The 115,343-nt window shown below is 73.5% G+C and carries 81 protein-coding genes and 1 pseudogene (2 of these 82 running past the window's edge); 35 read left to right on the forward strand and 47 right to left on the reverse strand.

Annotated features, from left to right (window positions below):
• Together ACIP98_RS14025 and ACIP98_RS14030 are read right to left on the reverse strand one after the other, a co-directional pair.
• A protein-coding gene (locus ACIP98_RS14025; protein ID WP_401975838.1) for a methyltransferase crosses the window boundary here: on the reverse strand, positions 1 to 59 show its beginning. Its footprint begins 973 nt before the window's first position; the window shows 59 of its 1,032 coding nt (coding positions 1-59); its start codon is at positions 57 to 59; its stop codon lies beyond the left edge, outside the window.
• A 622-nt stretch (positions 60 to 681) separates the two neighbouring features.
• A complete protein-coding gene (locus ACIP98_RS14030; protein WP_401975841.1) occupies positions 682 to 4,644 on the reverse strand; it encodes a S8 family serine peptidase in 3,963 nt (1,320 codons plus the stop codon).
• Between the two features lie 250 nt (positions 4,645 to 4,894).
• On the opposite strand from ACIP98_RS14030, the gene ACIP98_RS14035 reads away from it, so the two are divergent.
• Positions 4,895 to 5,953, forward strand: coding sequence for a helix-turn-helix domain-containing protein (locus tag ACIP98_RS14035; RefSeq protein WP_319657662.1), 1,059 nt, complete (start codon positions 4,895 to 4,897; stop codon positions 5,951 to 5,953).
• Positions 5,954 to 6,548: 595 nt separating this feature from the next.
• Here the strand turns inward: ACIP98_RS14035 and ACIP98_RS14040 are convergent.
• On the reverse strand, positions 6,549 to 6,923 hold the full coding sequence (locus ACIP98_RS14040; protein ID WP_401975843.1) for a winged helix-turn-helix transcriptional regulator: 375 nt from the start codon (positions 6,921 to 6,923) through the stop codon (positions 6,549 to 6,551).
• A 264-nt stretch (positions 6,924 to 7,187) separates the two neighbouring features.
• Here ACIP98_RS14040 and ACIP98_RS14045 point away from each other — a divergent pair, with 264 nt between their 5' ends.
• The 4 genes from ACIP98_RS14045 (at position 7,188) to ACIP98_RS14060 (ending at position 13,024) form a co-directional block, all read left to right on the forward strand.
• The gene (locus ACIP98_RS14045; RefSeq protein ID WP_401975845.1) at positions 7,188 to 8,252 is read left to right on the forward strand and encodes a biotin/lipoate A/B protein ligase family protein; all 1,065 of its coding nucleotides are present in this window, start codon (positions 7,188 to 7,190) and stop codon (positions 8,250 to 8,252) included.
• A gap of 135 nt (positions 8,253 to 8,387) precedes the next feature.
• Positions 8,388 to 10,070, forward strand: coding sequence for an ABC transporter ATP-binding protein (locus tag ACIP98_RS14050; RefSeq protein WP_401975847.1), 1,683 nt, complete (start codon positions 8,388 to 8,390; stop codon positions 10,068 to 10,070).
• Positions 10,067 to 11,845, forward strand: a complete 1,779-nt coding sequence (locus ACIP98_RS14055) for an ABC transporter ATP-binding protein (protein WP_401975849.1) — start codon at positions 10,067 to 10,069, stop codon at positions 11,843 to 11,845. Before ACIP98_RS14050 ends, ACIP98_RS14055 begins: the two co-directional genes overlap by 4 nt.
• 102 nt (positions 11,846 to 11,947) lie before the next feature.
• On the forward strand, positions 11,948 to 13,024 hold the full coding sequence (locus ACIP98_RS14060) for an ABC transporter substrate-binding protein (RefSeq protein ID WP_401975852.1): 1,077 nt from the start codon (positions 11,948 to 11,950) through the stop codon (positions 13,022 to 13,024).
• Between the two features lie 62 nt (positions 13,025 to 13,086).
• Here ACIP98_RS14060 and ACIP98_RS14065 read toward each other — a convergent pair whose 3' ends face one another.
• From ACIP98_RS14065 to ACIP98_RS14085, 5 genes are all read right to left on the reverse strand, one after another.
• Positions 13,087 to 13,635 (reverse strand): DUF1062 domain-containing protein, encoded by a 549-nt coding sequence (locus ACIP98_RS14065; RefSeq protein WP_319657656.1) that lies wholly within the window; start codon positions 13,633 to 13,635, stop codon positions 13,087 to 13,089.
• A gap of 763 nt (positions 13,636 to 14,398) precedes the next feature.
• On the reverse strand, positions 14,399 to 14,920 hold the full coding sequence (locus ACIP98_RS14070) for a class I SAM-dependent methyltransferase (RefSeq protein ID WP_401975855.1): 522 nt from the start codon (positions 14,918 to 14,920) through the stop codon (positions 14,399 to 14,401).
• A 126-nt stretch (positions 14,921 to 15,046) separates the two neighbouring features.
• Entirely contained in the window at positions 15,047 to 16,909 is a 1,863-nt protein-coding gene (locus ACIP98_RS14075; protein WP_401975857.1) for a hypothetical protein, read from the reverse strand.
• A gap of 130 nt (positions 16,910 to 17,039) precedes the next feature.
• Positions 17,040 to 17,246 (reverse strand): MbtH family protein, encoded by a 207-nt coding sequence (locus ACIP98_RS14080; protein WP_319657653.1) that lies wholly within the window; start codon positions 17,244 to 17,246, stop codon positions 17,040 to 17,042.
• Complete coding sequence (locus tag ACIP98_RS14085) at positions 17,243 to 39,169, reverse strand: non-ribosomal peptide synthase/polyketide synthase (protein ID WP_401975859.1); 21,927 nt, start codon at positions 39,167 to 39,169, stop codon at positions 17,243 to 17,245. The genes ACIP98_RS14080 and ACIP98_RS14085 overlap by 4 nt, the downstream gene beginning before the upstream one ends.
• 207 nt (positions 39,170 to 39,376) lie before the next feature.
• Between ACIP98_RS14085 and ACIP98_RS14090 the strand changes: the two genes are divergently transcribed.
• The 3 genes from ACIP98_RS14090 to ACIP98_RS14100 are packed head-to-tail and all read left to right on the forward strand — an operon-like array spanning position 39,377 to position 42,286.
• Positions 39,377 to 40,372 carry a FecCD family ABC transporter permease gene (locus ACIP98_RS14090; RefSeq protein ID WP_401975969.1) on the forward strand — a complete coding sequence of 332 codons (996 nt, stop codon included), beginning with the start codon at positions 39,377 to 39,379 and terminating at the stop codon, positions 40,370 to 40,372.
• Positions 40,373 to 40,374: 2 nt separating this feature from the next.
• A complete protein-coding gene (locus tag ACIP98_RS14095) occupies positions 40,375 to 41,436 on the forward strand; it encodes an iron chelate uptake ABC transporter family permease subunit (RefSeq protein WP_319657650.1) in 1,062 nt (353 codons plus the stop codon).
• 4 nt (positions 41,437 to 41,440) lie between these two features.
• Positions 41,441 to 42,286, forward strand: coding sequence for an ABC transporter ATP-binding protein (locus tag ACIP98_RS14100; RefSeq protein WP_319657649.1), 846 nt, complete (start codon positions 41,441 to 41,443; stop codon positions 42,284 to 42,286).
• Positions 42,287 to 42,872: 586 nt separating this feature from the next.
• On the opposite strand, the gene argB is transcribed toward ACIP98_RS14100, so the two are convergent.
• Positions 42,873 to 43,883: an acetylglutamate kinase gene (gene argB / locus ACIP98_RS14105; protein ID WP_401975862.1), complete on the reverse strand. Its 1,011-nt coding sequence runs from the start codon at positions 43,881 to 43,883 to the stop codon at positions 42,873 to 42,875.
• On the reverse strand, positions 43,880 to 44,827 hold the full coding sequence (locus ACIP98_RS14110; RefSeq protein ID WP_319657647.1) for a methionyl-tRNA formyltransferase: 948 nt from the start codon (positions 44,825 to 44,827) through the stop codon (positions 43,880 to 43,882). The genes argB and ACIP98_RS14110 overlap by 4 nt, the downstream gene beginning before the upstream one ends.
• A 53-nt stretch (positions 44,828 to 44,880) precedes the next feature.
• Between ACIP98_RS14110 and ACIP98_RS14115 the strand changes: the two genes are divergently transcribed.
• Positions 44,881 to 46,257 carry a lysine N(6)-hydroxylase/L-ornithine N(5)-oxygenase family protein gene (locus ACIP98_RS14115; RefSeq protein WP_401975864.1) on the forward strand — a complete coding sequence of 459 codons (1,377 nt, stop codon included), beginning with the start codon at positions 44,881 to 44,883 and terminating at the stop codon, positions 46,255 to 46,257.
• A 76-nt stretch (positions 46,258 to 46,333) separates the two neighbouring features.
• Here the strand turns inward: ACIP98_RS14115 and ACIP98_RS14120 are convergent, their stop codons facing one another.
• Positions 46,334 to 48,469: a SpoIIE family protein phosphatase gene (locus ACIP98_RS14120; RefSeq protein WP_401975867.1), complete on the reverse strand. Its 2,136-nt coding sequence runs from the start codon at positions 48,467 to 48,469 to the stop codon at positions 46,334 to 46,336.
• Between the two features lie 282 nt (positions 48,470 to 48,751).
• Between ACIP98_RS14120 and ACIP98_RS14125 the strand changes: the two genes are divergently transcribed.
• Together ACIP98_RS14125 and ACIP98_RS14130 are read left to right on the forward strand one after the other, a co-directional pair.
• Positions 48,752 to 49,090: a hypothetical protein gene (locus tag ACIP98_RS14125; protein ID WP_319657645.1), complete on the forward strand. Its 339-nt coding sequence runs from the start codon at positions 48,752 to 48,754 to the stop codon at positions 49,088 to 49,090.
• 131 nt (positions 49,091 to 49,221) lie between these two features.
• A complete protein-coding gene (locus ACIP98_RS14130; RefSeq protein ID WP_319657644.1) occupies positions 49,222 to 49,641 on the forward strand; it encodes a PPOX class F420-dependent oxidoreductase in 420 nt (139 codons plus the stop codon).
• Positions 49,642 to 49,699: 58 nt separating this feature from the next.
• Here ACIP98_RS14130 and ACIP98_RS14135 read toward each other — a convergent pair whose 3' ends face one another.
• Positions 49,700 to 50,557 (reverse strand): LLM class flavin-dependent oxidoreductase, encoded by an 858-nt coding sequence (locus ACIP98_RS14135; RefSeq protein WP_401975870.1) that lies wholly within the window; start codon positions 50,555 to 50,557, stop codon positions 49,700 to 49,702.
• 420 nt (positions 50,558 to 50,977) lie between these two features.
• Between ACIP98_RS14135 and ACIP98_RS14140 the strand changes: the two genes are divergently transcribed.
• Complete coding sequence (locus ACIP98_RS14140; protein WP_401975873.1) at positions 50,978 to 51,910, forward strand: helix-turn-helix domain-containing protein; 933 nt, start codon at positions 50,978 to 50,980, stop codon at positions 51,908 to 51,910.
• 108 nt (positions 51,911 to 52,018) lie between these two features.
• Here ACIP98_RS14140 and ACIP98_RS14145 read toward each other — a convergent pair whose 3' ends face one another.
• Positions 52,019 to 54,736: a PQQ-binding-like beta-propeller repeat protein gene (locus ACIP98_RS14145; RefSeq protein WP_401975875.1), complete on the reverse strand. Its 2,718-nt coding sequence runs from the start codon at positions 54,734 to 54,736 to the stop codon at positions 52,019 to 52,021.
• 410 nt (positions 54,737 to 55,146) lie between these two features.
• Here ACIP98_RS14145 and ACIP98_RS14150 point away from each other — a divergent pair, with 410 nt between their 5' ends.
• Entirely contained in the window at positions 55,147 to 55,614 is a 468-nt protein-coding gene (locus ACIP98_RS14150) for an SRPBCC domain-containing protein (protein WP_401975878.1), read from the forward strand.
• A 37-nt stretch (positions 55,615 to 55,651) separates the two neighbouring features.
• On the opposite strand, the gene ACIP98_RS14155 is transcribed toward ACIP98_RS14150, so the two are convergent.
• Both ACIP98_RS14155 and ACIP98_RS14160 read right to left on the reverse strand, forming a co-directional pair.
• Complete coding sequence (locus tag ACIP98_RS14155) at positions 55,652 to 56,440, reverse strand: DUF4232 domain-containing protein (protein ID WP_401975881.1); 789 nt, start codon at positions 56,438 to 56,440, stop codon at positions 55,652 to 55,654.
• A gap of 134 nt (positions 56,441 to 56,574) precedes the next feature.
• Positions 56,575 to 57,972, reverse strand: coding sequence for a serine/threonine-protein kinase (locus ACIP98_RS14160; RefSeq protein WP_401975883.1), 1,398 nt, complete (start codon positions 57,970 to 57,972; stop codon positions 56,575 to 56,577).
• 9 nt (positions 57,973 to 57,981) lie between these two features.
• On the opposite strand from ACIP98_RS14160, the gene ACIP98_RS14165 reads away from it, so the two are divergent.
• From ACIP98_RS14165 to ACIP98_RS14175, 3 genes are all read left to right on the forward strand, one after another.
• A complete protein-coding gene (locus ACIP98_RS14165) occupies positions 57,982 to 58,569 on the forward strand; it encodes an RNA polymerase sigma factor (protein WP_401975886.1) in 588 nt (195 codons plus the stop codon).
• Positions 58,570 to 58,773: 204 nt separating this feature from the next.
• Entirely contained in the window at positions 58,774 to 62,526 is a 3,753-nt protein-coding gene (locus ACIP98_RS14170; RefSeq protein ID WP_319657636.1) for a kelch repeat-containing protein, read from the forward strand.
• A 172-nt stretch (positions 62,527 to 62,698) separates the two neighbouring features.
• Complete coding sequence (locus tag ACIP98_RS14175) at positions 62,699 to 63,250, forward strand: TIGR00730 family Rossman fold protein (RefSeq protein ID WP_401975972.1); 552 nt, start codon at positions 62,699 to 62,701, stop codon at positions 63,248 to 63,250.
• Positions 63,251 to 63,316: 66 nt separating this feature from the next.
• On the opposite strand, the gene ACIP98_RS14180 is transcribed toward ACIP98_RS14175, so the two are convergent.
• Together ACIP98_RS14180 and ACIP98_RS14185 are read right to left on the reverse strand one after the other, a co-directional pair.
• The gene (locus ACIP98_RS14180; protein ID WP_401975888.1) at positions 63,317 to 63,826 is read right to left on the reverse strand and encodes a hypothetical protein; all 510 of its coding nucleotides are present in this window, start codon (positions 63,824 to 63,826) and stop codon (positions 63,317 to 63,319) included.
• A 442-nt stretch (positions 63,827 to 64,268) separates the two neighbouring features.
• Positions 64,269 to 65,690 carry a PLP-dependent aminotransferase family protein gene (locus ACIP98_RS14185; protein WP_319657851.1) on the reverse strand — a complete coding sequence of 474 codons (1,422 nt, stop codon included), beginning with the start codon at positions 65,688 to 65,690 and terminating at the stop codon, positions 64,269 to 64,271.
• Positions 65,691 to 65,761: 71 nt separating this feature from the next.
• Between ACIP98_RS14185 and ACIP98_RS14190 the strand changes: the two genes are divergently transcribed.
• The 3 genes from ACIP98_RS14190 to ACIP98_RS14200 all read left to right on the forward strand — a co-directional run bounded on the left by ACIP98_RS14190 (position 65,762) and on the right by ACIP98_RS14200 (position 68,221).
• Positions 65,762 to 66,262, forward strand: coding sequence for a carboxymuconolactone decarboxylase family protein (locus ACIP98_RS14190; protein WP_319657634.1), 501 nt, complete (start codon positions 65,762 to 65,764; stop codon positions 66,260 to 66,262).
• Positions 66,263 to 66,330: 68 nt separating this feature from the next.
• Complete coding sequence (locus tag ACIP98_RS14195) at positions 66,331 to 67,203, forward strand: MIP/aquaporin family protein (RefSeq protein ID WP_401975891.1); 873 nt, start codon at positions 66,331 to 66,333, stop codon at positions 67,201 to 67,203.
• Between the two features lie 145 nt (positions 67,204 to 67,348).
• A complete protein-coding gene (locus tag ACIP98_RS14200) occupies positions 67,349 to 68,221 on the forward strand; it encodes an NAD-dependent epimerase/dehydratase family protein (RefSeq protein WP_401975893.1) in 873 nt (290 codons plus the stop codon).
• Between the two features lie 22 nt (positions 68,222 to 68,243).
• On the opposite strand, the gene ACIP98_RS14205 is transcribed toward ACIP98_RS14200, so the two are convergent.
• The 14 genes from ACIP98_RS14205 to ACIP98_RS14270 all read right to left on the reverse strand — a co-directional run bounded on the left by ACIP98_RS14205 (position 68,244) and on the right by ACIP98_RS14270 (position 81,204).
• A complete protein-coding gene (locus tag ACIP98_RS14205) occupies positions 68,244 to 68,561 on the reverse strand; it encodes a 4-hydroxyphenylacetate 3-hydroxylase C-terminal domain-containing protein (protein WP_401975976.1) in 318 nt (105 codons plus the stop codon).
• Complete coding sequence (locus ACIP98_RS14210; protein WP_319657631.1) at positions 68,474 to 69,718, reverse strand: glycosyltransferase; 1,245 nt, start codon at positions 69,716 to 69,718, stop codon at positions 68,474 to 68,476. The genes ACIP98_RS14205 and ACIP98_RS14210 overlap by 88 nt, the downstream gene beginning before the upstream one ends.
• Before the next feature lie 71 nt (positions 69,719 to 69,789).
• Positions 69,790 to 70,410, reverse strand: a complete 621-nt coding sequence (locus tag ACIP98_RS14215; RefSeq protein WP_401975895.1) for an HAD-IIIA family hydrolase — start codon at positions 70,408 to 70,410, stop codon at positions 69,790 to 69,792.
• 236 nt (positions 70,411 to 70,646) lie between these two features.
• Positions 70,647 to 71,039, reverse strand: a complete 393-nt coding sequence (locus tag ACIP98_RS14220; protein WP_319657630.1) for a hemerythrin domain-containing protein — start codon at positions 71,037 to 71,039, stop codon at positions 70,647 to 70,649.
• 83 nt (positions 71,040 to 71,122) lie between these two features.
• A complete protein-coding gene (locus tag ACIP98_RS14225) occupies positions 71,123 to 71,461 on the reverse strand; it encodes an STAS domain-containing protein (protein WP_319657629.1) in 339 nt (112 codons plus the stop codon).
• Positions 71,462 to 71,877: 416 nt separating this feature from the next.
• Positions 71,878 to 72,252, reverse strand: a complete 375-nt coding sequence (locus ACIP98_RS14230; protein ID WP_319657628.1) for a hypothetical protein — start codon at positions 72,250 to 72,252, stop codon at positions 71,878 to 71,880.
• A 173-nt stretch (positions 72,253 to 72,425) separates the two neighbouring features.
• Positions 72,426 to 74,531: a SpoIIE family protein phosphatase gene (locus tag ACIP98_RS14235; protein ID WP_401975898.1), complete on the reverse strand. Its 2,106-nt coding sequence runs from the start codon at positions 74,529 to 74,531 to the stop codon at positions 72,426 to 72,428.
• 222 nt (positions 74,532 to 74,753) lie between these two features.
• Positions 74,754 to 75,230, reverse strand: a complete 477-nt coding sequence (locus tag ACIP98_RS14240) for an ATP-binding protein (RefSeq protein ID WP_319657626.1) — start codon at positions 75,228 to 75,230, stop codon at positions 74,754 to 74,756.
• Between the two features lie 153 nt (positions 75,231 to 75,383).
• Entirely contained in the window at positions 75,384 to 75,890 is a 507-nt protein-coding gene (locus tag ACIP98_RS14245) for a hypothetical protein (RefSeq protein ID WP_319657625.1), read from the reverse strand.
• Between the two features lie 95 nt (positions 75,891 to 75,985).
• Positions 75,986 to 76,891, reverse strand: coding sequence for a DMT family transporter (locus ACIP98_RS14250; protein ID WP_401975900.1), 906 nt, complete (start codon positions 76,889 to 76,891; stop codon positions 75,986 to 75,988).
• Between the two features lie 128 nt (positions 76,892 to 77,019).
• Positions 77,020 to 78,237 carry a glucose-1-phosphate adenylyltransferase gene (gene glgC, locus ACIP98_RS14255; RefSeq protein WP_401975901.1) on the reverse strand — a complete coding sequence of 406 codons (1,218 nt, stop codon included), beginning with the start codon at positions 78,235 to 78,237 and terminating at the stop codon, positions 77,020 to 77,022.
• Between the two features lie 53 nt (positions 78,238 to 78,290).
• Complete coding sequence (gene glgA, locus ACIP98_RS14260; protein WP_319657622.1) at positions 78,291 to 79,457, reverse strand: glycogen synthase; 1,167 nt, start codon at positions 79,455 to 79,457, stop codon at positions 78,291 to 78,293.
• 168 nt (positions 79,458 to 79,625) lie between these two features.
• Positions 79,626 to 80,084 (reverse strand): hypothetical protein, encoded by a 459-nt coding sequence (locus ACIP98_RS14265; RefSeq protein WP_401975903.1) that lies wholly within the window; start codon positions 80,082 to 80,084, stop codon positions 79,626 to 79,628.
• A gap of 109 nt (positions 80,085 to 80,193) precedes the next feature.
• Positions 80,194 to 81,204: a MerR family transcriptional regulator gene (locus tag ACIP98_RS14270; protein WP_401975904.1), complete on the reverse strand. Its 1,011-nt coding sequence runs from the start codon at positions 81,202 to 81,204 to the stop codon at positions 80,194 to 80,196.
• 254 nt (positions 81,205 to 81,458) lie between these two features.
• Here ACIP98_RS14270 and ACIP98_RS14275 point away from each other — a divergent pair, with 254 nt between their 5' ends.
• On the forward strand, positions 81,459 to 83,096 hold the full coding sequence (locus ACIP98_RS14275; RefSeq protein WP_401975907.1) for a carboxylesterase/lipase family protein: 1,638 nt from the start codon (positions 81,459 to 81,461) through the stop codon (positions 83,094 to 83,096).
• 167 nt (positions 83,097 to 83,263) lie between these two features.
• Here the strand turns inward: ACIP98_RS14275 and ACIP98_RS14280 are convergent, their stop codons facing one another.
• Both ACIP98_RS14280 and ACIP98_RS14285 read right to left on the reverse strand, forming a co-directional pair.
• Positions 83,264 to 83,935, reverse strand: a complete 672-nt coding sequence (locus tag ACIP98_RS14280) for a 1,4-alpha-glucan branching protein (protein ID WP_401975909.1) — start codon at positions 83,933 to 83,935, stop codon at positions 83,264 to 83,266.
• 83 nt (positions 83,936 to 84,018) lie between these two features.
• Complete coding sequence (locus ACIP98_RS14285) at positions 84,019 to 84,585, reverse strand: DJ-1/PfpI/YhbO family deglycase/protease (protein WP_319657849.1); 567 nt, start codon at positions 84,583 to 84,585, stop codon at positions 84,019 to 84,021.
• A gap of 342 nt (positions 84,586 to 84,927) precedes the next feature.
• On the opposite strand from ACIP98_RS14285, the gene ACIP98_RS14290 reads away from it, so the two are divergent.
• From ACIP98_RS14290 to ACIP98_RS14315, 6 genes are all read left to right on the forward strand, one after another.
• The gene (locus ACIP98_RS14290; RefSeq protein WP_319657617.1) at positions 84,928 to 85,398 is read left to right on the forward strand and encodes an SPW repeat protein; all 471 of its coding nucleotides are present in this window, start codon (positions 84,928 to 84,930) and stop codon (positions 85,396 to 85,398) included.
• Positions 85,399 to 85,654: 256 nt separating this feature from the next.
• Positions 85,655 to 89,650: a HAMP domain-containing protein gene (locus ACIP98_RS14295; protein ID WP_401975912.1), complete on the forward strand. Its 3,996-nt coding sequence runs from the start codon at positions 85,655 to 85,657 to the stop codon at positions 89,648 to 89,650.
• Positions 89,651 to 89,744: 94 nt separating this feature from the next.
• The gene (locus ACIP98_RS14300; protein WP_401975978.1) at positions 89,745 to 92,123 is read left to right on the forward strand and encodes a SpoIIE family protein phosphatase; all 2,379 of its coding nucleotides are present in this window, start codon (positions 89,745 to 89,747) and stop codon (positions 92,121 to 92,123) included.
• Positions 92,124 to 92,262: 139 nt separating this feature from the next.
• Positions 92,263 to 92,559 (forward strand): hypothetical protein, encoded by a 297-nt coding sequence (locus tag ACIP98_RS14305; protein ID WP_319657615.1) that lies wholly within the window; start codon positions 92,263 to 92,265, stop codon positions 92,557 to 92,559.
• A 130-nt stretch (positions 92,560 to 92,689) separates the two neighbouring features.
• Positions 92,690 to 93,211 (forward strand): hypothetical protein, encoded by a 522-nt coding sequence (locus tag ACIP98_RS14310; RefSeq protein WP_401975915.1) that lies wholly within the window; start codon positions 92,690 to 92,692, stop codon positions 93,209 to 93,211.
• Between the two features lie 85 nt (positions 93,212 to 93,296).
• Positions 93,297 to 93,815, forward strand: a complete 519-nt coding sequence (locus ACIP98_RS14315) for an HAD domain-containing protein (RefSeq protein ID WP_401975917.1) — start codon at positions 93,297 to 93,299, stop codon at positions 93,813 to 93,815.
• A 142-nt stretch (positions 93,816 to 93,957) separates the two neighbouring features.
• On the opposite strand, the gene ACIP98_RS14320 is transcribed toward ACIP98_RS14315, so the two are convergent.
• The 7 genes and pseudogenes from ACIP98_RS14320 to ACIP98_RS14350 form a co-directional block, all read right to left on the reverse strand.
• Entirely contained in the window at positions 93,958 to 94,179 is a 222-nt protein-coding gene (locus tag ACIP98_RS14320; RefSeq protein ID WP_319657612.1) for a ferredoxin, read from the reverse strand.
• Positions 94,180 to 94,228: 49 nt separating this feature from the next.
• Positions 94,229 to 95,440 carry a cytochrome P450 gene (locus ACIP98_RS14325; RefSeq protein ID WP_319657611.1) on the reverse strand — a complete coding sequence of 404 codons (1,212 nt, stop codon included), beginning with the start codon at positions 95,438 to 95,440 and terminating at the stop codon, positions 94,229 to 94,231.
• A 57-nt stretch (positions 95,441 to 95,497) separates the two neighbouring features.
• Positions 95,498 to 96,193: a TetR/AcrR family transcriptional regulator gene (locus tag ACIP98_RS14330; protein ID WP_401975921.1), complete on the reverse strand. Its 696-nt coding sequence runs from the start codon at positions 96,191 to 96,193 to the stop codon at positions 95,498 to 95,500.
• 856 nt (positions 96,194 to 97,049) lie between these two features.
• Positions 97,050 to 98,543 carry an IMP dehydrogenase gene (locus ACIP98_RS14335; protein WP_319657609.1) on the reverse strand — a complete coding sequence of 498 codons (1,494 nt, stop codon included), beginning with the start codon at positions 98,541 to 98,543 and terminating at the stop codon, positions 97,050 to 97,052.
• 478 nt (positions 98,544 to 99,021) lie between these two features.
• Positions 99,022 to 99,360 (reverse strand): annotated as a pseudogene (locus ACIP98_RS14340) (TetR-like C-terminal domain-containing protein); the annotation flags it as partial.
• A 28-nt stretch (positions 99,361 to 99,388) separates the two neighbouring features.
• A complete protein-coding gene (locus tag ACIP98_RS14345; protein WP_401975924.1) occupies positions 99,389 to 99,721 on the reverse strand; it encodes a hypothetical protein in 333 nt (110 codons plus the stop codon).
• A 95-nt stretch (positions 99,722 to 99,816) separates the two neighbouring features.
• The gene (locus ACIP98_RS14350; protein ID WP_319657607.1) at positions 99,817 to 100,461 is read right to left on the reverse strand and encodes a dihydrofolate reductase family protein; all 645 of its coding nucleotides are present in this window, start codon (positions 100,459 to 100,461) and stop codon (positions 99,817 to 99,819) included.
• A 567-nt stretch (positions 100,462 to 101,028) separates the two neighbouring features.
• Here ACIP98_RS14350 and ACIP98_RS14355 point away from each other — a divergent pair.
• Together ACIP98_RS14355 and ACIP98_RS14360 are read left to right on the forward strand one after the other, a co-directional pair.
• Positions 101,029 to 101,409: a hypothetical protein gene (locus ACIP98_RS14355; RefSeq protein ID WP_319657606.1), complete on the forward strand. Its 381-nt coding sequence runs from the start codon at positions 101,029 to 101,031 to the stop codon at positions 101,407 to 101,409.
• 474 nt (positions 101,410 to 101,883) lie between these two features.
• Positions 101,884 to 103,506: a flavin monoamine oxidase family protein gene (locus tag ACIP98_RS14360; RefSeq protein ID WP_401975927.1), complete on the forward strand. Its 1,623-nt coding sequence runs from the start codon at positions 101,884 to 101,886 to the stop codon at positions 103,504 to 103,506.
• A 54-nt stretch (positions 103,507 to 103,560) separates the two neighbouring features.
• On the opposite strand, the gene ACIP98_RS14365 is transcribed toward ACIP98_RS14360, so the two are convergent.
• Positions 103,561 to 105,309 (reverse strand): SpoIIE family protein phosphatase, encoded by a 1,749-nt coding sequence (locus ACIP98_RS14365; protein ID WP_401975930.1) that lies wholly within the window; start codon positions 105,307 to 105,309, stop codon positions 103,561 to 103,563.
• A gap of 402 nt (positions 105,310 to 105,711) precedes the next feature.
• Between ACIP98_RS14365 and ACIP98_RS14370 the strand changes: the two genes are divergently transcribed.
• Positions 105,712 to 106,320: an HD domain-containing protein gene (locus ACIP98_RS14370; protein WP_401975933.1), complete on the forward strand. Its 609-nt coding sequence runs from the start codon at positions 105,712 to 105,714 to the stop codon at positions 106,318 to 106,320.
• A gap of 7 nt (positions 106,321 to 106,327) precedes the next feature.
• Here the strand turns inward: ACIP98_RS14370 and ACIP98_RS14375 are convergent, their stop codons facing one another.
• Both ACIP98_RS14375 and ACIP98_RS14380 read right to left on the reverse strand, forming a co-directional pair.
• Positions 106,328 to 107,074, reverse strand: a complete 747-nt coding sequence (locus tag ACIP98_RS14375; protein WP_401975936.1) for an SDR family oxidoreductase — start codon at positions 107,072 to 107,074, stop codon at positions 106,328 to 106,330.
• 136 nt (positions 107,075 to 107,210) lie between these two features.
• The gene (locus tag ACIP98_RS14380; RefSeq protein ID WP_401975938.1) at positions 107,211 to 107,510 is read right to left on the reverse strand and encodes a hypothetical protein; all 300 of its coding nucleotides are present in this window, start codon (positions 107,508 to 107,510) and stop codon (positions 107,211 to 107,213) included.
• Between the two features lie 285 nt (positions 107,511 to 107,795).
• Between ACIP98_RS14380 and ACIP98_RS14385 the strand changes: the two genes are divergently transcribed.
• From ACIP98_RS14385 to ACIP98_RS14405, 5 genes are all read left to right on the forward strand, one after another.
• Entirely contained in the window at positions 107,796 to 108,626 is an 831-nt protein-coding gene (locus ACIP98_RS14385; protein ID WP_319657599.1) for a helix-turn-helix transcriptional regulator, read from the forward strand.
• A 35-nt stretch (positions 108,627 to 108,661) separates the two neighbouring features.
• Complete coding sequence (locus ACIP98_RS14390) at positions 108,662 to 109,255, forward strand: DinB family protein (RefSeq protein WP_319657598.1); 594 nt, start codon at positions 108,662 to 108,664, stop codon at positions 109,253 to 109,255.
• 84 nt (positions 109,256 to 109,339) lie between these two features.
• Positions 109,340 to 109,732: a hypothetical protein gene (locus ACIP98_RS14395; protein WP_319657597.1), complete on the forward strand. Its 393-nt coding sequence runs from the start codon at positions 109,340 to 109,342 to the stop codon at positions 109,730 to 109,732.
• Positions 109,733 to 109,949: 217 nt separating this feature from the next.
• A complete protein-coding gene (locus ACIP98_RS14400; protein WP_319657596.1) occupies positions 109,950 to 110,141 on the forward strand; it encodes a HEAT repeat domain-containing protein in 192 nt (63 codons plus the stop codon).
• A gap of 104 nt (positions 110,142 to 110,245) precedes the next feature.
• Entirely contained in the window at positions 110,246 to 110,866 is a 621-nt protein-coding gene (locus ACIP98_RS14405) for a hypothetical protein (protein ID WP_319657595.1), read from the forward strand.
• Here ACIP98_RS14405 and ACIP98_RS14410 read toward each other — a convergent pair.
• The 4 genes from ACIP98_RS14410 to ACIP98_RS14425 form a co-directional block, all read right to left on the reverse strand.
• On the reverse strand, positions 110,856 to 111,599 hold the full coding sequence (locus ACIP98_RS14410) for a hypothetical protein (RefSeq protein ID WP_319657594.1): 744 nt from the start codon (positions 111,597 to 111,599) through the stop codon (positions 110,856 to 110,858). The two genes, ACIP98_RS14405 and ACIP98_RS14410, sit on opposite strands and share 11 nt — an antisense overlap.
• A 113-nt stretch (positions 111,600 to 111,712) precedes the next feature.
• Complete coding sequence (locus ACIP98_RS14415) at positions 111,713 to 112,477, reverse strand: MerR family transcriptional regulator (RefSeq protein WP_319657593.1); 765 nt, start codon at positions 112,475 to 112,477, stop codon at positions 111,713 to 111,715.
• Between the two features lie 98 nt (positions 112,478 to 112,575).
• Entirely contained in the window at positions 112,576 to 114,162 is a 1,587-nt protein-coding gene (locus ACIP98_RS14420; RefSeq protein WP_401975942.1) for an aldehyde dehydrogenase (NADP(+)), read from the reverse strand.
• Positions 114,155 to 114,793, reverse strand: coding sequence for an isochorismatase family cysteine hydrolase (locus tag ACIP98_RS14425; RefSeq protein WP_319657591.1), 639 nt, complete (start codon positions 114,791 to 114,793; stop codon positions 114,155 to 114,157). Before ACIP98_RS14425 ends, ACIP98_RS14420 begins: the two co-directional genes overlap by 8 nt.
• A gap of 174 nt (positions 114,794 to 114,967) precedes the next feature.
• Here ACIP98_RS14425 and ACIP98_RS14430 point away from each other — a divergent pair, with 174 nt between their 5' ends.
• Positions 114,968 to 115,343, forward strand: the 5' portion of a protein-coding gene (locus ACIP98_RS14430) for a lipocalin-like domain-containing protein (RefSeq protein ID WP_401975943.1). Its footprint extends 95 nt past the window's final position; the window shows 376 of its 471 coding nt (coding positions 1-376); it begins with the start codon at positions 114,968 to 114,970; its stop codon lies off the right edge, out of view.

Here is a 115,343-nt window from a genome sequence, read left to right on the forward strand (position 1 = left end):
TGCAGCAGGATGGCGGCATGCGCGGCTTCGGAAGATGCGTCCTGACGATTCGCGGTCATTGACAAGCACACACCAATCAAAACTGGTTTAATGGTCAACTGACCATAACCTCAGTTCAGGACCGCGTGGCCCCTGCTTTCAGGGAGTGAAATTCCGGCCTGCCCAATTCCGCGGGGCGTTTTCGGAACTTCCGCGAAGATTCACCGGACGGTCCCTCGTCGTCCTGCTGAATTGCGTCGCCGCCTCTGATGTGCCCCGGGCATGGAACAGAGTCGTCACCGCGTGAGCCGCCCGAAGCAAGGCCCTCGACGAACGAGCGGAAGTCGGCCGCCGGAACGAACTCCGTAGTCTGCGCTCCACGACGTCGGCCGACGGGTGGGGAACACATCGTGTTCAGCGGCAACGATGCCCCCGTTCTGAGCCCGCGGAAGACCGGGCAACGTCGACGGCAGCGCCACACCGGGCATGCGCTCGGCCTCTCGCACCAACGCGCGGTCACGGACGGCTGGACGCCGTGCTCACCGTCGTCCCGGAACGTCGCTGCGACCTCGTCGCATCGCGCCGTGAACCGCAGCCCACGGCTCGGCCCCGTGGCCGGCGGCGGTGGGCGGGACTGCCCATGGGGCCCGGCACGTGAAGAGCCCCCGCCGGACCCGGCGGGGGCTCTTCACGTGATCGGGGTCAGTAGGTGATCCGCTCCAGACCGTTCGCCCACGGGTTCACCAGGTACGCGGTGCGGTGGGCGGGGTCGAGGAACAGGCCGCGGCGGCCGGTGAAGTCGAAGTTGGACGTGGAGATCGTGGAGCTGACGAGATTGGCGACAGGATGCCGGGCGAGGACCTTCCCGGTGTCCGGGTCGAGGACGGTGATCTCGCTCAGGGCGTTGTTGTCCCCGGTGGTGGCTTCCTCGTAGAGGTGCGCCACGAGGGCGACGCCGTGCTGCGTGTCGAGGGTCGGCCACATGACGCCCCTCGTCCCGAGGTCGGCGGGCGCCGAGGTGGCCAGGGTGGACTGGGACGCGGAGCGCCAGGTGCTGGTCGGGAAGTCGCCGCTGTTGTAGTTGGGCGTGACGGGCCCGGCGGCGACGTACACCTTGTCGCCCTTGCCGTCCGGCAGCAGACCGGCGACGCATGCGGGCAACGTGGCCAGGGGCGACACGGTACGCGCGGTGACGTCGACCGAGACCGCGTAGTACGGGACGCGCCCGGACAGGCAGGGCCCCATCGTGCCGGAGGTGGCCACGAAGAAGATGCCCGTCGAGGAGTCCACCGTGACATTGCCCAGCGCCCGCCCCGGCTGGGAGGCGTTGAGCGGCAGCGGGTCGGAGACGCGGCCGGTGGTCATGTCGACCGTCCAGAGGCTGTCGACCCCGGACACCCCGTCGTACGTCACCACGGCCGCCCGGTGCCGGGCCGTGTCGACGGCCCCGCCCATGAAGGAGATCGACGTGGAGTCGCCCTCCGGGTCCAGCACCGTCGTCCGCACCTCGGCGCCGGTGGCGGTGTCCCGCAGGGCGACCTCCGGGATGGTGCCGCCGTCGAAGGGCTGGTAGCCGATCAGGGTGCGGCCCGTCTTCTGGTCGGCCCCCACGACCTCGGACATCATGCCCTTGCCGGTGTCGTGCGCCACGACGGTCCCGAGGGTGCCGTCGCTCAGGGAGTACGCGGTCGTCGCCGAGTCGCGCAGGTGGATCCAGCCGTCGTCCCCGTCCACGAAGTCGTCCGTGGACAGCAGCGCGGTATCGCCGCTGACCTCGAAGTTCTCCAGGGTGCCCGAGATCGTCTCGCCGTCGAGGTACTCGACGAACGAGGTGGGCGAGGCCTGCCCGACGGGCTTGCCGTCATGGGTGGCGATGATCCGGACCGGGTACTGCAGCCCGGTCGGCAGGCCGAGCGCCTTCAGGTCCAGCACCGTCTTGCCCTTGACCGAGGGCAGGGGGCGGAACAGCGTGGACGCGTGGTCGACGCCGTTGTCGTCCCGGCCGCTGCCGTTCTGGTTCGTGGCGGTGTTGAGCGCGCCGTACAGCGTCGGCGCCGGGGTCAGGAACTCGATCGCGGCGCCGTCGGCGTCGTCGGTCGCCGAGGCGTCCCAGTTCACCGTCAGCTTGGCGTCGGAGCGGGCGAGTTCGACGGAGTGCGCCTTCTCGGTCGTTCCGTGGCTCAGCAGGGGTGCTTCCGGCCGCTGATCGGCGCCGGGGCCGACCCGCAGCGCCCGGAAGTCACCGAAGACCTGGCCGTCGTAGAGGGTGATACCGACGCCGTACAGACCCGCGCCGCCCGCCGCGAAGGCGGAGGCCGGGATCGTCACCGAGCCCTTCGTGCCGGTGAGCGGAGTGCGCCACTGGGCACGCCACTTGTCGCTCGCGGTGAACGGCGTCCAGTGACCGACCGAGGACAGCACCAGCTCCGGGTCCGTGGTGTCGCGCAGACCTGTCAGGTCGTAGTGCACGGTCACCGGCTTCCCGAGCGGGCTCACGCCGGGCGCGGTGGGTGCCTGCGGCTGGAAGTGGGTGCCGTCGGTCGCGCTCAGGGTGAGCTTGCGGGCGGCCGAGGCGACGACCTTGCCGCCGTCGAGCGCCTCGAACGTCACCTGGAGGCTGCGTGCTTCGGACGACACGAGCGGCAGGCCCGCGGCCCCCAGCAGCTCGCTGGGCAGGACCCGCAGGCTCGGCCCCGAGGAGGGGATCACGCCGTGGTCGCCCACCCGCAGACGGTACGTGAGGTCCTTGTGCGCACCGGTGAGGTCGAGGCCGAAGGTGAGCGGGGCGAACGCGTTCTCGCCGGTCGGCACGTCGTCCCAGCCGCCGGCCGGCCCGGCCAGGTCGATGGCGGACGGGTCGGTGGCCTCGACGAACGAGACGCCGGGCGTGACGGACACGACCTGGCGCTGCGCGACGGACAGGCGCACCGCCGACGGGGCGAGGTCGTGGCGCTTGGCGAGGACCTTCTCCACGGCGGCGGTCACGTCCAGCTGCGTGCCCATGTGCAGTTCCTGGTCCGCCTGCGGGGGCTGGGCGATCGGCCGCCCGGTGGCGACCAGCAGGTCACGCACCTTGCGCGGGGTCAGCGTCTGCCCGGTGGCCTTCGCCGCCGCCAGGACGTCGGCCGCCGCGGCGGCGATCATCGGTGCCGAAGCGGAGGTGCCGCCGTTGAGCACCACCTGCGGCCCGTCCGAGGTGTGGAACAGCGAGGGCAGGTTGTCGCCGGGTGCGGCCAGGTCGATCCGGGTGCCGAAGCCCGACGAGTATCCGGCCGAACCGTTGTAGCGGGTCGTCGGGTAGACGGCGGTACGGACGTCGTCCGAGCTGAGGGTGTCGTCGACGGTGGTGCCGCCCGCGCCGATCACCCCGGTGTCACGCACCAGCGACGGGGTCGTGGTCGGGGCGACGTCGTCGATGCTCGTCTGCGCGTGGGTGCTCGACGTGAGGTCGGTCGGGGTGCTGCCGCCGTCCGGGCCGACGGACACCGGCAGGCCGAGCCGCGTGCCGTCGTTGGAGGAGACGACCACCACGATGCCCGAGTCCACGATGGAACGCAGCGTGTCCCGGATCGCCGGGTCGTCCTCCAGCCACCGCGACGGGAAGCCGATCGACCCGTCGGTGCCGAAGCCGAGGCTGGCGGTGATCACGGTCGGACGCGGCTTCTGCGCGGCGGCGGCGCGCAGTGCCGTCGCGATGCCCTCGGCGGAGGGCTCCTCGGGCACGACGAGCCGGTACTGAGCCCCCGGGGCGATGCCCAGCAGGTCGGTGGCCCCGCTGCCGGTGGCCTCCGGGCGCTGCCGGTCGTGCGGCAGCGGCGCCATCATCGAGAAGTCGAGCAGGACCTCGCCGAGATTGGGGTCCTGGCCCTCGACGGAACCGGTCGGGTCGAGCCGGCCCGCCTTGTCGCTGGTGTAGGTCGGGATGAGCGGCAGGGAGGGGTAGTCCAGGTAGCGCTGGCCGTCCTTGACCACGGTGGTGGGCCCGTAGCCGCGCACGTACTCGTCGCCCGCGTCCGCCATGGACTGGTCGGTCAGGTCGCCCAGCGAGACGTTGGTGACGATCTGGCCCGCGCCGGGCAGCGCGTGCAGGAGGTCCGCGGAGTCCTGGAAGGCCCCGACGACGTTCACGCCACCGGAGTTGAGGTAGGACTGGAAGGACGTCGTCAGCCCCTCGTTGGCGGGCACGCCGCCGGAGGCCGCCGGCGCCGCGGAGCGGGCGCCGCGGCGGGAACCGAGGCCGTCGATCGAGTCGCGGACGGAGTCCGGGAGCGTGACGGCACCGGAGTTCATGGTCTGCGGCCGGACCGCCGAGCGGGCACCCCCGGAAGCGGCCCCCAGGGTGTAGGGGGTCAACGCGGCCGCGTCCGCCCGGCGTTGGAGGACCGTGGCGGACGGGGAGAGCGGCTCGCCGAGCCCGGTGCGGCCCTGCGGCTGCGGCACCGGGAAGGCCCGGGTGGTGCCGTCCTTCCGGGTCAGGGTTCCCGTCCCGTCGTCGGACCAGTGCACCACCGAGCCGTCGGCGAGGGTCAGGGAGTGCGCGGCCGGAGCGGCATCCGGTGGGGACGCCGGGGTGTCGGGGGCGGCGTGGGCGAGCGGGGCCGCGGTGAGGGTGAGGAGGACAGCGGCGAGCGCCGTCAACCGGGTGCGTCTGGAGCGTGAGGACATGCAACGCCCTTCTGGGTGTGTGCAGGGCCAGCTGCGTCGTCGGGACTGGCGGGGTGGAGATCACCTTGGCGGTGCTCCGTCAGCACGGACAAGCTCCCGCGGAAGCGGGTTCGTGCAGTTGCGCACATGCGCGTCGTGCCGAACCGTGGGCGACGGGCGGGCGACGCGTGGACGACCGGCGGACGATCCGTGGAAACCGGCGGGGCGTACGATCAACCTGCGTTTCCCGATCGACAGATGGGCAGGCCAGATGGATGTCACTTCCGGCGGCCCGTGGACCGGCACCGGCCTGGACCCGCTGAGCGGCCGCGTCCTGGAGTTCCTGGTGGGCCACCCCGCGGCCGACGCCGACGCGGTGGCGGAGGCCGCCGGCGTACCGGCCGAGGAGGCGGGGCGGGCACTGCGGACGCTGGAGGACGAACTGCTCGTCATCCGCATCGCGGGCCGGCCGACGCGCTGGCGGGCCGGCCCGCCGCGCTCGTCCCTGGGGTCGCTGCTCGCCCGCAGGCGCAGCGAACTCGCCCAGGCGGAGTTGTACATGGAGCAGCTCCACGAGGTCTACCGTTCCGTCTCGGGCCCGCACGCGCCGCATCTCGTCGAGGTCCTGGAACGGGCCGAGGAGGTCGCGGCGCGCTACGCCCACCTGCTCAAGGCCAGCCGGCGCGAGGTGCTGCACCTGGCGAAGCCGCCGTACGTGACCGGCACGGAGACCGCCTACGGGGAGGGCCGGGAACGGTCCGCGGGGGAGACCGCCGTCCACGACGGCGTGCGGCTGCGCTCCGTCTACGACACCGAGGGCTTCACCGACGAGATGTCGCTCGACACCGCGCTGCGGGGCACGGCGGGCGGCGGCGAACTCCGGCTCAGCTCCGGCCTCCCGGTCAAGCTGGTGGTCTTCGACCGCACGACCGCCCTGCTGCCGGTCGACAGCGACCAGCCCTCCGCCGGGTCGCTCGTCATCCACGCCCCGGCCCTGGTCGCGGTGCTCGTCGCGCTGTTCGAGGGCCTGTGGGAGCGGGCGGTGCCGATGTCGCTGGAGAGCCGTCAGGACTGGCCGCTCGCGCGTCAGGCGCGGGAGGCGGACATCGACGAGCGCACCCGCGAGATCCTGCACCTCATGGCCACCGGAATGAAGGACGACGCCATCGCGCGCGTGCTGGGCGTCAGCCGCCGCACCGTCCAGAAGCACGTCAGCGAGGCCGGCACGGCTCTCGGCGCCCGGACCCGCTTCCAGATCGCCCTGCTGGCCGCGGAGCGCGGCTGGCTCGAACAGGGCTCGAGTCCGGGCGAGTCGGTGGCCCGGGCCTGAGCCCGGTCATCGGCGCGGAGTGGGGGATCGCCCCGGAAACGGGGAGTTGCGTTGACCAGGTCAGCCGGACGGCACCGCGGCGGTCCGGTTGATCGCCGTCCTCAACGACTCCGACGTCCCCGAGAAAAACCAGCTCGACGCCGCCATGGACCTGGAGTCCCACTCGGGTGCATGGTTCGACGAGGAGATCGTCAAGCTCCTGCGGAGGGAGCGGTTCGCGAGCGTCCTGGCTCAGCTGTGCGCCGAGTCGCTCGCCGGGATCCGGGCCCGGGAGGGCAGGATCCGACCCGGCGTTCTTCCGGGAACTCCATGGCCCGGCCCTGAACGAGGTCCTCGGCATCCTCGGAGCCCGCGCCCCGCAGCGGATCCCGCGTGCGGGAGAGGCGACCTGAGAGCGCCGCGGGCGCTTGCGGCGCCTGCTTCAGCCGCGTGGTGACCTCGGCGCGCGGAGGCGATCGACGCCCGGGTCCGCGAAAGAAGCCGCCCACTGATGTGGGCGGCTGGACGGCTCTCGGCCGACGGGGACCGGCGCGGTCCGCGGGATCTTCGGGTGTTCTGCGGGGTTCTCGGCGCGGGCGCGGCGCCCGCCGCGGGTTCAGGCCTCCTGGGTGACCGCGTGACGGCGGTCGTAGGCGGCGCGCGCCTCGTTCACGGTGGCGGCCCGCTTCTCGGTCCACGTGCACAGTGCCCGCGTCTCCTCGGCGATCTCCCTGCCGAGCGAGGTCAGTCCGTACATGACCAGCGGCGGAGACGCCTCGGGGTTGACGCTGCGCAGGACGAGCCCGTCGCGCGCCATGGTCCGCAAGGTCGGGGACAGCATCTTCCGGCTGATGCCGCCCAGGGACCGCTGCAATTCGCTGTAGCGCTGGTCGCCGCCCTCCCGGAGGCTCACCAGCATGAGCAGCACCCACTTGTCCGCCAGGTCCACGAACACGTCTCGGCTCGGGCAGCGCGCGTCGAGGACGTCCATCGGCGCCGGGACGCTGTCGCCGATCCTTCTTGAGCCATGGGCATGATTCTCCACCTTGCCCCTACGGGAATCCTGGGTTCCTGTCCTTACATGGTCTCCGACAGGGGCTGGCTGTGGCGATCGGGCCGAGCCGGGTCTTTGACGGGCACCGGGCACGGTGGGCCAGGAATCGCCCCGGCGCCGGACGCGTTGCCGGTCAGCAGGGGGGCGGTCCGCCTGGGCGGTACCGTGACAACGGACTACGGACGATCAAGGCGGAACGTCATGCACGGCGAGTACAAGGTGCCCGGTGGCAAGCTGGTGGTGGTCGACCTCGACGAGCGGGACGGGGTCCTGAGGGACGTGCGGGTCGCGGGGGACTTCTTCCTCGAGCCCGACGAGGCGATCCTGGCGATCGACCGGGCCCTGGAGGGGACGCCGGTGAGCACCGACGCCGCGGGGATCGCGGCGCGCGTCGAAGCCGCGCTGCCCGAGGGCACGGTGATGTACGGGCTCACGGCCGAGGGCATCGCCGTCGCGGTGCGCCGGGCGGTCGCGCAGGCGACGGACTGGACCGACTACGACTGGCAGCTGATCCGGGAGGCCCCTCAGTCCCCGGAGCTCCACATGGCGCTGGACGAGGTCATCACCGCCGAGGTCGCCGCCGGGCGGCGTCCGCCGACGCTGCGCGTCTGGGAGTGGGGCGCCCCGGCGGTCGTCATCGGCAGCTTCCAGTCGCTGCGCAACGAGGTCGACCCGGAGGGCGCGGAGCGTCACGGCATCACCGTGGTGCGGCGCATCTCGGGCGGCGGCGCGATGTTCGTGGAACCGGGCAACACCATCACGTACTCCCTTTCGGTGCCCGCGTCGCTGGTGTCGGGGCTGTCCTTCGCCGACTCCTACGCCTATCTGGACGACTGGGTGCTGGAGGCGCTGGGCGACATGGGCATCAAGGCGTGGTACCAGCCGCTGAACGACATCGCCACGGAGGCCGGCAAGATCGCCGGCGCCGCGCAGAAGCGCGTGGTGGGGCCCGACGGCGGCGCCGGCGCGGTGCTGCACCACGTGACGATGTCCTACGACATCGACGCCGACAAGATGCTCGAAGTGCTGCGCATCGGCCGGGAGAAGCTCTCCGACAAGGGCACCGCCAGCGCCAAGAAGCGCGTCGATCCACTGCGTCGGCAGACCGGCCTGCCCCGCCAGGCCGTCATCGACCGCATGGTCGACTCCTTCCGCACCCGCTACGGCCTCACGGCCGGTCAGGTCACGGCGGACGAACTGGCGCGCGCCGAGGAGCTCGCCGCGACGAAGTTCGGTACCTCGGAGTGGACCGCGCGCGTGCCGTAACCGTTCCGCACCGGTCCCCGTACCGCCGGGGGCCCCGGCCGCCCTTGACCCGGACCCTCGTAGTTAGACTAGCCTTACCTAACATTGTTGGGTGGCCGGTCGGGGGACGGCCGGGTGTCCGGAGGGGTGCACGGAGTGCGAACGAAGGTGCCGCCGGGGCGCGACGTCCTGCTGCGGACAGTCAGAAGCCGCGGGCGGGACGTCGCCACCGGCGCCCTGCTCGGGGCCGGGCACCAGTTCGGTGAGGCGCTGGTCCCGGTCCTCATCGGCCTGGTCGTCGACCGGGCCGTGGCCGGGGGCGACGGCGGCGCGCTGTTGACATGGCTGGCCGTGCTGGCCGTGGTGTACGTCGGACTCTCCTTCAGCTTCCGCTTCGGCGCCCGCGCCGGCGAACGGGCCGCGGAACAGGCCGCGCACGACCTCCGGATCGCCCTCGTACGGCGTATCCTCGACCCCGTCGGCGGCGCGGAGCGGGGTCAACTGCCCGGCGAACTCGCGAACATCGCGACCGAGGACGCCAAGCGGGTCGGCGCCGTCAACATGGCCGTGATGACTGGCATCTCGGCGCTCACCGGACTCCTCGTGAGCGCCGTGGCCCTGCTGCGCATCTCGGTCCCGCTCGGGCTGGTCGTCCTGCTCGGCACACCGCTGCTGCTCTGGCTCGGACACCTGCTCAGCAAGCCCCTGGAGCGGCGCAGCGAGGCCGAACAGGAACAGGCCGCGCACGCCTCCGGAGTCGCCGCGGACCTGGTGACGGGGCTGCGGGTGCTCAAGGGCATCGGCGCCCAGGCCGCCGCCGTCGAACGGTACCGGCGCACCAGCCGCGCCTCGCTGGGCGCCACGGTGCGCGCGGCACGCGCCGAGGCGTGGCAGGGCGGGGTGGTGCTCACGCTCACCGGAGTCTTCATCGCGGTGGTCGCCCTGATCGGCGGACGGCTCGCCCTGACCGGTGACATCACGCTGGGTCAGCTCGTCTCCGCCGTCGGGCTGGCGCTCTTCCTGCTCGGGCCACTGGAGGTGTTCGCCTGGGTCAACGCCGAGTTCGCCCAGGGCCGGGCCTCCGCGGCGCGCATCGCGTCCGTGCTGGCCGCCGAGCCCGGCGTACCGACCGGCACGGCGGCCCCGGCGGACCCGGTCCGCGGCGGGCTGCGGCTGCGCGGCGTCAGCCTCGGCGCGCTCCGCGAGGCCGACCTCGACGTCCGGCCCGGCGAACTCCTCGGCGTCGCCAGCACCGACCCCGCTGCCGTCCAGGCACTGCTCGACTGCCTCGGCCGCACCGCGGACCCCGAAGCCGGCGTCGTCGAACTGGACGGCGTGCCCCTGCCGGACCTCGACCCGGCCCGGCTGCGCACCGTCGTCCTCGTCGCGGCCCACGACGCCGACCTCTTCGAGGGCTCCCTCGACGACAACCTCGGCGGCACCGGGAACACCCGGCGTGCGCTCGCCGCCGCCTGCGCCGACGAGGTCGCCCGCGCCCTCCCGCAGGGCACGGCCTCCGAGATCACCGAAGGCGGCCGTTCGCTCTCCGGCGGGCAGCGCCAGCGCGTCGTCCTCGCCCGCGCTCTCGCCGCCGAACGGCCGGTGCTCGTCGTCCACGACCCCACGACGGCCGTCGACGCCGTCACCGAGGCCCGCATCGCCGCCGGGCTGCGCGAGCACCGCCGCGGCCGCACGACGGTCGTGGTCACCAACAGCCCCGCGCTGCTGTCCGTCACGGACCGCGTCGTGCTCCTCGACGGCGGCCGGGTCGCGGCCGACGGCGCGCACGGCGACCTCGTGCACGACGACGCGACCTACCGGACGGCGGTACTGGCATGACGACGGCACCGCGATCCGCGGAGCGCGAACTGCTGCCCACGGCGACGCCGGCCAGGACCCGTGCCGCCCTGCGCGAACTGGTGCGCCCGCACCGGGCACTGGCCGCGGGCGGGGCCCTGGTGATGGTGGCGGCCACGGCGACGGGCCTGCTGACGCAGCCGCTGCTGGGGTACATCGTCGACCTGGTCACCGACCGGAGACCAGCGGGCGCGCTGACGCTGCCCGTGGTCCTGCTGGTGCTCGTCGCGGTGGCGCAGGGCGTGGCCACCGCCTTGGGCATGTCGCTGGTGTCACGGCTCGGCGAGACCGTGCTGGCCGAACTGCGGGAACGCTTCGTCGAACGGGCGCTGTCGCTGCCGCTGGACCGCCTGGAGCGGGCCGGCTCCGGCGACCTCACCGCCCGCGTCACGCGCGACGTGTCGCGGGTGGCCGACGCGATCCGCACGGCGCTGCCCGAACTGGTCCGTTCCAGCCTGACGATCGTGCTGACCCTGGCCGCGCTGGCCGTGCTGGACTGGCGGTTCCTGTCGGCGGCGCTGCTGGCGGTGCCCGTGCAGGCGTACACCGCGCGCTGGTACGTCCGCAACGCCGGCCCGCTGTACGCCGACGAGCGCATCGCCACCGGCGCCCAGCAGCAGCAGTTGCTCGACACGATCGGCGGCGCGGCCACCGTGCGCGCCTACCGGGCCGAGGCCGGGCACACCGCGCGCGTCACCGAACGCTCCCAAGCGGCCGTCGACCTGACGCTGCGCGGGGTGCGGCTGGTGCTGCGCTTCTACAGCCGGCTGCACGTGGCCGAGTACACCGGGCTCGCCGCCGTGCTGGTGACCGGATTCCTGCTGGTGCGCGGCGGTTCCGTGTCGATCGGCACGGCCACCGCCGCGGCCCTGTACTTCCACAGCCTCTTCGGCCCGGTGAACACCGCGCTCGTCCTGCTGGACGACGCCCAGTCGGCCACCGCGGGCCTCGCCCGGCTGGTCGGCGTCGTCGACGAGCCGGCGCCCGCGGCCGCGGAGCGGCGACGGCCCGCGGACTTCGCGGGTGTCCCCACCGTCGCGGTGGACGGCGTCGGCCACGCGTACGTCCCGGGCCGGCCGGTGCTGAGCGGCGTGGACCTGGTCCTGCGTCCCAAGGAGAAGGTCGCCCTCGTCGGTGCCAGTGGCGCGGGCAAGACCACCCTGGCCAAGATCGTGGCCGGCATCCACCGGCCGTCGTCCGGCCGGGTCGACATCGGCGGCACCGAACCCGCCGAGGGCGCAGGCGCCGTGGCCCTGGTCACGCAGGAGGTGCACGTCTTCTCCGGCCCGCTCACCGAGGACCTGCGCCTGGCACGGCCGGACGCCACCGACGAGGAACTGCGCGAGGCCCTGCGGCGGGTCGGAGCCCTCGGCTGGGCGGAGGCGCTTCCCGAAGGCCTCGGCACGGTCGTCGGTGAGGGCGGTCACCGGCTGACCGCGGACCGCTCGCAGCAACTCGCCCTCGCCCGGCTGGTACTGGCCGACCCACCGGTCGCCGTCCTCGACGAGGCCACCGCGGAGGCCGGCAGCGCCGGCGCCGGGCGGCTGGAGGAGGCCGCCGATCGCGCCCTGGAGGGGCGCACCGCCCTGGTCGTCGCGCACCGGCTCAGCCAGGCCGCCTCGGCCGACCGGGTCGTGGTGATGGAGGACGGCCGCATCGCCGAGAGCGGCACCCATGACGAACTGCTCGCCGCCGGGGGGCCGTACGCCGCCCTGTGGCGGGCGTGGGCGGAGAACCGCAGCAGCGCCCGGCCGTAGCCGGCCGCGGGCTTCCGCCGACCCGCGACAGACCCGTCCGTGACAGACCCGACCCGTGACAGACCCATCCCGTCAGAACCGAACGAACAGAAGGATCACGCGATGCCCCGCGCCACCAGAGCCACCCGGTTCGCCGGACTGCTCGCCTCCGTGCTGATGCTCCTCGGCGCGGTAGCCGCCTGCGGCTCCGCCGACTCGGCCTCCGACTCCCCGAAGTCGGGCTCCTCCGGCTCCGCCGAGGCGTCGGCGAGCACCGCCTTCCCCGTCACCATCGCCCACAAGTACGGCAGCACCACGATCAAGGCCGAGCCCGAGCGCGTGGTCACCGTCGGCCTCACCGACCAGGACGCCGTCCTCGCCCTCGGCACCGTGCCCGTCGGCACCACCGAGTGGATCGGCGGCTACAAGGGGGCCGTCGGCCCCTGGGCGCAGGACAAGCTCGGCTCCGCCGCCGCGCCGACGGTGCTGAAGGACACCGGTACCGGGCCGCAGGTCGAGAAGATCGCCGCCCTGAAGCCCGACCTGATCCTCGCGCTGTACTCCGGGCTGACCAAGGCCCAGTACGACGCGCTGTCGAAGTTCGCGCCGGTCGTGGCCCAGCCCAAGGAGTACAACGACTACGGCATTCCGTGGCAGCAGCAGACCGAGACCGTGGGCAAGGCCCTCGGCAAGCCCGACGAGGCGAAGACGCTCGTCGACGGCGTCGAGGCCGAGTTCGCCGCGGCCAAGAAGGCCAACCCCGCCTTCGCCACGTCCACGGCCGTGATGGCCACGCCGTACGAGGGCACCTTCGTCTACGGCAGCCAGGACGCCCGCTCCCGCCTGCTTTCCGACCTCGGTCTGAAGCTCCCCGCCGACCTGGACAAGGTGATCGGCGACCAGTTCGGCGCCAACATCAGCAAGGAGCGCACCGACCTCCTCGACCAGGGCGTCGCCGTCTGGATCGTGCCCGACACCACCACGGCCGTCACCAAGCTGCACCAGGACAAGCTGTACGCCGACCTGAAGGTGGTCCAGCAGGGCCGCGAGGTCTTCGTGAAGGAGACCGGCGACTACGGCAACGCCGTGTCCCTCTCCACCGTGCTCAGCATCCCCTTCGTCCTCGACCGCCTGGTGCCGCAGCTCGCGGCCGCGGTGGACGGCGACCCGGCCACGAAGGTGGAGCAGCCCGCCTCCTGAACTCGTATCACCGGGGCCTGTCCGGCGCACGCGCCGGACAGGCCCCGGTGGGCTGAGCGGGCTCAGCGCTTGAGCGTGAAGGTGAAGTCGCCGGAGAGTCTGCCGCTGAGCCGGACCGCCGAAACGAGGTTCCCCTCGGTGATCAGCCGCTCGACCTCGGCCCGGGGGAGACCGAACCCTTCGGCGATCAGCCGCACCGGCCGGACGGGGATCCGCGCCGCGAAGCGGACCGAGACGTCGATCACCTCGTCGTCGAGGTGACCGGATCCGCCGGTGTCGAGGCGCCAGGCGCCGTCCCAGTCGAGGGCGATGCGATTACGGCGCTGCACGGCGGGATCCTGGAGCAACTCGGCTGCCAGGGAGGCGTCGTTGTCGTGCAGCCGGTCCAGCAGCTCGGGCCGGAGGGAGCGCACGTTCACCCGCTCCAGGATCGAGAGCTTCGCCGTGTCCCCGCAGGCGGTGCAGAGCACGAGGAGCCAGGCGTCGAGCAGCTTGTGGTTCGCGTTGACCCGGAACTTGCCGTTCGCTCGGAAGCGCTCGGACGCGCACGTGTGGCAACGGCGGAGGACGAGGGGCATGCAGGTGGGCACGACCGCCCAGATGGTGAGCACAGAAGTACACCGGTTTCAGTGTGAGAAGTCCGCAGCAGGAAGCAGCGCGACGCACAGGTGCGGCGCGCGACAGATCAGCACTCGGGAGGTCTCACACGGTGTACAACGGGACGTCCTTGCCTCGGCGACTCGGTTCGGCAGCACGGTAGCGGCGTACGGCGGCGCCGTTCCACTGGTTTTCGGCGGGGGAATCGAGTGCCTGACGTGGCGTCAGCGACGCCTCACCTCGGCGTCGTACCGATCGGCGCCGAAGAGGAACACCGGCGGCGCACCTGATCGACAGGCACCTGCCAGTCGGATCACCCGACCAGCCCACCATGACGCTGTGCAGAGACCGACAGGTAGCCGCAGCACCCGCCCGTGCACGCGGGTTCCCCCAGCACCACCCGGCGCCTCTCGGCAGTCGCCCGGAGCGGACGGTGGCTGTCGGCGGACAACGCCTCCTCGGCGAACGGACCGCGCCCTCCTTCGCCGACGGCCCGCGCCACGACGTCCTCGCCGTCGACCCGGATCCGTAGCCGAGCAGCCCCACCGGGGACCCGGTGGCAGCACGCCGACGTCCAGCCGATTGAGCACACGGCCAGGCTACGTGGCACCCGGCATGTGGTGAGGGCGGCAGCCGTCCCACCCTGTCAGTCGGGATCTGCCGGCGGCTCCGCGATGCCGACGACGAAGCTGTCGCCCACGGGCCGGACCTCGGCCGACCACCCCAGCGCGGTGAGCCGGTGAGCTCGTCCGCGTCGTGGAAGGCCTTCACGATGCGCTACGCGCTGCCGTCGTCGATCCGGCGGCGAACCGTAGGGGTGGGCTGCGTAGCGAGGGACTGCTCGCGTTCGGCCCCGCGGGGGCCGACGTCGATGAAGACCGCTTTGCCGTGGGGTGCGAGTGCGGCGGCGACGGTGCTCCAGAAGCCCGGCAGGCGGGACGGCGGAACGTGTGACAGCCGGAAGGCGAAGAACACGGTGTCGTAGCGGCGCGGCGGCTGCCAGGCGAACAGGTCGGCCTGGACGAACCGCACGTTGGGGGAGGCCACTCGACCACGCGCGATACCCGGCGTCTCCTCCGCCACGTCGACGGCGGTCGCCGAGCGCGCCCGGGCGGCCAGCGCCCCGGTCCACTGACCCGTTCCGCAGACCAGCTCCAACACGTCTTCCACGATGGGGAGTTCGCCGACCGAGCCCAGTAACCCGCGCAGATCCTCGCGCTGCGCACAGGGCCGGTCGTACCCGCTCGCGTGGGGCCGGTAGTAGGCGATCTGCTCTTTCAAGAGGGCATCGTCATCCATGCTCGCGACCCTGACGCGTGCGCTTTGCATGGTTCACACGGTCCATGGCGATGAGCACGATCGAGGGGAGGAAGCCTGCCTGCTGCTTCCCCCGCCGGTCTTCGGCGTGGAAGCAGCAGGGCGGGGTCACCGTGGGCGCGGTTCCGGCGGTTGTCGTCGCCGCCCTCCCACGGCTTGCGGCGGCCAGGGGAAACCGAGTTCTTGGGCGCGCTTGCGGGTTCCACCGCACACGCGGCCGTAGGTTCTCGGGTCCTCGTCGGCGAGGCGGCGCAGTGCAGCGGCGGCCTGGGTCTCGGGTGGGGTGCCGTCGTCCGGGATGTCCCAGCGGAACTGGAGGGGGCTGTCGGCCCCGTCCGGGGTGCCGGAGGCGAGTCCGGGCACATACCAGAAGGTCACCACGGTGACGTCCGGATCTTCCAGGCCACTGCTGATCCAGCCCCGGCTCGCGTCCCATCTGCTCAGCAGATCCGGCGTCTCGATCAGCCCGGCTTTGATGAGGCGGGCCACGGCGCGGGCACGCCAGGACCAGGAGCGGTCGGTCTCGGCGCGGGCGATCTCCGCGTCGTAGGCCGCGGCGTCGAACCGGTGGGGAAGCACCTCGGGCGGGGTTTCCCGTGAACCGGACATCGACCGACGCCAGTTCTCCCACACCACCTGGTCGCCGTCCCGCCGGATCGTGACGTACAGCGCGCCGCAGCACCCCTCGGTACAGCGGGCCTCCGCGAGCTGCACTTCACGGGGCTCGGGACCGGCGCGAAGGTGCCCGTCCTCCAGGAGGAGGTCGGGGCTGTTGACGGGACCATGGGTGAACACGGCCGGGACGATCGGGCGTCCGTCGATGAGGATGCGGGCCTCCACCTGCTTCGAGTGAGCGGGGTCGCCCGCCACCATCTCGACGTGCAGCCTGCCGGCCGTGGCGGGGAGGGCGAACGGCCGCCGTCCGGTGCGACGTATCCACCGTGCGCGCACCCCATCGTCCGCGTCGCCTCCGGCGATGTCCGCGGTCGAGGCCCATCGAGGTTCGGCGAGCAGCCTCCCGAGCGATTCCAGCAGCGCGGTGCGCCGGCCGGGAGGCCAGTCGAGCAGGACGCCGGTGCCGCTGCTCAGATCCAGCGCGAGCGACAGCAAGGCGGCGTGGTTGTCGAGGCTCGGCGGCAGAAGACCGGCGCGGGTGACGACCCTTTCGTACAGCTCGGGCGCGTCGCGGTAGGCGAGGAGGTCGGTCGGGTCGTCGTGAGAGCGTCCCATCCACACGAGCAGCCTGCTCGCCCGGGCCAGCAGAGCCGTGTCGGAGGGATGCCGGTCGAGCAGTCGCGGCAGCCGTACGGCCTCCACGACCCGGCGCGCGTCCGCCGCGCCGACCCGGCCCGACGAGACGGGGAAGGCAGTCAACTCTTCCTGTACGGCGCGCTGGTCTCGCGCACACAGGGCGCGCACGAGCGGCCGTAGCTCGTCGTGGGGGCGGGCGGCGAGCGAGACGACACCGGCTGCTTGCCGGTCCAACCTTTCCAGGGCTTCGACGGCAGGGCCGGTGAACTCCCGGAGCAGACCGAGCGTGGACAGATACGGGATGTCCTCGGGCTCACCGAGGCGGACGAGCAGGGCGATTCCGGAGGCGACGGCCGACACGGTCGTACCGGTCCGGGTCAGCGCCCTGCCCAGGGAGCGTGCCGCGGTCCACTGGCCGGCCGGCAGGGCCAGGCCCGCGACCGTCGAGTGGACCAGATGGCGGTGCCGGTCCCGGACGCCGAGCCGGGCAAAGCGGCGATGCAGGGTCGCAGAGTCATCCGGCAGTGGATCCAGCGCTGCGCGAATGGCCTTCCTCGCCTCGTCCCAGGGCAGCTGGGGGTCGCCCGGTTCCCGTCTCTCGGCGAGGGAGTGACCGCGCCGGGGCGGGAGCCCGTCGGGGGATTGGTGCAACAGGCTCAGGGCGCGGTCGTACAGAGCGAGGGGGAGGGCGGGCGCGGCACGCCCTTCCTCAGGGTTCACCGGCTGGGGTGGGACTCGATTCCGTAGGTCATGGGCGCAGCCTGTCAGGCCGGTCCACGTGCTGTCGAAGGAATTGGGCGAAACACCGCGCGGGCGGGCACGCAAGGGAAGGGCCCGCCCGCGCGGTGCGTCAGGCTCCCTCGACGAGGCTCTTCGGGCGGAGGTCCGTCCAGTGGGTCTCGACGTACTCCAGGCACTCCTGGCGGCCGGCCGGGCCGTGCGCGACGGTCCAGCCCGCGGGGACGTCGACGAAGTCGGGCCACAGGCTGTGCTGGCCCTCGGCGTTGACCAGGACGGAGTAGACGCCGTCGGGGTTCTCGAAGGGGTTGCTGCTCATCGGGTGGATTCCTTCCGTGTGACCAGGGCCTCAAGGGCCCGGAACCAGGTCTGTGCCAGATCCCGGACGGCCTCCTCGGTGAGGAGTTCGCCGGCGTAGGCCCAGTGGGTGCCCAGCTCGGGGCCGCCGGGGCGGTCCTCGGTCAGGGCGTTGAGGGTGAGGGCGTGAGACATGGGCATCCCGGGGTCGGCGTCGAGGTCGGCGGCGTCGCCCTCGGGCGCGTACGACCAGTCGGCCGACTCGGGAACGTCGAAGCGGCCCATGTAGTTGAACTCGATCTGTGGTTCGGCCAGTCGGGCCAGCTCGGGTCCCGTCACCGGGTTGAGGTGGCGGAGCAGCCCGTGGCCGGCGCCCGACGCCGGAAGGGCGGTCAGGTGCTCGCGGACGCGGCCGACGGCCTCCTCCGGATCGAGTCCGGCCGCGCCCGGGTCGAGGCGGACCGGGACGACGCTGGTGAACCAGCCGATGGTGCGGGACAGGTCGGCGTTGCCGGCCAGTTCCTCCTCACGGCCGTGGCCCTCGAGGTCGACCAGGACCGCGCTGCCGGGCCGCGCGCCCAGCACGCGGGTCCGCCACTCCGCGACGGCCTGAGCGAAGGCGGTCAGCAGGACGTCGTTGACGCTCGCCCCGTACGCGGCCGGGACCCGGCCGAGCAGGGGTTCGGTGATCTCGGCGGGCAGGGTCAGGGACAGGTGGCGGGTGCTCTCGACCGTGTCGCGTTCCGTGTCGAGCGGCCGGGCCAGGGGCAGGCCCGCGCCGTCCGCGAGGACCGAGGTCCACCAGGGCAGTTCGTCCTCGCGCGACGGGTCCTGGGCGCGGGCGGTCAGCAGCTCGGACCAGCGGCGGAACGAGATGTCCACCGGCGGCAGCTCTGGGGTGCGGCCCGCCGCGACGGCCTCCCGGGCCGCCGCGAGGTCGGGCAGCAGGATGCGCCAGGTCACGCCGTCGACCACGAGGTGGTGGACGAGCAGCAGCAGGCGGCCCGGCCTGCCCGGCCCCGCGTCGAACCAGACCGCGCGCACCATGTCACCGGTGTCCGGGTCGAGTCCGGCGCGGGCGGTGACCGCGTGCGCGGCGATCGCCTCGCGCAGCCCCGCGTCGTCCGCACCGGCGACGTCGGCGCGGGCGAGCCAGGACGCCACGTCCACGGTGCCGGGGGCGGGCACGCGCAGCGCCCACTGCTCGCCGGCATCAGCGGTGGAGCACGGTCCGGTCCGTGTGCGCTCCAGGCGGGCCCGCAGCATGTCGTGCCGGTCGGCGACGGCCCGCAGGACGGCCAGCAGCGCCTTCTCGTCCAGGTCCGCCGGGGTCTGCAGCAGGGCGGCCTGGTGGTAGCCCCGGATCGGGCCGCCGCGCTCACGCAGGGCGTGCATGATCGGGGTGAGCGGGACCAGGCCGGTGCCGTCGTCGTGCGGGCGGATCAACACGTCGCCCGCGAGCGGGACCGCGGCTTCGGCGAGCGAGGCCGCGTCACGGAGCTGGAACACCTGGCGCGGGGTGATCCGCAGTCCGGCCGCTCGCGCCCGGCTGACGAACTGCATGGCGACGATGCTGTCGCCGCCCAGGGCGAAGAAGTCGTCGTCGGTGCCGACGGCCCCGGCGGGCAGGCCCAGCACCTCGGCGACGATCCCGCACAGGGTCCGCTCGGTGTCGTTCGCCGGCTCGCGGCCACCCGCTCCGGTGGTGAAGTCCGGGGCGGGCAGCGCCTTGCGGTTCAGCTTGCCGTTGGACAGCAGCGGCAGCCGGTCCAGGACGACCACGGCGGCCGGGACCATGTACTCGGGCAGCGTCGCCGCCACGTGGGCGCGCAGGGCGGCGGGATCGGCGTGGTGGCCCTCGGCGGGGACGACGTAGCCGACGAGCTGCCGGACGCGCGGGCGGTCCTCGCGGGCGGCGACCACGACCTGGGCGACCGACTCGTGTCGGGCCAGCGCGCCCTCGACCTCCGCGAGTTCGACCCGGTAGCCGCGGATCTTGACCTGCTCGTCGGAGCGTCCGGCGTATGCGAGCCGGCCCTCCTCCGTCCACCGCGCGAGGTCGCCCGTACGGTACATCCGGGCGCCGGGCGGACCGTACGGGTCGGCGACGAAGCGCTCGGCGGTCAGGTCGGGGCGGCCCAGGTAGCCCCGCGCGAGCCCCGCGCCGGACAGGTACAGCTCGCCGGTGACGCCGGGCGGCACCAGGCGCAGCGAGGCGTCCAGGACGTACGCCCGCGTGTTGTGCACGGCGCGGCCGACGACCGGGCGGTCGCTGTCCGCCACCCGGCCGACGAGGGCGTCGACGGTGGCCTCGGTGGGCCCGTAGAGGTTGAACGCCTCCGTCGCCTCCAGCGCGGCCAGGCGCGACCAGAGGGCGTCCGGCACGGCCTCGCCGCCGACGCCCACGACCGACAGCGGGCACTGGTCGTCGCGGATCAGGCCCGCGTCGGCCATCTGCGCCAGCAGCGACGGGGTCACCTCGATGAAGTCCAGGCCCTCGTCGCGGATCAGGGTGGCGAGGAGCTCGGCGTCGCGGCGCGTCTCGTCGTCGACGATGTGCAGCGCGTGCCCGTCGAGCAGCCACAGCTGCGGCTGCCAGGAGGCGTCGAAGGAGAAGGACCAGGCGTGGCCGACCCGCAGGTGGCGGCGGCCGGTCAGTGCCTTCGCCCGGTCGTGGAGGTCGTGGCGGTGGCTGTGGAAGAGGTTGGCCAGACTGCGCTGGGTGACGACGACGCCCTTGGGGCGGCCCGTCGAGCCCGAGGTGTAGATGACGTACGCCGGGTGGCCGGCTGCCGGGGCCTGCGGCGCCGCCTCCGGCAGCCCGTCGAGGGCGTCCACGTACAGCACCGGGACGTCGGTGTCCGGCAGGGACGCGGCGAGTTCCCGCGTGGTGAGGATCAGCCGAGGACGGGCATCGGCCAGCATGGCGAGCACGCGGTCGGCGGGCAGGTCGGGGTCGACGGGCAGATAGGCGGCGCCCGCCGTCATCACGGCCAGGATGGACGCGATGTGGTCGGCGGTGCGCGGGAGCGCCAGCGCCACGATTTCCTCGGGTCCCGCGCCCGCGCCGGCCAGGACGCGGGCCAGCCGGTCGGTGCGGGCGGCGAGTTCGGCGAAGGTCCACGTCACGGTCGTGTCGGTGACGGCGACCGCGTCCGGGGACTCCCCGGCCTGTGCGGCGAACAGGGCGGGGACGGTGGCGCCCGCCGCCTGCGCGAACAGGTCCGTGTCGTTCCAGGTCTCCAGCAGCAGGCGCCGGTCGGCGTCGCCGATGATGTCGAGGCGTCCGACGGCGGTGTCCGGGTCGCCGGCCATCGCCTCCAGGACGGTGACCATGGCCGACGCGATCCGCCCGGCCGCGGCCGGGGCGAACAGGTCGGGACGGAACTCGGCCGTCAGGCGCAGACGTGCCTCCGGTTCGACCGCCCAGGCGAACGGGTAGTGCGTCGAGTCCTCGTGGTCGCGGACCGACAGGCGCAGGGCCGCCGGGTCGATGTCCGCCGGCTCGTTCGCGACCGGGTAGGACTCGAAGACCATCAGCGTGTCGAAGAGGTCGCCGAGCCCGGCGTCGCGCTGGATGTCGGCAAGCCCCAGGTGCTGGTGGGGGAGGAGCCGCGACTGCTCGTCCTGCAGGCGGTCCAGGAGGGCGCCGACCGGCTCCTGCGGGCGCAGCCGGACACGGACCGGCACGGTGTTGATGAACAGGCCGATCATCGACTCCACGCCGTCCAGCTCCGGCGGCCGGCCGGCCACCGTCGCGCCGAACACCACGTCGTCGCGTCCGGTCAGCCGGGACAGCACGATCGCCCAGGCGGCCTGCACCAGGGTGTTCACGGTCAGGCCGCGGCGGCGGGCGAGCGTGCCGAGCGCCTCCGTCAGCCGCTGGTCGGCCTCGACGGTGTGGGTGCGGGGCACGACCGGCGTCCGGTTGGCGTCGGCGGGCACCAGGTGGGTGGGCTCCTCCAGCCCGTCCAGGGCCACGGCCCAGGCGGCGGCGGAGGCCGCTGTGTCCTGCCGGGACAGCCAGCGCAGGTAGTCGCGGTAGGGGGCGGGGGCGGGCGGGGCGGTCCCGTCGTAGAGGGCGGTCAGCTCCGCCATCATGCGGGGCACCGACCAGCCGTCCAGCAGCAGGTGCTGGTGCGAGAGCACCAGGCGGTGGCGGCCGTCGTGCGTCCGGGCCAGCAGCATGCGCAGCAGCGGCGGTTCCGCCGGGTCGAAGCGGCGCCGCTCCTGGAGCAGCAGGCGCTCCCACTCCGCGTCCCCGTCCGGCACGTTCACCTGGCGCCACGGCAGCGGCACCGAGCGCGGCGCCACGGCCACGGGACGGCCCGAGGAGAGGTAGCGGAAGCCCGCGCGCAGGCTCTCGTGCCGGTCGAGCAGCGTCTGTCCGGCGGCACGCAGCCGCTCGGCGTCGACGGTGCCCTCGAGGTCGTACGACACCTGGACGGTGTAGACGTCGGGGCCCTGGTCGCCGCTGTCGAAGGAGGCGTGGAAGAGCAGTCCGGCCTGGAGCGGGGTGAGCGGCAGCGGTTCCGCCGCGCCGGTGCCCGCCAGTTCGGCGCGCTCGGCGTGGGTGAGATCCGGCAGCAGCGCGGCGTCCTCTTCCGTGTCCTGGCGGACGGTGTCCACTGCGGCGGCGGCCAGACCGGCCGGTGTCCTGTGCCGGAAGACGTCGCGCGGGGTGATCGTCAGGCCCGCGGCGCGGACCCGGACGACGAGCTGCATCGCGATGATGCTGTCGCCGCCCAGCCGGAAGAAGTCGTCGTCGGGACCGACCCGTTCGAGACCGAGGACGGCGGCGACGAGGTCGCACATCCGTGCCTCGCGCGGGGTGCGCGGCGCGGTCGCGGTGACCTCGGCGGCGAAGTCCGGGGCGGGCAGCGCCGCCCGGTCCAGCTTGCCGTTGGGCGTGAGCGGCAGGGCGTCCAGGACCACGAAGGCGGTGGGCACCATGTGCTCGGGCAGCGCGCCGGCCGCGTGGGCGCGCAGGGCCGCCGTGTCCGCCTCCCGTCCCGGGACGTGGGCGGGGACGACGTACGCCACCAGGCGCTCGTCGCGCAGCAGGACGGTGGCGGAGGCGACCCCGGGATGCCGGGCCAGCACGTTCTCGATCTCGCCGGGTTCGACGCGGAAGCCGCGCAGCTTGACCTGGTCGTCGACGCGGCCCAGGTACTGCAGCTCCCCGCCGCCCGTCCAGCGGGCCAGGTCGCCCGTGCGGTACATGCGGCTCCCCCTCGGACCGAACGGGTCGGCGACGAACCGCTCCGCGGTCAGCCCGGCCCGGCCGAGGTAGCCGCGCGCCAACTGGACGCCGGCGAGGTGGAGCTCCCCGGGCACGCCGGGCGGCACCGGGCGCAACGCCGCGTCCAGCACGTAGGTACGGGTGTTCCACACCGGCCGGCCGATCGGCACGGCTTCCGCGCCGGCGGGAACCTCGTGGGCCGTGACGTCCACCGACGCCTCCGTGGGGCCGTAGAGGTTGTGCAACCCGGCCGCGCCCAGCACCTCGTGGAAGCGGGCCGCGAGCGGGGCGGGCAGTGCCTCGCCGCTGCACAGCACGCGGCGCAGGGCGGTGCAGGCCGCCGCGGCGGGCTCGTCGAGGAAGGCCCGCAGCATGGACGGCACGAAGTGCGCCGTCGTGACGCCGCGCCGCCGGATCAGGCCGGCCAGGTACGCCGGGTCCTTGTGGCCCTCGGGCCGGGCCACGACGAGTGCCGCGCCGGTGATCAGCGGCCAGAAGAACTCCCAGACGGAGACGTCGAAGCTCGACGGCGTCTTCTGCAGCACGCGGTCGTCCGGGGTGAGGCCGTACGCGTCCTGCATCCACAGCAGTCGGTTGACGATGCCCTCCTGCGGCACGACGACGCCCTTGGGACGGCCGGTCGAGCCGGAGGTGTAGATGACGTACGCCGGCCGGCGCGGGTCGTAGGCCCGCGGCAGCGGGCCGGTGGCGGCCTGCGGCGCGGGGGTGCCGTCGGCGTCGACCAGCAGGCGCGGCGCGTCGGTGTCCGGCAGGGCCACGCCGTCCGCCGTCACCACGCACACCGGGCGGGCGTCGGACAGCATGAACGCCAGCCGCTCCGCCGGGTAGTCGGTGTCGAGCGGCAGGTAGGCGCCGCCCGCGCGGTGCACCGCGAGCAGGGTGACGACGAGGGCGGCCGAACGCGGCAGTGCGACGGCGACCGTCGACTCCGGTCCCACGCCTGCGCCCGCGAGGGCGTGGGCCAGGCGTTCGACGCGCGCGTCCAGCTCCGCGTAGCCCACCGCGGTGTCCTCGAACAGCAGCGCGGTCGCGGACGGGGTGGCCGCGGCCTGGGCGCGGAACAGCTCGGGGAGGGTGGGCTCCGGCACGGCGCGCCCGGTGGCGTTCCACTCCTCCAGCACCCGGCCGCGTTCCTCCCCGTCCAGGACGTCGATGCGGCCGACAGGCCGCCCGGGCTCGGCCGCGACCTGCTCCAGCAGCCGTTCCATGCGCCGGGCCAGCCGCTCGGCGGTCGGACGGTCGAAGAGGTCGGCGCTGTACTCGATCCAGCCCTGGATGCCGTTGCCCTCGCCCTGCTCGACGAAGTCGAAGCTGAGGTCGAACTTGGCGGTGTCCTGGCCGGCCGGCTCCCGGCGGACCGTGAGGCCCGGCAGCACGGGCGTGCCGCCGCGCTCGGCGAGGTGGACGACCATGACCTGGAAGAGCGGGTGCCGGGCGAGGGAGCGGGCCGGGTTGAGGGCCTCCACCAGTCGCTCGAAGGGCAGGTCCTGGTGCTCGTACGCGGCCAGGTCGGTCTCCCTGACCCGGCGCAGCAGCTCCGCGAAGTCCGGGTCGCCGGACAGATCGGTGCGCAGCACAAGGGAGTTGACGAAGAAGCCGACCAGGTCCTCCAGCCGCTCGTCCGCGCGGCCGGAGACGGGCGCGCCGAGCGGGATGTCCTCGCCCGCGCCGAGCCGGTGCAGCAGGGCGGCGACGGCGGCCTGGGAGACCATGAACATGCTGGCGCCCTCGCGGCGGGCCAGCGCGCGCAGTGACCGTTCCAGCTCGGGCCTGATCGTGAAGCCGACGGTGCCGCCGGCGTGCGAGGACTCCTGCGGACGTGGCCGGTCGGTGGGCAGCGCCAGCTCCTCGGGGAGGCCGCGCAGGGTCTCGGTCCAGTACGCGAGAAGGTCGTCGCCGGAGTGCTCCAGGAGCTCCCGCTGCCACAGGGTGTAGTCGGCGTACCCGACCGGCAGCGGCGCCCAGTCGGGGGCACGGCCGGCGGCGCGCGCCGCGTAGGCGGTCCCGAGGTCGGCGAGCAGGGCCCGGTCCGACCACTCGTCGGTCGCGACGTGGTGGAGCACGAGCAGCAGCACATGCTCGTCAGGACCGGTCGCGGACAGGGCGGCGCGCAGCGGGAGTTCGCGCTCCAGGTCGAACGGGAGGGCGGCGATCCCGGGCAGTTCGTCCTGGGCGGCGGTGCCGAGCGTCACGCGCGCCCGCTCCGGCTCCAGCACGTGCTGGTACGGCACGCCGTCCACGGCCGGGAAGACCGTGCGCAGGGTGGTGTGGCGGGTGACGACGTCGTTCAGTGCCGCCTCCAGCGCGGCACGGTCCAGGGCGCCGGTGAGGCGCCAGGCGGCCGGGAGGTTGTAGGAGGGGTCGGCGGAGTCCACCTGGTGCAGCAGCCAGAGCCGCCGCTGGGCCGAGGACAGCGGCAGCCGCTCCGGGACGGCACGGCCGGCGGTCAGCGCCGGACGGTCCGCGGCGCGCGGTCCGTCGAGCAGGCCCGCGAGCCCGGCGACGGTCGGCGCGTCGAAGACGGCGCGCAGCGACACCTCGGCGCCCAACACCGCACGGATGCGGCTGATCAGGCGCATCGCGAGCAGCGAGTGGCCGCCGAGGACGAAGAAGTCGTCGTCGACGCCCACCCGTCCCAGTCCGAGCACGGCGGCGAACTGCTCGCACAGCACCTCTTCGCGCGGGGTGCGGGGCGGTCGCCCGCCCACGGCCGCGGACAGGTCGGGCGCGGGCAGCGCGGCCCGGTCCAGCTTGCCGTTGGCGGTGCGCGGCAGGGCCGCGAGCTCGACGAACGCCGCGGGCACCATGGGCTCGGGCAACGCGGCGGCGACGCGGGCACGCAGCGCGGCCGGGTCGGTGTCCTGTCCCGGGGCGGGGACGACGTACCCGACGAGGCGCGGCACGCCGGGTGCGTCCTCGCGGACGACGACGGCGGCCGCCGAGACGCGCGGGTCCGCGGTGAGGACGGACTCGATCTCGCCGGGCTCCACACGGAAGCCGCGGATCTTGACCTGGTCGTCGGCGCGGCCCAGGTACTCCAGCGAGCCTCCCCCAGCCTCCGGCCGGGGGGACCCCCACCGGCGACGGGCCAGGTCGCCCGTGCGGTACATGCGCTCGCCCGGCGCCCCGAAGGGGTCGGCGACGAACCGCTCGGCCGTCAGGTCCGGGCGGCCCAGGTAGCCGCGGGCGAGGCCCGCGCCGGCGAGGTAGAGCTCGCCGGGCACGCCGACCGGTACCGGGCGCAGCCGCTCGTCGAGGACGTACGCGCGGGTGTTGTCCAGCGGCGCCGCCCACTCCGGGGCCCCGCTGTGGCGTCCGTAGGCGTCGACCGAGGATTCGGTGGGCCCGTACAGGTCGTGCACCTGGGTGCCGGGGAGCCCGGACAGCCGCTGCCACAGGGCGGGCGGGGTGGCCTCTCCGCCGACGGCGAGGACGGCGGGCGCGTAGCTGCCCGGGGCGAGGAAGCCGTGGTGGGTCAGCTCGCCCAGGTAGGTCGGGGTCAGGTCGACGTAGTCGGCGCCCGTCTCCGCCAGGTGCGCGAGCAGCGCGACCGGGTCCGTCATCGTCGTCTCGTCCACGACGTGCAGCTCATGGCCCGCGAGGAGCCACAGCAGCGGGTCCCAGGAGGCGTCGAAGCTGAACGAGGCGGTGTGCGCGGCCTTCAGGACCTCGTGGCCGGTGGCCCGGACCGCCGGTTCGATCATGTCGCGCAGGTGTGCGCCGTAGAGGTTGGACAGGCCCCGGTGGGTGCCGACGACGCCCTTGGGGGTGCCGGTGGAGCCGGAGGTGTAGATCGTGTACGCGGCGCCCAGCGCCGGGTACCCGGCCGCCGGGCGGACGAACTCGGCCTCGGGCAGCGGCCCGTCGAGCGGCAGCCGCGCCACGCCCGGCGCGGCCGGGAGGCGTTCGGCGCGATCGGCGGTGGTCAGCAGGCAGACCGGGCCTGCGTCGCGGAGCATGAACTCCAGCCGGTCGGCGGGCAGGGCGGGGTCGAGCGGCAGGTAGGCGGCGCCGCAGGCGAGCACGCCGAGGATCGCGGGAACCATGGCGTGCCGCGGCAGCGCGAGGCCGACGACGGTGCCCTCGGCCGCGCCGTGTCCGCGCAGCAGGGCGGCGATGGTGTCGACGCGGGCGCCCAGTTCGGCGAAGGTCAGGGCGCCCTCGGCGGTGACCAGCGCCGTCCGCCGCGGGTGGGCCCGGACGGTGTCGGCGAGGATCTCGGGGACGGCACGGGTCTCGGCGGGGTGCGCGGTGTCGTTCCAGACGCCGGCGGCGGCCTCGCGCTCGCCGGACGTCAGCAGGTCGAACTCGGCCAGCGGGAGGTCGGGGTGGGCGGCGGCCTGCCGCAGCAGCATCACCAGCCGCTCGACGAGCAGCGCGGCGGTGTCCTCGTCGGCCAGGTCGGAGGCGTACTCCAGCAGCAGCGCCAGCGGGTGCGCCTCGCCGTGGTCGACGAAGGTGAAGTCGAGGTCGAACTTGGCGGTGCCGGTGTCCATGTCGAACCACTCGGTGGGCAGCCCGAAGACGTCGGGGTCGCCGTCCGGCCGGTGGTGGTAGCCCAGCATCACCTGGAACAGCGGGTTGCGGCCCGCCGCGCGCGGGGGGTTCACCGCTTCCACGACCCGGTCGAAGGGCACGTCCTGGTGCTCGAAGGCCTCCAGGGCGGACTCGCGCACCCGGACAAGCAACTGACGGAATGTCAGGTCGTCGCCGGACAGTTCCGTACGCAGGACGAGCGTGTTGACGAAGAAGCCGACGAGGTCGTCGAGACCGCTGTCGGTGCGGCCCGCGATGGGCGCGCCGAGCGGGATGTCCTCGCCCGCGCCGAGCCGGTGCAGCAGCGCGGCGGTGGCGGCCTGGAAGAGCATGAACATGCTGGTGCCCGTGGCGGCGGACAGCTCCCGCAGCTCCCGGCCGAGGTCGGCGGGCACCTCGCGGCGCACGATCGCGCCGGCGCCGGTGGGCGCGGCAGGACGCGGCCGGTCGAGCGGCAGCGCCAGCTCCTCGGGCAGGTCGCGCAGTCGCTCCGTCCAGTAGCCGAGCTGCGTGTCGCCGACGGTGCCGAGCAGGCGCTCCTGCCAGAGGGTGTAGTCCGCGTACTGGACGGGCAGCGGCTGCCAGGCCGGGGCGGAGCCGGCGGCGCGGGCGGTGTAGGCGGCGGTGAGGTCCGCCATGAAGGGGCGGTCGGACCATTCGTCGGTGGTGATGTGGTGCAGTACGACGGCCACCACGTGGTCGTCGGCGCCGACCCGGAACACCTCGCAGCGCAGCGGCAGTTCCGTCCCCAGGTCGAAGGGGCGGCGTTGGGCCGCCTCGATCAGCCCGGGGAGGTCGGACCCGGCGCATCCGGTGACCGAGAACCCGGGCAGGGCCTCGTCCGCGGGCACGATCCGCTGGTACGGCTCGCCCCCCTGCTCACCGACGAGCGTGCGCAGCACCTCGTGCCGCGCCGCCACGTCGTGCAGGGCGTGCCGCAGCGCGTCCGTGTCCAGGGCGCCGCGCAGCCGGAAGACGAGCGGGAAGTTGTACGCGGCACCGCCGCCGGTGAGGCGTTCCACCAGCCAGAGGCGGCGCTGCGCGGCGGACAGCGGGACGCGCTCGGGGCGCCGGGGCGCCGCGGCGAGCGCGGGGCGCGTGGGCCGGCCCGCGTCCGCCCGGCCCGCGAGCTGCGCGGGCGTGGGGGCCTCGAAGAGGTCGCGGATGGCCAGTTCGGCGCCGAGCTCCGTGCGGGCCCGGCTCACCAGGCGGGTGGCCAGCAGCGAATGGCCGCCGAGGTGGAAGAAGTTGTCCTCGGCGCCCACCGACGGCAGGCTCAGCACCTCGGCGAAGAGCCGGCACAGCACCTCTTCGTGCAGGGTGCGCGGACCGCGTCCGCCACCCAGGGCCACGGCCGGTTCGGCGTCGGGCAGCGCCCGCACGTCCAGCTTGCCGTTGGCGTTCATCGGCAGCCGGTCGAGGGTGACGAAGGCCGCCGGGACCATGTACTCGGGCAGTTCGCGCTTCAGGTCCTCGCGCAGCACCCGCACCAGGGCGCTCGTGTCGCGGCCCGCCGCCGGGTCGTTGGCGTAGGGGGCGGCGCCGCCGCCCGGCCGGTACAGCCCGGCGGTGGTGCCGGTGGTGTCGCCGGGGACGAACACGGCCTCATAGGTGCCCGCCTCCGCCGCCCACGTGGTGAGCACGCGGTAGCCGAGCCCTGCGCCCAGGTCGTGCAGGGTCTCGGGGTCCACGCCGCCCGGCGTGACACGGCCGTCCGGGATCGCGGTGACGCGCAGCCGCTCGGGGCGCTGCTCACGCAGGCGCTCGGCGAGGTCCCGCGACCACACCGTACGCGGCTCGTCGCCCAGCCGCACCGCGGGCTCGCCCCGGTACAGCACGGCGTCGTAGCGGTGCCGGGTCAGCTCGTTGTGGTGCAGGCCGCGCTTGGTGCGCAGGTCGAGCCCGTAGCCCAGCCCGGCGAAGAAGTCGGGGTCGACCAGGAGTTCCTTCTCCAGCCGCAGGGCGCGGTCCACGGCCCGCTCGAACTGCGCTCCGGCCGTGCCGCGGGCGTGCTGGATCTCGGCGTGGAAGGTGCGGGCGAGCCGCAGGTTGCGGACGTCGCCGACGAAGAGCGCGCCGCCGGGGACGAGCAGCTCCATGGCGCCGCGCACGACCGACTCCAGGTAGGCCGCGCTCGGGAAGTACTGGATCACCGAGTTGATGACGACGGTGTCGAAGTACCCGGTGGGCAGCCCCTCCAGGTCGTCGGCGGGCCGGCAGCGCAGCTCCACCCTGGCCGCCAGCTCAGGGTCCCGTCGCAGCTCCTCGCCGATCTTGCGGATGACGGGGGCCGCGAAGTCGGTGGCCCAGTACGCCTCGGCGTCCGGAGCCAGCCGGGACAGCAGCAGGCCGGAGCCGACGCCGATCTCCAGGATCCGGCGGGGCCGCAGTTCGCGGATGCGGGCGAGGGTGGCCTCGCGCCACTCGTGCATGTCCTCGAAGGGGATGGGCCGCCCGTCGTAGGAGCTGTCCCAGCCCGCGTACTCCTCGGTGAAGACGGCGGTGGAGATCTCCTCGTACTCGTCGGAGTAGATCTCCTGCCACTCGCCGACCTGGGCGCGCTCGGTGGACTCCCGCTCGGCGGCGCCGGCGGGGGCGGGGACGACGTAGCCGACGAGCCGGTCGTCGCGGACGACGACGGCGGCCTGCGCGACGCGCGGGTGGCGGCTGAGGGCGGTCTCGACCTCGCCCGGCTCGACGCGGTAGCCGCGGATCTTGACCTGGTCGTCGGTGCGCCCGAGGAAATCGAGGTTCCCCCCCGGGTCACGCCGCACCAGGTCACCGGTGCGGTACATCCGCTCGCCGGGTTCGCCGAAGGGGTCGGCCACGAACCGCTCGGCGGTCAGGCCCGGCCGGTCCAGGTAGCCGCGGGCCAGGCCGACACCCGCGATGTACAGCTCGCCGGGCACGCCGTCGGGCACCGGGCGCAGCCAGGCGTCGAGGATGTGCGCGCGGGTACCGCGGATGGGGCGGCCGACGGTGGGCGTGGCACTGGCCTGGGTGCCGCCGCCGAGGGTGTTGATGGTGTACTCGGTCGGGCCGTACAGGTTGTAGCCGTGACTCCCGTCGGTGTCGCGCAGTCGCGTCCAGACCGTCTCGGGGACGGCCTCGCCGCCGAGCAGCACCAGCGGCGGCACGTGCCCTTCCAGCAGCCCCTCCTCGATGAGGAGGCGGGCGTAGGTCGGGGTGACGTTGACGACGTCGATGCGGTGCCGCTCGCAGTAGGCGGTCAGGGCGTGCGCATCACGCCGCAACTCCTCGTCGCAGATGTGCACTTCATGACCCTCGACCAGCCACAGCAGCTCCTCCCACGACATGTCGAAGGCGAAGGAGACGGTGTGCGCGACGCGCAGCCGCCGCCCGCCCGCCGACGCGATCGCCGGTGCGAAGATCTCCCTCTGATGGTTGAGCTGCATGTTCGTCAGGCCCCGGTAAGGGGTGACGACGCCCTTGGGGCGGCCGGTGGAGCCCGAGGTGTAGATGACGTACGCGGGGTGCTCCAGGCTGAAGCGCACGGTCACCGGGGCGTCGGACAGCTCCGCCAGTTCCGCGGCGACGGCGGGGTCGTCGAGGAGCACCCGCGGGGTGTCCGCGTCCAGGGTGGCCGAGACCGCGGCGTTGCTGAGCAGCAGGAGCGGCCGGGCGTCCTCCAGCATCAGGGACAGCCGGTCGGCCGGGTGGTCCAGCTCCAGCGGCAGGTAGGCGGCACCGGTGCGCAGCACCGCGAACAGGGCCACGACCATGTCCAGGGAGCGCGGCAGACCCAGCGCCACGACCTTCTCCGGCCCCGCGCCGCGGGCGAGCAGCAGGCGCGCCGTGCGGTTCACGGCGGCGTCCAGCTCGGCGTAGCCGAGCTTGCGGTCGCCGAAGACCAGCGCGGTGGTGTCCGGGGTGCGGGCGGCCTGCGCGGCGAGCAGGTCGGCGATCGTCTCGGTGGGCTCCGGCACCCGGCTGCCGGCCCACTCCTGCTCCAGCGCGGCGTGTTCGGCGGGCAGCAGCGGATCGAGCCGGCCGACGGGCGCGGACAGGTCCTCGGCCATGCGCTCCAGCAGCACGGCGAAGCGGTCCAGCAGCGCGCGGGCGGCCGCGTGCGGGACGACGTCGGGCCGGTGCGCGAGGGTGACGAGCACGCGCTGCCCCGGGGTGACGACGAGGTTGACGGGGTAGTGGGTGGCGTCCACGTTGGCGACGGCGGTGGCGCCGTGCTCGGTGCGCAGCCGTTCCAGGCGTTCCTCGGTGTCGTTGTTGCGCAGCACGAAGAGCGTGTCGAACAGCCGGCGGTGCCCGGTCCCGGACTGGAGCACACCGAGGCCCAGGTACTCGTACGGCATCAGTTCCAGGCGTTCGCGCTGGATGCGCCGCAGCAGGTCGAGGACCGGCTCCGCCGGGTCGAGGGCGATGCGGGCGGGCACGGTGTTGAGGAACATGCCGATGACGTTCTCCACGTCCGGCACTTCGGCCGGCCGGCCCGCGACGGTGGTGCCGAACACCACGTCGGTGCGGCCGGTCGCGGAGGCCAGGGTCAGCCCCCAGGCGGCGTTGAGCACCGTGTTGAGGGTCAGGCCGTGCGCCCGGGCCCGCTCGCGCAGCGCGTCGCCGACTTCCGCCGGGAGCAGCGCGTCGAGTTGCTCGGGGATGACGGGTTCGAGTCCCGCGTCGGCGACGGCCGGGGCCAGCAAAGTGGGCTCGTCCAGCCCCGCCAGGGCGGCGCGCCAGGCGGCGGTGGCCGCCGCGTCGTCCTGGGTGCCCAGCCAGGCGAGGTAGTCGCCGTAGGAGCCGGGGCGCGGCAGGCCGGCGTCGTCGCCGCCCGTCGCGTACAGGGCGAAGAGCTGGTCGAGGAAGAGCCACGCCGACCAGCCGTCCCACAGGATGAGGTGACGGCCGATGACGAGGCGGTCGCCGCGTTCCGCGCCCCGGCGGACGAGCAGCATGCGGAACAGGGGCGGTGCCGACAGGTCGAAGCGGCGGGTCCGCTCCGCGTCCATGAGCGCGCGCAGCCGCGTCTCCTGCTCGGCCTCCGGCAGCACGGACAGGTCCACCGTCTCCAACGGCACCTCGGGCGCCTCCACGATGAACTGCACCGGCTGGCGCAGCCCGTCGCTGGTGAACCCGGCGCGCAGCCCGGGGTTGCGGGCGAGCAGCGTGCGGGCCGCGGCGCGCAGCCGGTCCTCGTCCAGGCGCTCGTCGAAGTCGAAGGACTCGTGGACGGTGTAGACGTCCAGGGCGCCGTCGTCGTACGCGGAGTGGAAGAACAGGCCTTCCTGCAACGGCGCGAGCGGCCAGATCTCGGCCGGCGCCCCGCCGGCGAGCCCGTGCAGGCGCGCGGTCTCCTCGGGCGTCAGCTCGGGGCGGGCGGGCCCGGTGCGCTCCGCGGCCACGGCTCCGGTGCGGGCGGCCAGCGCGAGCGCCGCGGGGGTGCGGTGCTCGAACACGTCGCGCGGGCTCAGCTCCAGGCCGGCCGCGCGGGCGCGGCCGGCCACGCCGATCGAGCTGATGCTGTCGCCTCCGAGGAGGAAGAAGTCGTCGTCAGGACCGGCGTCCTCCAGGCCCAGCACGGCCGCGAAGACCTCGGTCAGCGTCCGCTCCCGGTGGGTGCGCGGGGCGCGAGCGGCGGCACGCTCCACCTCGGGCGCGGGCAGCGCGGCCCGGTCGAGCTTGCCGCTGGGGGTCAGGGGCAGCGCGTCCAGCACCACGTAGGCGTCGGGGACCAGGGGCGCGGGCAGCGTCGCGGCCAGGGCGGCGCGTACGGCGGCGGTGTCCGGGCGGCCGCTGCCGCCCGCGGGCACCACGTACGCCACGAGGCGCTGCTCGCGCACCGTCACCGCGGCCTGGGCGATGCCCGGCAGCCGCACGAGGGCGGCCTCGGTCTCGCCGGGCTCGATGCGGTTGCCGCGCAGCTTGACCTGACGGTCGGTGCGGCCCAGGTACTCCACCACGTGATCCGCGCGGCGGCGCACGAGGTCGCCGGTGCGGTACATGCGCTCGCCGGGGGCGCCGTACGGATCGGCCACGAACCGCTCGGCGGTCAGCGCGCCCCGGCCGTGGTAGCCGCGGGCGAGCTGCACTCCGGTGAGGTACAGCTCACCCGGAACGCCGTCCGGTACGGGGCGCAGACCGGCGTCCAGCACGCGAAGTCCCGTGTTCCACACCGGCCGCCCGATGGGCACGGTGGTGCCGGGGGAGCCGTCGAAGAGGTGGTGCGTCACGTCGACGGCGGCCTCGGTGGGCCCGTAGAGGTTGTGCAGCGGCACACCGGTGAGCGCCTGCCAGCGCGCGGCGGCCGCGCCGGGCAGGGCCTCGCCGCTGCTGAGGGCGCGGCGCAGGGTCCCCGCCCACGACGGGTCGCCGGTCACCTCCGGCACGCTCAGGAACGCCTCCAGCATGGACGGCACGAAGTGCACGGTGGTGACGCCCTGTTCGCGGACGAGCCGCGCGAGGTAGGCCGGGTCGCGGTGGCCGTCCGGACGGGCGAGGACCACTGCGGCGCCCTCGCACAGCGGCCAGAAGAACTCCCACACGCTGACGTCGAAGCTGGACGGGGTCTTCTGCAGGACGCGGTCGTCGGCCGTCAGGCCGTACTCGCCCTGCATCCAGGCCAGGCGGTTGACGATCGCCCGGTGGGTGACGACGACGCCCTTGGGCCGGCCGGTGGAGCCGGAGGTGTAGATCAGGTACGCCGGGTCGTCGGGCCGGGCCTTCGCGTCCGCACCGAGCCCCGGGACGGCTTCGGCAGGGGCGTCGACCAGCAGCGGCGTCAGGCCCTCCACGGCGGGCAGCCGCGGGGCGTCGGCCGCCGTGGTGACGACGGTGGTGGCGCCGGAATCGGCGAGCATGTGGGCGACGCGCCCGGCCGGGTAGTCCAGGTCGACGGGCAGATAGGCGGCGCCGGACTTCAGGACGCCGAGCAGCGCGACCATCAGCTCCGCGGAACGCGGGACGGCGACGGCGACGAAGCGCTCCGGCCCGGCGCCCCGTGCGCGCAGCCGGGCGGCCAGCGTCTCGGCGCGCGCGTCGAGTTCGGCGTACGTCAGGGTCGTCGCGTCGTGCACGACGGCGGTGGCGCCGGGGGTGCGGGCGGCCTGCGCCGCGATGACGGCGGGCAGCGTGGTGGCGGGGACCTCGTGGGCGTCGCCTTCGAGACGGGCGGCGTCCCGCTCGCGCGGGGTGAGCAGGTCGACGGAGCCCACGGGGCGTCCGGGGCCGTCGGCGATGGCCTCCAGCAGCAGGGTGAGCCGGTCGGCGACGGCCCGCACGGCGTCCGCGTCGATGCGCCGCGCGTGGTGCTTGAGCCGCAGGTCCATACGGCGGCCCGGCTTCACGATGAGCGCGAGCGGATAGTGGACGGTGTCGTGGAAGGCGTGGCCGGTGACACGCACCGTGCCCGAGGGGTCGGCCGGCCCGGCCCCGGCCGGGTAGTTCTCGAACACGACGAGCGTGTCGAAGAGTTCGCCGCCGCCCGGGACCCCCGCGGCCCGCTGGATCTCGGCGAGCCCCAGGTGCTGGTGGTCCAGCAGGGTGCTCTGTTCGCCCTGCAGACGGCGCAGCAGCGCGCCGAGGCTCACGGACGGGTCCCAGGCCAGCCGGGTCGGCAGGGTGTTGATGAACAGGCCGACCATGGAGTCGATCCCGTCGACGGCGACGTCGCGTCCCGAGACGGTGGTGCCGAAGACGACGTCCTGCTGCCCGGTCAGCCGGCCCAGCAGCAGGCCCCAGGCGCCCTGAAGGACGGTGCCCAGGGTGACCCCGAGTTCGCGCGCGCGGGCGGAGAGGCGGGCGGTGACCCGCTCGGACAGTTCCACCCGGATCTGCGCGGGATCGATCGCACCGCCGTCGGCGGGCACGTCCACCAGGCGCGTCGGCCCGTCCAGACCGGCCAGGGCCGAGCGCCACGCGGCGCGGGCGGCGTCCCGGTCCGCGGCGGCGATGCGGCGCAGGTAGGTCCGGTAGGCGGGGACCTCGGGGAGCGGGGCGGGATCGGGCGCGTACAGGGCCATGAGCTCGCGGTGCAGCACCGGCAGCGACCAGCCGTCCGCGACGATGTGATGGAACGTCAGCAGCAGTCGGCTGCGGCCCTCTTCGAGCCGGACCAGCGCGCAGCGCAGCAGCGGCGGCCGGCCGAGGTCGAAGGGGCGGCCCCGCTCGTCGGCGGCGACGGCGTCCGCGAGGCCCCGGCGCACGCCTTCCTCCTGCGCGGACAGGTCCACCTCGCGCCACGGCAGTGCGGGGTCCTGGACGACGACCTGGACCGGGCGCCCGTCGCCGAGCTGCCGGAAGCAGGCCCGCAGCGGCGCGTGCCGCTCCAGCAGCCGCTCCATGGCGCGGCGCAGTGCCGGGCCGTCGACGGGCCCGGACAGCTCGACGGCCTGCTGGACGACGTAGGCGTCGTGATCGGCGCCGTCGGCGAGCGCGTGGAAGAAGAAGCCCTCCTGCAGCGGGCCGAGCGGCAGCACCTCCTCGACCGCGGTCCGCAGGCCGCCGCGCAGGGCGGCGAGTTCGGCCCCCGTCGGCTCCACCAGAGGAGCGTCCTGCTCGACGCCGTCCCGGTCGGTGTCCTGAGCGACCGGCGCGAGCTCGGCCACCGTACGGTGCCGGAACACGTCCCGGGAAGTGAGCCGCAGGCCCGCGCCACGGGCCAGCACGAGCAACCGGATCGCCACGATGCTGTCGCCGCCCAGGGCGAAGAAGTCGTCGTCGACGGTGACCGCGCGCACGCCGAGGGCCTGTGCGTACAGGGCGCACAGCAGTTCCTCGCGGGCGTCGCGCGGGGCACGGCCCGAGCTGAGCGCGGCGTAGTCGGGCACCGGCAGGGCGGCGCCGTCGAGCTTGCCGCTCGGCGTCACCGGGAGCCGGTCGAGCGGTACGAGGGCCGCGGGGACCATGTACTCCGGCAGGAACTCGGCGGCGTGCGCGCGCAGCGTCCGCATCAGCGCGGAGACGTCGCGGAACGGAGCCGGGCGGTTCGCGGCCGGCCGGCCGCCGCCGGGCCGGTAGAGCGGCCCCGGGGACGCGTCACCGGAGGTGAAGACGGCGTCGAGGCTGCCGTCGTCGGCGTCGCCGGACCAGGTGAGGGCCGCCGACAGGCCGTGCCGCGCGGCGAGTTCGTGCAGCGACTCGGGATCGACCCCCTCGGCACCGTCGGCGCCGGGGCGGCTGCTGTCCTCCAGGACGGCGAGCGCGTCGAGGTCCTCGGCCAGCCGGGCGTTGGGCACCGAGGTGACCCGCAGCCGCTCCGGACGCGCGGCGAGCCGGCCGTCCAGCGCGTCGAGCGTGCCGAGCGCGGCCCACGCGATCTCGACACCCGCGTCCGGGTCCGCCGTGGTGCCGGCCGGGCGGAGCACGACGTCGTAGCGGTAGCGGGTCAGCTCGTTGTGGTGGGTGCCCCGCTTGATCCGCACGTCGGCGGCGAAGCCGTCGAGGCCCGCGAACCAGTCCGGGTCGACGAGGAGTTCGCCCTCCCACGCCACCGACCGGTCCACGGCCGCGCGCAGCGCCTCCTTGTCGCCGGAGCCGGAGCCGGAGCCGGAGTCGGAGCCGGAGTCGGAGCCGGCGGTCCCGTCGCCGGGACCGCGCCGGCTCTCCACCGCGGCACGCAGCGTGCGCAGCAGCCGCAGGTTGCGGACGTCGCCCAGGAAGAGGGCGCCGCCGGGCGCGAGCAGTGTCGCGGCCTTGCGGAGCACGTCCTCCAGGTAGTCCGCGCCCGGGAAGTACTGGGCGACCGAGTTGATGACGACGGTGTCGAACCACCCCTCGGGCAGCCCGGCGGTGTCGTGCGCCGGGCGCGCCGACAGCTCGACGCGCCCGGCGAGCCCCGGCACGCCGTGGATCTGCTCGCGCAGGGCGGCGACGGCCTCCTCGGAGACGTCGGTGCCCCAGTACGCCTCGCAGTCCGGTGCCAGCCGGGACAGCAGCAGGCCGCTGCCGACGCCGATCTCCAGGACCCGGCGCGGCTCGAGCGCGGCGATCCGCTCGACGGTGGCCGCACGCCACTCGCGCATGTCGGCGAGAGGGATCGGCAGTCCGTCGTACATGCTGTTCCAGCCCGCGAAGTTCTCCTGGAAGCCCTCGGAGCCCGCGGCGGCGTAGAGCAGTTCGTGCAGGTCCTTCCACTCCGCGACCTCGGCGTCGCCGTCGAGCGAGGGCACGACGTAGGCGGCCAGGCGCCGGTCGCCGGGCCGGTCCTCGCGGACGACGACGGCGGCCTGTGCGACGGCGGGGTGGGAGCGCAGCACGGACTCGATCTCGCCCGGCTCGATGCGGAAACCGCGGATCTTGACCTGGCTGTCGACGCGGCCGAGGAACTCCAGCCGCCCGTCGGCCTTCCAGCGCACCAGGTCACCGGTGCGGTAGAGCCGTTCGCCCGGCTCGCCGAAGGGGTCGGCGACGAAGCGCTCCGCCGTCAGGTCGGGACGTCCGAGGTATCCGCGGGCGAGTCCGGCGCCGCCGAGGTAGAGCTCTCCCGCGACACCTGCCGGAACGGGCCGCAGCCGGCCGTCGAGCACGTACGCCCGGGTGCCCGGGTCGGGCACGCCGATGGGCACGATGGTGCCGGGCGGGGTGTCCGGGTCGCACAGCCCCAGCGTGGAGTTGGTGGTCGCCTCCGTCGGGCCGTAGGCGTTGAACATCATCCGGCCGCGCGCGTAGCGGCCGACCAGCTCCGGCGAGACCCGCTCGGTGCCGGCGAGCAGCGTCGCCTCCGCCGGGAGGCGCACGTCCTCCGGCATGGCCGCGAGCAGCGCCGGCGGCAGGATCATGAAGGTGATGCCGTGGGCGTTCGCGTAGTCGGCCAGTGGCGCGCCCGGCACGCGCCGGTGCGACGGTACGACGACCAACCGCCCGCCGGAGAGCAGGCCGAGGCACAGGTCCCAGAAGGCCACGTCGAAGCTGGGGGAGGCGAACTGCAGCACCCGGCTGTGCGGGCCGATGCCGAAGCGCTCGCTCTGAGTGGCGACGAGCTTGGCGACGCCCGCGTGCGAGAGCACGACGCCCTTGGGGCGGCCCGTGGAGCCGGAGGTGTAGATGACGTACGCCGCGCTCGCGACGGTCAGCCGCCCGCCGAGGTCGGGGCCGGTCGTGGGCAGGGCGTCGAGTTCGGCCTCGGTGGCCGGGTCGTCCAGCACCAGTGCGGGTACCCCGTCGGGCAGTTCACCGGCCACCTCGGAGGTGGTGACGAGGCAGACCGGCGCGGCGTCGGCGAGCATGTAGGCGACGCGGTCGGCGGGGTAGTCGGTGTCGACCGGCAGGTAGGCGGCCCCCGCCTTGAGCACCGCCACCTCGGCGACGATCAGCTCCGCCGAGCGCGGCACGGCCAGCGCCACCACGGCCTCGGGCCCGGCGCCCCGGGCGATCAGGGCGTGGGCCAGGCGGTTGGCGCGCGCGTCGAGTTCGGCGTAGGTCAGCCGGACGTCCTCGAAGACCAGGGCGGTCTCGTCGGGACGGGCGCGGACCTGCTCGGCGAACATCGCCGGCCAGGTCGCGAGCGGCACGTCGTGGGCGGTGGCGTTCCACTCGTGCAGGACGCGGTGGCGCTCGGCCTCGTCCAGCAGCTCCAGCTCTCCGACCGCGCGGTCCGGGTGCGCGCCGGCGTCCGCGAGCAGCGTCGTGTAGTGGCCGAGGATCCGGTCGACGGTGGCGGCCCCGAAGAGGTCGGGCCGGTACACGGCGTGGACCTCGCCGGGCGTGACGCGCAGTTCCAGGTCGAGCGGGCCGCCGGCCCAGCCGCCCGCGGCGAAGCCGGTGTTGCAGATCCGGCCGCCGCCGCGGGTCGCCGGGGCACCCAGTTCGCCGGCGAGGGCGGGGACGGGCGCCCGGTGGGCGCGGCCCTGTTCCACGGCGCCGGCGACCTGGGCGGTGAGCCCGGCGAAGGTGGTGTCGGCGGTGACGGCGACACGCAGCGGCAGCCCGTCGTGGGCGAGGACGACATCCCCGGCGCCGCTGCCGTAGTGGTGCAGGAGAGCGGCGTACGCGGCGAGCAGTGCCGCCTCGCCCGGTACGGGGCCGGGCAGGGCGCGGGAGCGGACCAGGGCGGGGCCGCAGGGCCGCTGCGGATACGGGACATCGACGGGGAGAACGGTCTCCTGTGCGAGCGGAACCAGCCTCCCCCGCCAGAATTCCCTTGCCGTCGCCGTCAGTTCTTCGTTACCCGACACAGCTGCCCGTGCCTCCCCTTACCTGCGGAACCGACTCGGCCGAGTCGTGACCGGTCGCCATATTAAGGTAAGCATTACCTAACTTGATAGCCCCACCGTATGGCGGGATCCGCACAGCTCGCAGGGGTACAGTTAAGGCCTGCCTAACCTAAGGATGGTGGCTGTGGAGCCTGGCCGGTGACCGCGCGCAGAGGACTGCGTCCCGTCCTGCTCGTCGTCCTGCTCGTCGCCGTACTGACCGGGCTGTGCCTGCTGTCGATCGGACTCGGGGCCGTGGACATCCCGCCGGACCAGGTGGTCCGGTCACTGTTCGGCCACCCCCCGAGCCGGCTTGTCGACAACATCGTCTGGACGGTCCGCGTCCCGCGCACCGTTCTCGGCCTGACCGCGGGCGCCGCGCTCGGCCTGTCCGGCGCGCTCATGCAGGCCCTCACCCGCAACCCGCTCGCCGACCCCGGAATCCTCGGCGTCAGCGCCGGCGCGTCCTTCGGGATCGTCGTCGCCATCGCCCTGTTCGGCGCCGGATCGCTGTACGGCCACATCTGGTTCGCCTTCGCGGGCGCCCTCGCCACCAGTGTCCTGGTCTTCCTGCTCGGCAGGACGGGACGGTCCGGCGCGACCCCGGTGAAGCTGGCCCTGGCCGGAGTGGCCGTCACCTTCCTGCTGTTCTCGCTCACCAACGCGATCGTCCTCACCGACCCCGACGCCCTGGACCGCTACCGCTTCTGGTCCGCCGGCACCCTCGCCGACCAGGACGGGGGCGTCGTCCGTGCCATCGTGCCGTTCCTGGTGATCGGGGCGGTGCTCGCGCTCGCCGCCGCCCCCGCGCTCAACAGCCTGGCGCTCGGCGACGACGTCGCGGCCTCCCTCGGCCGCAGGCTCGGCCTGGTGAGACTTCAGGGCCTCACCGCCGTCATGCTGCTGACCGGCGCCGCGGTCGCGGTGATCGGCCCAGTGGTCTTCCTCGGCCTGGTGGTGCCGCATGTCGCCCGGGTGCTCGCCCAGTACGCGGGCGTCGGCCCCGACCACCGCTGGCTGCTGCCGCTTTCGGCCGCGCTCGCGCCGGTCCTGCTGCTCACCGCCGACATCCTCGGCCGGGTCGTGGCACGGCCCACCGAGATCCAGGCCGGGGTGCTCGTCGCCTTCATCGGCGGCCCGTTCTTCATCGCCCTGGTCCGCCGGCGCAAACTCGCGGAGGTCTGAACGTGACCGCCCTCGCCCTCCTCCGGGGCCGCAGGCCCTACCGGCTCACGGCCCCGCCGGTCTCCGGCGTGCTGCGGCCCCGGCTCGTCGTCCTGTGCGCCGCCCTGGCCGTCGCGGTGTTCCTGCTCTTCTGCTGGGGGGTTTCCCTCGGTGACTACCCGATCGGGCTCGGCGACGTCGTCGAGGCCCTCACCGGCGCCGGCGACCCCGGAACGGTCCTGGTCGTCCGGGAGTTGCGGCTGCCGCGCGCGCTGACCGGGCTGCTCGTCGGCATCGCCTTCGGCATCTCCGGTGCGCTGTACCAGACCATGACCCGCAATCCGCTGGCCAGCCCCGACATGATCGGCCTCACCGAGGGGGCCGGCACCGCCGTGGTGGCCGGCATCGTGCTCGGCTGGGACGGCGGGCTCGGCACGCAGGGCCTCGGTCTGCTGGGCGCGCTGGTGACCGCGCTGCTGGTGTACGCGCTGGCCTGGAAGGGCGGTGCCACCGGGTACCGCATCATCCTCGTCGGCATCGGCGTCTCCTGGATCTGCACCAGTGCCACCGACTACCTCGTCGCCCGCGGCGAGCGGTTCGAGGCCCAGGCCGCCCTCGGCTGGCTGGTCGGCAACCTCAACGGCCGCACGTGGGACCAGGTCGACCTGCTCGCCGTCGCGACGGCCGTCCTCGTGCCGCTCGCCCTCGGCATGGGCCGCTGGATGCGCACCCTCCAACTCGGCGACGACGTCGCCGCGGGACTCGGCACCCCCGTGCAGCCGGTGCGGCTCGCCCTGCTGCTCGTCGGCGTCGGGCTGATCGCCTTCGGCACCGCCGCGGCGGGCCCGGTCGCGTTCGTCGCGCTGGCCGCCCCGCAGATCGCCCAGCGGATGGCCGGCACGGCGTGGCCGCCCCTGGTCGCCTCCGGGCTGACCGGAGCCCTGGTCGTGCTGGGCTCCGACCTCATCGCGCGTGAAGCGATCCCCGGCACGGAACTCCCGGTCGGGATCGTCACCGGCGTCATCGGCGCGCCGGTCCTGCTCTGGCTGCTCATCCGCGCCAACCGCGCGGGCTCAGGAGGCTGAACACATGGCGACCACCGACTCCGCCCCGGCCCCGGCCGCGCAGCCCGAACTGCGGGCCCGCGGGCTGCACCTGGCCTACGATCAGCGGCTCGTCGTCGAGGACCTCGACCTCGTCGTACCCTCCGGCCGCATCACCGCGATCGTCGGGGCCAACGCCTGCGGCAAGTCCACCCTGCTGCGTGCCCTGGCACGCCTGCTGGCCCCCCGCCAGGGCACCGTGGAACTCGACGGCCGCGCGCTGCGCTCGCTGCCCACCCGCGAACTGGCCCAGCGCCTCGGCATCCTGCCGCAGACTCCGGTCGCGCCCGAGGGGCTGACCGTCTTCGACCTGGTCAGCCGCGGCCGTTCACCCCACCAGAACTGGTGGCGGCAGTGGTCGAAGGCGGACGAACTCGCCGTCCACGAGGCCCTGGCGGCGACCCGCATGGCCGACCTGGCCGACCGTGCGGTCGACGAGCTGTCCGGCGGCCAGCGCCAGCGCGCCTGGATCGCCATGGCCGTTGCCCAGGGGACCCCCGTGCTGCTCCTGGACGAGCCCACCACCTACCTCGACCTGGCCCACCAGATCGACGTCCTCGACCTCATCACGGACCTCAACCGCCGTGAGGGCCGCACCGTGGTCATGGTCCTGCACGACCTCAACCAGGCCTGCCGGTACGCCGACCACGTCATCGCCATGAAGTCCGGGCGGATCGCCGCCGAGGGGCCGCCGGCCGAGGTGGTCACCGCCGCCACGGTCGAGGACGTCTTCGACCTGCGCTGCCGGATCACGACCGACCCGGTGAGCGGGACCCCGCTGGTGATCCCCATGGGAAGGCACCACGACGCGGTCCGCGTCGCCGCGGAGTGACCCGGCGACCGACGGTGCGGCTACGGGGTTCGCGCCGGGTTCGGAGCCGTCCATGCCTGCCTGCGACGTGGTCGCCCCGCAGAAACGGTCCCGGCCCGGCAGAAGCCGAGTCGGCAGGCAGCGGAGAGCACGCGTCCCCACTCGTCGATCACCGGGGGCGCCGACCTCCTTCGTGCACGTGACGTTCGCCGAAGAGCCGGAGGACGGCGTCTTCACGGACGCGGCTCCCTCGCATCCCCTGCTGATCGAGGCGACCGCACGGGCAGCCACGCGGACACGGAAGTGACCCAGCCGGCCGAGGACGTTCCCGAGTCCCACCTCCTGGTGGTCGTCGAGGCCGGCCCGGCCCGGTTCGCCGCCGAGGGAGGTCGCATCCTCCCCGAGCCGGGAGACGAGGGCGACGGGATCGCAGAGGCCGGCCGGCTGACCGGCGGTCGGCATCGGTGCCCGAGTGGCTCGCCGACGGCGCCTCCGCCCGGCGGCCGGTGCCGCATCCGGAAGGGCAGCCGCCGGGGCGGACGGTCGCGGTCGACCGCGGTCCGGCCGCCCCGGCGCAGCCGTGAGGTCAGCGTGCTCGGCCCGGTCGTCACATGGGCGCCGGCCGCCCGGAGGGCCGGCCCCGCGGTTCCCCCGGCTGCCGCCGGGAGGTGTCCCCAGGCGCGGTGGATCGCCAGGCGGAGTGCCGTGCCGGGCGCCGCGGGGTGGGGGCACCTCCCAGGGAAGGTGACGGCGGGCCCTGGTCCGGCAGGACGGTCGTCCCGCCGGTCCCGCGGTCGCCGACCAGCGCCCGCAGCAGGGCGTGCGGGGCGCGGCCGTCCAGGACCCGGGCGGAGCGGACGCCCGCCCGCACCGCCCGCAGGCAGCTCTCCATCTTCGGCACCATGCCGCCGCCGAGCGCGGGCAGCATCGACTCCAACTCGGCCGCGGTGAGCCGGTCCAGGACCCGTTCCCGCCGCGGCCAGTCCGCGTACAGCCCCGGCACGTCCGTGAGGACGACCAGGGCCTCGGCGTCGAGCGCGGCGGCCAGCGCCCCGGCCGCCGCGTCCGCGTTGACGTTGTAGACCTGGCCGTCCGCGCCCCTGCCGAGCGAGGACACCACGGGGATGTGGCCGTGGTCCAGGAGCACGTCCACGGCCGCCGTGTTGACCTCCGTCACCTCGCCGACCAGGCCGATGTCGACGTTCTCGCCGTCGACGTCCGCGTAGCGCCGCACCGCGGTCAGCGTGTGCGCGTCCTCGCCGGTGAGACCGACCGCGTACGGGCCGTGCTCGTTGAGCAGCCCGACGAGGTCGCGCTGCACCTTTCCGGCCAGGACCATCCGCACGACGTCCAGGACCTCGGGGGTGGTGACCCGCAGCCCGCCCACGAAGCGTGCCTCGATGCCCGCCAGGTCCAGTTGGGCGCTGATCTGCGGCCCGCCGCCGTGCACCACCACGACCCGCACCCCGGTCCGCCGCAGGCGGACGACGTCCTGCGCGACGGTGCGCAGCGGGGTGTCCTCGCCCATGGCGTTGCCGCCGACCTTCACGACGACCGTGCGCCCCCGGAGGCCGCGGAGCCCCGCGTGCGGACCGGGGCCCGCGAGAGCCGTCGTCACGGACGGGACGTCAGGTAGCCGCCCATGGAGCGGAACCAGTCGCCGGCCGGGTGTTCGGTCCCGTCGTCGGTGCGGACCGTGCGGACCAGCAGTCCCGGGCGGTGCCCGCCGCGCGCGTCCGCGCCGGCGACGACCACGACCCCGTCACCCTCCCGGATGAAGACACGGCCGGGCGTCCCGCCGTAGCGGGCCCGGGAGACGGCCGCGGACACGATCCTGATGCGCTCGCCGCGGTGGTACGTGAAGGCGTTCGGGTACGGGTCCGACTGGGCCCGTACCAGGCGTTCCAGGTCCTCGGCCGGCCAGTTCCAGTCGATCCGGCCGTCCTCGACCGACCGCTTGTGGAAGAAGCTCGCGCGGGAGCGGTCCTGCGGCTGCCACTGGGCGGTGCCGGACGCTATCAGGTCCAGGGACTCGCGCACGAGCGGGGAGATCATGTCCACGGTGCGGTGGAAGAGGTCGGTGGCGGTGTCCCGCGGGCCCACCGGTGTCGAGCGCTGCAACAGGATGTCGCCGGCGTCCAGTTCGGCGTCCATCCGGTGCGCGGTGACGCCGACGCGGTCCTCGCCGTTGATGAGCGCCCAGATGATCGGGGAGAAGCCCGCGTAGGCGGGGAGCAGCGAGTCGTGCACGTTGAGCGTGCCGTGCGGCGGCAGGTCGAAGATCTCCGGCGGCAGCCAGGTGCGCCAGTTGTTGGCGACGATGATGTCCGGCGCCGCGGCCCGGACCGCCTCCAGCAGTTCGGGGTCGTCCGGACGGTTGCGGAGCAGCACGGGCACGCCGTGCTTCTCGGCCAGTTCGGCCACCGAGTCGTCCCAGATCTTCTCGTACGCGTGCTCGCTCCTGGGGTGGGTCACGACGAGGACGACCTCGTGATCCGACTCCAGCAAGGCCTGCAGCGTCCGGTGTCCCCAGGTCTGATAGCCGAACATGACGACCCGCATGTGTCTCCCCTTCGACGGAGCAATATTGCAAGGTTAGCCTTACCTTATCTATTATGTGGCGCGCTGAGGGAGGCGATGCAACGGTGACACCACCGCGCAGTGAGCCGGACATCATCCACGACGTCCTGGGAATCGGTTTCGGGCCGTCAAATCTGGCTCTGGCCATAGCCATCGAGGAGTACAACGCCCAACGTCCCGCTTCCGAGCGGATCGAGGCCGGCTTCCTGGAACGGCAGCCCCGCTTCGGATGGCACCGCGGCATGCTGATCGACGACGCGACGATGCAGGTGTCCTTCCTCAAGGACCTGGTCACCATGCGGAACCCGACGAGTGACTTCAGCTTCCTGTGCTACCTGCGCGAGCAGGGCAGGCTGGTCGACTTCCTGAACCAGAAGACGCTCTTCCCGCTCCGGGTGGAGTTCCACGAGTACTTCGAGTGGGCCGCCGCACGCCTGGCCCACCTGGTCGACTACTCCTCCGAGGTGCTGTCGATCACGCCGGTCCGCGGTGACGACGGCGGGATCGACCACCTCGACGTGGTGTGCCAGGACCCCCGGGAACCCGGGCGCACCGTCATCCACCGGGCCCGCAACATCAGCGTGGCCGTCGGCCTCGAACCGCACCTGCCCCCGGGAACCGAGCTGTCCGAGCGGATCTGGCACAACAGCCAGTTGCTGCCCCGCGTCGCCGGACTCGCCGCGAGCGGGGAGCCGGTGCGACGCGCCGTCGTCCTCGGCGCCGGCCAGAGCGCCGCCGAGGCGGTCGACTACCTGCACCGCACCTTCCCCGACGCGGAGGTCTGCGCGGTCTTCGCCAAGTACGGTTACACGCCCGCCGACGACAGCCCCTTCGCCAACCGGATCTTCGACCCCGAGGCGGTCGACGTCTACTACGACGCCCCCTCCGAGGTGAAGCAGTCGCTCTTCGACTACCACCGCAGTACCAACTACTCGGTGGTCGACATGGACCTCATCGAGGCCCTGTACGCGACCTCCTACCGCGAGAAGGTCCAGGGCCGCGAACGGCTCCGCTTCCTGAACGTCTCCCGCATCCGCGCGGTCGACGTGCTCGACGACCGCCTCGACATCAGCGTGGAGTTCCTGCCGACGGGGGAGCGCAGCACCCTGCCTGCCGACATCCTCGTCCACGCCACCGGCTACCGGTCCAAGGACATCTCCGTCCTCCTCGGCGAGTCGGCGAAGATCTGCCTGCGCGACGACGGCGACGCCGTCCGGGTCGGCCGGGACCACCGCGTCGAGGTCGCGCCCGAGGTCACCGCGGGGATCTACCTGCAGGGCGGCACCGAGCACACGCACGGGCTGGCCTCGACCCTGCTGTCCACCACGGCCGTTCGGGCCGGCGAGATCCTGGACTCGCTGGTCGCCCGCCGCCGCCGCGGCGCCGTGCCGGCCGGACGGCACGGCGGCTGACCGCGCCGTCCGGGAGAGCCGGCAGGACCCGGGCAGCGCCCCGGCGCCGGGACACCGGGCTCCGTGGCACCGCCGTTCAGCCGTCCCGGTGCGGGTGGATGAGCAGCAGGGCGACGTCGTCACTGCGGGCGGTGGACTGCTCCGCCCGCCGGACGAGCGTGTCCGCGAGGAGCTCGATGCCCCGGCCGGCGGCGTCCCCCGCGTCCGCCAGCCGGTCGCCGAGCGCGGCGATGGCCTGCCCGAGGTCCACGCCGGGCGACTCCACCAGGCCGTCGGTGTACAGCGCCAGCACCGCCCCGGGCGGCAACGGGATCTCGGTGGACGGGTATTCGGCCGCCGGGTCGATGCCGAGCAGCAGTCCCGGCGGCAGGTCGAGCACCTCGGTCCGGCCGCAGGGGTGGCGCAGCAGCGGGGGCAGGTGGCCCGCCGTCGCCAGGCGCGCCCGGTGCCGGACCAGGTCCAGGTGGACGTACAGGCAACTGGTGAACAGTCCGGAGTCCAGATCGGTCAGGACCCGGTTGGTGCGGGCCAGGACCTCGCCGGGCGGCGCCCCCGCCGTGGCGTGGACGGCGGTGCGGACCTGCCCCATCAGCACCGCGGCGTTCACGTTGTGGCCCTGGACGTCGCCGATCGCCGCGGCGGCGCAGTGGCCCTCCAGGCGGATGAGGTCGTAGAAGTCGCCGCCGATCCCCATGCCGCGCCCGGCCGGCAGATAGCGCGCGGCGATGTCCAGCCCCGCGATCCGGGGCAGTACCTGAGGCAGCAGCCCGGCCTGCAGGGCGTGGGCGAGGCGGTCCTTGGAGTCGTAGAGGCGTGCGCGGTCCAGCGCCTGGGCGACCAGGCCGGCCACCGAGGTCAGCAGGGTCCGCTCCTCCACGGTGAAGGGACGGGGCCGGTCGTAGCCGAGCACCAGCGAGCCCACGGGGCGGCCGGACGTGATCAGCGGCAGGAAGGCCCATGCGCTCATGCGGTCGTCGATGTCCGCCGGCGGGTGTGCCTGCTTCAGCTCCGCCCAGTCGGCGAAGAAGGAGGCGATGCCGGTGGCCAGGACCCGCGCGGCGGGCGTGGACGAGGCCAGCGGCGCGCCGTCGAAGCGGTCCATCAACTCGGCGGGGTAGCCGCGGTAGCCCATGATCCGGAGCCTGCCCTCCTCCGCGGTCATCAGCGCGAGCGCCTGCGCCCCCAGGGCGGGCAGCAACTGGTCGGCGGTCTGCTCCACCACGTCCTGCACCCCGACGGCCTCGGTCAGCGTGGCGGCCAGGTGCATCAACTGGTAGAGCCCGGTGCCCCGTCCGGGCTCGGCCGGGGGCGCGGGCCGCAGCACGCCGGACGGGTCCGCGGCGTCGTCGGCGGGCACGATCCGGACGCTGACGCCCCAGCCGTCCGCGTACAGGTGGAAGGCCAGCCACCGGTCCGGTGGGCGCAGCGCCGTGAAGGACGTGGCCTGCCGGCTGATCAGCGCGCCGCGGTAGTGGCCCTCGACCGCCGCGGCGTCCAGCCACGGCAGCGCCTGCCAGAGCCGGGCGCCCAGCAGTTCGGGGACGCCGGCGCCGAGCAGTTCGGCGGCGGCTGTGGTGACGAAGGCGATGCGCCCGTCCACGTCCAGCGTGCAGCAGCCGCCGGGCAGCCGCTCGGCGAAGTCGGCCGCGGCCTGCGCCTCGGCGGGCCAGACCGTCCGCGGCCGCGGGGGCGGCAGCAGCCGCGGCCGGGCCCCGGCCCGTACCGGGTGGCCGTCCGCGGCGGCGTGGCGCAGCAGCGCGGTCAGGGAGTCGCAGGCGCGGTGCATCGCCTCGGTCTCGTGCGCGCTCAACCGCGGCGGGTGGGTGCCGGGCCACTGGAGGACCAGCCCGCCCCACGCGGTGGCGCCGGAGGCGATCGGGGCGGCCGCGAGCAGGAAGCGGTGCGGCAGGATCAGCGCGAGCCTCGGGTAATGACGTGCCAGTTCCTCCGGGCTGCCCAGCCACACCCCGCGCCGCTCGCGCACGGCGTCGGCCACCGGGGCACGGTCCGTCAGCGCGACCCTCGCCCACGGCGCCGCGATCCGCCAGGACAGCCCGGTGAGCGCCGCCAGGCGCAGCACGCACTCACCCTGCTCGAGCAGGTACACCGCGCCCACGGACGCCCGGGCCTCCCGTACGACCGCGATCAAGTCGGGGACGACCGCGTCCGGGCCGCGATCCGCGGACTCCCCGCAGCCATGCGCGGCCTCCACGTCGTCACCCGCTCCCGGCGGCGGGCAGGGGCATCAGCCGTACCCGGGGCGCCGCGTGCGGAGGCGCGGCGCGGCAGCACCGGCGGCCCCGCGAAGCGGAGTCCGGTCCTGAGGCGCCGCACCCCTCGCACCGGCCATGACTCACATTCGGACCTTATGTCCGCCCCGGGAGGACGGCACCCCGACGGGCCCACGGCGGTGCACCGCGCCGCACGGCGCTCCGACGCGTCGCGGAACACGCACATCCGACGGCCCGCGCCTTTCTGGCGTCATCATGCCCGAATGCGTACACGCACTGCGGCCACCGTCCTGGCCGCCGCCGCACTCCTTGCCGTCCCCGCGTGCGGCGACGACACCGCCGACCCCCCGCACCGCCTGGACGGGCCCGGCCAGCGGGCCTGCGACCTGTTCGCGCACGGCTACAAGGAGACCGGGACGGTCGACGCCCGGTCGAAGCTGGCCGCACGGGTGCGCGAGGCCGCGAAGACGTCCGCGGTCGAGTCGGTCCGGAACATGTCCGGCACCCTCGTCCAGGGCGCCACCAACGACGCGCAGACGTGGCAGATGGGCGCCGACGCCTTCGCCAAGGCCTGCCTGGACGAGGGCTGGACGGCCGGCTGACCGCCGTGGACGGGCCGGCGCCGCGGGTGCGCGCCCGCCCGGTGCGACACAGCGGCTGCCGAGCGGTGCGGCGGCCCGGCGTGTGGCACGGTGGGCGGACAGACCGGCGCATCACCGAAGAGGAGCCCCCCGTGTCCAAGCCACCGCTTCCCGAAGCCGCGATCGCCCTGCTGAGGAAGCCCAATCCGGCGGTGCTCGCGACGCTGCGTGCCGACGGCCAGCCGGTGTCCACCGCCACCTGGTACCTGTGGGACGAGGGCCGGATCCTGCTCAACATGGACGAGGGCCGCAAGCGGCTCGACCACCTCCGCAACGATCCCCGCGTCACGCTGACCGTGCTGGACAAGGACGACTGGTACACCCACGTCACGATCATCGGCCGCGTCGCCGAGTTGCTGGAGGACAAGGACCTGGCCGACATCGACCGGCTGGCCCGGCAGTACCTGGGCAAGCCCTACCCGATCCGGGACCGCCTGCGGTACAGCGCCCTGGTCGAGATCGACCGCTGGCACGGCTGGGGCGCCCAGAAGGACAACGACCAGATCGGCTGACCGCCGCCCACCGGGGTCCGCCCTGCAGCGGGCCCCGGTGCGCGGGGGCCCCGGCCGTTCAGAGCACGGAGTCCGCGAGGCGCGCGATCTCGTCCGGATCGGCCACGGTGGGGTTGAGGACCAGCTCGTCAGCGCCGATGTCGGCGAAGGCCCGCACAGCCGCCCTGACCGCGTCGGCCCCGCAACTGACGCCCGCGGTGATCGCCGAGGCCATCTCCTCGCCCCCGGACCGGTAGTAGTCCCGCACATGGGCGCGTCCCGCCTCCGGGTCCCCGAGTACGAAGTACGCGAGGGCCACGAGCCGGGGCGAGCCCGCGCGGCCGGCCTCCCGCCAGGCCTTCCTGACCGCCTCGAACGCGGGGGCCACCACCGCGGGCGCCATCGAGGCGCCGATGAAGCCGTCGGCGATCAGTGCGGCCCGCCGGTACGCCTTCGGGGTGAGGCCGCCGAGCAGGACCGGGATGTCCCCGCGCGTGCCTGCGGGCACGAGGGGGTTGGCGGCCCCCGGTGGCGTCCCGCCGCGCCAGATCCTGCGGTACTCCTCGATGTCGCGCTCCATGCGCGCGGCCCGGCCGTGCGCGCCGGGGCCCTCGGCGAGGAAGTCGTCGAGCCGGCCGCCGAGGCCGAGCCCGAGCGTGAACCTGCCGCCCGAGACGCCGTCGATGCCGGCGACCTCCTTGGCCAGCAGGTCCGGGGGCCAGACCGGACCGATCAGGATGGTGCTGATGAGCTCGATCGTGCCGGTCGCCCCGGCGGCCGCGGCCAGGGCGACGGTGTCCATGACGCCCGGATAGCTGATCCGGCCCACCGATCCGAGGGAGGCGAAGCCCGCCTGCTCGGCACGCGCGGCCCAGGCGGGCACCAGGTCGGGCGGCACGTCGCGCACGTGGTTGGGCAGCCCGATGCCGATCTTCATGTGCGATCCCTCCAGGGTGCGGTGCGAGGCCGTACGGCACATTGCGGCACGCCGGGCCCCGCCGCGACCGGGGAGCGGCCGGGCGAGTGAGGGCGGGGAGCCGCGCGGGCCGGCGAGCGAAGGACCGTGCGCCCGCGGGTCAGCCGCTTCGGGGCACCGAATTCGACCGGACACCGGCGTCTGCCCCGTGTCGCGGCCGAACGTGCCGCAGCCGCCCGCTGCGCGGGGAGGCTGTCCGAAAACAGCCTCCACGAGGCGTGAACAGTTCGTCGTCCGTAATTCGAGGCACGGGATGACAGGGGCGTGGACGCCGCTGTCTTCCCGGTTCGTCATCGCGGACAGGCGGTCGGATAGAATTTCGACGTGAATATGTCAGGCACCTCGTGCGTCGACCCGCCGTCTCATTCCAGTTCACCTCGAATGCGCATCGAGGTCGCCCTGACGGATGCGCGGCGCGACGAATTGCTGAGACAGCGCTGGCGGATCCTGAACGACGCCCGACCTTGGCATGTGCACTCGTTGCGAGTCCCCAAGCAGTACACGACAGGCCATTACCGGTGCTGGGTGGAATCCTCCGCGATCGGAGATATCGCGGTCAGCGAACAATACGGCGACGCTGTGGAAGGCGTCATAGGAATGAAACGAGCCACGGAGCGCCGCACGGTGGTTCACATCATGAACAGCGGCGGACTGAGCCTGACCGAGGCGGGCCGTACCGTTCACGTCCCACCGGGCACGCTGTGCGTACGGGACGCGCAGGTCCCCCGGGAGTTCGCCTACCGGCCCGGTTCACGGGCGCGCGTGCTGCTGCTGCCGTCCGAAGCACTGGCCGACACCGGGCTCGATCAGTTGCCGTCACTCACGCTCATCTCCCAGAACGCCCCCGAGGCGCGGCTGCTGACGGGGCAGCTGCATCTGATCCGCCGGACCCGGGGTGACTTGAGTCCGGCGGGCGTCCGGGCCGCCCAGCAGTCCGTACTGCAATTGCTGGCCGGCGCCATCATGGCCCGTGGGGTTTCCGCCGACTCGGCCTTCCGGCCCTCGCTCCGCGCGGCTGCCCGCGACTGCGTCGAAGCCCGCCTTCTGGACCCTCACCTGTCTCCCGCCGAGATAGCGAGGACCCTGTCCGTCTCCGTGCGCACATTGCACCGGGCGTTCACCGAGGCGGACGAATCCCTGATGGCCTATGTGCGACGCCGCCGTTTGGAGCGCGCACGCGAGGAACTCGTCGCCATGGACGGGAGGTACACCGTCTCGGCGGTGGCGGCTCGCTGGCACTTCGCCGATGTGAGTCACTTCAGCCGCTCCTTCAAGCGCCAGTTCGGCGAGAATCCGAGTTCGTTCGCTCAGTAGTGGGGCGAAGGAGCGGTGCCTCCCGCTCCGGGACGCGGGCGGACGCCCGCCGCGTCCTGCCCGGATCAGTCATCGGCAGGACGCGGCGCGCGGTGGGCCCAGGTGGTTCTAGTGGGCCGACACCGGGGTGGTGACGTTGCTGTAGTTGTTGGCGCCGGCGGCGTCGGCCGCCGTGACCGGGCCGTGCGTCCAGATGCCGAGGACGTTGTTGGAGATGGTGTTTCCGGTGATCTGGACGGACATCGGGTCCACCGTGCTCACAAGGAGACCCGTGGTCCGCAGGTCGTCGGTGGCGCCGGTGTCGGTGTCGCCGACAATGTTGTTGGTGCCGATCTGGTTGGTGCTGACGACGTTGCCGCCGAGGTCCTGCCCGGACGCGGTGCCGTGCACGGTCACGGCCGCCCAGCCGTTGCCGGTCATGACGTTGCTCTGCACGGTGTTGCCGTAGACCCCGCCGCCGGCCACGGCCGACGCGAGGGTGACCCCGCCTCCGCCCGCCTCAAGTCCGTTGTCGAAGACGTTGTTGCCGGTGATGGTGTTGCCGAAGACGCCTGCGGCGCCGGGGGCGCGGACACCTCCGGGAGCCGCCGAGCCGTTGCGGGAGACCAGGGTGAAGCCTGATCCCGACGCGTTGCCGTGCACGGAGTTGCCGCTGAACGTGCTGCCCGACGCGGGACCGGTCTCGTCGCTGATGACGATCCCGGAGCCATTGCCGCTGACGGTGCTCGCCAGCACGGTGGCGTTGGAGCTGCCGAGCAGGTGGATGCCTCCGCCGCAGTCGCCGGGCTCACCGGCCGTCCCCTGGCACAGGGCGTAGGAGTTGGCGACGGCGTTCGGGCCCGTGCCGGTGTTGTTGCCCGAGACGATGGTGTTCGCGATGGTCGCGTTCTTCACACTGTTGACGAGGATTCCCTCACCGACGGCGTTCTTCACCGTGAACCCGGTCACCGTGACGTCGGGCGCGCTGATCTCGATGCCGTTGATCAGGCCGGTGGCGTCGATGGTGACGTTCGAACGGGCTTCGAGGGCGAGCGGTTTGGTGACCGCGACGTCCTCGTGGAACGTGCCGTTGCAGACGACGACCCGGCCGCCGGCGGCCACCGCCTTGACAGCCGTGTTGATCGAGTTGAAGGCGGGAGTGCTGCAACTGGTGTCCGCCGCGGAGGCGACGGCGGTCGGCGAGACGTAGACCGTCTGCGGAAGGGTCTGCGGCAGGGAGAACGCGTAGAGCTTGTTGTTGTCACCCTTGGCCGGGAAGAACGGGCCCATGTTCTGGGTGTGGTAGCCGGAGCCCCAGTACACCGAGCCGTCCACGATCGACGCGCCGCCGAGGACCGCGCCCCCGCTGGGGAAGCCCCACTTGACGGCGCCGGTGGCGGCGTCGAGGGCGTACATGTTGGTGCCGGTCGGATTCGTGGATCCGCCGTAGACGACGCCGTTCGCGCTGGACACGAAGGACATGGGGGACGCCGAGCCGGGTGTCGCGGTCTCCCACAGGATGTTTCCGGTGGCCGGGTCGAGGGCGGCCCAGAAGCCGCCCGTGGTGGTCGACTTCTCCCCGGTCGCGGACGTCAGGGTGACGGACAGGTGATTGGTGTTGGTGTTGGCGACGTATATGCGCTTGCCGTCGGCCGCCGAGCCCCACTGGAGGCCGCCGAGGTTGCCGCCGGGGCCGACCGCCGTTGCCCAGACGATCTTTCCGGTGGCCGGGTCGAGCGTCCAGTAGACGCCGCTCTTCTGGCCGATGCCGAGCAGGTCGGTGGCCTTGCCGTTGACCGTGGCGGTGAAGAGGTTGGGCGCGGAGCCGAAGTCGAAGTCGTCACCGAACCGCTGGCCGACCGTCCAGGTGTCGGCGGTCAGGGTCTTGGTGGCCCAGGCGATCTCGCCGGTGTGCAGGTCGAAGGCGACGATGGAGTCCTGGTAGTTGTCGGCCGCCCCGGGATCGCAGTCGGTCTCGTCGGGGGAGGTGCAGACGCCGGACGGTACGGTGTAGTTGTTGCCGGTTCCGACGTACACCAGCCCGGTCTTCTCGTCGACCACCGGGTTGCTGCCCCACACGGCACCGCCGGTGTAGCCCTGGGGCACCACGTAGGTCTTCCACAGCTTCTCGCCGGTGACGGCGTCCAGGGCGACGACACTGCCGCGGAACGTGTACGGCGGAGCGAATTTCTCGGCCTTGGACGACACGCCGACGTAGACGACACCGTCGGCCACGACGGGCGACGACGTCACGATGGCGGCCGGGTCCGCGTCGACCTGGGTCTTCCAGAGCCTGGTGCCGGTCAGGGCGTCGACACCGAAGAGGAACGCGCCGTCCGTGCTGTTGCCGCGCTGCTCGCCCGAGCCCGTGACGAGCTCGCCCTTCCAGTACGCGGGGCTGAGCCGCGAGATGTCGCCGGCGATCCCGGTGTACTCGCTGATCTGGTGGCTCCAGATCTTCTGACCGGTCGTCGCCTGCACCTTGTAGAGGTTGCCTGCCCAGTCCGGCGCGTACACGTAGCCGCCCACCACGGTCGGCGTCGCCGAGACGCTGTCCCCTGTGGTGAAGGTCCACTTGGGCTTCAGGCCGGCCACGTTGCCCGTGCCGACGGCACGCTCGGCGGCCGCGTTGTGGGTGTCGCCGAGGTCGCCTCCCGCGTACGGCCAGTCGGCCGCGGCGGCCGTCGGCGCGACCGGGGCCGTGGTGGCCGTGGCGACCGCGGACGGTGCGGAGGCCGCCGTCGCGGCGGTGGCGGGCAGGGCCAGCGTGAGTCCCGCCATCACCATCCCGGCCACACGAGCACGCACCCGCTTTCGCCGTGCGGCGGGCATGCGGGGTATGGACATGAAGAAGCACCTCCCGATCCTTGCTGATCTTGCGACCGAGAGCATAAGGACGCCCTGCGGGACCGGAAGGCCGCCTTCCGGGCACGGAACACGGCCTTCGGCGCACCGGAAAGCGGGACGGGTGGGGGTCTGCCTCCCGAAGGGCCTCGCTGACGGTTCGTCGGTTCGGTGCCGGGCTCTTCCTCGCTGACCAGGGATTCTGTTCCGGTGACCCCATCGATCGTGAGTCGCGACGCGGTACGCGGCCGAGGCGCGTGGCGGCATCCATGGTCCCCCCGGGCTCCTGCCGAGCGTGGCACGGAAGTTCATGTGTCTGGCACTGTCCTTCCAGTGCGCCGGCAGCGGCCCGGCACGCCCCTCGCCCCGATGGGACGCGCGCTCCGGCCGGACCGGCCTCTAGGGTGGCCCGCATGTACTCCACACAGGTCTCGCGCCGCGTGCGGGCGACCCCCGCCGCCGTGTACCGGGTGCTCCTCGACCCGCGGGCGGTGGCACGGTGGCGCGTCCCGGACGGTATGAGCGGTCACGTCCACGCCTTCGAGGCCCGCGAGGGCGGCCGATTCCGGGTGTCCCTCGTGTACGACGGGCAACAGGCCGAGGGGAAGTCCGACGCGCACACGGACACCTACCACGGGTACTTCGCGCGCCTGGTCCCGGACGAACTGGTCGTCGAGGTCGTCGAGTTCGAGTCCGACGACGCCGCACTGCGCGGCACGATGACGATGACGACGTCGCTCACCGCGGTGGACGGCGGGACCGACGTCGTCGTCGTGCACGAGGGCATCCCCGACGTCGTGCCCCGCGAGGACAACGAGACGGGTACGCGGATGGCCCTGGACCACCTCGCCCGGCTGGTCGAGGGCGCCGGGGGAGAGTGACGGGGGCCGCCGGGCCGTCGTGCGCGGCCCGGCGGGATCAGGCGCCCGTGCCCGCCTGGAGGGGGCCGAGCCGCGGCACCGAGGCCTTGCCGGTGTTGGAGACCTTGCCGCCGTTCCACGGCACGCGCAGGGACGTGCGTTCGTCCGGCGGCGTGACGAGTACGGCCGCCGGGACCACGGTGGTCACCCCGGTGATGTCCGGGTTGCTGAACGACATCGGCGACCAGGCGCTCGCGCCCGGCGCCAGGGTGACCCGCTGCTTCGGCAGGCCGGTGTTCCGCTCGGGGTCCACCGTCACCTGCTGTCCCGCGCCGTTGACGAACGCCAGGCCCGGGAACCCGTAGACGGTGCAGGTGCGGGAGGACCGGTTGGTGAGGACCACCGGGAAGTTCTCCTGGCCCGCGCCCGGGTCGTTCGGGCCGATGGAGGCGCGCAGGTCCGCGGTGTGGCAGCGGCCGGTGCCGGCCGCTGTCGCCCCAGTGCCGCCGCTGCCGCCGTTCGCGGTGGCCGTCGTGCCGGTCGTACCGGTCGTGCCGGTGGGGCCGGTTGCGGTGGAGGTGGTGGTGCCCGGCGCCGCGGCGGAGGACGTGTCCGCCGGGGCGGAGTCCGTCGCATCGCCGCTCGCCGGGCTCGCCGAGCCGGGGAGCGTCTGCGGGGCGCTCACGTTGCCGCTGCCGCCGCCCTTCCCGCAACCGGTCAGGATCGCCGTCGCGAGGGCCGCGCCCAGGAGGACGGGGACACCGGCCCGGCGTGCGCGGCGGCCGGGGAGCGCCGGCCGGCCTCGATGGTGCTGCGCCGGGGATACGTCGTGGTGCTGGTTCGCCACGTCTTTTCCTCTTTCCGTCCTGTGGTGCGGCCGCGACGCCTCGCGCGGTCGGCGGGCCTCGGAGTGGAGGGCGACCCTCCTCATAGTGGGATGCCACCGGCCCGGCAGAAGTTCACGGTCTTTCCGGGTGATGATCAGGAATCGACGTCGAGGCCGCCGAGGACGGTGTCGGTCATGTCGGCACCACCGTCCTGCCTGACCTGGACGTACACCTGGGGCTGGGCTGCGCCGTCACGACCCAGGCTGATCTCGTCGATCGACCCCCCGGCGGTGCCGCACCCGGTCCAGTGCCGGACCCGGCCGCGCCACCTGGTGCCGTGGTAACCGCGGGACTCCTGGCGGCGGCAGAGGTCGTGCCGGATGGCGCCGACGCGGCCGGCGAGGTCGCCGTGCTCGCTCAGTCCGACGAAGACGCCGTCGACCCGCGCCTCCAGGTCCGGCCAGCGGGAGGCGTCCGCGGCGATGACGAGCCCGGGCTCCTGGGCACCGGGCAGCCCCAGCGCCTTCGGGCTCCACCCGCCCCCGACCAGTTCGCGGCTCCACGACGCGGGCACCGTCACCGTGATACGCCCGGTGGCGTCGCTCACCGCGACCGTCGCCGGGGTCCGCGGCGGAGCGGTACGGGTGGCGAGCAGGCCCGCGCCGGTCGCCGCTGCCGCCAGCACGGCGCACAGCGCGAGCACCGAAGTGCGCCGGCGCTCCCTGAGCCGCCGCAGTGCCCCGCCGGCGACGGGACGGCCATGACGTGCGGCCAGTGCCTCCAGTTCGGCCGCGAAGCGCCCGGCGTCCGGCCAGCGCTTCCTGCGGTCGGTCCGCAGAGCGCGCAGCACCGCCCGCCGCACCTCGGCCGGCAGGCCCGGGCGGAGCCGGTCGGGCCGGGTGATCCGCCCCGCAGGGCCGGGCACCGTCCCGGTCAGCAGGTGGTAGAGGACGGCCCCGAGCCCGTAGACGTCGGCCCGCACGTCCACGCCCCCGCCGGGGGTCGCCTGCTCCGGCGCCATGTAGCCGGCCGACCCGGCGACCATCGTCAGGCCCGACGCCTGGGCGAGCGCCTTGGCCAGACCCAGATCGGCCACCAGGACACGCTGCGTGCCGTCCCGTGCGGTGCCGATCAGGACGTTGGACGGCTTGATGTCCCGGTGCACCACGCCTGCCTCGTGCAGGGCCGCCACACCGCGGGCGGCCTCCGCGGTCAGCCGCAGCGCGTCGTGGAGGGGGAGCGGGCCGTCGGCCAGCAGATCCTCCAGTGTGCCCCGGTCCGCGTACTCCATCACGAAATAGGGGCGTTCATCGGGAAGTTCGCCCATGTCGAAGACCTGCACCAGGCGGCTGGAGGCGGCCTTGCGCAGCAGCCGGGCCTCGGCGAGGAAGCGCTCGCGCAGATCCAGGCGGTACGCCCAGTTCTCCGCCATCACCTTGACCGCGACGGGGGCTTCCAGGGTGTCGTCGTGCGCGAGCCACACCATCGCGAACGCCCCTGCTCCGAGCGGCCGCACAAGCCGATAACGGCCGATCTGATCAAGTGGGGGCATAGGCATATCATGCACCGGGCGCCCACCGACCCGAGGAGGACCCCCGTGACGTCCGACCAGGGGACAGAGGAACTCGCGGCGCGCGCGGCGGCCGGCGACTCCGCGGCCCTGGACCTGCTGCTCGGGCGGATCCGGCCGGAGGTGCTGCGGCGATGCGGCCGCTTCCTGGTGCACCGGGAGGACGCCGAGGAGGCGGCACAGGACGTCCTGTTCCAAGTCGCCCGAAAGATCGGCACCTTCGAGGGCCGCAGCCGGTTCCACACCTGGCTCTACACGGTGGTCGCCAACTGCTGCCGGCAGAAGTACCGCGAACTCAAGCGCCGGCGGGGTGAGCAGTCGCTGTCCGCGACGGACACCGACACGCCCGATCCGCGCCGGACGAGCGTGATCGCCGGCACGCGCATCGACCTGCTGGAGGCGCTGGAGCGCCTGGAGAGCGTCAGTCCGGAGCTCGTCGCGCCGCTGGTGTACCGCGACATCTGTCAGATGGAGTACCGGGAGATCGAGGAGCAGCTCGGCATCCCCATGGGCACGGTGAAGTCCCGCCTGCACAACGCGCGGCGCCAGGTGCGGGGCTGGCTGGTGGACCCCGGCTGAGCGGGTCCGGCGGCGTCCGGAGAGAAATTCCCGAAGAAACTTCGAGAGTTCCGCGAACTTTTCCGGTCCGCCGCGCAACTCATTGATCCAGGGGCGGTGTCTGCCGCCGCACAGGATGTTCACAGGAGTTGTGATTTGTCCATATTGAACTGGATTGCGCCACGACGGGGGAGACGGTCGCCCCTCCGCGCGGGGACGGCGGGCGTGGCGGTGCTCGCCGCGCTCACTGCGCTGGGCGCCGCGGGACCGGCTCCGGCGGCCGCCGCGGACACCGCCCTTCCGGCCCCGAAGGCGTCCGCCCGTACCCAGCCGGGCCATGTCGAGCCGCTCTGCGGACCGGCAAAACCCCATGAATTCACCTGTTTCGGCCTGCGGCGCACCGACGTCCCGGCGCGGAAGGGGTTCCGGACGGCCGGACAGGCCCCCGCCGGCTTCGGGCCGGCCGATCTGCTCAGCGCCTACGCCCTGCCCGCGAACGGCGGCGCGGGACGCACGATCGCCATCGTCGACGCCTACGACAACCCCAGCGCCGAGGCCGACCTGGCCGTCTACCGCGCCCAGTACGGCCTGCCCGCCTGCACCACCGCCAACGGCTGCTTCACCAAGGCCGACCAGCGCGGCGGCACCGCCTACCCCGACCCCGATCCGGGCTGGGCCACCGAGATCTCCCTCGACCTCGACATGGTCTCCGCGATCGCCCCGAACGCCCGCATCGTGCTGGTCGAGGCCGACACGCCGACCAGCGACGACCTCGGCGCCGCCGTGGACCAGGCCGTGGCGCTCGGTGCGCAGTACGTCTCCAACTCCTACGGTTCCAACTACGCCTTCTACCCGGAGGACCCGGCCGAGTCCGCCCTGGACGTCCACTACGACCACCCGGGCGTCGCGATGATCGCCTCGTCCGGCGACTCCCGCTACGGCGTCGCCTACCCCGCGGCCTCCCCGTACGTCACGGCCGTCGGCGGCACTTCACTCACCAAGGACGCCGGTACGTCCCGCGGCTGGACCGAGTCGGTGTGGGACCACGACGGCGGCGGCACCGGCTCCGGCTGCTCCCTCCACGAGCCCAAGCCCGCCTTCCAGCAGGACACCGGATGCGCCGGGCGCACCGTCGCCGACGTCTCGGCCGTGGCCGACCCCGCCACGGGTGTCGCGGTGTACGACAGCTACGGCTCCGGCGGCTGGGGCGTGGCCGGCGGTACCAGCGCCTCAGCCCCGATCATCGCCGGTGTGTACGCGAACGCCGGCGCCCCGGTCGCCGGTACCCACCCCAACGTCTACCCGTACGCCGCGGGCGGCCTGAACGACGTCACCGAGGGCGGCAACGGCCGCTGCGCGCCCGCCTACCTGTGCACCGCCGGCCCCGGCTACGACGGCCCCACCGGCCTCGGCACCCCGAACGGCCTGGACGCCTTCCGCATGGGGCCGCACGGCACGCTCTCCGGCACCGTCACCGACCGGTCCTCGCACGCACCCGTCGCCGCGGCGACGGTGAGCACGGGCCTGTTCTCCACGACCACGGACAGCGCGGGCCACTACACCCTCGCGCTGCCCGTCGGCCGCCACGAACTCGCCGTCACCGCCTACGGCTATGCGCCGGGCACGGCCACGTGGGTCGACGTCGCCGACGGCACCGCGGCGACCCGGGACCTCGCGCTGCGCAAGCTCGCCACCCACCGTGTGTCGGGCACCGTGACCGACGCCTCCGGGCACGGCTGGCCGCTGCACGCGAAGATCACCGTCGACGGCGTTCCGGGCGCCCCCGTGTGGTCCGACGCGGCCACCGGCGCCTACCGGCTCGACCTGCCCGAGAACCACACGTACACCCTGCACGTGGTCGGCGACGACCCCGACTACCTGTCCCTGACCCGCACGGTGGACGTGCGCCGGACGGACCTGAAGATGGGGCTGGGGCTGCCCGCCGACACCTGGGCCACCGGCAATCCGGCGTACCGGCTGCGTGTGGACACCCTGGGCACCGAGCCTTTCGACTCCACGTCCGGCGCGCCCAAGGGCTGGAGCGTGACCGACCTCGCGGGCACCGGGCACGGCTGGTCGTTCGACGACCCGGGCGGCCGGGGCAACACCACCGGCGGCTCGGGAGGGTTCGCCGTCGCGGACAACGACCACGCCGGCTGGGACGTGGCCATGGACACCGTACTGACCGGCCCGGTCTGGGACTTCGGCCGCGCCGGCGACCCGGAACTGGCCTTCAGCACCGACTACGAGGGTTCCGCCGAGCAGAGCGGTGACGTCGAGGTCACCGCCGACGGCGGCAGGAACTGGACCACGGTGTGGCACCAGGACCAGGGGTGGGGCAGCGGACGGGTGGAGATCCCGCTGACCGAGTGGGCCGGCGAGCGCGCGGTGCAGGTGCGCTTCCACTTCACCGGTCCCGGCCAGCTGTGGGCCGTCGACGACGTGACGGTCGCCGAGCGCGTCCTGACCCCGGTCCGGGGCGGGATGCTCACCGGTCTCGTCACCGACGCCAACACCCGGCGCGGGCTGATCGGCGCCCAGGTGCGGTCCGGTTCCGGCGACGGCCCGGTGGCTCCCACCCTGGCCACCGCGGGCGACCCGCGGGTCGGCGACGGCCTGTACCGCCTGTTCGTCCCCGGCAACGGCAACCACAAGGTGGCCGCCGGCAAGCCCTCCTACAGCACGGCCTCCCGTACGGTCGCGGTTCCCGCCGACCGGACGTCGCAGGCCTCGTTCGCGCTGAAGGCGGGGCGCCTGTCCACACACGTCACGGGCATCGACGCGACCACGAGGCCCGGCGGCAAGGTCACCCGGAAGGTCACCGTCCGCAACACGGGCACCGCTCCGCTCACGCTCCGGCTCGGCGAGCGCACCGGCACCGGACCGGACTCCGCCGCTCCCGGCACCGGCTGGCGCTCCCTGCCGGACCTGCCGGTCGCGGTGATGGACAACGCGGTGGAGAGCCACGCCGGACGGCTGTACTCCGCACTGGGCACCGGTGACGGCGACACCCCGACCGGCGACCTCTACGTCCTCGACCCCGCGGCGGGCACCTGGAACCGCGGCGCGAGCGCGCCCGAACCCCGCCAGGCCACCGCGCACGGCTTCATCGGCGACCGCCTGTGGACCGTGGGCGGCTGGGGACCCGGCGAGCAGGTCAGCGCGACCACCCAGGTCTACGACGCGGCGCGGAACACGTGGTCGAAGGGCCCGGACATTCCCGAGGGCCGCTACGGCGCCGCGGGGGCCGTGCTCGGCGGCCGCCTCTACGTCGTCGGCGGATGCACCGACACCGACTGCTCCAGCACCGTGTCCGTGCTGGACCCGGCCACCGGCACGTGGTCCCGGGCGGCCGACTACCCGCGGACCGTCAGCTGGGAGTCGTGCGGCGCGATCAACGGCAAGCTGTACTGCGCCGGAGGCATCCACGAGTACGTCGAGACGGGCGACGCCTACGTCTACGACCCCGCCTCCGACAGCTGGCAGCCCGTCGCCGCCATGCCCACGGGCCTGGCGACCGCGTCGTACGCCGCGGCCAACGGACGGCTCCTGGTCTCCGGCGGCTTCAAGCGGGTCGGCGTCAACCGCGTCCTCACCCCTGAGGGTTACGCCTACGACCCGGGCACCGACACCTGGACCCGGCTGCCGGACGCCCCCACCGCGCTCTACCGCGGCGGCGGGGCCCCGGGGATGTACCAGGTCGGCGGCAGCAACCAGAGCCGCTTCCCGGTCCCGGTGGCCACCGCCCGGCAGCTGCCGGGCTGGGACCAGACGGAGACCGACGTGTCCTGGCTGTCGGAGAACCCCGGGCGCCTGACGCTGCGCCCGGGCGCGAGCGCGACGTTCACGGTCACGCTCGACGCCCGCGGCCTCCGGACTCCGGGCGACTGGACGGCGTCGGTGATCCTGCGCACCGGCACGCCGTACTGGGTCCCGCCGATCCCGGTCGCCCTGCACGTCAGGAAGTCCGGCCACTGACGCGGTCGTCCCGCGGCACCGGGCCCCTCGGGCAGGTCACCCGACCTGCCCGAGGGGCCCCGCCGTTCCGGGGTGGGCGAATTGGTCCGGTCCTCCGTCGCGGAAATGGACCGCATCGGCGCGCCGCCGCGCCCGTACGGTCGGCACCATGACGTCGACCGTTCCCCCCGCCCTGAACATCTGTGTCTTCCTGTCCGCCGCCGACCTCGACGAGCGATGGACCCGGCCGGCCCGTGAGTTCGCTGAACTGCTCGGCAGGGGCGGCCACACGCTGGTGTGGGGAGGGTCCGACACCGGGCTGATGAAGGCCGTCGCCGACGCGGTGCGCGAGTCCGGGGGCCGGCTCGTCGGGATCTCGGTCGGCCTCCTCCGCCCGTGGGCCAGGAAGGACGCCGACGAGATGGTGATCGCCGCGGATCTCGCCGAACGGAAGGCGCTGCTGCTCGCCCGGTCGGACGCGGTGGTGGTGCTGCCCGGCGGCCTGGGAACGCTGGACGAGGTGTCCGAGGTCCTGGAGCTGAGGAAGCACGGACTGCACGGCAAGCCGGTGGTCCTGCTGAACACGGGCGGCTTCTACGACGGGCTGACCCTCCAGCTGCGGCGGATGGAGGAGGAGGGGTTCCTGCCGATGCCCCTGGCCGAGCTGGTCCTGCTCACCGACGACGCCGCCGGCGCGCTCGCCCACCTGGAACGCCTCGGCGCCGGGCTCCGGGCCGTGGCGTGACCTGCCGGCCCACGCCGGTGGACGCGGAGCCCGCATACCGGTCGAGGAGGGTGCGCGTCGGTCCCGTCACACGTCACGGCACGCGTCCGCACGGAAGGCGTCCATCGACACGGTCGCGTAGCCGTCCCGGCCGGTACCCGGCCCCTCGCCTTTCAGGTAGCGGACCTGGCCGGGTTCGAGGCGTGCGAGCTGCGCCGCGGTGAAGGTCACCTCGAACGTCATCGCGGAGTGGTTGTCGGTCCACCCGCGCAGGGTGTACGTGTGGTGCGGGTCGAGGGCGGCCAGGGGCGTGCCGGCCCGCCAGCCCCTGCCGCCGGTCCTCAGTGACCAGACGCTGAATCCCGTGGCCGGCTTGCGACGGCTCCATGAGCCGATTTCGTCCGCTTCGTCGGCGTCCACGTCGTAGAGCGAAGCGCCGTCGATGTGATCGTGGCAGACGAGCATCACCCCGACCGGCGTCCCGTCCTCGGCCACCGTGATGCCCGTGACCCCGACGCCCAGCGGGGAGCAGCCGGTCAACGCCGCGAGCACGGCGATGCCGAACCCTCCCAGGAAGACACACCACTTCCGCGTCATCGCGCCCCCGTCCCGACGCCGAACCCGGTTTGGACCCCGGACCACTTCAGCGTGCCCACCCCGGGGTCCCCGCGGAACGGGAACGGCGGAATCGAAGGCATTTCGCAACCAGGCCAGGCGCGGCGCGGACGTCCGCCGGCCCGGGGCGGGCGGGGCTGCCCCCGGGCGTCGGCGACGACCCCGTCCCGAGCCGGCCGGCGGGCGTCCGGGGCGCGCCCTGCCCGCAACGGCTCGCGGCTGTGACGTGGCGCCAGGATCCGGACCTGTCAGGCCCTTCCCAGAACCAGGATGTTCACCGACGTGCGCAACGGGGCCGGTCGAGGCCTCCCGGGGCAGCCGCTGCCATCCGCGGCCCAGGGGCGCCACGACGCTCCCACGGCTCGTCCGGCACAGCCGCTCAGCAGCCCGTGTCGCGGTCGACGGCCTGCCCGGCCGGATCAGATCATCTCTGAGGCAGCACCGCGCAGAGCGCGTCCAGCGCACCCGCCCACGCGCTCTCCGGAGGCGCCGCGTAGTTGACGACCAGTCCGTCCCGCGCGGGCGACCGCACCGGCGAATCGGCGACCTCGTAGCGGAACTCCGTCAGCCCGCTGACCGCCAGGCCCTGCCGCGCCGCGGCCTGGACGACCGGACGCTCCGTCCCGCGAGGGAGTTCGAGGACCGCCTGCAACCCGGCGGCCATGCCCGTCACGCGGACGGCCGGGGCCCTGCGCGCCAGCGCCGCGACCAACTGGTCGCGACGGCGCCGGTAGAGCAGCCGCATGGCGCGCACATGGCGGTCGTAGGCGCCCGAGGAGATGAACTCGGCGAACGTCAGCTGCTCCAGCGCGCTCGACATGTAGTCGCCGTACCCCTTGGCCGTGACGATCTCCGGGACCAGCCCCGCCGGCAGCACCATCCAGCCGATCCGCACCCCCGGCGCCAGGGACTTGCTCGCCGAGCCGAAGTACACGACCCGCTCGGGATCGAGGCCCTGGAGGGCGCCGACCGGCTGACGGTCGTACCGGAACTCCCCGTCGTAGTCGTCCTCCAGGATCAGCCCGCCGGTGGCCCGCGCCCAGTCGACGGCCGCCGTGCGCCGGTCCGGGCGCAGGGCGACTCCCGTCGGGTACTGGTGCGCCGGTGTCATCAGCACCGCGCCGACGCCGCGCAGGCCCGCCAAGTCGTCCGTGCGCGCGCCGTGTTCGTCGACGCACAGCGGCGGGGTGCGCAGTCCGGCGTCGGTCAGCAGATCGCGATAGAGGTCGAGACCGTACGCCTCGACGGCCACCGCCGACACCCCTCGGGTCCGGAGCGCCCGCGCCATCAGCATCAGGCCGTGATGGAAGCCGGAACAGATGACGATTCGCTCCGGCTCGGCGTACACGCCGCGGGCCCGCGCCAGATAGTCCGCCAGGGCGGTCCGCAGCTCCACCCGGCCGCGGGCGTCGCCGTAGCCGAGGGCGTCGTAGGGCGCCGCGGACAGCGCACGGCGGGCCGCGGCGAGCCACTGCGCACGGGGAAAGTCCGCCAGGTTCGGGGCCCCGGGCAGCAGGCCGTACCGGGGACGGGCACGTGGTCGGGCCCGGCTCGGCGTCGCGCCGGCGGCGGGGGGCTGCTCGGGCCGGTCGGCCACCCGGGTCCCGGAGCCCTGCCGGGCGGTCAGCCAGCCCTCGGCGACCAGCTCGGCGTACGCCTCGGTCACCGTGTTGCGGGAGACGCCGAGGTCCGCGGCGAGCGAGCGCGATGCCGGCAACCGGCTTCCGGGCGCCAGCCGCCCCGTGCGGACGGCCTCCCGCAGAGCGTCCGCCAGCCCGGCGCGCAGTCCGGGTCCGCGCAGCTCCAGGTGCAGGTCCGCACCGACCGCGGAAGGCGTCTCGGCCATGGAATTGGTCCGGTGATCCGTCATGGAAATGGACCGTACTCCAGTACCACTGCGTACGTAGCGTGGCAGGTATGACAACGACCGACGCACACACGACCGACGCACGTCTTCCCGAGCACGCACCCCGCATGGACTGGGCGAAGCTGGCCCCCGAGGCCTACAAGGCCATGATCCGTCTCGACACCGCCGCGCGGCAGGGCGTCGAGCCGGCCCTGCTCAACCTGGTCAAGATCCGCGCGTCCCAGGTCAACCACTGCGCCTTCTGCCTGGACATGCACAGCAAGGACGCGCTCGCGGCCGGCGAGTCGGCGGAGCGCGTCATCCAGCTCGACGCGTGGAGGGAGTCGAAGCACTTCTACACGGCGAAGGAGGTCGCCGCGCTCGAGCTGACCGAGGCGATCACCGTGCTCACCGACGGGTCCGTCCCGGACGAGGTGTACGCCAGGGCCGCGAACGCCTTCGACGAGACCGAGCTGGCGCGCCTCATCGTCGCGATCACCACGATCAACGCGTGGAACCGCTTCGGGGTCTCCACCCGGCTGGTCCCCGGTCACTACACGCCCGGCGTCTGAGACCCGGTGATCCGGGCGGAGGCGGGGACGGCGACCGGCCCCCTCCGCCCGGCCGACCCCAGGAGACCATGGTGACCACACCGACCACACCGACCACACCGACCACACCGACCACACCGACCACACCGACCACTGCCTGTGTCCCGCCCCGCCGGCTGCCCCTGGCGCGGGCCGCCGACGAGTTCGCGCTCACCACCGCCCTGCTGTTCCTCGCGGTGACCGTCGTCCGGTGGCTGCGCGATCCGGGCTCGGCCCTGTACATCGCCGACCTGGACGTCGCGCTCGCCGTGATCGGCGCCGTCAGCGGGATCATCCTCACCGGACTGATCCTCAGCCCGCCCGGCCGGCGCAGCGGGGGACACACCAATCCGGCGGTGACGGTCGCGCTGTGGTTGATGGACGCGTTCCCCGGGCGCGGCGTCCTGCCCTACGCGCTCGCCCAGCTCGCCGGCTCCGCGGTGGGGACCGGCCTCGCGCGCCTGGTCTGGGGGCGTGCGGTGTCGTTCCCCTCGGTCGCCCACGCCGCGATCAGGCCCGCCCCGGCGTGGCACCCGGCGGAGGTCTTCCTCGCCGAGGCGGGCAGCATGGCCGTCCTGATCCTCGTCGTCGGATTCTTCATGGCCCGTCCCAGCCGTGTCCGCGCGGTGCCCTGTGCCATCGGACTGTCCGTCGCGCTGGTGATCGCCCTGCTCGGTCCCCGCAGCGGGGGCTCGATCAACCCCGCCCGCCAGTTCGGCCCCGCCGCACTCTCCGGGCAGACCACCGATCTGTGGATCTACCTGGTGGCGCCGGTGCTCGGAGCGGCACTCGGGGCCCGGGTCCACCGCCTGTTCGTCCGGCGGCTCCGCACGCGCCGGCCGGCCGGCCCGCCCGGCCCGGCGGGGACCCCGTCAGAGACGCTCGCGGCCGAGGTGCCGCACGACCCGCTCGTCCGGCAGTGACAACAGGCCGCGCCACGCGGCCGGCACGGTCGCGTGTCCGTAGCGTCATTAAGACCAGTTTGGAGAGGTTTGTACCATGTCCTGCTACCCTCGCCCCTGTCCGTCACAAGGCGGACTCCCTCGACGCGCGAAGGACTGATCCGCCATGCATGTCTTCGTCGCGGGTGCCACCGGCGCGGTGGGCCGGCTGCTCGTACCGCTGCTGCTGGACGCGGGGCACCAGGTCACCGGGATCTCCCGCACGCCGGAAGGAGCCGAGCGCGTACGGCGCCAAGGCGCGTCGGCCGTTCGGGCCGATGTGTTCGACCGGGACGGCCTGATGGAGGTCGTCTCGGCGGCCGCACCCGACGTGGTGGTCCATCAGCTCACCGACCTGTCCGGCGCGGACGGGGAGGCGACCAATCGGCTCCGCCGGGAGGGCACGCGCCATCTGGTGGACGCGGCCAGGGCCGCGGGCGTCACGAGGATGGTGGCCCAGTCGATCTCCTGGGCCTACGAGCCCGGAGAGGGACCGGTCGACGAGTCCGTGCCGCTCGACATCGGGGCGGCGCAGCCGCGCGGAGCGCTGGTCGACGGGCTGCGGGCACTGGAGGACACGGCGGCCGAGATGGACACGGCGGTAGTGCTGCGGTACGGCGTCCTGTACGGCCCCGGTACCTGGTACGCGCCGGGAGGCGCCGTCGCCGCGGCCCTGTCCGGCGACCCGTCCGCGCGGTTCCTGGGGAGCATCGAGGCCGATCTGTCGGTGAGTTCGTTCCTCCACGTCGCCGATGCCGCGCGGGCCGCCGTCGCCGCTCTCGGATGGCCGGCCGGGCCGGTCAACATCGTGGACGACGAGCCCGCGCAGGCCCGCGAGTGGCTGCCGGTCCTGGCCACCGCCCTCGGCGTGCCCGCGCCGAAGGCCGGTTCCGGGCGGGAGGGCTGGGCGCGGGGCGCCTCCAACCGGCTGGCCCGCGCCCGTGGGTGGCGGCCGGAGTACGCGACATGGCGCACCGGCTTCGCGGCTCAGGACGCCTGACCGCGCGCCCGGTGCCCGGGGATCAGGCGCCACCGACGGCGTCCCGCAGCAGCTTCATGTCCTTGGCTCGGTTCCTGGCGCCGCGGCCCTTAGAGCCGTGCAGGTAGCGGTCGAGGCGGGTGCGGACGCCGGGGTTCCCGAACTCGGCCGCCTGCGAGGCGAGGTGGATCGGTCCGCTGCCGAGTGGCGGCCCCCCACGGACAGAGCGCCCGCTCTGTCCGTGCGGGGACCGGTGGTGCCGGTCCCCGCCGTTCAGACGAGGGTCACGGCCAGTGCCACCTCGTCGGGGACCAGGACGCCCTGGTAGACCTGCTCGGTCATCGCCGCCACGCGGGGCCAGGCGAAGCGGGTCAGCGCGCGGCGGCGCCCGTTGATCCCGCAGACCCTGCGGGTGCCGGGGGCGGCGAGCAGCCCGCCGACCGCGTGGGCGAGGGCGGCGTGGGAGTGCGGCGCGACCAGGCGCCCCGTACCGGGGTCGGCCACCGTGTCCAGGTGCCCGCCCACCGCGCTGGCCACCACGGGCCTGCCGCAGGCCATGGCCTCCAACGGCACACTGCCGAACGGCTCGTAGTCGGCGGGAGCCACCACGACGTCCGCGCTGCGGATCAGCGGTGCCACCGCGGCACCGGGCACCGCTCCGGTGAACCGGACGCGGTCGGCGACTCCCATGTCCCGCGCGAGGTCGAGCAGTCGGCGCACTTCCGGGTCGTCCCCGAGGCGGCTCGCCGCCGGACCGCCCACGACGACGAGTTCCGTGTCGGGCAGCCGGGTCAGCGCGGCGACCGAGACCGCGATGCCCTTGCGCGGTGCCATCGCGCCCACCTGGAGCAGCCGGTACGGTGCCGGGCCGCGCTGCGCGGCGAGGCCGAGCGGGGTGAACCGCTCGGTGTCCACGCCCCGGGGGACGACGCTGATCTTGTGTGCCGGAACGCCCATCAGCGCCAGTTCCCCGACCTCGTCACGGCAGACGGCGATCACCCGGTCGCAGGCCAGGGCCACTTCGGTCTCCCGGACGACGCGGTCGGCCGGACGGCCGCCGAACGTCGCCTCGTACCGCCGGGTGACCGTGCCGAGTACGTGGAAGGTGTGCACCAGCGGAATCCCCAGGAGACCGGCGGCACGCAGGGAGGCCAGACCCGTCATCCAGAAGTGCGTGTGCACGATGTCCGGTTGCCGGATGCGCCAGACCCGCGTCAGGTGCCGCCCGAACTCCGGCATGTGGGGCAGCAGTTCCTCGTCCGTCAGTGGGCACGCCGGCCCGGCGGCCACGTGGTGGACCTCCACGCCTTCGCACAGCGGTACCACGTCCGGCAGACCGGGTGCGTCGCGCCGGATGTGGACGGTCACCCGGTGGCCCCGTTCGGCCAGCGCGACGGCCAGCCGCACGACGTGGACATGGGGTCCGTCGCCGTCCGGTCCGCCCGGCGGTGTCAGGGGGCTCGCGTGCTCGGAGACGAGCGCGATCGCCATGGAGTCGGCTGTGCTGCGGCGGCTCATCGGCGCACCTCCCGTCGTCGGGCGCCCCCGGTCGTGCGGGAAGCGTTCGGGCCCGTGGTGTCCGGACGGGCTCACCGCGCGGGCTCCGGCAGCACCAGGCGAACCGCCTCCAGCAGGTCGGAGGCGAGGACCTCGGCCTCCCGGACCTCCTCGGGCAGGGTGACCGGGGTGGGGACCAGCACCGCGCTCGCGCCGGCGGCGCGGGCGGCGGCGGTGTCGGCGCCGATGTCGCCGATGACCGCGGCCTGCGTGGGGGCCACGCCGAGCCAGTCGCATGCGGCGAGCACCAGACCCGGCGCGGGCTTGCGGCAGTCGCAGACCTCGTCCCAGTGCGGGCAGACCGCCCACAGCGCGAACGGTCCGAGCAGATCCTCCACCCGCCGCTGCACCGCGACGACCTGACGCCACGTCAGCACGCCGCGCCCCACCCCGGACTGGTCGCTCACCACGCCCACCGGTATCCCCTGGGCGCGTACGGCCTCCACGGCCTCCCGGGCGGACGGCATGGGGACCACCCGGGCCGGGTCGCCGTTGTAGGGAACGTCCACGACGAGCGTGCCGTCACGGTCGAAGAGCACCGCCTGCGGGAAGCCCATGGGCGGTTCCGCGGGCACGACCCCGGGGAACAGCCACGGCCCCGGACAGGGGAGCGGCGGTCCCTGGGTGTTCCACGGGCCGAAGCGGCTGGTCACGGGCGGACCGTCCGCGGACGGGGAGGGGCGAGACCATCGGCGCCCGGCGCGACGGGAGCGTGGTCGCCGGGGAACGGGGAAGGGCGTGTCATTCGATCTCCTCCCGTCGGGCGGATACCGGTCACACGTGGCGGAAGCCTCTCCACACGATCCGGTCCGTCCCGCCCGGGGGCACCTCCGCGTACGCCGATCGGGTGAACGTCATCGGCGGTGGCCCCGGGCAGCGGCTCCGCGCCTCAGGACCGCCCGCGACCGGTGACGAAGTCGCGGACGCGGTCCACGAGGCCGAGGCCGGGGTCCAGGATTCTGTCGGCCGGAGCAGTGTCCGGAGCGCGCGGGTGCGGACGCGCCGGCGCGACATGCTCGGCCCGGCGGACCTTCTCACCGAGCGCGAACAGCCCATCGGGGGTGCACGCCTGCGCGAGGGCGGGGAACAACCGCTGCTCCTCCTCCCGCACGTGCTCGGTGACATCGGCGATCGGCTTCCGCGTGAGGTGGTCGAAGCGGGGGCTGCCGACCTCGGCGTTCTCCCGTTTCTCGAGGTCGCGCTCCATCTCCGCGTGCTCCTGGATCTCCTTGTCGTCCGGCGTGTGCCCGCCGGGCACGTGCTCGCGGACGGCCGGGTACACGGCCGATGATCCGTACACGGACGGCTGCCCGGTCCTGGAGAGCGCACGCCCCGGCCCTGGGATCGCGGCAGCCGGAGGGAGGTCTAGCGCGTCGCGGTGGGAGCGGGCAGGGGCGGGGGGTCGACCTCGACGACGTCCTGCAGGCCGACGAGGGTCACGACGCGGCGCGGTTGGCCCTGGACGCCGTGGAGGGCCAGGTGGACGCCCTCGGGCGCGAGCCGGTGCCGCAGACGGAGGACGAGGTTGACGCCGGAGGAGTCCATGAAGGTCAGTCCGGCCAGATCCAGGACGACGGACGTGCAGCCGTCGAGGTCGAGTGCTTCGTTGACGCGCGAGCAGTTGTCGATGTCCATCTCGCCGGTCAGGCTGAGGGTGAGGCGATCGGCGTGACGCTCGGGTGCCACGGTCAGGGCAGTGGTCATGGTTCCTGCTCCTTCGGGGAGCCGGAGCCCATCGCGGCATCTGTCGGGGTCGACTGCCGCCATCCGCGCGCATACCTGCGCACGCGGAGTCCAGTAAGTGGCCCGTACCTTTCCGCCGGCCGCGGGGCGGCCGGGAGGACGGCGCGGAACGTGTACCAAACCAGGCTGATGTCCACTCACCGTCCCACAACGGGAACGCGCAGGCCAGGGCCGCGATCCTCGGGAACCGCCGGCCCCACGCCCGGGGACGGCCCGCCCGCACACCCCCCGCCTGCGGGTTCACCGGCAGTAGGGGGCGCCGGACGTCGCGCCTGCTCCGGCCAATGGGCACATGTCCCGCACGTTCCCCCCACGCCGTGCCCGCAACTCGGGTCGGTCGGCCGGCGACGGACTCCGGGATCCCGGTGCGCGGACCGTCAGGCGCGCCGTATCCCGCCCCGCATCCCGTACGGCTGACGCGACGCACGCGGCCGCGCCCACCGGCGCCACCAGGCGGTGGCAGGCCACGCCGCGGAGAGCAGGGTGGCCCCCCACGCGACGGCGAAGGCCCACAGGAGCGGACCGTCCTTGGTCATCGCGGCCGCCAGGAGCAGGGCGAGACTGCACCCGCCCAGGAAGGACACGAGAAGAGCGCGCGGCCAGCGGGCGAAGCGCGCCGCCGCGTCCCGCCGCAGGCTGTACGGCCGCATCGTCCGCAGCCGCCGGGCGAGTGCGCGGTCGCGCCGCAGCAGGCCCTCGATCCCGTTCAGTGCACGGACTTCCTCGACGCTGAGCGCGCAGTCCTCCCGCATCGACGCCTCCACGGCGGGTGCAACGGGGTCCGGGCCGTCCGGCCACCCGGCTCGCTCCTACCCCGGGACCGCCCGGTGAACGGGCCGGCGGCGCGATTGACCGGATCACGCCGTCAGCGGGCCGCCCCGTGCCCCGTTTCCCGGCCCCGGTCGTCCGGCCCGCGGCGCCGTCCTCAGCCCGTCTGCGTCGCGGTCAGCAGGCGGGGCCGGGAGCGCGCGATGAGCAGGGCGACGTCGTCGCGGCACCCGGGCAGGCGCAGTGCGGTCAGCAGACGGTCGCAGGTCTCCTCCACCGAGCGGTCCTGGGCGTGCAGGAGGTCGACCAGCACGGCGAGGCGTTCGTCGATGGGCTGGTCGCGCGTCTCGACGAGCCCGTCGGTGTACAGGACGAGCGCGTCGCCGAGGCCCAGACGGACCACGGTGTTCTGGAACGGCACACCACCCACGCCCAGGGGAGTGCCGGTCGGCAGGTCGAGGAGTTCGGGCCGTTCGCCGCCGCGTACGACGATCGGCGGGAGGTGGCCGGCGTTGGCGACGCGGCACTCGCCGCGATCCGGGTCGTAGACCACCAGGACACAGGTGGCGATGGAGTGGTCGGCGTGGTCCCGACCCTGGATGATCTTGTCCAACTCGCCCAGGATCTGCGCCGGTTCGAGGTTGAGGGCGGCGAGGGTCGAGGCCGCGGTCCGGAGCCTGCCCATCGTCGTGGCCGCCGGGACCCCGCTGCCCATGACGTCCCCCACGACAAGGACCGCCTTCCCGTCGTCCAGCGCGATGACGTCGTACCAGTCCCCGCCGACCTCACTGCTGGACTGCGCCGGACGGTAGCGGGCGGCGACTTCCAGACAGGGGTGGCAGGGGCGCAGCTGCGGGAGGAGGCTGCGCTGCAGGGTCTCCGCGGTGCTGCGCAGGCGCTGGTGCAGGCGGGCGTTGTCGATGCACACCGCGGCGCGGGAGGCCAGCTCCCAGGCGACGGTCACGTCGTCCTCGTCGAAGGGCTGGGGGTCGCGCGCCCGGCCGAGCCCGAGGACTCCGAGGATGCGGCCGCGGGCGATGAGCGGCACCGCCATCGCGGTGTGCACCCCGGCCTCGGCGAGGTCCGCCGCCGCGTCCGCGTCGCGGGCGATGCGCAGCAGGTCCGGGGTACCGGCGTGCGCGATCAACTGCGGACGGCCGGTGCGCACACAGAGTGCCGCCAGGTGGCCGGGCGGATACGCCACGACGACCTCCGGTCCGGTGGCCACCCGCGCCGCCCGCGTGGGGTGGGTGGTCTTGCAGGCCAGGGCCCGGAAGACGGCGGTGTCCTCCGCGGGCTCGGTGCCGTCCTCCTCCAGCACGTCGTCGAGGACGTCCACCGCGGCCATGTCGGCCGGTTCCGGTACGACGACGTCCGCCAGTTCCCGCGCGGTCCGCTCCACGTCCAGGGAGGTACCGAGACGGGCCGAGCCGTCCGCGATCAGGGCCAGGCGCCGGCGGGCCCGGTCCGCCTCCAGTGAGGCGCTGTGCCGGTCGGTGACGTCGACCACGGAGCACGCCACGCCCAGCACGACTCCGTTCTGGTCCTCCAGCCGGTAGAACGAGACCGCCCAGGCGTGGTCGCTGTCCGGGTCCGCGGCGGTGCGGCCGACGACGTACCGGTCGACGACGGGGACGCCGGTGCCCAGGACCTCCCACAGCGTCTCCTCCGCCTGGCGGAACTCGGGCCGCGGCAGCACCTCGCGGAACGGGCGGCCGATGTGGTCGTCCTCCGGGAGGCCGTGCATCCGGGCCAGCGCCGGGTTCACGGACAGGTACCGCAGGTTGGTGTCCATGACCGCCAGGCCGATCGGCGACTGCGCGACCAATTGGTAGGCCAGTGCCAGGCCCCGCTCCATCGTCTGCAGCCGCGACCGGTCGGTGGCCAGCCCGAGCGCGTGACAGCCGCCGAGGCTGTCCGTCAGCCGTACGTTGCGGAACTCCACCAGGCGCGTGCGGCCGTCCTTGCACCGGATCGGGAAGGCGCCGGCCCAGCTCCTGCCGGTCGTCATCACGTCGTCGAACAGCCGGATCGCCGCATCCAGGTGCGCGGAGTCCACGAGCAGCACGGCGGCGTACTGGCCGACGGCCTCATCCGCCGGGTAGCCGAACAGCTCCTCGGCCTGCGGGCTCCACATGTCGATGCGGCCGTCGGCATCCAGCAGGACGGCCGCGACACCGAGGATGTCCATCAGCCCGCTCGGCCCCGGCGCCATGCCCTCGGGCCGGCCCGCGTCGAGTGGCTGGTGATCCACTTCGCTCATCGCGGGCTCTCCTTTCACCCCCACCCGGAGCGGTGGCCGCAGGCCGCAGTCAGCAGTCATCCGGCGGCCGCCCGCCGCCCCGCGGGGATGCGCCCCGATCCGGGGTGCGCGGCGGCGTACCTGCCGATGACCTCTCCGGCTCGCCTACCCGCGGGCCGTCCGGCTGAGTCATTTACGCGCCGGAGGCGTTCCGTCCCCGGTGGGCGCCGAGCCCCCCGGTCCTCAGGCGGGGTGGCGGCCCGCCACGTCGCCGTCAGGGTCGTCGGCCAGGACGACGCGGGCGGTGATGCGCTTGCCGACCGGCTGCCGGTGGACCTCGAAGCTCTGGCAGACGGCCATGATGATCTCCAGGCCGTGCTGGCCGACCCGGTCGGCGTCCGCGGCCCGGGCCACCGGAAGCGTCGTGTCGCTGTCCCACACGGTGACCTCCACCGTGCCGTCGCTGATCTGCAGTGTCAGCAGGCACGGCCCGGGGGCGTACTTGCGGGCGTTGGTCACCAGCTCGCTGACCACCAGTTGCACCGTGACCATCACCCGGTCCGAGACCGGCAGACCGTGCACCGCCTGCACATCGGCGAGGAAGTCGCGCGCGAGGTCGCGGGCCTCGGCGATCTGCTCGCTGCCCTCGTATGCGGCGGTCACCGCAATCGGTCGCGTGTCCGGATACGTCCGGTCCCCACCTCGTACAGCCTCGTACATCCAGTCCGCCTTGCCTTCGTGCCGCTTCCACACCTGCTTCGATGCGTGTGCCCCCGACAGGGCAGGATCACACCTCGCGATGTCCGGTGCCGTTCCGGGACCCGCCCGGCGGTCACCTGCCCTGGTCACGGCTGGTTCACGGACGGTCAGGTCTCAGCGGGTCCGGGTCCGGGCCACGGGCCGGTCGCCGGTGCGCGCCGTGTCCGCCGCGTCCGCCGCGGCGCGCCGGGCCACGGCCTTGCCGCGCCGGAAGAGGGCCATGCTGGCGAGGCCGAGGATCATGAGGGCGACGCCGGTCACGATCTGGCTCAGATACGCGAGCCCGGCTCCCGAGTCCTCGCCGAAGTACCCGAACGCGAAGGGTGCGGCGACCAGGCAGGCGCCGCAGAAGACGGTCAGGATGTCGCTGGCCTCGCTGCGTGTCCTCGTCACGCGCGAGCAGCCGTTGAGGATCACGACGGTGGCGAAGACCAGATCCACCATGCGCGCGCCGTTGGCGATGGGTGTGTTGGGGTAGGCCAGGGGCCAGCCCGCCGCGAAGAGCCATCCGCCGATCAGCAGCAGTGGCACGGTGAGCAGCGAGTCGCGGATGTCGATCATCGATGCGTCGTAGTGCGGCTCCACCAGGGGCCGGACCGGGGGACGGTTCGCCACGGACATGGTGCTCCCTCCTGCGCGCCGCCCGGGGGCGACCGGCGGGGGTATGGGCGTCTGTCCCATTTTCGTGCACCGTGACCGGAACGTCCTGTCGGCTGTCAGCGGGCGCCCGCGCTGTCCTCCGCGCCGTCCGCCGCCTCCGGTCCGACGAGCGTGTGGATGAGCGGGACGCGGACGAGGACCAGCGCGCCGCACACCACGAGCAGCGCGCCGAGCAGCATCGGCACGATGTACCAGCCGCCCCGCAGCCGTTCCTCGAAGACGGTGACGCCCAGCGCGAGGCTTACCGTCGCGTCCCCGAGGGTGAGCGCGGGCTGCGAGGCGACCAGGGGCCCCGACTGCATGGCGTTCTCCAGCAGGAAGACCGCGGCGACGCCGACCAGGGCGAAGCCGTAGGTCTGCCAGGCGGTGAAGAACGCCGCGGCGCCGTCGTCGTTCCAGGCCTGCGTTGCGTCCTTCAGCAACCCCGCGGTCAGCGCGTAGCAGATGGCCGCGCCGGCCCCGAAACAGCCGGCGCGCACCCGCCCCGCCGGACGGCGGACGGCGACCGCGATGAGGAGCAGGACGGCGGCGGCGCAGGCCGGCAGGGCCGCGGCCCACAGGGCCGCATGCGGCCTGTTCACCCCGCCGCTGGGCGACGCGGCCCACAGCCCCATGCCCAGCCCGACGACCATGCAGCCGACGGCGGTCCACCCGCGCGGCGGCAGCCGCCGGTGCAGTACGACTCCGGCGAGGAACAGCGCGAACGGCAGTTCCAGGACGAAGAGCGGCTGGACAAGGGTCAGCTCGCCGTTGAGCAGGGCCAGCGCCTGGAAGGCGGCCGCGGCGATCACCCCACCGAAGCCGACGAGCCACACGGGCTTGCGCAGCAGTTCCCCGATGAGGGCGAGCCGCAGCCCCTCCGAGAGCGGCACCGTACGGGCGGCGTAGCGCTGCAGTACGGTGGCCAGCGCGTTGCTGAGCGCCGCGAGGAGGGCGAACAGCACGGCAAGGATGGTCTGCACCGGGGGATCTCCTTTGCCTCACCTCCCACGTTGATCCCAAACTAATCGGTGACGTTCGTTCGGCACGCGCGCGACGCGTCGGCCGCCGCACGCGGATCCGGGCACGGCCGGATCCGGCCGGAGCACGGTCAGAACACGCGCTGGCCCTTGCCGAGGGCGATGATGCCGTTGGCCGAGGCGTGGTAGAGCTCGCGGTCCCGGTCGGGGTTGACACCGATGGTGGCCCCCGGCGGGACGGTGATGTTCTTGTCCAGGATGGCCCGGCGCACGACCGCGCCGCGGCCTATGCGGACGTTGTCGTGCAGGACCGACCCCTGCACGACGGCGCCCTCCTCGACCACGACGCCCGGCGACAGCACGGACTGGGTGACCTGGCCGGAGATGATGCAGCCTGGGCTGACCATGGACTCACTGGCGATGCCCCCGGCCACGAACTTGGCGGGCGGCAGGCGCAGGGAGTGCGTGTACAGCGGCCACTGGTCGTTGTAGAGGTTGAAGACCGGGTTGATCGAGATCAGGTCCAGATGGGAGTCGTAGTAGGCGTCCAGGGTCCCGACGTCCCGCCAGTAGCCGTGGTCGCGGGCCGTCTCGCCGGGGACGTGGTTGTCGTCGAAGTCGTAGACCTGGACCTGGCCCTTCCCGGTGAGCAGGGGAATGATGCTGCCGCCCATGTCGTGGACCGAGTCGTCGTCCTCGGCGTCCTGGTGGAGGGCGTCCAGCAGCACCTTCGTGGTGAAGACGTAGTTGCCCATGGAGGCGTAGACGTGGTCGGGGTCGCCCGGCAGGCCGGGCGGGTCGGCCGGCTTCTCCAGGAACGCCTCGACGCGGATACCATCCGCGGCCGGGGTGATGATGCCGAAGGACGACGCCTGGTCGCGCGGGACGCGTATCCCCGCGACGGTGGCGCCGGCGCCGTTCTCGATGTGCTGGCGCAGCATCTGACGTGGATCCATCCGGTACACGTGGTCGGCGCCGAACACGACGATGTAGTCCGGCTGCTCGTCGTACACGAGGTTCAGCGACTGGAAGATGGCGTCCGCGCTGCCGAGGAACCACCGCGGGCCCAGGCGCTGCTGCGCCGGGACCGGGGTGACGTAGTTGCCCAGCAGATTGGACATCCGCCAGGTGGTGGTGATGTGCCGGTCCAGGGAGTGCGACTTGTACTGCGTCAGCACGCAGATGCGCATGATGTCGCCGTTGACGAGATTGGACAGGACGAAGTCCACCAGCCGGTAGGCACCGCCGAAGGGCACGGCCGGTTTGGCGCGGTCGGCGGTGAGCGGCATGAGCCGCTTCCCCTCCCCGCCCGCGAGAACGATTCCGAGCACTGAAGGTCCGCCGCGCATCGCTTCCCCCTACCCCTGGTCCGTCGCTGTTCCCGGGTCCTTCGCGCAACCGCTCACCCGAGAGTCCGCTCGTACACGTCCACTGTGCGGCGGGCCACCGCGTCCCACCCGAACTCGGCCACCGCGCGCTCCCGGCCCGCCGCACCCATGCGGGCGGCCGTTGCGGGGTCGCCCACAACGGCGTTGACGGCGGCCGCCAGGCCCTCCTCGAAGGCGGCCGGGTCCTTCTCCTCGTACGGCACGAGTACCCCGGTGACGCCGTCCCTCACCACCTCGGGGATGCCGCCGACGGCCGAGGCGACGACCGCGGTGCCGCACGCCATCGCCTCCAGGTTGACGATGCCCAGCGGCTCGTACACCGACGGGCACACGAACACCGCCGCGTGGGTGAGGAGTTGCACCACTTCCGGGCGGGGCAGCATGCCGGGGATCCAGATCACGCCGCTGCGCGCCTGACCCAGTTGTTCCACCAGGTCGCGGAACTCCGCGTCGATCGCGGGTGTGTCCGGGGCCCCTGCGGCCAGGACGAGCTGGATGTCGGGGTGCAGACGGCGGGCGGCGCGCAGCAGATGGGGGACGCCCTTCTGCCGGGTGATCCGCCCGACGAACAGGGCGTAGGGGCGGCCGGGGTCGATGCCCTGCGCGTGCAGGACGGAGTCGTCCGGGTCGGGCCGGTACAGCCGCGTGTCGATGCCGTTGTGCACCACGTGCACGCGGGACGGGTCCAGGTCCGGGTAGGACTCGAGGATGTCGGCGCGCATGCCGTGCGAGACGGCGACGACGGCGTCGGCCGCCTCGATCGCGGTGCGTTCCGCCCAGCCGGACAGGGCGTAGCCGCCGCCCAGTTGCTCGGCCTTCCAGGGGCGCAGGGGTTCGAGCGAGTGGGCGGTCATCACGTGGGGGATGCCGTGCAGGAGCTTGCCCAGATGGCCGCCGAGATTGGCGTACCAGGTGTGCGAGTGGACCAGGTCGCGCCCCGTGAGGGCGGCGGCCATGGACAGGTCGACCGACAGGCTCCGCAGCGCCTCGTTGGCCCCGGTGAGGCCGCCGTCCGCGGCGTGCCGGAACACCCCTGCCGGGTCGTCCGCCTCCGCACCGGCCCAGCAGTGGACCTGAAGATCCGTCAGGGCCCGTAGCTCACGGGCGAGGAACTCGACATGGACGCCGGCACCGCCGTAGACGTCCGGCGGGTATTCACGAGTGAGCAGGGCCACCTTCACGGGCGCCTCCCAATTGCGTCGCCGTGTCGGGACATCCCTGCCCCGCGGAACGTCGTTCGACCCGCATTGTGCGCCGCCGCCGTCGATCTGTGGAGGGGCCGCACCCACTTCGGCCGCCGTGCGGCCCGCCGTCGTCCGCGGAAACCGTGCCGGACCGCCGGCCGCGGATCACAGGTCCACGGTCGTGCCCCGTCCCTCGCGGCGCGCCACGGCGTGGACGACGTCGGCCGCCGCGACGTCGAGGGCGGCGTGGCCGGTGGACTTGAGGACGGTCAGGCCGGCACTGTCGCCGCGCCCGGGGTGGCCGCCGGACAGGACGGAGCCGAGCAGGACCACGGGGCGGCCGGGCGGGAGGTGCCGCAACTCGTGGGCGCCGGCCGGGGGAGGGGAGGCGGCGGCGGGCCGCTCGGCGAAGGGCGTCCCCTCCCGCACGGTGTCGGCGTCGAGCTCCGGGCCGTGGGAGCCGCCGACGGAGCTGACGTGCGTGCCGGGCGCGAGCCGCGCGCGGCGCACGACCGGGCCGGTGGCAGCGGTGCAGCAGAACACGACGTCGGTTGACCTCTCGCACAGCGGCAGACGCACCTGCCTGGAGGCGGCCGAGGTCTCCCGCCGTCCGGTCTCGGTCACCCGCGTCGGATGCCGCGCGCTCGCCGACCTCCCGGCGGGGTGGGCCGACACTCTGGCCGGCGTGGGAGGCGTAGGTTCGGTGGGAACCAGGTGGGATCGGCTCCTGTGGTCACGGCGTGACGCGCCAAGGGTGCCGTTCAGTACCGTGTTCCTCGGTTTCCGTGCCGTTCGCGGCTTTTCCGGCGGCCGGGCCGGCCGAGGCCGAACGCGCACCGTCGGCGATCGAGATCGACAGCCCCTCGGTCAGCCACCTGTGAGCCACCGTCATGTTCAGCACCCGCCCGCCGGTGACGGTGCCGACCAGAGCCCAGTAGCGTTCCAGGCGGGGGTCGAAGCCCGACGACCTCGACACCAGCCCGTGCAGGTGTGCGCGGAAGGCGGGGGTGTCCGACTCCCGCCGGGCTCGCGCGTGGGCGGACACGAAGGCGTTCACCGCATCCCCGGCGCCGGGCGGCAGGCCCTCGGCCAAAGCGGCGGCCGTCGCGGCGGCGGCCTCGTCGATCTCCCCGTAGAAGGCCGGGCCGTCCCTCATCTCTTCGTCGTGGTCCTGGGTCCAGCGGGTGAAACTGGGTGTGGAGATGAGCAGATGAAGCTCGGCGTAGGCCAGGACCGTCGCGGGATCGGGGTCCTGCGGCGGGTCCGGGCAGAGCATGGCGATCATGATGTCGAGCCGTCGCTTGGGCATGGCCGCGGACAGCTCGCGATACCAGTGGTCGGTGAGGGTGCGATGCGCCTGCGGGAGCCGCTGCACGCGGGAGAGGATCTCCAGACGCCGGAGCCGTTCCTCGCTCGGGGCCTCGTCCAGGGACTTGAGTGTGGCCTGGCGCCACCGCAGTTCGGTCAGTCGCTCCTGCACCGCTTCGAGCTCGGTTGCCACCAGTTCGCCGAGGGAGCGCTCACCGGTGACCACCCGCGTGATGGTCGCGATCGGAGTGTCCAGCGCCCGTAAGCGTCTGATGAGACGGATCCGTTCCCACGCCTCAGGACCGTACCGCCGATGACCACCGGCGCTACGGCCGGCCACGGGCAGCAGACCGCTGTCGGAGTAGTAGCGGAGGGTCTTCACCGGGACCCCCGTTCCGGCCGCGAGCTCACCGATGCTCCACGTGTCCTGCGTCACAGGCTCTTGAACCTCCAGTGCACGGGAGGTCCTAGCGTACAGATCGCCGGCCACGCCGGTCCGCGCCGTTTTCCCCACTGCTCAGGCCTCGTTGCGGCCTGCCCGACCTGCCTGGTGCGTCCTCGGCCGACGGTTCCGTCGGTTCCGTCGGTCCCGTCCGATCCCGTCCGATCCCGTACGACCACGAAGGGTGGACACGTATGTCCCCGACCATGACAGCACCGCGTCCAGGCCGAAGAGACAAGCTCCGTGCGGTGCTCTTTCCCCTGCTCTGCGCGGTGGCACTCCTCGCGGGCACCGCCGTGCCGGCGACCGGCGCACCACCCCGTTCCCAGCACTCCGCGGGGCCGAGCGGCACCGTCGTACGGACCGACCACGGCCTGGTACGCGGGGTGTCGCACGGCTCGCACACCACCTTCGACGGAGTTCCCTACGCCGCGCCGCCGACCGGACCCCTGCGTTGGCACGCCCCGGTGGCCGCCGCCACGTGGCACGGTGTCCGGGACGCGACGACGGCGGCCCAACGCTGTGTGCAGATGCCGGCACGAGGTGCGGGCGGGGTTCTCGGGTCCGAGGACTGCCTCTACCTCAACGTCACGGTGCCGACGGCAGAGCCGGCCGGGCAGAAGCGGCCCGTGCTGGTATGGATGCACGGCGGTGCGTTCCTGGGCGGTTCCGGCAGCGACTACGACACCGCACAACTGGCGGTCCGGGGCGACACGGTCGTCGTCACGGTCAACTACCGGTTGGGGATCTTCGGTTACTTCGGCCACCCCGGGTTGGGCTCCGCCCCACCGTTCGGCCTGGCGGACCAGCAGGCCGCCCTGCGCTGGGTGCAGGCGAACGCCGAGCGCTTCGGCGGCGATCCGGGCAGGGTCACGCTGTTCGGTGAGTCCGCGGGCGCCCTCGGCATCTGTGCGCACCTCACTTCGCCGACGGCCGCCGGACTCTTCCAGCGGGCTGTACTCCAGAGCGGTTCCTGCCTGATGTCCTTCCCACGCGGCGCTCTCGGACCCGGGACACCGGCGTACGAGCCGTTTGCCTCACAGCGCGATGTCCAGACGGCGGGTGCGGAAGCCGCACGGCGACTGGGCTGCTCAGCGGGTGGCGGGGACGAGGCGCTGGCGTGCCTGCGGGCACAGGGCACGGACCGCCTCGCCACGGCGCAGCTGATGCAGGCCTTCAACCGGCCCGCCTTCGGTAACAGGCTGCTGCCCGTGGCGCCGGACAGGGCGTTGGTGTCGGGACGCTTCCACCGAGTGCCGGTCATGCAGGGCACCAACCATGACGAGATGCGGATGTTCGTCGGCCTGTCGCTCGCCGCGTTCCCGATCCGCACCGAGAGCGACTACCGAGCCCGTCTGGTGGACGCCTTCGGGCTTGCGGCCCCGGCCGTCGAGGCGGAGTATCCGCTCGCACAGCACCCCACACCCGCACTTGCCTGGGCCGCGGTGCTGACCGATCGATCCCTCACCTGCACCACACTGGCCGCCGGCCGGGCCATCGCCGCTCATGCTCCCGGCCTCCCTCTCTACGGCTATGAGTTCAGCGATCCGGACGCGCCTGTCCTCACCGGTCTGCCGGCGAACCCGGGCTTCCCCTACGGTGCGGCGCACGGCTTCGAGATGCCGTTCCTGTTCTCCTCCTTCCCCACCGAACAACCGCTGACCGGCGCCCAGCGCTCCCTGTCGGACCGGATGGTCGACTACTGGGCGAACTTCGCGCACACCGGCACTCCGGACACCCCCGGCGCCCCGCGCTGGCCTGTCCTGCGCCCTTCGTCACCTCTCGCGCAGTCGGTGCAGTCGTTGGCTCCCGGACCAGGCGGAATCCACCCCGTCGATGCGCATTCCGCCCACCACTGCTCGCTCTGGGACCGCCTGCCCCGGTGAGCCTCCGCGCCCAGCGGACCCGGGCGCCACGGCGCAGAGGCCGATCGGTCCCGTCGGCGACGGCGACGCCCGTCACGCCGGTCCTGACGACGGCGCCGCCGAAGTCGAGGCGGTCACCGAGGCCGACCCCCCAGCCGGCGACCCGGCGGACCTTCCCGGCCGGAGTGTCAGGCGCCCGGCGTCCCGTCGTGGACGGTGACGAAGACGGCGCGCGCCTCGGCGCCGTCGGGCAGCTGCCAGCGGGCGTCGACGTGCCCGAGCCGACCGCCGCCCGGCGCGTCGGTGCCCGCGCCGGGGCGCAGGGCGCGGACCACCCGCAGGACCAGCCGCTCCGCCGGGCCGGAGCCCAGGACGACGTCCGTGGTGCCGTCGGGGCCGTCCGCCACGGTGCCGGAGCCGGGGGCCGGGGCCTGCGCGGGCCCGGTCCAGGAGCGGCCGACGGTGGGATCGGGGGTGTCGCTCACACTCTGCGCCTGCGCCTGTGCCTCACCGCGGACGAAGGCCGCCAACTGGCCCACGAGCACCGGGTCGTGGGTGCCGTCGTACACCCAGCGCGTGCCCAGCACGCCGTGCTCCGTCGTGCCGATCAGGGCGTGTTCGGCCCCGGCCAGAGGGGCCGCGCGGTAGGTGAGGGGCACGTGGTAGGCCGCCGCGTCCGCGTCGGTGACCACCATGAACTCCAGGCCGACCTCGCCCTGGGGGTCGTCCAGACGGAAGCCGCCCGCCTTGGTCAGTTCCGGCCGCCCGCCCGCGCCCGCGTACCACGGCTGCCGGGGGAGCCACTCGGTGAGCAGTTCCAGTTTGGTGGGCGACAGCGTGGTGCGGTGAATCAAGGACATCGCCTGTGAAGCCTTCCCCTCGGCGGACGCGGTGCGCCCATCGTGTCATCCGTGCCGAGGGCCGGAGAGGGACGGTCGCCGGTTCAGCCGCCGGTGAGCGCCTTGTCGACCTCGGTGACGAAGGCGTCGAGGTCGTCCGGCGTGCGGGAGGTGACGAGGGTCCAGCCGCCCGTCCTGTCGCTGACCACCGGCTCGTCCACCCAGGACGCGGCGCCCGCGTTGCCGATGTCGGTCCGCAGGGAGGCGTACGAGGTGAGGGTCTTGCCCCGTACGGCGTCTGCCTCCACCAGCGCCCAGGGACCGTGGCAGATCGCGGCGACGGGCCGGCCGGAGGAGACGAACGACCGGACGATGCCGATCGCGTCCTCGTTCTGGCGGAGCGCGTCGGCGTTGATCGTGCCGCCGGGGATGAGGAGCAGGTCGAAGTCGGTCGGGTCCACCTTGTCGAAGGTGGTGGTCGGCCGCACCGTCCTGCCCGGGTCCTTGTCCCCGACCAGGGTCACGATGGGCTCGTCGGCGGCCGCGGCGATGGCGACGTCGGCGCCTTCGTCGCGCACGTGCTCGGTGGGGACGACGAGTTCGTCCTGCTCCACTCCGTAGTTGGTGGCGATCGCCAGGACGCGGTGACCGCTGAGTGGCTTGTCGGCCATGGTGCTGCCTTTCACGAGTGCCGCGGTGCGGCTGCTGGACAGACGGCGCATGCCCGACCCTCCGTACCGGAAACGTGCATGATGAACCCTTTGCGATGAATGTGCCATTCATTGGCATATGCCGGGCCGCCTCGGGGTGCGGCCGACGGCCGCGCCGTCCGCGCCGTCCGCGCCGGGATCCGTCACCGTGCGTGACCGCGTCCCCGGTGCCTCGTGATCGTTGACCCCCGCTTGGCCGCGCGCCGCCGTGCCCACGCCAATCCGTGTCGATTCGGACGACTCAATTGCCCCAACAGGGGTATTTGATGGTCGAAAAGCCCGAAATGAGCGGAGATGGTTTCGATGGCCTACACGCGACCGAGCATCGAGGAGCACCCGGACCTTCTTGAGCTCCGCGCCGAGTACGAGCGGACGACGGCGACCAACCGGGGGCAGGCGATCGAGGCCATGGGCCTGGTCACAGGCACCTACCTGGCCGCGTCTCCATGGATCGTCGGCTTCAACGGCCTGTCGACGATAGCGGTCGCCAATCTGATCGCCGGTGTCGCGTACGCCATGCTGATGGGCGGCGTGGGGCGGGCGTTCGAGCGCACGCACTCCATGGCGTGGGCGGCGGCGATCATCGGTCTGTGGACGATCATCTCGCCGTGGTGCATCGCGGGAGACGTCGCCACGACTCGTACGATCATCAACAACGTGGTCGTCGGCGTCATCATGCTCGTTCTCGCGCTGGCGGCGGCGACGATGCGCCCCGGCGCAAGCCGCATGCGGCGCGAGATGCCCGACAACCCCACACCGGGCCGGCGCGTCTGAGCGGCACCCCGCGCAACCCCCACCGGCGGTTTTCTGGACCACCGGGACGGGGAACGGCGGAGGGCGGCACCGCTCGTCGGTGCCGCCCTCCGCGTTGTCGCCTCTCTCCGGGACTGACGTAGCACTCGCGCCCTCCCGGCGGTCTACTGGGAAGTGGCCTCGCCGACGTCCGCCCCGCACCGACCGGGCGGGGCGGCGACCTCGAGAGCCACTCATGTGCCACACGCACCCAGCAGGCGACGGGAACGAGGGCGGCATGTCGGTGGAGGAGCCGGAACTGCGGCAATTGCTCGCGGGTCTGACCGCGGTGCGCGACGGCGACTTCGGCACCCGCCTGCCCGGCGGCGGGGACGGCCTGCTGGCCGAGATCGCCACCGTGTTCAACGGCATGGTCGACCAGCTGTCGCTCTTCACCTCCGAGGTGACCCGTGTGGCCCGGGAGGTCGGCACCGAAGGCGCCCTCGGCGGCCAGGCGGACGTGCCCGCCGTGTCGGGGACGTGGGCGGACCTGACGGACTCCGTCAACGCGATGGCCGGCAATCTGACCGCCCAGGTCAGGAACATCGCGCAGGTCACCACCGCGGTCGCCAGGGGCGACCTCTCCCAGAAGATCGACGTCGACGCGCGCGGCGAGATCCTGGAGCTGAAGGAGACCGTCAACACGATGGTCGACCAGCTCTCCTCGTTCGCGGACGAGGTGACGCGGGTGGCCCGGGAGGTCGGGACCGAGGGCAACCTCGGCGGCCAGGCCGACGTACAGGGCGTGTCCGGTACCTGGCGGGACTTGACGGACTCCGTGAACTCCATGGCGGGCAATCTGACCGCCCAGGTCAGGAACATCGCCCAGGTCGCCACCGCGGTCGCCGGGGGCGATCTGTCCCAGAAGATCAGAGTGGACGCGCGGGGCGAGATCCTGGAGCTGAAGGAGACGGTCAACACGATGGTCGACCAGTTGTCGGCCTTCGCGGACGAGGTGACCCGCGTGGCCCGGGAGGTCGGCACCGAGGGCAACCTCGGCGGGCAGGCCACCGTGCGCGGCGTGTCCGGCACGTGGAAGGACCTCACCGACAACGTCAACGTGATGGCCTCCAACCTGACCGGTCAGGTCCGCTCCATCGCCCAGGTGGCCACCGCGGTGGCCCGTGGCGACCTCTCGCAGAAGATCACGGTCGAGGCGAAGGGCGAGGTGGCCGCGCTGGCCGGGGTCATCAACACCATGGTCGACACGCTCTCCGCGTTCGCCGGCGAGGTGACCCGCGTGGCCCGCGAGGTCGGGACCGAGGGCCGGCTCGGCGGCCAGGCCCGCGTGCCCAACGTGGCCGGCACCTGGAAGGACCTCACCGACAACGTCAACTCCATGGCCAACAACCTGACCGGTCAGGTGCGGAACATCGCCCAGGTCACCACCGCGGTCGCGGGCGGCGACCTGTCGCGGAAGATCGATGTCGACGCCCGCGGCGAGATCCTGGAGCTCAAGACCACCATCAACACCATGGTCGACCAGCTCTCCGCCTTCGCCGCGGAGGTCACCCGGGTCGCCCGCGAGGTCGGCAGCGAGGGCCGGCTCGGCGGCCAGGCCGAGGTGGAGGGCGTGTCCGGCACATGGAAGCGCCTCACCGAGAACGTCAACGAACTCGCGGGCAACCTGACCCGGCAGGTCCGGGCGATCGCCGAGGTCGCCAGTGCGGTCGCCGAGGGCGACCTCACCCGCTCGATCACCGTGGACGCCTCCGGGGAGGTCGCGGAGCTCAAGGACAACATCAACGCCATGGTCGGCTCCCTGCGCGAGAGCACCCGCGCCAACCGCGAGCAGGACTGGCTGAAGTCGAACCTGGCCCGTATCTCCGGTCTGCTCCAGGGCCACCGGGAACTGGACGTGGTGGCGGAACTCGTCATGGACGAGCTGACCCCCCTCGTCGACGCCCAGTACGGCGCCTTCTACCTCGCCGAGGAGACCGAGGACGGCACCGTCCTGCGGCTGGTGGGCTCCTACGGACGGCCCGCCGGGTCCCGCGCGGGGGAGCGCTTCGCACGGGGCGAGTCCCTGGTCGGCCAGGTCGCGCGCAGCCGCCGCACGATCGCCGTCGACCAGGTCCCGGCGGGCTACGTCATCTCCTCGGGTCTGGGGGCGGCGACCCCCGCCGGGCTCATCGTGCTGCCGGTCGTGGTCGAGGAGCAGGTGCTCAGCGTGATCGAGCTGGCCTCCTTCTCGGGCTTCACGGCCGTGCACCGCGACTTCCTGGAGCGGCTGAGGGAGACCATCGGCGTCAACGTCAGCACCATCCTGGCCAACGCCCGCACCGACGAACTGCTGGAGGAGTCCCAGCGGCTCGCCGGGGAACTGCGCGCCCGCTCCGAGGAACTGCAGGTGCAGCAGGACGAGTTGCAGCGCTCCAACGCCGAGCTGGAGGAGAAGGCCACGCTCCTGGCCGCCCAGAACCGCGACATCGAGACCAAGAACCTGGAGATCGAGCAGGCGCGCCAGGAACTGGAGACCCGGGCCCGCGAGCTGGACCTCGCCTCGACGTACAAGTCGGAGTTCCTGGCCAACATGAGCCACGAGCTGCGCACGCCGCTCAACAGCCTTCTGGTCCTCGCCCAGTTGCTGGCGCAGAACGCGACCCGCAACCTCACGCCCAAACAGGTCGAGTACGCCGGCATCATCCACTCGGCCGGCTCGGACCTGCTCCAGCTGATCAACGACATCCTCGACCTGTCCAAGATCGAGGCCGGGAAGATGGACGTCAACGTCGAACCGATCCCGCTGCGGCGGATCGTGGAGTACATCGAGGCGACCTTCCGGCCGATGACCACCGATAAGGGACTCGGGTTCGACGTCGTCGCGGGGTCCGGCGTCCCGGGCGAGCTCAGTACCGACGAGGCCCGGCTGCGCCAGGTCCTGCGCAACCTGCTCTCCAACGCGGTCAAGTTCACCGAGGAGGGGCAGGTGCGGCTGCGTGTGGAACAGGCGACGGCCGGTGAACTGCCCCCCGACGTGGACGCCCGGGACGGGGCCATCGCGTTCCGCGTCACGGACACCGGCATCGGCATCGCCGACCGGCAGCTGGAGACGATCTTCGGCGCCTTCCAGCAGGCCGACGGCACCACCAGCCGCAAGTACGGCGGCACCGGCCTCGGGCTGTCCATCAGCCGTGAGATCGCCCATCTGCTGGGCGGCGCCGTCACGGCCCGGAGCACCCTCGGCAGCGGCAGCACCTTCACCCTCTACCTGCCCGTCGCCCGCACGGCGCGCGCCGTGCGGGAACCGGAACCGGAGCCGGCCCTCGGCCGTGCCGCCGCCATGGAGCCCTGCTGCGACGACGGCGCGACCGCCGACGCCACCGGCGGCCCGGTCGAAGAAGCCGCGACGACACGGTTCGGACGCCTGCTCCTGGTGGTCGAGGCGCGCCCCCGCGGTCTGCTGTCGCTGGTCGCCGAGAGCGCCCTCGCCGACCTGGTCACCGGCCCCGGTGCGCCGCGGCCCGAGGAGGCCGTCGGCATCGTCACGGCCGTGGGCGCGCCCGAGGCGGCCGCCGTGCTCAAGGGCCAACCCGCCGGGCTCGTCGAGTGCGTCGTGCTCGACCTCGGACTGCCGCACGGCGAGGCCGCCCGCGTCGTGCGGGACCTGCGGCAGGACGCCGCGCTGGCGTCCGTTCCCGTGCTGGCCTACCGCGCCGGCGCGGGCGACGCCGAGCCGGACGAGGTGGTGCGGGCCCGGGCCGGCGCACAGCGGGTGGAGCTGCTGACCGGTCTGGACGCGCTGCGCGAACGCATCGCCGGGCACCTGGCCGCCCGGCGGCCGCAGGACGCGACGCGCGCGCCCCGGCCGCAGGACTCGCCGCGGCAGGCGGAGAGCGACGAACCCGCCCCGCCCTCCCTGGCCGGGCGGACGGTCCTGGTGGTCGACGACGACGCCCGCAACATGTTCGCCATCACCGGCATCCTGGAACTGCAGGGCATCCACGTCCTGCGCGCGGACAACGGGCGCAGCGGCATCGAGACGCTCCTCGCGCACCCCGAGGTCGACCTCGTGCTGATGGACGTGATGATGCCGGAGATGGACGGCTACGCGGCCACCGCCGCGATCCGCGGCAGGCCCGAGTACGCCGGACTGCCCATCATCGCGGTCACCGCCAAGGCGATGCCGGGCGACCGCGAGAAGAACCTGGCCGCCGGGGCCAGTGACTACGTCACCAAACCCTTCGACGCCGACGACCTGATCGCCCGGGTGCGCTACTGGCTGACCCCATGACACCGTCCGCACCGTCCGAGGGACCCCCGCCGCCGTGACCGCCCCCGACACCCCGGAGCCGGCCCGCCAGGACCCACCGACCACGCCGCCGAGCATGCCGCCGGACGCGACACCGTCCGCGGCCGCCGCCGGGCGGCTCGCCGTCACCGTGGAGCGCCTGCGGCAGCAACTCCAGGAGGCGCAGGCCGAGGCCGACGGCCGCGCCCTGGTCGAACTGGCCAAAGGAGTGCTCGTGGCACGGCTGGGCTGCGGCCCCGCCGAGGCGGCCCGGCAACTGGCCCGGCTCGCCGACGCGGCAGGCGTCTCACGCCTGGAGCTGGCGGCGGAGGTGGTCAACGACGCGGCGCACGACGGCATCACCGACGCCGTCGGCGACGTCGCGGCGCGCGATCCGGACGCGGACGCGGCGGACAGCGGCGGGTCCCCGCCCGGGGTCCGCCTGCGCACCGCGGAGAGCGGCGCCCTGGCCGCCACGGACAGCCAGACCGTCGCGGCATCACTGCTGGAGCACGCCCTGGCGCCGCTCGGCGCCTGCGCGGTGGCGATCTGGGCGGCCGGACCCGACGCCTCCCTCACGCTGGCCGGCCACGCCGGCTACACCGAGGCCGAGGCGCGGCGCTGGCGGTATGTGCCGCCCACCGTGGCGACCGTCGCCCGGCGGGCCGTGGACGAGCGCGGGGCGCGCTCCTTCCCCGCATCCTCCGCTGCCCCGGTTGACCGGGCTGCCGCGGCTGCCCCGGCTCCGGAAGGGGACGTGCCCTCGATCCGGCCGGAGTGCGGCGCGGGCGGCCGCATCGCGGTGCCCGCGGGCGCGGGCGGGCGTGTCGACGTCGTCCTGGAGATCTGCTGGCCGGAGCAGCCGCCCGCACTGTCCCCGGCGTTGCTGCGCCAGCTCGACGGCCTGGCCGAACTCTGCGTCCACACCCTGGTCGCCGCCCCTGCGGCGCAGGGCCCGCTGCCCGTCGACGAACTCATCGACATCTGCGACGCCATCCACGACCCCGCGCTGGTCCTGACGCCGCTCACCGGCGCCGACGGCCGCGTGACCGACTTCCGCATCCGTCACACCAACGGGCACTTCGTGGACCCCGCCGGACGCCCCCGAGGCGCCGTCACCGGAGCGACCCTCCTGGAGGCCTACCCCTCCGCCGCGGGCGACGGACACCTCTTCGACAAGGCCGTGCGGGTCCACGCGACCGGCGAACCCTTCCACGCCGAGCAGATGGCCTTCGGCTCGCTCGTCGAGCACGTCGCGCTGACCGTCGTCGCCGAGGTCGGCATCAGCCGGCACGGCCCGCACCTGCTGCTGATCTGGCGTGTCGAGGACGAGACGGCCCGGCTGGCCGGCCTTCTGCAGCACGCCCAGCGCCTCGGCGGGCTGGGCGGCTTCGAGGAGAACGTGCGCACCGGCGACATCACCTGGAACAGCGAGCTGTTCGCCCTCTACGGCAGGAACGAGCACTCCGCCCCGGTGCCCCTGGAGGATCTGCGCCTGCACGCGCACGCCGACGACTCCGCGGCCATCGGCCGCTTCCTGCGCACCGTCTCGCGCCACCACCGGCCCGCCTCCGTGGCCTTCCGGCTGCGGCGCCCCGACGGGGTCACCCGGCACATCCGCGTCGTCGCCGAACCGGTGCTGGACGCCGACGGCCGGCTGCTCGCCGTACGCGGGGCCTACCAGGACGTCTCCTCCCAGCACTGGACGGAGGTGGCGCTCGCCGCGACACAGGACCGGCTCGCCCACTCCGAGGAGCAGGCCGCCGAACGCGACCGGCTGGCCCTGCAGTTGCAGCACGCCATCATGCCCCCCACACACGGGCCGCTGGACGCCCCCGGCCTGGAGGTGGCCGTGCGGTACCGGCCGGCGGAGACGGAGTCCCTGGTCGGAGGGGACTGGTACGACGCCGTCGTGCTGCCGTCGGGCCACGTCCTGCTGTGCGTCGGCGATGTGGCGGGGCACGGGATCGAGGCCGCGACGAGCATGGTCGTCCTGCGCAACGCCCTGCGCGGGCTCGCCGTCACCGGCGCGGATCCCGGGCAGCTGCTGTCCTGGCTCAACGTCGTGGCGTACCACCTGACCGACCGCCTCACGGCCACCGTCGTCTGCGGCCTCTACCTCCCCGCGACGCGCACCCTCCGCTGGGCGAGGGCCGGCCACCTTCCTCCGGCCCTGTTGCGGGGGGAGGAGGCGACCACCCTGCCGCCGGGGCAGGGCATGCTGCTCGGCGCGGTTCCCGAGACCGCGTACGAGGAACAGGAGGTCGGCCTGCGGCCCGGGGACACGCTGCTGATGTACACCGACGGCCTGGTCGAGCGCCGGGACAGTTCCATGACCGACTCGGTGGCCCACCTGTTGGCGACCGCTCGCGACGCCGCCCCGTCCTCCCTGGAGCACCGCCTCGACCGGCTCCTCGCCGGCAGTCGCTCCGACACCGACGACGACGCCTGCGTCATCGGCATCCGTGTGATCTGACGGGCCGTCCGGCGTGCCATCCGGTCGGCACGGAGGCCGTGTCGGACATAACAGCATGAAGTCGGACACGTTAATGTCGCCGCCGGATCGCGGTCCGCCGCCCGGCCGGCGGACGGCAACGAGGAGTCAGGAGCCCCCCATGGTCAGCCCGCACCAGCCCCACGACAGCCACGAGCACGTCCACGGCGAGAACTGCGGCCACGTCGCCTTCCCGCACGGCGACCACACCGACTACGCCCACGACGGGCACGTCCACCGCTCCCACGAGGACCACGTCGACGAGTGCGACGCGACCGCCCACGTCGTGCACGGGGAACACGCCCACCAGCACGGCGAAGACTGCGGCCACGCCGCCGTACGGCACGGCGACCACACGGACTTCGTCCACGACGGCCACCGCCACGCGGCCCACGAGGGGCACTGGGACGACCACTGACCGCCTCCTCCACCGCGGTGACGTCCCGTCACCGCCCGGCCGGTGCAGGTAGTGATGCGCACAGGGTGTACAGATGACGGTGCCGCCCGAGCCGGGCGGCACCCATCACGCAGAGGACACGCGAACACCCGTGCACGGACGTCTCCGACCCGCCGCCACCGCCGTGGCGGCCCTCCTCCTGGCCGCCCCGCTGAGCGCGTGCGCCGGTACTCCCTCGGGATCCGGCGCCCCGGTCTCCTCCGGTCCGGTGGCCGCCCGTGGCGGCTCCGGCGAAACCGCGAAGGCACCGGACGACACCGTCGCCGGCGTACTCGGCACCTACCGCCACGACCCCCCGAAGACGGTCCCCGCGACGCGGCCCCGCATGGCCGACGCGTGCACCGACCGCACACGCCGCGTGCGGCACACGTCCTCCCGTCACTCCGGCAAGCGCACGACCACCCGGAGCCGGTACACCACGGAGCACTACCAGGACTGCCGCAAGGTGCGGCGCGGCACCGAGACGTACCAGCGCGTCGTGCGCGCCGAGCGCTGGTGCGTACGCCTCGACGACGTCTGGTACCGGGTGGACGCGGCCACGTACGACACCGCCACGAACACCGACAGGGGCGACCGGCTCACCATCACCCCACTCGGGACCGGGTGCTCATGACGGGCTGACGGGCTGACCGGCGACGGGCCGACGGGCGACGGGCCGACGGGCGGACAGGCCGGGGAGCCACCGCTACCCTGCCCGGATGCCCCGCCCGCTGCTCTTCCTCGACATCGACGGACCCCTGATCCCCTTCGGCTCCCCGGCCGGCCGGCCCGCGTTCCCCGCGGTACGTCCGTCCCCGGGGCGGCTCGCGAACCCGCTGCTGGACCGGATCGATCCCGCGCTCGGCCCGACGTTGGCGGCGCTGCCCTGCGAACTGGTCTGGGCGACGTCCTGGACGGCAGAGGACGCCAACGCATCGGTGGCACCCCGACTCGGCCTCCCGGCCCTGCCGGCGGTGACCTGGCCGGAACCTTCCGCGGACGACGCGCGCGACGAGCGGGCGGGCCTGCACTGGAAGACGCGGACGCTGCTGCGCCGAGCGGCCGGGCGCCCCTTCGCCTGGGTCGACGACGAGACCACCGGCGCCGACCGCGACTGGGTCGCCGCCCAGGGCGCACTCGCCCTGCTGCACCGCGTCGACCCGCGGCAGGGCCTCGCGGAACGGGACTTCGCGGTGCTGGCCGCCTGGCTGTCAGGAGCGGCGCCGTCGATCCCATGAGCGCTCGGACCGAGGGCGGTCATGTGATCGACGGCCCCAGCGGTTCGGGCACGTCGCCGCCCCCGTGTCGGCCTCGCGCCCGGCCCGGTCGTCGTCGTGCCGGCAGTCTCCCGTACGCCGGCCAGGGGGACAGCGTGAGCCGCTACTCCTCGGGCGCGACGACCTCGCCCGTGCCGGCGTCCCGGATCATGATCGCCTCGACGGGGCAGGACTCGGCCGCGTCGACGAGGACATCCGCCGGTTCGGCCTGCGCGTGCCGGGGGTGCGAGACCCCGTTGCGGAGCTCGAAGTGCTCGGGGGCGATGCCGGCGCAGGCGCCGGTGCCCATGCAGGTGTGTTCGTCCACGTTGATCTGCCAGGTCATGGTGGTGTCCTCGGTCGGTACGGGGTGAGGGCGGCGGGATGGGGGCGGGTCAGGGACCGTCCCAGGTGACGGGCATGCGCTCCGGACCGCGCAGGGCCACGCCCGACTTCCACACGACGGACTCCTCCCCGTCCGCGAACCGCAGACCCGGCAGCCGCCCCAGCAGGGACGTCAGGGCCACCTGCAGTTCCATCCGGGCCAGTTGGGCGCCGAGGCAATGGTGGGGCCCGTGCCCGAAGCCGACGTGCGAGGCCTCCTCGCGCCGGAGGTCGAGCCGGTCGGGGTCGGTGTACACCGACGGGTCGCGGTTGGCGGCGGCCGCGGCGGCCACGACCGCTTCCCCGGCCCGCACGGTGCCGCCGCTCAACTCGACGTCCTCCGTCGCGTAACGCGGCATGCCGGCGCCGTTGCCCAGGGGGACGAACCGCATCAGCTCGTCGACGGCCTGCGGCACCAGGCCGGGATCCGCGCGCAGCGCCTCCAGTTCCCGGGGGTGGGTCAGGAGGGTGTAGACGAAGTTGGGGATCTGCGTGGCCGTCGTCTCGTGGCCCGCGACGAGCAGCGCGATGGCCAGGACCACCAACTCCTGCTCCGAGAGCCGGTCCTCCTCGTCCCGGGCCGCGACGAGCGAGCTGAGCAGGTCGTCCGCGGGTGCGGGCGCGCCGCGGCGCTGGTCGATCAGACCGGCCATGTACTCCACGAGCTGCCGCGTGCAGTCCTCGACCTGCTCGGCGGTGAACTTGGTCGTGGACAGCAGCGCGTCCGACCACCTCCGGAACGCGGCGCGGTCCTCGTAGGGCACCCCCAGCAGTTCGCAGATGACGGTGACCGGCAGCGGCAGGGCGAAGTCCGCCACGAGGTCGGCCGGAGCGCCCTTGGCGACCATCGCGTCGAGGAGCCCGGCGGCGATCTGCTCGGTGCGGGGCCGCAGCTGTTCGATGCGGCGAGCGGTGAACGCCTTCGCGACGACCCGGCGCACCCGGGTGTGGTCGGGAGGGTCGAGCTCCAGGATGCTGCCGGGGAGACCCCGGCCGGGCCGCAGACGAGGTTCGTCGCGGCGGGCGGCCTCGGCCCGGCTGAACCGCGGATCACCGAGGACGGTCTTGACGTCCTCGTACCGCGTGACGAGCCAGGCGGTCTCGCCGTAGGGAAAGCGCACCCGGCACATCGGCTCGTTGTCGCGCAGTTCGGCGAACACCGGGTCCACGGTCAGCCGGTCGGCTGCGGTGAAGGGGAAGGTCCTCGGTTCGGTGACGGCCATGGAGACTCCTGCGGAGGCGGTACGGCTGAGGGGTTCGGCGGGCGTGCTGCGGCGCCCTCACGGCGGCCCGGGCGGCGGGTGCAGCGCGGGCCCGAGCAGGTGGCAGAGGTCGTCGGCGAGCAGGTCCAGCGGGTCGGCGGTGCGCAGCGGCAGACCGCCCGCGATCCATGTGGTCAGGAACGACCCCGTCTGGAGGGCGGCCATCAGCGCCCGCTGCCGGGCTTCCTCGGGGGAGACGCCCCGCCAGCGCCGGGCGTCGTGCGTCAGCAGATCCACGTAGCGTTCGTGCGCGGCCACGTAGCGGTCCCGGACGCTGCTGTCGTCACCGGCCGCCGACGGCGTGGCGGCGAAGAGCACCCGGATCGTCGGGGCCAGCGTCCGCCAGTCCGCCGCCGCGCGGTCCAGCCACGCGCGGACGGCGCCACGGGTCCACTCCGGGACGGCGGCGAGATCCGCGTACAGCGCGTCGGCGACGTCGTACACCCGGTCGGACAGCGCGGCGATGATCGCGGCCTTGCCGCCGAAGTGCGCGTACACCGTGGCCCTGGTGACGCCGCTCGCCGCGGCGATGTCCTCCATCGTGGCGTGCACGAACGACGTCCTGCCGAAGACGGCGACCGCCCCGTCCAGCACCCGGTTGCGGGTGAGGTCCCGCTGCTGCTGGCGCAGGCTCGCCCGTGGTCCGCGGCCGGCCGGACGCGCTGTGTCCAGGGCGGTCGTGGACCGGGCGGCGGCCTGCTTGCGGCGCTCCATGGGACAAGCCTACAAAATGCCGCAAGTCTTGACATTTTGTGCAGCTCCGATCGAGGACCACTCCGAGGGCCCGCTGCCCAAGGCCTCGCCGAGCGCGACGGCAGGCGCCGGGACTGCGAGCCGCGCCGCGCGTCCGCCGGACGTGACCCAGGCGGTCGGCCACGCCTTCCAGGGCCCCCGGGCAGGCCTCCGACGCGGGCGCCGCCGCGCGATCCACCGGGCCGCGCTGCCCATGGCCCGTCCGCTCCTCCCGCAGCTGGGGCGCGGCGGACGACCCCCGAGGCCTACGTCTACGGCCGTCGTCAAGGCCTTCCGCCTCGACATGCCGTGCTGCGGACGCCTCCCCGGGCGCCGGGCTCTCCCGCGTGAGCAACAGCGCCCGTCGTGCCGGGCATGGGGATCCCCGCTCGCGCGGCCACGAGCGGCGCGCTCCCCTGGTCCGCACCCGGGATGACCGGGCGGCCCTCTCGGCCGCCCTGGGAGGTGGCCGCCGCCGCTCGGATCGCCACCGGTGCCGGTGCGGGTGCCGGTGCCGGTGCGAGCGAGCCGTCGACGCCTGCGGCGCCGATTCGCGGGTCCGCGGCCGTGGTACTCGCCCAGTGCGAGCCGGCGTGTGCCCGGCGGGATACGCCGACTCCGGGTCCGCACTCCGCGTCCTCCGTCTCGACCGCCCGACGAACGGGCGTCCAAGTGTTCTCCGGGCACCACGACCGGATTGAGCCCGCACCTGTCCGGTGACGCAATGCGGTTCGTCCGCACGTCCCGTCGCCGGCAGCAGGCCTGGCGGCCCCGTGCGCAACCGGCTTCGCGCCCCGTGTCCCGACCCCGGTGGGGGTCGGGACACGGAGCGGCCAGTTCACTCCGCGGAGTCTATGGCGGGCCTGCGCAACTGCACCTCGGCGCCGTTCTGCTTGAACGACTCCGCGGAGACCGGAACGATCACCGCGTCGCGGTGGAAGTCCCGCAGGTTCGTCGACCCACAACTGATCATCGTGGAGATGAGCTTGGCCCGGGTCCGCTCCACGTTGTCGTACAGGCTCCCGGCGTAGGGCACGTAGCCGTCGACGCCCTCCTCGAAGGCCATCCGGCCGCGCTGACCGTAGCGGGCCTCGTTCTGCGCGCGCAGCGAACCCTCACCCCAGTACTCCTTGTACCACTGACCGCCGATCTGGATCTTCCGCGACGGGCTCTCGTCGAGCCGGGCGAAGTAGCGGCCGAGCATGATGAAGTCCGCACCCATCGCCAGCGCCATCGCCATGTGCGAGTCGTTGAGCAGACCCCCGTCGCAGCACAACGGCACGTACACGCCGGTCTCCTGGGCATAGGCGTCGCGCGCCTCGACCACATCGAGCAGCGCGGAGGCCTGCCCTCGGCCGATGCCCTTCTGCGCCCGGGTGGTGCAGATGGCCCCGCCGCCGATCCCGATCTTCACGAACGCCGCGCCCGCGTCGGCCAGATAGCGGAAGGCCCGGCCGTCGACGACATTCCCCGCACCGACGAGAACGTCGTCGCCGTACGCGTCCCGGGCGAATTCGAGGGTCCTGGCCTGGTACACGGAGTAGCCGTCGGAGGAGTCCAGACACAGCACGTCCGCACCGGCCTCCACCAGTGCCGGGATACGGTCCTTGAAGTCACGGGAATTGAGGCCGGCGCCCACACGCAGACGCTTGTCGGCGTCGACACTCGCACGGTGGTACGTCTTGTGGGCCTGATAGTCGCTCCTGAGGACCAGGGAGGCGAGCCGCCCGTCCTCCAGCACCGGCAGAACGTCCACGTGGTGGCGCCAGATCAGCTCGTTCGCCTCGGACAGCGACACCGAGGCCGGCGCGGTGACCAGCCCGTCCCGGGCCCGCATCCGGTTGCCGGCGGCCTCCGACGCGCCGTGACGTTCCAGATGGAAGTCGTCGAGGCCGATGATCCCCAGGAACTCGCCGTCCGGGTCCCCGCTCTCCGTGACCACGGCCACGCCCTGCTCGGTGCCCGCCAGTTGCCGGGCCACCTCACCGAGCGGCGTCTGCGGAGCCACGGTGACGTCGCCGGTCCGGAAACCGGCCTTGTGCCGCTTCACCTTCAGCACGTCCGCGGCCTGGTCCTCGATCCGCTGGTTCTGGTGGATGAACGCCAGGCCGCCGACCTGCGCCAGCGCCACCGCCAGCGTCGGGGACGACACCGCCTGCATGATGGCGCTCACCATCGGGGTGGCCACCCGGATCCCCGGTTCCTCACCGACCCGGTGGCGCACCAGGGGCGCCCCGAGATCGACCGCGTCGGGGGTGCAGTCCTCCGTGGTCAGGCCCGGAATGAGCAGGAACTCACTCAGCGTGCGGGAGATCTCGGGGAGAATTTTCATGTCGTCTCCAACAAGAGGCCTGCGCCCGGTCGATGACGGATCGGCGAGGCTCGTACGGGCAGTGCGATCGACGCCGGCCGGTCGCGCACTGTCGGAAGAACACGCTCTGACATCCTCAGAGCGGGCGCTCCCGGCGGAGCGGTGCTCGCACGCGCGGCCGCATCGGCAACGAACACGCAGGCCCGAGTCCGCGCGGTGCTGCACAGGCGCTGACTTCCATCACGCCATGAGGCACCGTATCGCATCGCGCGTCAGGCGTTTCCCCAGCTCGGCCTGGCGCGTTGAGGTGGGGCCCGGGGATCGCGGGGGGCGGGGCCTCCCCGGCCCTCGTACGGCGCCGCGCCGCGAGGTCGGGGCGACCGGCGCCGTGCTGATCGGTGCGCACGGGTGGGCGTCCGCGTGGCCGCCCACCGGCTGGGACGTCCCGCTCTGCCGGGTTCCAGTGACGACCTGATGCCCCTTTACTTTCCGCCGTGGCGCGCAGGCCCCGGTCGGTGAAGGTGATCAGCCACTCGAAGCTCTCGTCGATGTCGGCGCTCCACTGGAAGCTGTTGGACGCCTGCAACGTCGCGAAGCCGTGGAAGAGGCTGCGGAGCATGCGCAGGGCGTGGTCCACGTCGGGCTCCGCGATGTCGTAGCCGCGCAGGACCGCTCTGAACGGGCCGAGCGACCGCTGACCCGCGCCGGCCGGCGGATCGTCCGGGCCGGCCGGTTCCAGGCCGATCGTCGCGCCGTACCGGCCGGGATGTTCCAGGACGAAGGCGCGGAAGGAGCGCGCCGCGGCCGCCAGGGCGTCGCGGCCCGCGTACCCGAGGATGAGAGCGGTGGGCACGCCCGCAGGACGATCAGCGAACCGCGCCGGTTCCCGCCGCCCGGCGCCGGCGCCGGGCGGCCGCGCCGACACCGGCCCCGGCGCACAGGACCGTCAGTCCCAGGAAGAGGACGATGGACGGATTCACGAAGCCGGGCACCATGTCGTACGACGCGTTGCACTTCTGCGTGAGCGGGAAGATCTGCTCGCTGCCGAGGGCGTAGTCCGGGTCGTAACGCTGGTGGTGGATCAGCGTGCAGGACTCCTCCATGTCCAGCGCGACCATGTGCCAGGCGCCGTATCCCCAGGTCAGAGTTGCGAGGAGGAGGGATATCCCCGCCGCGACGGCCCAGTTGCGGGTCTTCACCGTTTCCTCCGTCCCGCTTGCCCCAGGTTCTCGACCCCTGACCCTTCCACGACCCGGCACGGGTGGACAACCGCGTTCGGCCCGGTCCCGCGGCCTCAGTCGTCGTGCCCGAGCCCGCGATCGGGTGCGCTCATGTCTCCTGTTCCCGGCGTACCGCCGGCGAGCCCGTAGCGCAGGTACACGGTGCCCTTCCCGCCGGCCACCGGCGGTTCGAGGAGTGTGATGTTCGTGGGCACCACGCCACCGTCGAACACCTTCTTGCCGACGCCGAGCATGATCGGGTGCACCCACAGGTCGAGACGGTCGAAGAGCTTCTCGCGCAGGAGGGTCTGCACCAGGTTCAGGCTTCCGACGACCTTCACGTGCTCGTGCCGGTCACGGATCGCGCGCACCTCGGATGCCAGATCCGGGCCGATCCGCGTGGACCCGGCCCAGGACAGGTCGGGCCTGCCGCGGGACGCCACGTACTTCGGGACGCTGTTGAAGAGCGTGGCGATCCCGCTGTCCTCGCCGTCCTTCTGGTGCGGCCAGTACGCGGCGAAGATGTCGTACGTCCGCCGGCCGAGCAGGAGGGCGTCCGTGCCCTCGTACGCGGCACCGACCTGCGCCCCGGCGACCTCGTCCATCAGCGGCGCCTGCCAGCCCCCGAACGGGAAGCCGACCGGGTCCTCGTCGGGGCCGCCGGGCGCCTGCCCGACGAGGTCGAGGGTCGTGAACAGTTCGATGTGGATGAGTCCCATGCCGTGCTCCCGGTGCATTGGTTGTTCCGCTCGGCAGGTAGACCTGTGAGCGCGGTGGGACTCATCGCCGCGACGGCATCCGGCTCCGGGCGTCGGCCGAATCCCCGGTGCGCCGGGGCCGTGGTCAGGGATAGCGTCCGCGGGTGACCCGTCGAACCCCGTCGCGCCCCCTGAACGTCGAAGCACTGTTTCCGGAGGTCGTCCCCTTCCGCAGGGACGCCGTGCGGCTGCATCCGCGTGCGGGCGAGCCGACATGCCGCGACAGTTCGGTGGGCGGTCCGCTGCTGTGGCCGGCGCGGGAGTCCTGGCCCCAGTGCTCCGAGCATCCGGGGTCGCCGATGGTGCCGGTCGTCCAGGTCCACCGCCGCGACGTACCGGACATCGTGCCCTTCCCGGACGGGTGCGATCTCCTCCAGGTGCTCTGGTGTCCGCGGCGTCACGAGCACCAGTGGGTCGTCCCGCTGGTCTGCCGGGGCGGTGGGGGAGGCGGTGCGGCAAGCGCCGCCGCCACCGACGGAGGCCGCGTACGGGCGCGTGCCGCGGCCGTGTGTCGTGCATCCGGAGCGGGTGGCGGAGTACCCGAGTTGGGATCTGCCGGACGAGCTCTGGGAAGCCCTGGACGCACGCTTCGAACAGGTCGGGAAAGAGACGGGCTGGGAGTACCAGGACCACCTGTCCACCGCGCCGGGCATCAAGCTGGGCGGCTACCCCGGCTGGTGCCAGGATCCGCGGTGGCCGGACTGCCGGGACTGCGGGACGCCTATGGATCACCTGCTGACGGTGGAGAGCGCGGAGGAGTCCGATTCCCGGCAGGCGTGGACTCCGGTCGAGGACCGCGGTGTCCGATCGGAGGGGCCCGGCCTGGTGCTCGGCGACCTGGGCGGCGTGTACTTCTTCGAGTGCCGTACGTGCCCCGGGCTCCCGTTCGCCCACCGCTTCGACGCCTGAGGTCCCGGACGTCGCTTCCTGTGGCGGTTCTGTGTCCGCGTCAGGCGGCGAAGCTTCCGGGACGCTGTTCACGTGGATCGCGCGTCCCGGGTGGTCGGAGCCTTCGAGCGGACCGCCGAAGGGATACGGCCGCGCGTCCGCGAGACGGGCTTCGATGCCGTGGCGACGTTCTACCTGTGGCACGACGAGCAGGCCGGCCCCCTGAGCGACCGAGCCGGGCCTGATCGCCTGGTCGGATCTCGAAGAGGTGCCCAAGGTGCCCGAGGTGCCGGAGCCGGCCGTGCCCGTGCTCCGTGTGGGTTTGCCACGTCGGACCGGTTCGTCCCGCCTCAACTCGTGCCACGGCAAGGCGTTTTCCGCCCGTTCACACGCGCACGGCCGCCGAAATCGCCCCGTGACGCCTCGGCCACGACGCCCGTAACAGGCTGCCTCAAAGATCGGCATGCACACCGGCAGATCGAGAGAGGGCGACTCATGACGCAGGGGCAGCCAACAGGACTCGACCGCAGGGGATTTCTGCGTGCCGTCGGCATCACCGGCGGGGCGGGCGCGATGTTCGCCACCATGGGCGCGATGGGGCTGGCGCCCACCGCGGAGGCGGCGGGCCGCGGCACCGACTTCAGGGCGCCGCGCGCCTCCGACTTCCACCTCACCGGACGTTCCGCGGGCAAGGTAGTCGTCCTGGGCGGGGGACTGGCCGGTCTGACGACCGCGTACGAGCTGGGCAAGGCCGGGTACGACTGTACGATCCTCGAGCCGCGCGACCGGCCCGGCGGGCGGAACTACACGGTGCGCGGCGGGGACTCCCACACCGACCTCGACGGCCGTACCCAGACGGCGCGCTTCTCCGAGGGCCAGTACCTCAACGCCGGCCCGGCCCGGCTGGCCCAGTGGATGATCACCCTCGACTACTGCCGTGAACTCGGCGTTCCCATCGAGGTCTTCACCAACGCCAATGCCGACGCGTACATCTACCACGAGTCGGCCGGCATGCAGTCGGGCCGGCCGGTGCGCTACCGCACCGCCAAGGCGGACACCTACGGATACGTCAGCGAACTGCTCGCCAAGGCCACCGATCAGGGCGCGCTCGACAAGGAGCTCACCGCCGACGACAAGGAGCGGCTGCTGTCCTTCCTGGAGGGCTTCGGCGAGATCGGCGGCCGGAGCGAGGGCTGGGCGTACGCCGGGGGCGCCAACCGCGGCTACACCACCTGGCCCGGCGCCGCCGGCACTCCCGGAGCCCTGCTCGGCGACCTGCCCAGCGCCTCGGACGTCTTCGCTTCCGGCGTCGGACGGCACTTCGCCTTCGAGTTCGAGTTCGACCAGGCGATGCTGATGTTCCAGCCGGTGGGAGGCATGGACCAGATACCCGAGGCCTTCGCCCGGGCCATCGGATCGCACCGGTTCCGGTACGGGTGCCAGGCCACCTCGCTCGTGCAGTCGGCGAAGGGCGTGACCGTCGGCTACACGGACCCGCACGGCCGCCCGCGGCAAGTGGAGGCGGACTACTGCGTCGCGGCCATGCCGCCGCACCTGCTCGCCAAGCTGCCGCACAACCTCGGCCCCGACGTGCAGACCGCGCTCACCACGATCCGCCCCTCCTCGGCCGGCAAGATCGGCCTGGAGTACCGCAGCAGGTGGTGGGAGACCGATCACCGGATCTACGGCGGCATCACCGAGACCGATCTGGACCTCTCCCACATCTGGTACCCGTCCTACGGCCACCACGGCAGACGCGGCGTCATCGTCGGCTACTACAACACCGGTGCCAATGCCGACGCCTACGCGGCCCTTGCCCCCGCCGAGCGCGAGGCCCGTGCCGTCCTGCAGGGGGTGAAGATCCATGGTGAGAAGTACCGGACCGAACTGGCCAGTTCCTTCTCCATCGCATGGAAGCGCGTGCGCCACCTGGAGGGTGCCTGGCACAGCATCCCCGGCGGCCCGGACGCCGCCGTCTACAAGCCGCTCAACGAGCCCGCCGGGCGGGTGCTGTTCGCCGGCGACTGGCTGTCCTACATGGACGCCTGGCAGCACGGCGCCATCCTCTCGGCACGCAAGGCCGTGACGGCGCTCCACAGCCGGGCCCTGAAGGCCTGACGCTCCGACGTCCGCGGTGCGGGGGCGCCTCGATCGCCCTCGCACCACGCCCGGTCATCGGGCCGCGTCGGGCGTGCGGACGGCGAGGAAGGCGACGTCGTCGTCGTTGTCCGCGGGGCGGACCTGTTCCAGGAGCGTGTCGCTGAAGGAGTCCAGAGGACGGCGGGCCAGCGCGGCGGCGTGTTTGCCGAGCAGGTCCAGACCGTGGTCCAGCGAATGGCTGGGGGATTCGATGAGTCCGTCGGTGTAGAGCATCAGCGTGGACCGGGGCGGCAGTGTGACGACGGCGTCGAGGCGCGGCTTGGTGCTGCCGGTGCCGAGGAGGATGCCGTGCGCGTCGGTGAGGTAGCGGGTCCGGCCGTCGTGGGTGATCAGCAGGGGCGGCGGGTGGCCCGCATTCGTCCAGTGCAGCCGCCACAGTCCGTCCTCGCAGGTCAGCCGGGCGAGCAGCAGCGTGGCCATGGGGACCTCGGCGATGTGCATGACGGCCTGGTCGAGCTGGGTGACGACGCCGCTGGGGCTCTCCGGTCGCGACCAGGCGAAAGCACGCAGCATGTTGCGCAGCTGTGCCATGCCGCCGGCGGCCTCCAGGTCGTGACCGACGACGTCGCCGATGGCCAGGGCCGTCGCCCCGTCGGCGAGCGGGAACGCGTCGTACCAGTCGCCACCGACCTGCGAGGCGTCCGGAGCGGGCACGTAGCGCGCCTTCATCTCCAGCCCCGGCACGGTCGGCATCTGCGGCAGCAGATGGCGCTGCATGGTCTCGGCCACCTTGCGCTGCCGCTGGTACAGGCGGGCATTGTCCAGGGCCAGACCGGCCCGGCGGGTCAGGTCCTCCAGCAGGGGGAGGTCGGCCGCGGTGAAGGCGTCCGGTCGCAGTGAGCGCCCCAGCGTCAGGGCGCCGAGCACGTCCCGGAGCCCGCGGACGGGCGCGATGGCCGCCGAGTGCATGCCCGTCGCGGTGAACAGCCGCTGCTGCTCGACCGCGATACCGGAATCCGGCGGGCCCTGGTAGGTCGAGGGGCCCGCCAGGGCCGACGCGACGCCGCGCAGCGCGCGCGACAGCGGCATCGGCGATTCCTGCGGGACGGGCGGCATGGGCCCCTGCAGATCGGTGCGCTCGATGAGCACGCCGTTGTCGTGCTGCACGACCAGTGCGCGCCGCACCTCGTCGCCCTCCGTCAGCAGGTCCACGACGGCCCAGTCCGCGAGGCGGGGCACGGTGAGCGCCGCCAGCCGTCGCAGGGCCTCGTCGACGTCGAGGGTCGAGGTGAGCCCGGTGGTCGTCTCCGCCAGCAGCGTGAGGCGATCGAGTTCGGACAGCGGCGGGTGTGCGGTCCCGGCGCCGGGTGGCATGGTGGCCGGCTGCCGCACCTCGTGCAGCAGGACCAGCGCCCCGGTGGTCCCCGGCGTGAGCGCGCAGGGCGTGATGAGCCAGGACAACCCGAGCAGCGTGCCGTCGCCGCGGGCGAACCACCCCAGGTCGCTCTGCGCGGTGGTCTCGGTGAGGAGCGCTTCCCTCATCCGGCAGCGGGAGCGGGGAAGGGGATGCCCGTCGCTGTCCCGGTGCAGCAGGTCGTGGGCGTCCTGGCCGGCGAGTTCCTCCGCGGACGTTCGGAACAACCGCCGGGCCCCGGCGTTGGCCGCGACGATCCGCCCCTCGTCGTCGACCACGAGGGCGGACGCCCGGACGCTCTCCAGGTCGAGGGCCGGGGCGGCGCCCGGCGCCGTGGCCGGGGTACCGCCTGGCGTGTGCGGCCCGATCACGGGCGGGACATCTGGCGGGGATGCTGCGGCTGCCATGCCCTTCCTCGGTCCGGTCGCAAATCCGTGTCGTACCTGCCTCACCAGCATCACACGCGCCCGCACGGCGGGCCCACCGCGAACGGCGATTTCCCGCCACCCGCGAGGTCCGGTGATCCCGGTCGCAGGACCGACTCCGACCGCACCGGCGCCCGTTGGCCCGGCTGCCCGGCCGGTCACGGGCCCGCCGGGCTCACGACCGGCCGGCGGGTAGACAGGCCCGGTCGTCACATGGGCGGCCGCCCGGAGGGCGGGCCCCGCGGGCCGCTGATGAATGCCCCAGGTGCGGTGGATTGCCCGGCGGAGAGTCGTCCTTGCAGGGGGCCACCCGGACGGTTCGGCGACTCCCCCGGGCCGACGGCCGGGGGAGGGAAGGCGACGACAGGGCCTAGGCTTCCGGGAATGCCGATCCCCACCACGGCGCGGATCCGTGCGCTGCACGAGAAGTACGCGCCCAGCGCCGAAGCCTTCGACCTGGTGTTCACGCACTGCGAGATCGTGTGGAGCATCGCCGAACAGCTGATGCCCGCGTCGGGCGTCGGTGCCGTCGACGAGGAGCTGGTGCGCGCGGGATGCCTCCTGCACGACATCGGCGTCTACCGGCTCTTCGACGACGGCGGCGGTCTGGACCACGCGAAATACGTGCGCCACGGCCTCCTCGGCCACGAACTCCTCGCCGCCGAGGGCTTTTCCGAGGCGCTGTGCCGGTTCTGCTCCTGCCACACCGGCGTCGGCCTCACCGCGGCCGACGTGCTGCGACAGGGTCTGCCGCTGCCCCCGGCCGACTACGTGCCGGTGACGCGCGAGGAGAGGCTGGTGATGTACGCGGACAAGTTCCACACCAAGGCGTCGCCGCCGCGCTTCCTCTCCTTCCCCGCCTACGCGGAACAGGCCGGCCGGTTCGGTGAGGACAAGGTCGCCGCCTTCCACGCCCTGCGCGCCGAGTTCGGCGAACCCGATCTCGGCGCGCTCGCGTCGGCCCACGGAGACACCTGTGTGGAGCAGAGTTGATGATCCGTCAGTTCTGCACGGTGGGACGTACGACGATCTCGTTGACGTCGACCCCGGCCGGCTGGGCGATCGCGTAACCGACGGCCTCCGCGACGGCGGACGCCGGGAGGCCGATCATCTCCGTGGCGGCCCGGGCCGCGCCCTGTGCCTCGGGGTCACCACCGGTGAGGGTGAGTTCGGAACGGGTGAAGCCGGGGCTGACGACCGTGACGCGGATGTCGGAGTTCTCCTGCCGCAACCCTTCCGACAGGGCCCGTACCGCGTACTTCGTCGCGCAGTACACGGCGGCGGTCGCGTCCACGCGGAGCGCGGCGGTCGAGGCGACGGTGATGACGTGCCCCGACCGGGCCTCGCGCATGGAGGGCAGGACGGCGGCGACGCCGTGCAGCACACCGCGCAGGTTGACGTCGATCATCCGGTCCCACTCGTCGACGCGCAGGGCCGCGACGGGGGAGAGGGCCATCACGCCCGCGTTGTTCACGAGGACGTCCACGCGTCCGTGACGGGTGAGCGCGCCGGTGACGAAGGCGTTGACGCTGTCCGCGTCGGTGACGTCCAGTTCCGTGTACTCGGCGCTGTGGCCGGCGGCGGTCAGCTCCGCGACCAGCCGGGCCAGGCGGTCCACACGCCGGGCACCGAGGACGACGTGGTGGCCGGCCGCGGCCAGATGGCGGGCGGTGGCCTCGCCGATGCCGCTGGACGCGCCGGTCACCAGGACGGTCTTGGGGCGAGGGGAAGGGGTGGGGTGCTGCACGACGGTCTCCGAACGGATGGAAGGAAAGGGAGGCAAGGCAGGAAGGAAGCGAGGAAGAAGGAAGACGGGGGGCGGACCGGGGCCGGCCCGCCGGGGCCGCGGTCCGTCGACCGGCTGACCGTCCGATCGGCGGCGCTCAGGTCGTGTGCGCCACCCGGGCCACCTGCCAGTCGACGGTCCGCTGGTCGATGGTGGCGTGGACGGGGGAGCCGCCCATCTCCGTGGTGATCCCGCGGGCCGAGGCCATCGCCTGCCCGGTGGTGTCCCAGGCCACGATGTCGACGACGGTGCCGTCCTCGCGGACCGCGACGGTCCGCCCCCGGAACCCCGGCCGGCGGGCCAGGTAGGCGTCGATGTCCTGACCGGCGGCCACGAAGTCGGCGGCCGTGCGGCCGGGCGCCGGGGCGAAGGTCGTGATCTCCAGTACGTGGTCCAAGGCGGAGGTCCTTTCGGGGAGGGGGTGGGTGCGGCGGGTGCGGACGCGGCGCCGCCCCGTCATGCTCGGCCCGCGGGAGCGACGCGGGAAGGCCGTGCCGGGCCGGGTGCGGGGTACCTGGGTGCGGCACACCCAGGACCACGGCGGCCTGCACCGGACGCCGTCGCCCCGGCAGACTGGAACATCGCCGGCGCCCGCCGCGCCCTTCCGCCGAGGAGAGCCATGGACCCGTACGCCCCGGCCCGTCCCCCGGCCGTTGATCGCGGCGGCGGTAGCATGAGCCGTATGCCCGATCCGTCCGACAACGACCTGGGCGCCTTTCTGCGGGCCGCGCGGTCCCGTCTGGAGCCGTCCGACGTGGGCCTGCCGGCCGGCGGCGGACGCCGCCGGGTCGCCGGACTGCGCCGCGAGGAGGTCGCCGTCCTGACGGGCGTGAGCGCGGACTACTACACACGTCTGGAGCAGGGCCGTGAACGCCGCCCCTCCGCCCAGGTGATCGAGGCCCTCGGGCGTGCCCTGCGGCTGAACCCGGACGCCCGCGGCCACCTCTTCCTTCTCGCCGGGCTCGTTCCCGGCCATCCCGCCGACCGCACCCGGCACCGGGTCCACCCGGACCTGCTGCGCCTGCTCGACTCCTTTCCCTCGGCCGCCGCCTACGTGCTGGGCCCCGCCTTCGACGTCCTGGCCGCGAACACGCTCGCCCGCGCACTCCTGGCCCCCTTCGGGGCGGAGACCAACATGCCCAGGATCCTGTTCACCCACCCCGCGGCCCGCACGGTGTTCGTGGAATGGCCGCTGGTCGCCGGAGCGACCGTGCACGCGCTGCGCCTGAACGCCGCCCGCTTCCCGCACGACGCCGACATCGGCGACCTCGTCTCGGAACTCCTCGTCCGCTCCGAGGAGTTCGCGGCGCTGTGGAACGACCAGATGGCCGCGGGCCTCACCCGTGCCTACAAGGTGTTCGTCCATCCCGACGCGGGCCGCGTGGAACTCACCTACCAGACCTTCGACGTCCGCGACGCCCCGGGCCAGCAACTGCTCGTCGGGAGCCCCGAACCGGGCAGCCGCAGTGCGCAGGCCCTCGCGTACCTCGCCTCCATGACCGGCGCCGACTGACCGGCGCGGCGGCGCGGGAACGGCAGACTGGTGCGATGACCACGTCGGATCCCAAGGCTGACCTCCGCCTGTACCTGCAACTCGCCCGTGACGCCCTGCTGTGGAAGCTGGAAGGGCTCTCCGAGTACGACATCCGCAGGCCGCTGACACCGACCGGCACCAATCTCCTCGGCCTGGTCAAGCACGTGACCGCCATCGAGCGGGGCTATCTCGGCGACACCTTCGGGCGGCCGTCCGGCGGGCCCGCGCCGTGGCTGGAGGAGGACGCCGAGGCCAACGCGGACATGTGGGCCGGCGCCGACGAGTCCCGTGAGCGGATCGTCGAGGGCTACCGCCGGGCGTGGGCGCACGCCGACGCCACCGTGGACGCGCTGGCCCTGGACGCGACCGGCAGGGTGCCGTGGTGGCCGCCGGGCCGCGACGAGGTGACGCTGCTCCACGTCCTGGTGCGGGTGATCGCCGACACCCACCGGCACGCCGGGCACGCCGACATCGTCCGGGAACTCATCGACGGCGCCGTGGGAATGAACGAGGGCAACGACAGCATGGCCCAGGGCGACGAGCAGTGGTGGCGGGACCACCGCGCCCGGCTGGAGCGGATCGCCCGGCAGGCATCGGGCACGGCGTAGCCGGTGCACGGGCGCGGGCCGTCGCCCGGTTCCGGCGGCGCCCCGCACCGTGGTCGTCGTGCGCGGCGCACTGCCCTGCCCGGCATGGCGATGTTCGTGCATCTGACCTCGGCGGCGTACGCGCCCCGCATCCGCCGGTCCGGGATCCGCGCGAGCGGCGGCGGCCGGGGTGGTGCGCGCGGGGTCCACTGCTTCCCGGTGCTGACCTCCTGCACCCTCGCCCATCAATGGCTGCGGGGACCGGCCCGGTTCGGGACCCGGGGAGGAATGGAGGCCGTCCACGTCCGCCTGCCCGACGACCAGCCGGTGCTCGTCGGGCACTCCGCGGACCGGGCGCGGGGTGCGGAGGACTCCGTCACCGCGGTGGAGGCGGTGCGGCGGGTCGCCGCGCTGCCGGACCCGCGGGGCTGGAGGTGTTCGTGCCGCGGGCGGTCCACCCGCGCGAAGTGCACCGCACGCGCACCGCGCCCCAGGTGACGGGCCGGCGCTACCGGCCCGGCGCGCACGGGACACGCCCCTGCACCTGTTCCGGCTGCCGGGTGCGCGGCGAGTACGGGTCGCGGCACCTGCCGGAACGGCTCCGCATCCGCTGGACGGCCCGGCGCCGCCGGTCCCTGTCCTGCCGGCCCGGGTCGCGGCGGCCGGAGACCCCGGTGACCCGGTCGTCCTCCGGGAAGCGCTGCACTGGTTCGGGATGCGCCGGCGGGGTCCGCTCGCCCAGGTGCGCCGACTTGCCGCGCACCCCGACCCCGGTGTGCGGCAGGACCTGGTGCGGGCGGTCGCCCACTGGACCACCCCCGGGGTCGCCGAGCTGCTGGGCGCTCTCGCGGACGACCCGGACCCGGAGGTCCGCGAGGCCGTGGAGGGGGTCACGGACGACGATTGAGCCGCGGACGGCTCCCGTCCCGGTCGAGGGCCGGGTGCGGAACGTCCACGGCCCCCGCCCGGTTCCGGTGGCGTACGCCACCGTTCGGTGCCTTACTGGATGACATGCGTGTCACCTGCCCCCTGTTCCTCGTCCGCCGCACGTACGGATCGTGCGGGCGGCAGGGCGCGGCCGCGGTCCCGGCCGCCGTCGGGCTCCTGCGCGGCGTGCTGCGGGGAGCGGCCGCGGGGGCCGCCGGGTGCACGGCCCTGGACACGGTCGGCTACCTGGACATGGTCGTACGGGGCCGGGGCGCCAGCAGCACCCCTGCGGTGACGGTCGAGCGGCTCTCGCAGGTGGTGCACGTCCCGGTCCCCGGGACGCCCGACGTCCGGGAGAACCGCATCGCCGGCCTGGGCCCGCTCACCGGTATCGCCGCAGGCGTCGGAATGGGCGCCACGCTGGGACTGGCCACCGCCGCCGGCTGGCGGCCGGGCACCGCCGTACTCACCGCGACGGCGGGAGTCCTGTGCCTGATCGGCACCAACGGCCCCATGACCGTGCTGCGCGTGACCGACCCCCGCACCTGGTCCGCGTCGGACTGGGCCGCCGACATCGTCCCGCACGTCGCGTACGCACTGGTCGCCACCGCGGTCCTCAAGGGCCTTGCTCCCGCCGCCCGTCCCGCCGCGGCGCACGGCCCGCGACGGTGGTGCGAAGCCGTACGCCTGCGGTTCACGCCTTGAGGATGTTCACCGACCGGGCGACCACCAGGGCCAGGGTCAGCAGCGACACGATCGACTGAAAAGCCATCAGCAGCTTGGCCCAACGGGTCATCGGCATCGTGTCGGTGGGGCTGAAGGCGGTCGCGTCGGTGAACGACACGTACAGGTAGTCGGCGAAGGCCGGCTCCCACTCGTGGTGCACCGGATCCGGGCTCTGCATCTGCGGGAAGAGGAAGTCCGGGGTGTCGCTGGCTCCCGCGGCACGGGCGACCGGTCCGCCGCGGTCCCACTCCCAGTACCACAGCGCGAAGACGATGATGTTGGTGATCCAGATGGACGCCGCGCCCAGCAGCAGCGCTTGCGCGTCGCTCTCCTCGGTCCCGCGCACCAGGTGCTGGATCAGCCGCACCGCCGACCAGCCGTTGGCCACGCTGACCGCGCAGGCCAGGGACAGCCCCCCGGCACGCAGGAGCGGGCCCATCTCCCGGGCGCGGGACGGGGTGGCCGGCAACAGGGCCACCAGCAGCAGGAGCTCGAGCCCGGGCAGGAGCCACCGCGGATGGATGGCCAGGCGGTCCGGCAGCACCAACTGGAGGACGATGGCGACCAGTACGGCAACCGACACCGCCCCCCGCCCCTCCACTCGCGTGCGGCGGCGCCAGGCCGGCTCGCCGGCGGTCCCCTCCGGGGCATTCGTGAGCAGTTCCTCGATCCGCGCCAGCCGCTCGTGCACGGCCCTCAACTCATCGTTCACGGAGCCAGTGTGGGCCCGTCACGACGGAAAGCCGCGGCGGACACCCCTGGAGCCGGCGGACGCCCGCGACGTGCGACGACGTGCGACGACGTGCGGACACGCGGCATCGCCGTTCAGTGCGCCCGCCGGGCCCGCTCCAGGTAGCCGACCAGCCCGGCCATCCGCTCCGCGGACCAGGGCAGCCCCCGGCCGAGGTCGGTGCCGTGGTCCTGCCACATCCGCCGCGCGGCCTCCTCGGTGCCCTGCCCGCCGGTGTGGAAGGCGGACCCCAGCTCGTCCCATTCCCTGACGAGCCGCCGCACCCCAGGGTCGTCCAGCGCGGTGCCGGCGTCGACGTGGGCGAGCAGTTCCTCGACGAGGCCGGACCACCGGGTCCGCGCCGCGTCGACGGCCTGCGGGCCGAGCTCCGCCCGGCGCCGCGCCAGTTGGTCCTGCTGCTCCTGCGTGAAGTACCCGTCCAGCACAGAGATCATCTCCAAGGTCGTCATGAACTGGTCCGGATCGGGAATCGACTCCCCGTCGAACTGCCGCAGAAGGCCGCGGACCTGCTGGGTGATCCGGCCGATCCGCTCGCCCTGCCGTCGCAGCTCCTCCAACTGGGCGCCCAGCACCGCGCGCATCGCCGGGAGGTCGTCCGGCGCGCCGTCCACCACGTCCCCGATCTCCTCCAGGGACAGGCCCAACGTCCGCAGCGCCCTTACGCGGTACAGGCGGTGCAGGTCGCCCTCGGTGTAGCGGCGGTGCCCCGAGGCGGTGCGCTCGCTCGCCCGCACCAGGCCGATCTCGTCGTAGTGGTGCAGCGTCCGCACGGTGACGCCGCCGGCCCTGGCCAGCTCGCCGATGCTCCACCGGAGTCCGGTGGTGTCGTTCCCGATCACGTCCGCAACGCTACGACCTCCCGCCACGGGAGGGGCAAGCCCTCGGGACACGACCGCGGGGCCCTCCCGGAGGAGGGCCCCGCCGCAGGGTCGTGGGGTCAGCCGCGGGCCAGTTGCCCGTCGGTCAGCCGCCACAGGCCCAGGGGGTTGCCGGCGCCCAGCGCCTCGGGCAGCAGGGCGTCCGGGAAGCCCTGGTAGGTGACCGGCCGCAGGAAGCGGTCGATCGCGGTCATGCCGACCGAGGTGAAGCGGCTGTCGGTCGTGGCCGGGAACGGGCCGCCGTGGACGGTGGCGTGAGCGACCTCCTGCGGATGGGCGAAGGCGTTCACGACGATCCGGCCGGTGCGCCGCTCGAGGACCGGCAGCAGGCGCGCGGCGGCCGCGTGGTCGGGCTCGTCGATGTGCATCGCCGCCGAGAGCTGGCCGCGCAGGCTCCGGGCCACCTCCAGGAGCTGGTCCATGCCCGTCAGCCGGACCACCAGCGCCGACGGCCCGAAGACCTCGTCGGCCAGACCGGATTCGGCGAGGAAGCGGTCGCCGTCGACCTCGAGCAACTGGGAGCGGCCCTCCCAGGCGCCCTGCGGCTCCGGGCCCTCCACCAGCGTCGTGGCACCGGCGTCGCGCAGCCGCCGGCCGCCCCGCTCGTAGGCGTCGTGGATGCCCGGCGTCAGCATGGTGCGCGCGTGCATCGCGCCCACGCGCGCGACGGCGGCGTCGCGCATCGCGGCGTAGCCCGGGCCGTCGATCGCGAGCAGGAGGGCCGGCTTCAGGCACGCCTGGCCGACGTTGACGAGCATGCGCTCGGCGAAGCCGTCGCCGACCTCGGCGCCGCGGGCGGCGAGTGCCGACGGCAGGACGAAGGTCGGGTTGACGCTGGTCATCTCCGCGAAGACCGGGATCGGTTCGGGGCGCAGCTGGGCCCGCCGGTACAGCGCCATGCCGCCGGCCTCGGAGCCGGTGAAGGTGACCGCCTTGATCAGCGGGTGGTCCACCAGGGCCTCACCGATCTCGTTGCCCGCGCCGCGGACCATGGAGAAGACGCCTTCGTGCAGTCCGCTGTCGGCGACGGCGCCGCGGATGGCACGGGCCTGGATCTCGGAGGAGCCCGGGTGCGCGTTGTGGGCCTTGAGGATCACCGGGGCGCCCGCGGCCAGCGCGGAGGCGGTGTCACCGCCGGCGACGGAGTACGAGATGGGGAAGTTGCTCGCGCCGAAGACGGCGACCGGGCCGATCGCGATCTTCTGCATGCGGTGGTCCGCGCGCGGCCGCGGCTGCCGGTCGGGCTGCGCCGGGTCGACCGTGGCGTGCCGGAAGCGGCCCTGCCGCACGACCTCGGCGAACTGCCGGAACTGCCCGGCGGCCTTGGTCGCCTCCGCGGAGAGCTGCGCGGCGGGCAGGCCGGTCTCCAGTGCGGTCCGCCCGGCCAGTTCGGCGTTGACGGCGTCCAGCCGGTCCGCGATCAGCTCCAGGAACGCGGCGCGCTCGCGCAGGCCGGTGCGGTTGTAGCTGTCGAAGGCCTCGTCGGCCAGCCGCGCGGCACGGTCCACCTCCGCCGCGCCGCCGAGCGCGAAGGGGGGCTCGATCTCACGGCCTGTCGCGGGGTTCAGCGCCCGCATCGTCGCGCCGGTCGCCGGCACGGAGGACGAGCCGATCAGCATGTCTCCGGTCAGTGCCATGTCAGCCATGTCGGTGGGCTCCGTCCTCGAGGGCCAGGACCAGGTCCTGGGTGGTGGTGATGGAGTGGGCGAACGTGGGGCCGTTCAGCTCGTGGGCGGCGTGCATCATCTCCGGCAGGAAGGCCGCGGTGGCGTCGCGGACGAGGGTGACGTGGTAGCCGAGTTCCATGGCGTAGCGGCCCGTGGACTCGATGCAGGTGTTGGCGAGCAGGCCGATCACGACGACATGGGTGATACCGCGCTGCTTGAGCCGGAAGTCCAGATCGGTGTTGGCGAAGCCGCTCTGCGCCCAGTGCTCCTGGACGACGACGTCACCTTCCGCGGGCCGGAAGTCAGGGTGGAACTCCCCGCCCCAGGTCCCCAGCGCGAAGGTGCGGCGTTCCTGCACGATCCGCTGGGTGGGGTTGGGGTGGTCCCAGTCCTCGTAGTCGCCCTCCTGCCAGCGGCGGTGCGGGACGAAGAAGACCGGAAGCTCCGCCCGGCGGCCGGCGGCGACGACGGCGCGGAGGTTGTCCAGCAGGCCGACCTCGGTGGCCACGGGTTCCAGGAGGGGCCAGACCTTGCCGCCGTCGGCGAGGAAGTCGTTGTAGGGGTCGACGAGGAGGACGGCGGTGCGGGTGGGGGCGTACGGGGTGGTCATGGGCGTGACTCCAAAATTGTGGAGGATCTCTGTCATCCACAGTCAGGATTACTCGCGTCATCCAGATCGTCAAGCTCGGGGTGCCGGGAGCGGAATTCTGTATGATGTCCATCATCCACATTGCACCCGAGTCGCCCGAGGGCCGAGCGGGTCGGCCGACCGAGGAGGAACGACATGAATCCCGAGGAACTGCGCAAGGCCCTGATCGGCGCATGGCGCCTGGTGTCCTACAAGGCGACCGCGGTCGACGGCGGCGACGTCGTCGAGCCCTTCGGGTCCCGGCCCCAAGGGCTGATCGTGTACACCCCCAGCGGTCACATGTCGGCCCAGATCATGCGTCCGGGCCGCCCCGCCTTTCGCGAGGGGCGCCTGGAGAGGGGCCGGCCCGAGGAGCTGTCGGCGGCGGCCCTCGGCTACCTGGCCTACGGGGGGACCTATGACGTGCCCGAGGACGATGTCGTGGTCCATCACGTGGAGCTCAGTCTCTTCCCCAACTGGGTGGGCGTCCCCCAGGTCAGGGCCGTCGGCTGGGAGGGTCCGAGGCTCCGTC

It is taken from the genome of Streptomyces sp. NPDC088354 (assembly GCF_044753585.1).
Taxonomy (GTDB): domain Bacteria; phylum Actinomycetota; class Actinomycetes; order Streptomycetales; family Streptomycetaceae; genus Actinacidiphila.

What these genes read in the sequence shown, in the direction of transcription:
- ACIP98_RS14365 (WP_401975930.1), bottom strand. Translation starts at nt 105,309, where the DNA reads ATGGCAGCCGCAGCATCCCCGCCAGATGTCCCGCCCGTGATCGGGCCG.
- ACIP98_RS14195 (WP_401975891.1), top strand. Translation starts at nt 66,331, where the DNA reads ATGGTGACCACACCGACCACACCGACCACACCGACCACACCGACCACA.
- ACIP98_RS14185 (WP_319657851.1), bottom strand. Translation starts at nt 65,690, where the DNA reads ATGGCCGAGACGCCTTCCGCGGTCGGTGCGGACCTGCACCTGGAGCTG.
- ACIP98_RS14210 (WP_319657631.1), bottom strand. Translation starts at nt 69,718, where the DNA reads ATGAGCCGCCGCAGCACAGCCGACTCCATGGCGATCGCGCTCGTCTCC.
- ACIP98_RS14370 (WP_401975933.1), top strand. Translation starts at nt 105,712, where the DNA reads ATGCCGATCCCCACCACGGCGCGGATCCGTGCGCTGCACGAGAAGTAC.
- ACIP98_RS14125 (WP_319657645.1), top strand. Translation starts at nt 48,752, where the DNA reads ATGCGTACACGCACTGCGGCCACCGTCCTGGCCGCCGCCGCACTCCTT.
- ACIP98_RS14230 (WP_319657628.1), bottom strand. Translation starts at nt 72,252, where the DNA reads ATGCGGGAGGACTGCGCGCTCAGCGTCGAGGAAGTCCGTGCACTGAAC.
- ACIP98_RS14405 (WP_319657595.1), top strand. Translation starts at nt 110,246, where the DNA reads ATGCGTGTCACCTGCCCCCTGTTCCTCGTCCGCCGCACGTACGGATCG.
- glgC (WP_401975901.1), bottom strand. Translation starts at nt 78,237, where the DNA reads ATGCGCGGCGGACCTTCAGTGCTCGGAATCGTTCTCGCGGGCGGGGAG.
- ACIP98_RS14335 (WP_319657609.1), bottom strand. Translation starts at nt 98,543, where the DNA reads ATGAAAATTCTCCCCGAGATCTCCCGCACGCTGAGTGAGTTCCTGCTC.
- ACIP98_RS14135 (WP_401975870.1), bottom strand. Translation starts at nt 50,557, where the DNA reads ATGAAGATCGGCATCGGGCTGCCCAACCACGTGCGCGACGTGCCGCCC.
- ACIP98_RS14400 (WP_319657596.1), top strand. Translation starts at nt 109,950, where the DNA reads ATGCGCCGGCGGGGTCCGCTCGCCCAGGTGCGCCGACTTGCCGCGCAC.
- ACIP98_RS14385 (WP_319657599.1), top strand. Translation starts at nt 107,796, where the DNA reads ATGCCCGATCCGTCCGACAACGACCTGGGCGCCTTTCTGCGGGCCGCG.
- ACIP98_RS14235 (WP_401975898.1), bottom strand. Translation starts at nt 74,531, where the DNA reads ATGAGCGAAGTGGATCACCAGCCACTCGACGCGGGCCGGCCCGAGGGC.
- ACIP98_RS14035 (WP_319657662.1), top strand. Translation starts at nt 4,895, where the DNA reads ATGGATGTCACTTCCGGCGGCCCGTGGACCGGCACCGGCCTGGACCCG.
- ACIP98_RS14300 (WP_401975978.1), top strand. Translation starts at nt 89,745, where the DNA reads ATGCCGCCGGACGCGACACCGTCCGCGGCCGCCGCCGGGCGGCTCGCC.
- ACIP98_RS14165 (WP_401975886.1), top strand. Translation starts at nt 57,982, where the DNA reads ATGCACCGGGCGCCCACCGACCCGAGGAGGACCCCCGTGACGTCCGAC.
- ACIP98_RS14320 (WP_319657612.1), bottom strand. Translation starts at nt 94,179, where the DNA reads ATGACCTGGCAGATCAACGTGGACGAACACACCTGCATGGGCACCGGC.
- ACIP98_RS14350 (WP_319657607.1), bottom strand. Translation starts at nt 100,461, where the DNA reads ATGGGACTCATCCACATCGAACTGTTCACGACCCTCGACCTCGTCGGG.
- ACIP98_RS14325 (WP_319657611.1), bottom strand. Translation starts at nt 95,440, where the DNA reads ATGGCCGTCACCGAACCGAGGACCTTCCCCTTCACCGCAGCCGACCGG.
- ACIP98_RS14070 (WP_401975855.1), bottom strand. Translation starts at nt 14,920, where the DNA reads ATGGATGACGATGCCCTCTTGAAAGAGCAGATCGCCTACTACCGGCCC.
- ACIP98_RS14390 (WP_319657598.1), top strand. Translation starts at nt 108,662, where the DNA reads ATGACCACGTCGGATCCCAAGGCTGACCTCCGCCTGTACCTGCAACTC.
- ACIP98_RS14150 (WP_401975878.1), top strand. Translation starts at nt 55,147, where the DNA reads ATGTACTCCACACAGGTCTCGCGCCGCGTGCGGGCGACCCCCGCCGCC.
- ACIP98_RS14240 (WP_319657626.1), bottom strand. Translation starts at nt 75,230, where the DNA reads ATGTACGAGGCTGTACGAGGTGGGGACCGGACGTATCCGGACACGCGA.
- ACIP98_RS14100 (WP_319657649.1), top strand. Translation starts at nt 41,441, where the DNA reads ATGGCGACCACCGACTCCGCCCCGGCCCCGGCCGCGCAGCCCGAACTG.
- ACIP98_RS14425 (WP_319657591.1), bottom strand. Translation starts at nt 114,793, where the DNA reads ATGACCACCCCGTACGCCCCCACCCGCACCGCCGTCCTCCTCGTCGAC.
- ACIP98_RS14055 (WP_401975849.1), top strand. Translation starts at nt 10,067, where the DNA reads ATGACGACGGCACCGCGATCCGCGGAGCGCGAACTGCTGCCCACGGCG.
- ACIP98_RS14395 (WP_319657597.1), top strand. Translation starts at nt 109,340, where the DNA reads ATGGCGATGTTCGTGCATCTGACCTCGGCGGCGTACGCGCCCCGCATC.
- ACIP98_RS14040 (WP_401975843.1), bottom strand. Translation starts at nt 6,923, where the DNA reads ATGGACGTCCTCGACGCGCGCTGCCCGAGCCGAGACGTGTTCGTGGAC.
- ACIP98_RS14030 (WP_401975841.1), bottom strand. Translation starts at nt 4,644, where the DNA reads ATGTCCTCACGCTCCAGACGCACCCGGTTGACGGCGCTCGCCGCTGTC.
- ACIP98_RS14245 (WP_319657625.1), bottom strand. Translation starts at nt 75,890, where the DNA reads ATGTCCGTGGCGAACCGTCCCCCGGTCCGGCCCCTGGTGGAGCCGCAC.
- ACIP98_RS14295 (WP_401975912.1), top strand. Translation starts at nt 85,655, where the DNA reads ATGTCGGTGGAGGAGCCGGAACTGCGGCAATTGCTCGCGGGTCTGACC.
- ACIP98_RS14110 (WP_319657647.1), bottom strand. Translation starts at nt 44,827, where the DNA reads ATGCGGGTCGTCATGTTCGGCTATCAGACCTGGGGACACCGGACGCTG.
- ACIP98_RS14315 (WP_401975917.1), top strand. Translation starts at nt 93,297, where the DNA reads ATGCCCCGCCCGCTGCTCTTCCTCGACATCGACGGACCCCTGATCCCC.
- ACIP98_RS14420 (WP_401975942.1), bottom strand. Translation starts at nt 114,162, where the DNA reads ATGGCTGACATGGCACTGACCGGAGACATGCTGATCGGCTCGTCCTCC.
- ACIP98_RS14290 (WP_319657617.1), top strand. Translation starts at nt 84,928, where the DNA reads ATGGCCTACACGCGACCGAGCATCGAGGAGCACCCGGACCTTCTTGAG.
- ACIP98_RS14190 (WP_319657634.1), top strand. Translation starts at nt 65,762, where the DNA reads ATGACAACGACCGACGCACACACGACCGACGCACGTCTTCCCGAGCAC.
- ACIP98_RS14330 (WP_401975921.1), bottom strand. Translation starts at nt 96,193, where the DNA reads ATGGAGCGCCGCAAGCAGGCCGCCGCCCGGTCCACGACCGCCCTGGAC.
- ACIP98_RS14045 (WP_401975845.1), top strand. Translation starts at nt 7,188, where the DNA reads ATGCACGGCGAGTACAAGGTGCCCGGTGGCAAGCTGGTGGTGGTCGAC.
- ACIP98_RS14180 (WP_401975888.1), bottom strand. Translation starts at nt 63,826, where the DNA reads ATGACGCGGAAGTGGTGTGTCTTCCTGGGAGGGTTCGGCATCGCCGTG.
- ACIP98_RS14285 (WP_319657849.1), bottom strand. Translation starts at nt 84,585, where the DNA reads ATGGCCGACAAGCCACTCAGCGGTCACCGCGTCCTGGCGATCGCCACC.
- ACIP98_RS14160 (WP_401975883.1), bottom strand. Translation starts at nt 57,972, where the DNA reads ATGCCCCCACTTGATCAGATCGGCCGTTATCGGCTTGTGCGGCCGCTC.
- ACIP98_RS14305 (WP_319657615.1), top strand. Translation starts at nt 92,263, where the DNA reads ATGGTCAGCCCGCACCAGCCCCACGACAGCCACGAGCACGTCCACGGC.
- ACIP98_RS14145 (WP_401975875.1), bottom strand. Translation starts at nt 54,736, where the DNA reads ATGTCCATACCCCGCATGCCCGCCGCACGGCGAAAGCGGGTGCGTGCT.
- ACIP98_RS14115 (WP_401975864.1), top strand. Translation starts at nt 44,881, where the DNA reads ATGTGGCGCGCTGAGGGAGGCGATGCAACGGTGACACCACCGCGCAGT.
- ACIP98_RS14225 (WP_319657629.1), bottom strand. Translation starts at nt 71,461, where the DNA reads ATGACCACTGCCCTGACCGTGGCACCCGAGCGTCACGCCGATCGCCTC.
- ACIP98_RS14060 (WP_401975852.1), top strand. Translation starts at nt 11,948, where the DNA reads ATGCCCCGCGCCACCAGAGCCACCCGGTTCGCCGGACTGCTCGCCTCC.
- ACIP98_RS14360 (WP_401975927.1), top strand. Translation starts at nt 101,884, where the DNA reads ATGACGCAGGGGCAGCCAACAGGACTCGACCGCAGGGGATTTCTGCGT.
- ACIP98_RS14080 (WP_319657653.1), bottom strand. Translation starts at nt 17,246, where the DNA reads ATGAGCAGCAACCCCTTCGAGAACCCCGACGGCGTCTACTCCGTCCTG.
- ACIP98_RS14200 (WP_401975893.1), top strand. Translation starts at nt 67,349, where the DNA reads ATGCATGTCTTCGTCGCGGGTGCCACCGGCGCGGTGGGCCGGCTGCTC.
- ACIP98_RS14140 (WP_401975873.1), top strand. Translation starts at nt 50,978, where the DNA reads ATGCGCATCGAGGTCGCCCTGACGGATGCGCGGCGCGACGAATTGCTG.
- ACIP98_RS14280 (WP_401975909.1), bottom strand. Translation starts at nt 83,935, where the DNA reads ATGTCCTTGATTCACCGCACCACGCTGTCGCCCACCAAACTGGAACTG.